96 protein-coding genes and 4 tRNA genes (1 of these 100 running past the window's edge) are annotated in these 115,343 nt (G+C 56.4%); 26 read left to right on the forward strand and 74 right to left on the reverse strand.

Annotated features, from left to right (window positions below; translation table 11 throughout):
• Positions 1–389 precede the first annotated feature (389 nt).
• From hemG to pepQ, 4 genes are read right to left on the reverse strand one after another with little or no spacing between them, the layout of a single operon-like run.
• Positions 390–926: a menaquinone-dependent protoporphyrinogen IX dehydrogenase gene (gene hemG, locus PZBJ_RS18675; protein WP_101763722.1), complete on the reverse strand. Its 537-nt coding sequence runs from the start codon at positions 924–926 to the stop codon at positions 390–392.
• Positions 927–943: 17 nt separating this feature from the next.
• Positions 944–2,395, reverse strand: coding sequence for a Trk system potassium transporter TrkH (gene trkH, locus PZBJ_RS18680; RefSeq protein ID WP_101763723.1), 1,452 nt, complete (start codon positions 2,393–2,395; stop codon positions 944–946).
• 27 nt (positions 2,396–2,422) lie between these two features.
• Positions 2,423–3,040: an IMPACT family protein gene (locus PZBJ_RS18685; protein WP_101763724.1), complete on the reverse strand. Its 618-nt coding sequence runs from the start codon at positions 3,038–3,040 to the stop codon at positions 2,423–2,425.
• Positions 3,040–4,371 carry a Xaa-Pro dipeptidase gene (gene pepQ / locus PZBJ_RS18690; RefSeq protein WP_101763928.1) on the reverse strand — a complete coding sequence of 444 codons (1,332 nt, stop codon included), beginning with the start codon at positions 4,369–4,371 and terminating at the stop codon, positions 3,040–3,042. Before pepQ ends, PZBJ_RS18685 begins: the two co-directional genes overlap by 1 nt.
• A 186-nt stretch (positions 4,372–4,557) precedes the next feature.
• On the opposite strand from pepQ, the gene fadB reads away from it, so the two are divergent.
• Positions 4,558–6,741, forward strand: coding sequence for a fatty acid oxidation complex subunit alpha FadB (fadB, locus tag PZBJ_RS18695; protein ID WP_101763725.1), 2,184 nt, complete (start codon positions 4,558–4,560; stop codon positions 6,739–6,741).
• A 10-nt stretch (positions 6,742–6,751) separates the two neighbouring features.
• Positions 6,752–7,915, forward strand: coding sequence for an acetyl-CoA C-acyltransferase FadA (gene fadA / locus PZBJ_RS18700; RefSeq protein ID WP_101763726.1), 1,164 nt, complete (start codon positions 6,752–6,754; stop codon positions 7,913–7,915).
• Positions 7,916–8,032: 117 nt separating this feature from the next.
• On the opposite strand, the gene fre is transcribed toward fadA, so the two are convergent.
• The 3 genes from fre to pepE all read right to left on the reverse strand — a co-directional run bounded on the left by fre (position 8,033) and on the right by pepE (position 11,063).
• Positions 8,033–8,734 (reverse strand): NAD(P)H-flavin reductase, encoded by a 702-nt coding sequence (fre, locus tag PZBJ_RS18705; RefSeq protein ID WP_101763727.1) that lies wholly within the window; start codon positions 8,732–8,734, stop codon positions 8,033–8,035.
• A gap of 39 nt (positions 8,735–8,773) precedes the next feature.
• Positions 8,774–10,258, reverse strand: coding sequence for a 4-hydroxy-3-polyprenylbenzoate decarboxylase (gene ubiD, locus PZBJ_RS18710; RefSeq protein WP_101763728.1), 1,485 nt, complete (start codon positions 10,256–10,258; stop codon positions 8,774–8,776).
• A 73-nt stretch (positions 10,259–10,331) separates the two neighbouring features.
• On the reverse strand, positions 10,332–11,063 hold the full coding sequence (gene pepE / locus PZBJ_RS18715; RefSeq protein WP_101763729.1) for a dipeptidase PepE: 732 nt from the start codon (positions 11,061–11,063) through the stop codon (positions 10,332–10,334).
• Positions 11,064–11,272: 209 nt separating this feature from the next.
• On the opposite strand from pepE, the gene rfaH reads away from it, so the two are divergent.
• Positions 11,273–11,761, forward strand: a complete 489-nt coding sequence (gene rfaH / locus PZBJ_RS18720; protein WP_101763730.1) for a transcription/translation regulatory transformer protein RfaH — start codon at positions 11,273–11,275, stop codon at positions 11,759–11,761.
• On the opposite strand, the gene tatD is transcribed toward rfaH, so the two are convergent.
• From tatD to udp, 10 genes are all read right to left on the reverse strand, one after another.
• Positions 11,758–12,540: a 3'-5' ssDNA/RNA exonuclease TatD gene (gene tatD / locus PZBJ_RS18725; RefSeq protein ID WP_101763731.1), complete on the reverse strand. Its 783-nt coding sequence runs from the start codon at positions 12,538–12,540 to the stop codon at positions 11,758–11,760. The two genes, rfaH and tatD, sit on opposite strands and share 4 nt — an antisense overlap.
• A gap of 84 nt (positions 12,541–12,624) precedes the next feature.
• Positions 12,625–13,383, reverse strand: a complete 759-nt coding sequence (tatC, locus tag PZBJ_RS18730) for a Sec-independent protein translocase subunit TatC (RefSeq protein WP_101763732.1) — start codon at positions 13,381–13,383, stop codon at positions 12,625–12,627.
• Between the two features lie 2 nt (positions 13,384–13,385).
• The gene (tatB, locus tag PZBJ_RS18735) at positions 13,386–13,913 is read right to left on the reverse strand and encodes a Sec-independent protein translocase protein TatB (protein ID WP_101763733.1); all 528 of its coding nucleotides are present in this window, start codon (positions 13,911–13,913) and stop codon (positions 13,386–13,388) included.
• Positions 13,914–13,915: 2 nt separating this feature from the next.
• On the reverse strand, positions 13,916–14,170 hold the full coding sequence (gene tatA / locus PZBJ_RS18740) for a Sec-independent protein translocase subunit TatA (RefSeq protein ID WP_008105810.1): 255 nt from the start codon (positions 14,168–14,170) through the stop codon (positions 13,916–13,918).
• Between the two features lie 110 nt (positions 14,171–14,280).
• Complete coding sequence (gene ubiB / locus PZBJ_RS18745; protein ID WP_101763734.1) at positions 14,281–15,918, reverse strand: ubiquinone biosynthesis regulatory protein kinase UbiB; 1,638 nt, start codon at positions 15,916–15,918, stop codon at positions 14,281–14,283.
• Positions 15,915–16,520, reverse strand: a complete 606-nt coding sequence (gene ubiJ / locus PZBJ_RS18750) for a ubiquinone biosynthesis protein UbiJ (RefSeq protein WP_101763735.1) — start codon at positions 16,518–16,520, stop codon at positions 15,915–15,917. Before ubiJ ends, ubiB begins: the two co-directional genes overlap by 4 nt.
• Positions 16,521–16,526: 6 nt before the next feature.
• A complete protein-coding gene (ubiE, locus tag PZBJ_RS18755; RefSeq protein WP_008105805.1) occupies positions 16,527–17,285 on the reverse strand; it encodes a bifunctional demethylmenaquinone methyltransferase/2-methoxy-6-polyprenyl-1,4-benzoquinol methylase UbiE in 759 nt (252 codons plus the stop codon).
• Positions 17,286–17,360: 75 nt separating this feature from the next.
• A complete protein-coding gene (gene rmuC / locus PZBJ_RS18760; protein ID WP_101763736.1) occupies positions 17,361–18,872 on the reverse strand; it encodes a DNA recombination protein RmuC in 1,512 nt (503 codons plus the stop codon).
• Positions 18,873–19,073: 201 nt separating this feature from the next.
• Entirely contained in the window at positions 19,074–20,345 is a 1,272-nt protein-coding gene (locus PZBJ_RS18765; RefSeq protein ID WP_101763929.1) for a tetratricopeptide repeat protein, read from the reverse strand.
• Between the two features lie 99 nt (positions 20,346–20,444).
• Positions 20,445–21,206 carry a uridine phosphorylase gene (gene udp / locus PZBJ_RS18770; RefSeq protein WP_101763737.1) on the reverse strand — a complete coding sequence of 254 codons (762 nt, stop codon included), beginning with the start codon at positions 21,204–21,206 and terminating at the stop codon, positions 20,445–20,447.
• A gap of 301 nt (positions 21,207–21,507) precedes the next feature.
• On the opposite strand from udp, the gene PZBJ_RS18775 reads away from it, so the two are divergent.
• Complete coding sequence (locus PZBJ_RS18775) at positions 21,508–22,344, forward strand: dienelactone hydrolase family protein (RefSeq protein WP_101763738.1); 837 nt, start codon at positions 21,508–21,510, stop codon at positions 22,342–22,344.
• A 41-nt stretch (positions 22,345–22,385) separates the two neighbouring features.
• Here the strand turns inward: PZBJ_RS18775 and metE are convergent, their stop codons facing one another.
• A complete protein-coding gene (gene metE / locus PZBJ_RS18780; protein ID WP_101763739.1) occupies positions 22,386–24,656 on the reverse strand; it encodes a 5-methyltetrahydropteroyltriglutamate--homocysteine S-methyltransferase in 2,271 nt (756 codons plus the stop codon).
• Between the two features lie 135 nt (positions 24,657–24,791).
• On the opposite strand from metE, the gene metR reads away from it, so the two are divergent.
• Positions 24,792–25,724 carry an HTH-type transcriptional regulator MetR gene (metR, locus tag PZBJ_RS18785; RefSeq protein WP_101763740.1) on the forward strand — a complete coding sequence of 311 codons (933 nt, stop codon included), beginning with the start codon at positions 24,792–24,794 and terminating at the stop codon, positions 25,722–25,724.
• Positions 25,725–25,817: 93 nt separating this feature from the next.
• Positions 25,818–26,297, forward strand: a complete 480-nt coding sequence (locus PZBJ_RS18790) for a YehS family protein (protein ID WP_101763741.1) — start codon at positions 25,818–25,820, stop codon at positions 26,295–26,297.
• Positions 26,298–26,430: 133 nt separating this feature from the next.
• Here PZBJ_RS18790 and PZBJ_RS18795 read toward each other — a convergent pair whose 3' ends face one another.
• A complete protein-coding gene (locus tag PZBJ_RS18795; RefSeq protein ID WP_101763742.1) occupies positions 26,431–27,294 on the reverse strand; it encodes a carboxylate/amino acid/amine transporter in 864 nt (287 codons plus the stop codon).
• Between the two features lie 336 nt (positions 27,295–27,630).
• Here PZBJ_RS18795 and glpT point away from each other — a divergent pair, with 336 nt between their 5' ends.
• Entirely contained in the window at positions 27,631–28,971 is a 1,341-nt protein-coding gene (gene glpT / locus PZBJ_RS18800; protein WP_101763743.1) for a glycerol-3-phosphate transporter, read from the forward strand.
• A 33-nt stretch (positions 28,972–29,004) separates the two neighbouring features.
• Here glpT and yigL read toward each other — a convergent pair whose 3' ends face one another.
• Both yigL and pldB read right to left on the reverse strand, forming a co-directional pair.
• Positions 29,005–29,805: a sugar/pyridoxal phosphate phosphatase YigL gene (gene yigL / locus PZBJ_RS18805; protein WP_101763744.1), complete on the reverse strand. Its 801-nt coding sequence runs from the start codon at positions 29,803–29,805 to the stop codon at positions 29,005–29,007.
• Positions 29,806–29,842: 37 nt separating this feature from the next.
• Positions 29,843–30,835, reverse strand: a complete 993-nt coding sequence (gene pldB / locus PZBJ_RS18810) for a lysophospholipase L2 (RefSeq protein WP_101763745.1) — start codon at positions 30,833–30,835, stop codon at positions 29,843–29,845.
• A gap of 104 nt (positions 30,836–30,939) precedes the next feature.
• Here pldB and rhtB point away from each other — a divergent pair, with 104 nt between their 5' ends.
• Entirely contained in the window at positions 30,940–31,563 is a 624-nt protein-coding gene (rhtB, locus tag PZBJ_RS18815; protein ID WP_101763746.1) for a homoserine/homoserine lactone efflux protein, read from the forward strand.
• Positions 31,564–31,700: 137 nt separating this feature from the next.
• Here rhtB and rhtC read toward each other — a convergent pair whose 3' ends face one another.
• Genes rhtC through pldA form a run of 3 tightly spaced genes read right to left on the reverse strand, consistent with a single transcriptional unit; the run spans position 31,701 to position 35,065 of the window.
• Complete coding sequence (rhtC, locus tag PZBJ_RS18825) at positions 31,701–32,324, reverse strand: threonine export protein RhtC (RefSeq protein WP_101763747.1); 624 nt, start codon at positions 32,322–32,324, stop codon at positions 31,701–31,703.
• 12 nt (positions 32,325–32,336) lie between these two features.
• On the reverse strand, positions 32,337–34,163 hold the full coding sequence (recQ, locus tag PZBJ_RS18830) for an ATP-dependent DNA helicase RecQ (RefSeq protein ID WP_101763748.1): 1,827 nt from the start codon (positions 34,161–34,163) through the stop codon (positions 32,337–32,339).
• 23 nt (positions 34,164–34,186) lie between these two features.
• Positions 34,187–35,065: a phospholipase A gene (pldA, locus tag PZBJ_RS18835; RefSeq protein ID WP_101763749.1), complete on the reverse strand. Its 879-nt coding sequence runs from the start codon at positions 35,063–35,065 to the stop codon at positions 34,187–34,189.
• A 165-nt stretch (positions 35,066–35,230) separates the two neighbouring features.
• Between pldA and PZBJ_RS18840 the strand changes: the two genes are divergently transcribed.
• Together PZBJ_RS18840 and rarD are read left to right on the forward strand one after the other, a co-directional pair.
• The gene (locus PZBJ_RS18840; protein ID WP_101763750.1) at positions 35,231–35,701 is read left to right on the forward strand and encodes a thioesterase family protein; all 471 of its coding nucleotides are present in this window, start codon (positions 35,231–35,233) and stop codon (positions 35,699–35,701) included.
• Between the two features lie 22 nt (positions 35,702–35,723).
• Entirely contained in the window at positions 35,724–36,623 is a 900-nt protein-coding gene (rarD, locus tag PZBJ_RS18845; RefSeq protein WP_101763751.1) for an EamA family transporter RarD, read from the forward strand.
• On the opposite strand, the gene PZBJ_RS18850 is transcribed toward rarD, so the two are convergent.
• From PZBJ_RS18850 to PZBJ_RS18890, 9 genes are all read right to left on the reverse strand, one after another.
• Entirely contained in the window at positions 36,594–37,646 is a 1,053-nt protein-coding gene (locus tag PZBJ_RS18850) for an AbrB family transcriptional regulator (RefSeq protein ID WP_101763752.1), read from the reverse strand. The genes rarD and PZBJ_RS18850 overlap by 30 nt on opposite strands.
• A 145-nt stretch (positions 37,647–37,791) precedes the next feature.
• The gene (corA, locus tag PZBJ_RS18855) at positions 37,792–38,745 is read right to left on the reverse strand and encodes a magnesium/cobalt transporter CorA (protein WP_008105777.1); all 954 of its coding nucleotides are present in this window, start codon (positions 38,743–38,745) and stop codon (positions 37,792–37,794) included.
• A 310-nt stretch (positions 38,746–39,055) separates the two neighbouring features.
• Complete coding sequence (uvrD, locus tag PZBJ_RS18860) at positions 39,056–41,218, reverse strand: DNA helicase II (RefSeq protein ID WP_101763753.1); 2,163 nt, start codon at positions 41,216–41,218, stop codon at positions 39,056–39,058.
• Between the two features lie 76 nt (positions 41,219–41,294).
• On the reverse strand, positions 41,295–42,011 hold the full coding sequence (yigB, locus tag PZBJ_RS18865; RefSeq protein WP_101763754.1) for a 5-amino-6-(5-phospho-D-ribitylamino)uracil phosphatase YigB: 717 nt from the start codon (positions 42,009–42,011) through the stop codon (positions 41,295–41,297).
• Positions 42,011–42,919 (reverse strand): tyrosine recombinase XerC, encoded by a 909-nt coding sequence (gene xerC / locus PZBJ_RS18870; protein ID WP_101763755.1) that lies wholly within the window; start codon positions 42,917–42,919, stop codon positions 42,011–42,013. The genes yigB and xerC overlap by 1 nt, the downstream gene beginning before the upstream one ends.
• Positions 42,916–43,620, reverse strand: a complete 705-nt coding sequence (locus tag PZBJ_RS18875) for a DUF484 domain-containing protein (RefSeq protein ID WP_101763756.1) — start codon at positions 43,618–43,620, stop codon at positions 42,916–42,918. Before PZBJ_RS18875 ends, xerC begins: the two co-directional genes overlap by 4 nt.
• Positions 43,617–44,441, reverse strand: coding sequence for a diaminopimelate epimerase (gene dapF, locus PZBJ_RS18880; RefSeq protein ID WP_101763930.1), 825 nt, complete (start codon positions 44,439–44,441; stop codon positions 43,617–43,619). The genes PZBJ_RS18875 and dapF overlap by 4 nt, the downstream gene beginning before the upstream one ends.
• A 29-nt stretch (positions 44,442–44,470) precedes the next feature.
• Complete coding sequence (lptM, locus tag PZBJ_RS18885) at positions 44,471–44,674, reverse strand: LPS translocon maturation chaperone LptM (RefSeq protein WP_101763757.1); 204 nt, start codon at positions 44,672–44,674, stop codon at positions 44,471–44,473.
• Between the two features lie 134 nt (positions 44,675–44,808).
• On the reverse strand, positions 44,809–47,370 hold the full coding sequence (locus tag PZBJ_RS18890) for a class I adenylate cyclase (protein WP_101763758.1): 2,562 nt from the start codon (positions 47,368–47,370) through the stop codon (positions 44,809–44,811).
• A gap of 316 nt (positions 47,371–47,686) precedes the next feature.
• Here PZBJ_RS18890 and hemC point away from each other — a divergent pair, with 316 nt between their 5' ends.
• The 6 genes from hemC to PZBJ_RS18925 all read left to right on the forward strand — a co-directional run bounded on the left by hemC (position 47,687) and on the right by PZBJ_RS18925 (position 52,624).
• Complete coding sequence (gene hemC / locus PZBJ_RS18900; RefSeq protein ID WP_101763931.1) at positions 47,687–48,628, forward strand: hydroxymethylbilane synthase; 942 nt, start codon at positions 47,687–47,689, stop codon at positions 48,626–48,628.
• Positions 48,625–49,365, forward strand: a complete 741-nt coding sequence (gene hemD / locus PZBJ_RS18905) for a uroporphyrinogen-III synthase (protein ID WP_101763759.1) — start codon at positions 48,625–48,627, stop codon at positions 49,363–49,365. Before hemC ends, hemD begins: the two co-directional genes overlap by 4 nt.
• Before the next feature lie 23 nt (positions 49,366–49,388).
• Positions 49,389–50,519 (forward strand): uroporphyrinogen-III C-methyltransferase, encoded by a 1,131-nt coding sequence (gene hemX / locus PZBJ_RS18910; RefSeq protein ID WP_101763760.1) that lies wholly within the window; start codon positions 49,389–49,391, stop codon positions 50,517–50,519.
• A 2-nt stretch (positions 50,520–50,521) separates the two neighbouring features.
• Complete coding sequence (gene hemY / locus PZBJ_RS18915; RefSeq protein WP_101763761.1) at positions 50,522–51,718, forward strand: protoheme IX biogenesis protein HemY; 1,197 nt, start codon at positions 50,522–50,524, stop codon at positions 51,716–51,718.
• Positions 51,719–51,881: 163 nt separating this feature from the next.
• Positions 51,882–52,250, forward strand: a complete 369-nt coding sequence (locus tag PZBJ_RS18920; RefSeq protein WP_101763762.1) for a toxin-antitoxin system TumE family protein — start codon at positions 51,882–51,884, stop codon at positions 52,248–52,250.
• Complete coding sequence (locus tag PZBJ_RS18925; protein ID WP_101763763.1) at positions 52,247–52,624, forward strand: HVO_A0114 family putative DNA-binding protein; 378 nt, start codon at positions 52,247–52,249, stop codon at positions 52,622–52,624. Before PZBJ_RS18920 ends, PZBJ_RS18925 begins: the two co-directional genes overlap by 4 nt.
• A 565-nt stretch (positions 52,625–53,189) precedes the next feature.
• On the opposite strand, the gene PZBJ_RS18930 is transcribed toward PZBJ_RS18925, so the two are convergent.
• From PZBJ_RS18930 to trxA, 18 genes are all read right to left on the reverse strand, one after another.
• Positions 53,190–53,266 (reverse strand) — tRNA-Pro (locus tag PZBJ_RS18930).
• Positions 53,267–53,303: 37 nt separating this feature from the next.
• Positions 53,304–53,390 (reverse strand) — tRNA-Leu (locus PZBJ_RS18935).
• Positions 53,391–53,406: 16 nt separating this feature from the next.
• Positions 53,407–53,482, reverse strand: a tRNA-His gene (locus tag PZBJ_RS18940).
• Between the two features lie 90 nt (positions 53,483–53,572).
• A tRNA-Arg gene (locus PZBJ_RS18945) sits at positions 53,573–53,649 on the reverse strand.
• Between the two features lie 159 nt (positions 53,650–53,808).
• Entirely contained in the window at positions 53,809–54,543 is a 735-nt protein-coding gene (gene wecG, locus PZBJ_RS18950; RefSeq protein ID WP_101763764.1) for a lipopolysaccharide N-acetylmannosaminouronosyltransferase, read from the reverse strand.
• 28 nt (positions 54,544–54,571) lie between these two features.
• Positions 54,572–55,915 carry an ECA oligosaccharide polymerase gene (gene wzyE / locus PZBJ_RS18955; RefSeq protein ID WP_101763765.1) on the reverse strand — a complete coding sequence of 448 codons (1,344 nt, stop codon included), beginning with the start codon at positions 55,913–55,915 and terminating at the stop codon, positions 54,572–54,574.
• A complete protein-coding gene (gene wecF / locus PZBJ_RS18960; RefSeq protein WP_101763766.1) occupies positions 55,912–56,982 on the reverse strand; it encodes a TDP-N-acetylfucosamine:lipid II N-acetylfucosaminyltransferase in 1,071 nt (356 codons plus the stop codon). The genes wzyE and wecF overlap by 4 nt, the downstream gene beginning before the upstream one ends.
• Complete coding sequence (gene wzxE, locus PZBJ_RS18965) at positions 56,979–58,232, reverse strand: lipid III flippase WzxE (protein ID WP_101763767.1); 1,254 nt, start codon at positions 58,230–58,232, stop codon at positions 56,979–56,981. The genes wecF and wzxE overlap by 4 nt, the downstream gene beginning before the upstream one ends.
• Positions 58,232–59,362, reverse strand: a complete 1,131-nt coding sequence (rffA, locus tag PZBJ_RS18970; RefSeq protein ID WP_101763768.1) for a dTDP-4-amino-4,6-dideoxygalactose transaminase — start codon at positions 59,360–59,362, stop codon at positions 58,232–58,234. The genes wzxE and rffA overlap by 1 nt, the downstream gene beginning before the upstream one ends.
• A complete protein-coding gene (rffC, locus tag PZBJ_RS18975; RefSeq protein ID WP_101763769.1) occupies positions 59,359–60,057 on the reverse strand; it encodes a dTDP-4-amino-4,6-dideoxy-D-galactose acyltransferase in 699 nt (232 codons plus the stop codon). The genes rffA and rffC overlap by 4 nt, the downstream gene beginning before the upstream one ends.
• Positions 60,035–60,916 (reverse strand): glucose-1-phosphate thymidylyltransferase RfbA, encoded by an 882-nt coding sequence (gene rfbA, locus PZBJ_RS18980; RefSeq protein WP_101763770.1) that lies wholly within the window; start codon positions 60,914–60,916, stop codon positions 60,035–60,037. Before rfbA ends, rffC begins: the two co-directional genes overlap by 23 nt.
• Before the next feature lie 22 nt (positions 60,917–60,938).
• Positions 60,939–62,015 carry a dTDP-glucose 4,6-dehydratase gene (gene rfbB / locus PZBJ_RS18985; RefSeq protein WP_101763771.1) on the reverse strand — a complete coding sequence of 359 codons (1,077 nt, stop codon included), beginning with the start codon at positions 62,013–62,015 and terminating at the stop codon, positions 60,939–60,941.
• Positions 62,012–63,271, reverse strand: a complete 1,260-nt coding sequence (wecC, locus tag PZBJ_RS18990; protein WP_101763772.1) for a UDP-N-acetyl-D-mannosamine dehydrogenase — start codon at positions 63,269–63,271, stop codon at positions 62,012–62,014. The genes rfbB and wecC overlap by 4 nt, the downstream gene beginning before the upstream one ends.
• Before the next feature lie 2 nt (positions 63,272–63,273).
• The gene (gene wecB / locus PZBJ_RS18995; protein WP_101763773.1) at positions 63,274–64,398 is read right to left on the reverse strand and encodes a non-hydrolyzing UDP-N-acetylglucosamine 2-epimerase; all 1,125 of its coding nucleotides are present in this window, start codon (positions 64,396–64,398) and stop codon (positions 63,274–63,276) included.
• A gap of 10 nt (positions 64,399–64,408) precedes the next feature.
• The gene (gene wzzE, locus PZBJ_RS19000) at positions 64,409–65,458 is read right to left on the reverse strand and encodes an ECA polysaccharide chain length modulation protein (protein ID WP_101763774.1); all 1,050 of its coding nucleotides are present in this window, start codon (positions 65,456–65,458) and stop codon (positions 64,409–64,411) included.
• Between the two features lie 34 nt (positions 65,459–65,492).
• Positions 65,493–66,566 carry a UDP-N-acetylglucosamine--undecaprenyl-phosphate N-acetylglucosaminephosphotransferase gene (gene wecA, locus PZBJ_RS19005; RefSeq protein ID WP_101763775.1) on the reverse strand — a complete coding sequence of 358 codons (1,074 nt, stop codon included), beginning with the start codon at positions 66,564–66,566 and terminating at the stop codon, positions 65,493–65,495.
• A gap of 278 nt (positions 66,567–66,844) precedes the next feature.
• Positions 66,845–68,104 (reverse strand): transcription termination factor Rho, encoded by a 1,260-nt coding sequence (gene rho, locus PZBJ_RS19010; protein ID WP_008105744.1) that lies wholly within the window; start codon positions 68,102–68,104, stop codon positions 66,845–66,847.
• Between the two features lie 345 nt (positions 68,105–68,449).
• Complete coding sequence (gene trxA / locus PZBJ_RS19015; RefSeq protein ID WP_008105741.1) at positions 68,450–68,782, reverse strand: thioredoxin TrxA; 333 nt, start codon at positions 68,780–68,782, stop codon at positions 68,450–68,452.
• Positions 68,783–68,899: 117 nt separating this feature from the next.
• Here trxA and rhlB point away from each other — a divergent pair, with 117 nt between their 5' ends.
• Both rhlB and gppA read left to right on the forward strand, forming a co-directional pair.
• Complete coding sequence (gene rhlB, locus PZBJ_RS19020) at positions 68,900–70,195, forward strand: ATP-dependent RNA helicase RhlB (protein ID WP_101763776.1); 1,296 nt, start codon at positions 68,900–68,902, stop codon at positions 70,193–70,195.
• Positions 70,196–70,202: 7 nt separating this feature from the next.
• Positions 70,203–71,687: a guanosine-5'-triphosphate,3'-diphosphate diphosphatase gene (gppA, locus tag PZBJ_RS19025; protein WP_101763777.1), complete on the forward strand. Its 1,485-nt coding sequence runs from the start codon at positions 70,203–70,205 to the stop codon at positions 71,685–71,687.
• Between the two features lie 158 nt (positions 71,688–71,845).
• Here the strand turns inward: gppA and rep are convergent, their stop codons facing one another.
• On the reverse strand, positions 71,846–73,867 hold the full coding sequence (rep, locus tag PZBJ_RS19030) for a DNA helicase Rep (protein WP_101763778.1): 2,022 nt from the start codon (positions 73,865–73,867) through the stop codon (positions 71,846–71,848).
• A gap of 72 nt (positions 73,868–73,939) precedes the next feature.
• On the opposite strand from rep, the gene ppiC reads away from it, so the two are divergent.
• Positions 73,940–74,221, forward strand: a complete 282-nt coding sequence (ppiC, locus tag PZBJ_RS19035) for a peptidylprolyl isomerase PpiC (protein ID WP_008105734.1) — start codon at positions 73,940–73,942, stop codon at positions 74,219–74,221.
• Here the strand turns inward: ppiC and PZBJ_RS19040 are convergent, their stop codons facing one another.
• The gene (locus PZBJ_RS19040) at positions 74,222–76,282 is read right to left on the reverse strand and encodes an AsmA family protein (RefSeq protein ID WP_101763779.1); all 2,061 of its coding nucleotides are present in this window, start codon (positions 76,280–76,282) and stop codon (positions 74,222–74,224) included.
• A gap of 61 nt (positions 76,283–76,343) precedes the next feature.
• Positions 76,344–77,117, reverse strand: coding sequence for a cyclic-guanylate-specific phosphodiesterase (gene pdeH / locus PZBJ_RS19045; protein WP_101763780.1), 774 nt, complete (start codon positions 77,115–77,117; stop codon positions 76,344–76,346).
• Positions 77,118–77,399: 282 nt separating this feature from the next.
• On the opposite strand from pdeH, the gene kdgK reads away from it, so the two are divergent.
• A complete protein-coding gene (gene kdgK, locus PZBJ_RS19050; protein ID WP_101763781.1) occupies positions 77,400–78,329 on the forward strand; it encodes a 2-dehydro-3-deoxygluconokinase in 930 nt (309 codons plus the stop codon).
• Between the two features lie 398 nt (positions 78,330–78,727).
• Positions 78,728–79,600, forward strand: a complete 873-nt coding sequence (locus PZBJ_RS19055) for an alpha/beta hydrolase (protein ID WP_101763782.1) — start codon at positions 78,728–78,730, stop codon at positions 79,598–79,600.
• Between the two features lie 3 nt (positions 79,601–79,603).
• Here PZBJ_RS19055 and PZBJ_RS19060 read toward each other — a convergent pair whose 3' ends face one another.
• The 6 genes from PZBJ_RS19060 to bcsE all read right to left on the reverse strand — a co-directional run bounded on the left by PZBJ_RS19060 (position 79,604) and on the right by bcsE (position 88,779).
• Complete coding sequence (locus PZBJ_RS19060; protein ID WP_101763783.1) at positions 79,604–81,112, reverse strand: M16 family metallopeptidase; 1,509 nt, start codon at positions 81,110–81,112, stop codon at positions 79,604–79,606.
• A 245-nt stretch (positions 81,113–81,357) separates the two neighbouring features.
• On the reverse strand, positions 81,358–82,638 hold the full coding sequence (locus tag PZBJ_RS19070; protein WP_101763784.1) for a dicarboxylate/amino acid:cation symporter: 1,281 nt from the start codon (positions 82,636–82,638) through the stop codon (positions 81,358–81,360).
• 228 nt (positions 82,639–82,866) lie between these two features.
• The gene (gene hmsP, locus PZBJ_RS19075) at positions 82,867–84,879 is read right to left on the reverse strand and encodes a biofilm formation regulator HmsP (RefSeq protein WP_206098225.1); all 2,013 of its coding nucleotides are present in this window, start codon (positions 84,877–84,879) and stop codon (positions 82,867–82,869) included.
• Positions 84,880–85,419: 540 nt separating this feature from the next.
• Positions 85,420–87,051 (reverse strand): cellulose biosynthesis protein BcsG, encoded by a 1,632-nt coding sequence (gene bcsG, locus PZBJ_RS19080; RefSeq protein ID WP_101763785.1) that lies wholly within the window; start codon positions 87,049–87,051, stop codon positions 85,420–85,422.
• Complete coding sequence (locus PZBJ_RS19085; protein ID WP_101763786.1) at positions 87,044–87,232, reverse strand: cellulose biosynthesis protein BcsF; 189 nt, start codon at positions 87,230–87,232, stop codon at positions 87,044–87,046. The genes bcsG and PZBJ_RS19085 overlap by 8 nt, the downstream gene beginning before the upstream one ends.
• Positions 87,229–88,779, reverse strand: a complete 1,551-nt coding sequence (gene bcsE / locus PZBJ_RS19090; protein ID WP_101763787.1) for a cellulose biosynthesis protein BcsE — start codon at positions 88,777–88,779, stop codon at positions 87,229–87,231. The genes PZBJ_RS19085 and bcsE overlap by 4 nt, the downstream gene beginning before the upstream one ends.
• 195 nt (positions 88,780–88,974) lie before the next feature.
• On the opposite strand from bcsE, the gene bcsR reads away from it, so the two are divergent.
• From bcsR to bcsC, 5 genes are read left to right on the forward strand one after another with little or no spacing between them, the layout of a single operon-like run.
• Positions 88,975–89,169, forward strand: coding sequence for a cellulose biosynthesis protein BcsR (gene bcsR / locus PZBJ_RS19095; protein WP_101763788.1), 195 nt, complete (start codon positions 88,975–88,977; stop codon positions 89,167–89,169).
• Positions 89,169–89,900, forward strand: a complete 732-nt coding sequence (gene bcsQ / locus PZBJ_RS19100; RefSeq protein ID WP_101763789.1) for a cellulose biosynthesis protein BcsQ — start codon at positions 89,169–89,171, stop codon at positions 89,898–89,900. The genes bcsR and bcsQ (PZBJ_RS19100) overlap by 1 nt, the downstream gene beginning before the upstream one ends.
• Positions 89,897–92,500, forward strand: coding sequence for a UDP-forming cellulose synthase catalytic subunit (gene bcsA, locus PZBJ_RS19105; RefSeq protein ID WP_101763790.1), 2,604 nt, complete (start codon positions 89,897–89,899; stop codon positions 92,498–92,500). Before bcsQ (PZBJ_RS19100) ends, bcsA (PZBJ_RS19105) begins: the two co-directional genes overlap by 4 nt.
• A gap of 15 nt (positions 92,501–92,515) precedes the next feature.
• Positions 92,516–94,801 (forward strand): cellulose biosynthesis cyclic di-GMP-binding regulatory protein BcsB, encoded by a 2,286-nt coding sequence (gene bcsB / locus PZBJ_RS19110; protein WP_101763791.1) that lies wholly within the window; start codon positions 92,516–92,518, stop codon positions 94,799–94,801.
• Positions 94,794–98,183, forward strand: a complete 3,390-nt coding sequence (bcsC, locus tag PZBJ_RS19115; RefSeq protein ID WP_101763792.1) for a cellulose synthase complex outer membrane protein BcsC — start codon at positions 94,794–94,796, stop codon at positions 98,181–98,183. The genes bcsB (PZBJ_RS19110) and bcsC overlap by 8 nt, the downstream gene beginning before the upstream one ends.
• A 27-nt stretch (positions 98,184–98,210) precedes the next feature.
• Here the strand turns inward: bcsC and PZBJ_RS19120 are convergent, their stop codons facing one another.
• From PZBJ_RS19120 to dppA, 14 genes are all read right to left on the reverse strand, one after another.
• Complete coding sequence (locus PZBJ_RS19120) at positions 98,211–98,513, reverse strand: BrnA antitoxin family protein (RefSeq protein WP_101763793.1); 303 nt, start codon at positions 98,511–98,513, stop codon at positions 98,211–98,213.
• Complete coding sequence (locus tag PZBJ_RS19125) at positions 98,500–98,793, reverse strand: BrnT family toxin (RefSeq protein ID WP_101763794.1); 294 nt, start codon at positions 98,791–98,793, stop codon at positions 98,500–98,502. The genes PZBJ_RS19120 and PZBJ_RS19125 overlap by 14 nt, the downstream gene beginning before the upstream one ends.
• A 176-nt stretch (positions 98,794–98,969) precedes the next feature.
• A complete protein-coding gene (locus PZBJ_RS19130; protein WP_101763795.1) occupies positions 98,970–99,974 on the reverse strand; it encodes a family 8 glycosyl hydrolase in 1,005 nt (334 codons plus the stop codon).
• Positions 99,975–99,983: 9 nt separating this feature from the next.
• Positions 99,984–100,430 carry a cellulose biosynthesis protein BcsD gene (gene bcsD, locus PZBJ_RS19135; RefSeq protein ID WP_008104594.1) on the reverse strand — a complete coding sequence of 149 codons (447 nt, stop codon included), beginning with the start codon at positions 100,428–100,430 and terminating at the stop codon, positions 99,984–99,986.
• Positions 100,430–104,233: a cellulose biosynthesis protein BcsC gene (locus tag PZBJ_RS19140; RefSeq protein ID WP_101763796.1), complete on the reverse strand. Its 3,804-nt coding sequence runs from the start codon at positions 104,231–104,233 to the stop codon at positions 100,430–100,432. Before PZBJ_RS19140 ends, bcsD begins: the two co-directional genes overlap by 1 nt.
• Before the next feature lie 11 nt (positions 104,234–104,244).
• The gene (bcsB, locus tag PZBJ_RS19145; RefSeq protein ID WP_101763797.1) at positions 104,245–106,776 is read right to left on the reverse strand and encodes a cellulose biosynthesis cyclic di-GMP-binding regulatory protein BcsB; all 2,532 of its coding nucleotides are present in this window, start codon (positions 106,774–106,776) and stop codon (positions 104,245–104,247) included.
• On the reverse strand, positions 106,773–108,878 hold the full coding sequence (bcsA, locus tag PZBJ_RS19150; protein ID WP_101763798.1) for a UDP-forming cellulose synthase catalytic subunit: 2,106 nt from the start codon (positions 108,876–108,878) through the stop codon (positions 106,773–106,775). Before bcsA (PZBJ_RS19150) ends, bcsB (PZBJ_RS19145) begins: the two co-directional genes overlap by 4 nt.
• A 54-nt stretch (positions 108,879–108,932) precedes the next feature.
• Positions 108,933–109,733 (reverse strand): cellulose biosynthesis protein BcsQ, encoded by an 801-nt coding sequence (gene bcsQ / locus PZBJ_RS19155; protein WP_101763799.1) that lies wholly within the window; start codon positions 109,731–109,733, stop codon positions 108,933–108,935.
• Complete coding sequence (gene bcsO / locus PZBJ_RS19160; protein WP_101763800.1) at positions 109,724–110,383, reverse strand: cellulose biosynthesis protein BcsO; 660 nt, start codon at positions 110,381–110,383, stop codon at positions 109,724–109,726. The genes bcsQ (PZBJ_RS19155) and bcsO overlap by 10 nt, the downstream gene beginning before the upstream one ends.
• Positions 110,384–110,856: 473 nt before the next feature.
• On the reverse strand, positions 110,857–111,867 hold the full coding sequence (gene dppF, locus PZBJ_RS19165) for a dipeptide ABC transporter ATP-binding subunit DppF (RefSeq protein WP_101763801.1): 1,011 nt from the start codon (positions 111,865–111,867) through the stop codon (positions 110,857–110,859).
• On the reverse strand, positions 111,857–112,843 hold the full coding sequence (dppD, locus tag PZBJ_RS19170; protein WP_008104610.1) for a dipeptide ABC transporter ATP-binding protein: 987 nt from the start codon (positions 112,841–112,843) through the stop codon (positions 111,857–111,859). Before dppD ends, dppF begins: the two co-directional genes overlap by 11 nt.
• Before the next feature lie 12 nt (positions 112,844–112,855).
• Positions 112,856–113,758: a dipeptide ABC transporter permease DppC gene (gene dppC, locus PZBJ_RS19175; protein WP_101763802.1), complete on the reverse strand. Its 903-nt coding sequence runs from the start codon at positions 113,756–113,758 to the stop codon at positions 112,856–112,858.
• Positions 113,759–113,767: 9 nt separating this feature from the next.
• Positions 113,768–114,787, reverse strand: a complete 1,020-nt coding sequence (gene dppB, locus PZBJ_RS19180; RefSeq protein ID WP_101763803.1) for a dipeptide ABC transporter permease DppB — start codon at positions 114,785–114,787, stop codon at positions 113,768–113,770.
• Positions 114,788–114,985: 198 nt separating this feature from the next.
• Positions 114,986–115,343, reverse strand: the end of a protein-coding gene (dppA, locus tag PZBJ_RS19185; protein ID WP_101763804.1) for a dipeptide ABC transporter periplasmic-binding protein DppA. 1,253 nt of this gene lie beyond the right edge of the window; only the last 358 of its 1,611 coding nucleotides appear in the window; its start codon lies off the right edge, out of view; it ends in the stop codon at positions 114,986–114,988.

Genomic DNA, 115,343 nt, shown 5'->3' on the forward strand with positions numbered 1-115,343 from the left:
AGTTCAGCGGTGCTCATCTGTAAAACGTCATAATGAATTTCATTATGTGTTCACTCGTGAGGCTTTGATATTTTTTTGCGTCCGGAGACGCGGATATCAATCCTGCGAGTGCCCACACAGATTGTCTGATAAATTGTTAAAGAGCGTTGCGAACAGCGGCTGAACCGTCTGTCGCGAGGTGGCGTATACTACGCTACTCTCCTTCGGAGTCAAACACTTTTTTCAGCGTTTTCATCCGGCGGGATGAATTTCTTCACTCCCTGCTGAGCCGTCTGCGTTGCCGCTTTGCCGTCTCAGTGGTGGCGCATTATAGGGAGTTATTCGGAGCTGACAAGGGTTAATTGCAAATAAATTACTGTTCGACCTAAATTTCACCACAACGCTGTATTTCACAACGATTTGCCTGGTAACTGCGCAAAACCCTGGGCAAAAAGCGCCACTTTATTCCAATCGGTGTACTCCACTTCTTTCGATGTATCGGTTTCCCCGCCGGTCATACGCATAATGAATTGAATCATGACGCGATCAAACCAGCGATAACGCGGATAACGCAACGCCCCAGCGAAAACCGCACAGCAATCGGGTTGCCACGGTGACTGCTCCAGGAACTTGCGCGTATACGCATTGGTCTCTGGCGTACACTTATCTGCTTTACGCGCTGTCAGGTTGACACTAAAGAAGCCGCTCACCCGCTGCTGCAGCTGTGCTCTGTGCTGGGTGACAAATTTCAGTAACGCCGGATTGAAATTGCCATAGCGGATCGAAGCACCAATCAGCACGCGATCATACTGCAACCAATCAATCTGCTGCGCATGCAGTAAATCGATCACGTCACACAGTTGATGCGGCACTAACGTCTGTGCAATGCGCGCGGCAATGTCACGGGTTTGCCCATCGCGGCTGGAATACAGAATCAACGCTTTCATTACTCAATCCTATTTTATTATTCGCGCCAGAAGGTCGGCGTGAACAGCACCAGCAGCGTGAACACTTCAAGGCGTCCAAACAGCATGGTTAAAATCAAAATCCACTTCGCGACATCATTCATTGAAGTGAAGTTGTCTGCTACCACACCCAAACCGGGCCCGAGGTTATTCAGGGTCGCGGCCACGGCAGCAAAAGCCGAGAAGTCATCCACGCCGGTGGCGATGATCGCCAACATGCTGAGCAGGAACACCAGCGCATAAGCTGAGAAGAAACCCCACACCGCTTCGAGGATACGTTCCGGCAGCGCGCGATTACCCAACTTGATGGTGTAAACCGCATTCGGGTGCACCAATCGCTTCAGTTCACGCGAACCCTGTTTGAACAGCAGAAGAATGCGAATCACCTTCAAACCGCCGCCGGTTGAACCCGCCATGCCGCCGATAAAAGCCGAGCACAGTAGCAGCACCGGCAGGAACAGCGGCCAGCGCGCAATGCTGTCGGTGGTAAAACCGGCCGTGGTCGCCATTGATACCACCTGGAAAAACGCCTGATTCAGCGTTTGCCAGCCGCTGGCGTACACATTGTGGAACCACAACACTATGGTACAGATCAGCACTAAGGTCAGTTGTACGCCAATAAACATGCGGAATTCGGGATCGCGCCAGTACACTTTCAGGTTGCGACCACTTAATAAAGAGAAGTGCAGGCCATAGTTACAGCCCGAGATCAGCAGAAATACCGCGACAATGGTATTGATAGTTGGGCTATTAAAGTAGCCGATGCTGGCATCATGGGTTGAGAACCCGCCAATCGCGATCGTCGAGAAGCTATGGCCGATAGCATCAAACATCGGCATGCCCGCCAGCCACAGCGCCACCGCGCACGCCACGGTGAGCAATACGTAGATCAGCCACAGCGTTTTAGCTGTTTCTGCGATACGCGGGCGCATCTTGTTATCTTTCAACGGTCCCGGCATTTCGGCTCGATAGAGCTGCATGCCACCCACGCCCAGAATGGGCAGAATCGCCACCGCCAGCACAATGATCCCCATCCCGCCGAGCCACTGCAGCATCTGACGATAGAACAAAATCGCTTTAGGCAACGTATCCAGTCCCACCAGCGTGGTGGCGCCGGTGGTAGTGAGGCCAGAGAAGGACTCAAAGAAGGCATCAGTGATTGAGAGATGCGGCTGCTCGGCGAAGATAAACGGCATCGCACCGACGCTGCCCAACACGGTCCAGAACAGCACCACGATAAGGAAACCTTCGCGCGGCTTGAGTTCGGTTTTCTGCTTGCGGTTTGGCCACCACAGCAGTGAACCGATAACGATCGCCATCATAAAGGTCTGACTGAACGCGCGCCCGGCACCATCACGGTAAATCAAGGCGACGAGGCCCGGTAAAATCATGGTCACCGAGAACAGAATCACCAGCAGGCCCACGATGCGGGTAATGGCGCGAAAATGCATTCAGCCGTTTCCTTTAAACAGAAGCTTTTAGTTTGTCAGCGGGATGAGCGTCAGCGCGCCCCGGCTGTAATCAGACAGGTTTTGGCGAAAGCCATCAATCTGCGCATGCGGCAACGCTAAACGCAGCGCAATACGATCCTGATAATGGCTCTCTTCTATAATGCCGTCAAAACGTTGCAGCAAGCGTTCGATGTCGCTGAGTTGGGCGTAATCGCACTGCAGGGTAAAAGATTCCATCGGCACTTTACGCTGACGCGCCAGTTGCTTCAGTCCTTGCTGCACGCCGCCGCCATAAGCTTTTACCAGGCCGCCGGTGCCCAGCATAATGCCGCCATAATAACGCACTACCACCGCGGTGATCTCACCGACACCGCTACCCATCAGCTGGGCCAGCATCGGTTTGCCCGCGGTGCCAGAAGGTTCGCCATCATCGGAGAAACCCAGCTGCTGCGAATCATCCGGCGCACCCGCCACCCACGCACAGCAGTGATGCCGCGCGGTAGGATGTTCCTGCTTCACCTGCTGCACAAACGCACGCGCCGCTTCCACGCCGGCCGTGTGCGCCAGCAAGGTGATGAAGCGGCTTTTCTTGATGGTTTCCTCACTGAGACTCACGGCCTGAGCGGGAATGTCGTAAGCATCCATCAGGCAAGGTGCAGGTCGCGCGTCATGTTTTCAATGCGATTAGCGTGAACCACCACGTTATCCTCGATACGAATACCGCCGTAAGGTTTCAGTGCATCAATTGCCGCCCAGTCAAAGTATTGGCTGAACTTGCCGCCGCGCAGCTTCGTCAGCAGCGAATCGATAATATAGAAGCCCGGTTCGATAGTCAGCACCATGCCAGGTTCCAGCACGCGCGTACAACGCAAATACGGATACTGCGACGGTGCCGCCAGATGCGTACCGTTGTCATCCTGCATGAAGCCAGCCACATCGTGCACCTGCAAGCCGAGCGGATGTCCAAGGCCGTGCGGCATAAACGGACCGGTTAAATCTTCCGCCACCAGCGTCTCTTCAGTCAGGCCTTTCACCAACTCGAACTTCAGCAGCAGACGCGCAATGCGCTGATGCATCTGCAGATGATAATCGGTATAGCGCACGCCGGCTTTCAAGGTGGCGATCAGCGCCAGCTCTTCCTTGTTCATCGCCGCAACCATGTCGGCATAGCGCGATTTGCTCTGCGCCGCGTAGCTGCGCGTCAGGTCAGCGGCGTAACCGAGGTATTCCGCACCGGCGTCAATCAGGAAGCTGTGGCGTTTGGCCGGCGGCTGATGATCCAGTTTGGTGTAGTGCAGCACCGCGGCATGTTCATTGAGCGCGATGATGTTGCCATATGGCACATCGGTATCGCGATGGCCGGTTGCGGTCAGATAGGCGATATTGATATCGAACTCGCTCATGCCAGAGAAGAACGCCTCTTTGGCAGCGCGATGGCCCGCCACCGCCAGCTTCTGCGCTTCGCGCATACACGCCAGTTCATAGTCGGTTTTGATACTGCGATGATAATGCAGGAAATCGATCACGCCTTTCGGGTTCACCTGCTCGCTGTTAATACCGAGCTGGGAAGCGCGTGACGGCACCGGACCGATATAGGCCACTTTCTCGCGCTGTGCTGGCAGCAGCTGCGCGATCTCATCGGCACTCTTCAGGCCAATCACCTCCACGTCGTTAGTCCAGAAGCTGTTTGGCAGCGGCTCAACGTTGTGCCAGTAATCAACCGGCGAATAGAACCACAGCTTGGGTTTATTCACGCCATCAATCCATAACCAGCAGTTTGGCACCTGCGTCACCGGCACCCACGCTTTGAACTGGGGATTCACCTTAAACGGATAGTCGTGATCGTCGAGAAAAACGGTCAACAGTTCGCCGGAATGAATCAGCATGGCATCAAGCTTAAAGCGAGCCAGCACCTGCTGCGCTCGCTGCTGCAGCGTATTGATGTGCGCGTGATACAGGGTTTTCAGTGAATCCATGGACTTGTCTCCGATGTCGCGAAAGTGGCCGCAGTGTAGCACAGCCGTGTTAGTGATGCCGTGCTGCGCGCGCTGTGATCGTTGTATCAAATAATCAAACTCTGGTTTGCAAATAATTAACATCACACTCACACTCCAACTCATCTGGTATGACCAGATCAACTTTCGCGGTTTCAGGAGACGGACATGCTCTACCAAGGCGATACCCTTTCAGTTCACTGGCTTGACGACGGCATCGCCGAGCTGGTTTTCGATGCGCCCGGTTCGGTGAACAAACTCGATACCAAAACCGTTGCCTCGTTGGGCGAGGCATTAAGCGTATTGGAACAGCAACCCGCGCTGCGCGGCCTGTTGCTCTCGTCGGCCAAACCGGCATTTATCGTTGGTGCCGACATCACAGAATTCCTGTCGCTGTTTGATGCGCCAGAAGAGAAGCTGAGCCAGTGGCTGGCGTTTGCCAACAGCATCTTCAATCGTTTAGAGGATTTGCCGGTGCCCACCGTGGCCGCCATCGACGGCTATGCGCTGGGCGGCGGCTGTGAATGCATACTGGCGACCGACTTCCGCATTGCCACGCCGACCGCACGCATTGGCCTGCCGGAAACCAAACTGGGCATTATGCCGGGCTTCGGCGGCAGCGTGCGCTTGCCACGCCTGCTTGGCGCCGATAGCGCGATGGAGATTATCGCCGCCGGTAAAGATGTTGATGGCAGCAGCGCCCTGAAACTCGGTTTGGTGGATGCGGTAGTCAGCAGCGACAAACTACGCGCCGCTGCGCTGACCGTATTGCAGGACGCCATCGTGCAGGGCAACTGGCAGACACGCCGCGCGCCGAAGCTGGCACCGCTGAAACTCAGCCCGATTGAAGCCGCCATGAGCTTCACCATCGCCAAAAGCATGGTGCTGCAAACCGCGGGCAAACACTATCCGGCACCGATCACCGCCATCAAAACCATTGAAGCTGCCGCCAGCCTCGGACGTGATGATGCGCTGAAGCTGGAAACCGCCGCGTTTGTGCCGCTGGCGCAAAGCGACGTGGCGCGCGCGCTGGTCGGTATCTTCCTGAACGATCAGTACGTCAAAGGCCTGGCGAAAAAGCACAGCAGTGCAGCCGGTGCGCCGCAGCAAGCGGCAGTATTAGGCGCAGGCATTATGGGCGGCGGCATTGCTTATCAATCGGCATGGAAAGGTGTGCCGGTGATGATGAAAGATATCAATCCGCAGGCATTAACGCTGGGCATGACCGAAGCCAGCAAGCTGCTGAACAAACAGCTGGAGCGCGGCAAAATTGACGGCGCGAAACTGGCGAGCGTACTCACCACCATTCAGCCCACGCTGGATTACGCCGGATTCGAACGCACCGACGTAGTAGTAGAAGCGGTAGTAGAGAATCCGCAGATCAAAGCCAAAGTGCTGGCAGAGACCGAACAGCATCTGCGCGAGGACGCCATTCTCGCCTCCAACACCTCAACCATTCCGATCAGCCTGCTGGCGCAAGCCCTGAAACGTCCGGAAAACTTCTGCGGCATGCACTTCTTCAATCCGGTACCGCGTATGCCGCTGGTTGAAGTGATTCGCGGTGAGAAAACCTCAGAAGCGACCCTCAGCAAAGTGGTGGCCTGGGCGAGCAAAATGGGCAAGACGCCGATTGTGGTGAATGACTGTCCCGGCTTCTTTGTGAATCGCGTGCTGTTCCCCTACTTCGCCGCCTTCAGCCTGCTGCTGCGCGACGGCGCGGATTTCCGTCAGATCGATAAAGTGATGGAAAAACAGTTCGGCTGGCCGATGGGCCCCGCGTGGCTGCTGGATGTGGTCGGCATTGATACCGCGCATCACGCTCAGCAGGTGATGGCGCAAGGTTTCCCGTCTCGCATGCAGAAAGATTATCGCGACGCGATCGACGTGCTGTTTGACGCCAAACGTTACGGCCAGAAAAACGGTCAGGGCTTTTACCGCTGGGAGCAGGATAAAAAAGGCAAAGCGCAGAAGAGAGCCGATGCGGCTGTCGATGCGCTGCTGGAACCGATTTGCCAGCCGAAGCGCGTGTTCAGCGATGACGAGATCGCCAACCGCATGATGCTGCCGATGCTCAACGAAGTGGTGCGCTGCCTCGAAGAGAAGATCATCGCTTCACCGGCCGAAGCTGATATGGCGCTGGTGTACGGTTTAGGCTTCCCGCCGTTCCGTGGCGGCGCGTTCCGCTACATGGATACGCTGGGCAACAGCAACGTGGTTGATCAGGCCAAACGTTATACCGCGCTCGGCCCGCTGTATGCGCTGCCGGAGCTGCTGTTGCAAAAAGCCCATCAGCATCAGAGCTGGTATCCCGCGGTGCAACCGATTGACGAAGCGGCGCTGCAAAGTGCCTGAGGTAATGAAAATGGAAAAAGTGGTAATTGTTGATGCGGTCCGCACGCCGATGGGCCGCTCCAAAGGCGGCGCGTTTCGTCAGGTACGGGCGGAAGATCTCTCGGCGCATTTGATGCGCGAGCTGCTGAGCCGCAACCCGGCGGTTGATCCCGCCACGCTGGACGACATTATCTGGGGCTGCGTGCAGCAGACGCTGGAGCAAGGCTTCAACATTGCACGTAACGCCGCCCTGCTGGCGGAGATCCCGCATCGCGTACCTGCCAGCACCGTCAACCGCCTGTGCGGTTCGTCGATGCAGGCGCTGCACGACGCGGCACGCGCGATTATGGTTGGCGATGCGCACAGCTGCCTGATTGGCGGTGTAGAACATATGGGCCACGTGCCGATGAGCCACGGCGTGGATTTCCATCCGGGCCTGGGTCGCACGGTGGCGAAGGCGGCGGGCATGATGGGTTTAACCGCCGAGATGCTGGCGCGCATGCATCACATTACGCGTGAGCAGCAGGATGCTTTTGCGCTGCGTTCGCACCAGCGCGCCTGGGCAGCAACCCAGCGCGGCGACTTCAAGCGTGAAATTGTGGCGACCTACGGCCACGACGCCGACGGCGTGTTGAAGCGCTTTGAGAGCGACGAAGTGATCCGCGAAGAGACCAGCCTCGAAGGATTGGCTGCGCTGCGCCCGGCATTCGATCCGGTCAACGGCACCGTGACCGCAGGCAGCTCATCCGCGCTTTCCGACGGCGCAGCCGCGATGTTGATCATGAGTGAAAGCCGCGCACGCGAACTCGGTCTGACAGCGCGCGCGCGCATTCGCAGCATGGCGGTGGTTGGCTGCGATCCGTCGATTATGGGTTACGGTCCGGTTCCCGCCAGCAAGCTGGCGCTCAAGCGCGCCGGATTGAGCGTGCAGGATATCGACCTGTTCGAGTTCAACGAGGCTTTTGCCGCACAGGCGCTGCCGTGCATTAAAGACATGGGCTTGCTGGAACAGCTGGATGAGAAAGTGAATTTGAACGGCGGCGCGATTGCGCTCGGTCATCCGCTGGGATGTTCCGGTGCGCGTATCAGTACTACGCTGCTGAATCTGATGGAACGTCGCGATGTGCAATTTGGTCTGGCGACCATGTGCATTGGTTTAGGCCAGGGCATCGCCACGGTGTTCGAACGGGTTTAATACGTTAATGTTGCACGTGTTACCGCCCTTTCGGGCGGTTTTTTTACGCAATACATTGCGCCGCGACGAATCCGTGCACATTCTCGTAGCGGCGCGATTTATCGCGTTCTGTTGACCTCAAATAAAGGCAAACGCATCGCCAAACATCTGCGCTTCCAGCGCACCGCGCTCGGCGCAGAAACGCTCACGCGCAATCTTCGCCATCTCAAAACGACCGGCAATATAGATATCGTGCTCGCTGAGCGACGCGAAATCCTGCATCACCGCCGTCAGCACCGTGCCGCTGCGTCCGGTCCAGTCATCCGCCGGTTGTTCAACCACCGGGATCACTTTCAGGTTCGGATGCTTCACCGCCAGTGCATTCAGCTCATCCAGATCGTACAGATGCATCAGCTCACGGCCGCCCCAGTAAATCGCGATCTCGCGATCGGGTTGCTGTGCGAGCGCGGTCAGCAGAATAGAACGCGCATAGGAGAAGCCGGTACCGCCCGCGATCAGAATGATCGGACGCTCGCTATCTTCACGCAGCCAGGCATCGCCGTGCGGCATATCAACCGTAATCTGGCGATCGTTCTTGATGCGGTCCATCACCGCCATCGCGTAGAGATTGAGATCCGACGCGCCGATGTGCAGCTCAATGATGTCCTTTTCCATTGGCGTAGAAGCCAGTGAAAACGGGCGCTTATCGCGCTCATCCATCACCACCATCAAATACTGTCCGGCGCGGAAGTTAAAATCCGCCGCCGGAATTAAACGAACGCGGTAAACCGTGTCCGTAATCGCTTCAACCGAAGTCACTTTGCAGCTTAACGTTGTCATGCGTTCCCTTTTTCTTCGGGTCTAATTGGTCTGCCGCCGTTAGCGCTGCGGCGGCTCGGCAAAGATAGCTAACTCATCCCAAATGGCGTCAATGCGCGCGGTCACCGCCGGATCTTTCACAATCGGCGTGCCCCACTCGCGCGTGGTTTCACCCGGCCACTTATTGGTCGCATCAAGTCCCATCTTCGAGCCTAAGCCGGAAACCGGCGAGGCGAAGTCGAGATAATCGATGGGCGTGTTCTCAACCAGCACCGTATCGCGTGCCGGATCCATGCGGGTGGTAATCGCCCAAATCACATCATTCCAGTCGCGCGCGTTGACGTCGTCATCGCACACAATCACGAACTTGGTGTACATGAACTGACGCAGGAACGACCACACGCCGAACATCACGCGCTTGGCGTGACCCGCGTACTGTTTCTTGATCGTTACTACCGCGAGGCGATAAGAGCAGCCCTCCGGTGGCAGATAGAAATCAACGATCTCCGGGAATTGCTTGATCAGAATCGGCACCAGCACTTCATTGAGCGCCACGCCCAGCACCGCCGGTTCATCCGGTGGACGTCCGGTGTAGGTTGAATGATAAATCGGGTTGCGACGTTGCGTTACGTGCGTCACGGTAAACACCGGGAAGCTATCTACTTCATTGTAGTAGCCTGTGTGGTCGCCGTACGGACCTTCCGGCGCGACATCGCCCGGCTCGATATAACCTTCCAGCACGATTTCCGCGCTGGCCGGCACTTCGAGTTCGTTCGAAACGCACTTCACCACTTCGGTTTTGTTACCGCGCAGCAAACCGGCAAAGGCGTATTCGGAGAGTGTATCCGGCACCGGCGTTACCGCGCCGAGAATGGTGGCAGGATCGGCGCCCAGCGCCACCGACACCGGGAAACGTTCGCCCGGATGCGCTTTACACCACTCCTGGAAATCCAGCGCGCCGCCGCGATGCGACAGCCAGCGCATAATCACGCGGTTCTTGCCGATCACCTGCTGACGATAGATACCCAGATTTTGTCGCTCTTTATGCGGGCCGCGCGTGACGGTTAATCCCCACGTAATCAGCGGCGCAGCATCGCCCGGCCAGCATTTCATCACCGGAATGCGCGACAGATCGACGTCATCGCCGCTGAAAATCTCTTCCTGGCACGGCGCATTGCGCAGGCGCTTGGTTGGCATGTTCAGCACTTGCTTGAACTGCGGCATCTTATCAAACAGATCGCGGAAGCCTTTTGGCGGCTCCGGCTCTTTCAGGAACGCCAGCAGCTTGCCCACTTCACGCAGCGCACTGACCTCTTCCTGGCCCATGCCCATCGCCACGCGTTTTGGTGTGCCAAACAGATTACACAGCACCGGCATGTCGTACCCTTTCGGGTTTTCGAACAGCAGCGCCGGGCCGCCAGCGCGCAGCGTGCGGTCGGCAATTTCCGTCATCTCTAACTCAGGATCGATCTCCTGAGTGATGCGCTTTAACTCGCCACGCTGTTCCAGCAATGCGAGGAAGTCTCGTAAATCCTGATATTTCATGCGGCTTTAGCTTTCCGGCCAGAGTGAAACGCCATTATAGAGGCGTTTTACGCTGACATGTTGAGGTTTTGCGTCAGGCAGGCTGACAGGAAAACGGCACCAGCGACTGAATCGCCAATACATCGTGATAAGCAGTAATCGGCTCGCCGTGACGGAACACTTTGAAGTCTTCACCGCGTGCGCTGTAGTAACGCAGGCGATTTTCGCTCACGTGCAGGAAGCTGGCTTCACGCAGCGCAATCACCGATTCATGCGGGTTAACGGCACAGAACTCGGCCAGTCGTTCGTCACGCGTTTCGCCCATATGGCCGCTGACGTGCGCATCAAGATAATGCGGATTGATCTGCACCGGGAACAAACCCAGCGCGGGCAACACTACGCTGCTGCGCACCGGCATATCATTGGTGGTGCGAATGGAAGGCGTTGCCACATTGCAACCGGCGCTCCAGCCGACGTACGGCACATCACGCTCGCGCACCGCGTGTTGGATAGCGACGATCAAGCCGTGCTCGTGCAGCATTTGATTGAGGAACCAGGTATTTCCGCCGCTCACCAGAATCAGCTCAGCTTGTTCAATCGCCGCAACGGGCGATGCAAACTCGTGCACGGTGCGCACGTCAATGCCTAACGACGCGGATAAGTCCTGCGCGCGCTGCGCGTGATCGCCACGAATAATCGCGTACGGTACCAGCACCGCCGAAGTGATGCCGCGCTGGGCGATCATCGCATGCAGCTGCGGGTGGGCGTAACTTAACAGCGGCGCATCGTCAGCCACTTTACCGTTACTCAACAGGAACAGTTCCATCAGCCACTCCTTTTCAATCGAAAGATGGGGAGGGAGTCTGATACAGATGGTCGCCGGCCGTCAATTTTCTTGCAAGAAAGCGTAAATAAGCCGCATCAATCGGATAAATCGTAGTGAAATTGTTTTCAGCGCCCGGTTTCCACCCGCCGATGCGCTATAACTCTGACAACTGATTTGATATTCTTAGCGTCCATTATTTGGGAGCGGTTATGGAATCCTGGTACTTACTCTATTGCAAACGTGGACAACTGTTGCGCGCGAAAGAGCATCTTGAGCGGCAAGAGGTGAATTGCCTCAGCCCGATGATCGCTCTGGAGAAGATTGTGCGCGGTAAACGCACCACCGTGAGTGAGCCGCTGTTTCCCAACTATCTGTTTATCGAATTCGATCCCGAAGCGATTCACACCACCACCATCAGCAGCACGCGCGGCGTCAGCCACTTCGTGCGCTTTGGCACCATGCCGGCCACCGTATCAAATGATGTGATCGAAGCGCTGCAAACCGACGTGCCGCAGATCGTGCTTGATGCGGAAACCCCGCAAAGCGGTGATGAAGTGATCATCACCGATGGCACGTTCGAAGGATTGCGCGCCATTTTTGCCGAGCCGGATGGCGAAACGCGCTCCGTTCTGCTGCTCAACATGCTGAACAAACAGGTGATGCGCAGCGTGGATAACAAACAGTTCCGTAAACTCTAAGCGAGTTTAAACAGCTGACGCGCGTTGAGATTAACCTGCGCGCCCAGCGCTTCCGCCTCCTCGCCACGCCAGTTTGCCACCTGCTGCACAATATGCGGCAGGAAGCATGGCTCATTGCGGCGCGAAGTGGGACGCGGATGCATATCGCGCGGCAGTAAATACGGTGCGTCGGTTTCCAGTAACAGGCGCTCAGCCGGAATCAGCGGCAGCAATTCACGCAGTTCCATGCCGCGACGCTCGTCGCATACCCAACCGGTAATGCCCACCGACAATCCCAGCGCCAGGCACGCTTGCAGCTCGTCACGCGTACCGGTAAAGCAGTGCACGACTGCGCCAACCAGCTTCGGTAGCCACGGCTCAAGTACTGCAACAAAACGATCGTGCGCTTCACGGCAATGCAAAAACACCGGCAGCTGCAGCTCAGCGGCCAACGCCAGCTGCGCATCGAAAGCGTATTCCTGCTGATCGTGGGCCGAAAGATTGCGATTGAAATCCAGGCCACATTCGCCAATCGCGACCACCTGCTCACTTTCGGCCATGCGACGCAAGGTATTCGCGGTTTCCGCCGACCATTCACTGGCATGGTGCGGATGGACGCCGGCGGTTGACCAGCAATAGCCCGCGTGCAATGCCGCCAGCTGCCGCGCCTGCTGGCTCTCCAGCGCGTTGGTGCCGGTAATTAACAGGCCGGTGACGCCTGCTTCGCGCGCACGTTTTACCACCTGCTCGCGATCTTTTGCGAATTGCGTGCTGGTCAGGTTTACACCGATATCAAACATGTCTTCTCCCCAATAAAAAACCGCCCAACGGGGCGGTTTAGATTCATCTTCCCGCGCGCTGCGGGATGCCCTGCATTAAGGACATCAGGATTCGGTGTTGTGTTCCTCATCCGAAGACTGACGTCCTTTACCCACATAGTAGCGGGAGAAGAATACGCCGACTTCAAACAGGCAGTACATCGGAATAGCGAGCAAAGTTTGCGAGAAAACATCCGGCGGTGTGAGCAACATCCCAACCACGAACGCGCCAACCAACATATAAGGACGTTTCTTTTTCAGATCTTCTGGTGAAGTTATGCCGGTCCAGCACAGCAGCACAATTGCAATCGGCACCTCAAACGCCACGCCGAAGGCCATGAAAATCGTCATGACGAAGTCGAGGTAGTTGGTGATATCCGTTGCGATGGTCACGCCTTGCGGCGCGGTTTTGGCGAAGAAGCCAAACGCCAGCGGGAACACGATGAAGTAAGCAAACGCCACGCCGACGTAAAACAGCAGCGTACTGGAGAACAGCAGCGGCATCACCAGTTTGCGTTCGTGGCGATAGAGCGCGGGCGCCACAAAGGCCCACACCTGATACAAAATCACCGGCACGGCCAGAAACACCGAAACGATGATAGTCAGCTTGATCGGCGTGAAGAATGGCGATGCGACGTCGGTAGCGATCATGCTCGCCCCGGCTGGCATCTGGCTGATCAGCGGCGACGCGACCAGATGGTAAATATCATTCGCGAAATAGACCAGACACAAAAAGATGACTAAAACAGCGATGATGCAATTCAACAAACGCTTGCGCAGCTCAATCAAATGGCTAATGAGCGGTTGGGTATCTTCAACGGCCATGTTTATCGTTCATCTTTTACGAGAGAAGTCTTCGCGGTGCTTTCAGGAGCACTGGCGACGGGAGGGGTTTCTGCGGCAGAGATTTCGTCAGTAGGCTGCGGAGTCTGTGCAGGCGCACTGGTTTGATGCTCTGCTGCTGCGGGCGTGACCGCAGGTGAAGTCACGGGCTGCACGGCGGCTGGCGGAGTCTGATGAATAGTGTTGGCTTCATCTTCCTCTTTTTCGAGATCAATACTCTGCTGCACCGAACGCTTCATGGAGTCGGCGGTTTTACGCAGTTCTTCCATCGACTCTTTCAGCTCGGGTGACAACGTGCCACGGCCCGCTTCTTCCACCTTTTTCAGGCTGTCCTGCAATTCCTGCAGTTTCAACTCTTGCGCCAGTTCGTTTTGTACATTCGCGGCCAGCGAGCGAATGGCTCTGATCCAGCCGACGACGGTTTTCACCGCAACCGGTAACCGCTGCGGGCCAAGCACAATCAGCCCGATCACGAACACTAATACCAGTTCACTAAAACCAATGTCGAACACAGTTATACCTGCTTGTCGTTCCGGGCGTCGTCTTTAGTCGCCGTGGTTTGCTGTTTGTCTGCCAGAGTTTTGGCGTTGAAGTCAGCGTCCTGCTCTTTCGGTTGATCCTTTTTATCGTCTTCATCGCCCATGGCTTTTTTGAAGCCACGAATGGAAGATCCTAAATCCGAACCCAGGTTACGAAGTTTGTTGGTACCGAACAGAAGAACAACAATGACGGCAATGATTAACAATTGCCAAATACTGATACCGCCCATGAGATATGCCTCTAATATTCTGTGAAAAACTGTTGACTGTAACGCACAGAAAGCCCGTATGATTTCGGGCTTTAGCTTGCGACATTACGCGATTTGCACCAGGCAGACAATCAGTTTGTCTTGCGCCAGCCAATAAGCCAGGTGACGATGCCAGCGGCCATTAATAGCGCCGGGAAGAAATCCCAATCCGGTCGACTTAACAGCACGGCGGTGCCACTTAATAACAGTGTAGCGCCTACACCAAACAGATAGCGCGCCTGATGATTGCGTGTTCGCTGTACGTTTAAATCGGTGACGAGTTTATCGACGCTGTGCTTCAATAATTTGTGCTGGCGCATGCTGTCGTAAAATAGCTCCGGCAACTCCGGCAGTTTTTCCGCCCAGTACGGCGCTTTCTCTTTCACCGCCCGCAAAATCGCCGGGATACCAATCTGATCTTTGATCCAATCTTCAAGGAACGGCTTAGCCGTTTTCCACAGGTCAAGCTGCGGATAGAGCTGGCGGCCAATCCCTTCAATATACAGCAGCGTCTTCTGCAACAGCACCAGCTGCGGCTGCACTTCCATATTAAAGCGACGCGCGGTGTTGAACAGGTTCAGCAGCACGTGGCCAAACGAAATCTCAGCCAGCGGCTTTTCGAAAATCGGCTCACATACGGTACGAATGGCAAACTCAAAGTCTTCGACGTTTGTATCGGCCGGTACCCAGCCAGAATCCACATGCAGCTCGGCCACTTTGCGGTAATCGCGGTTAAAGAAGGCGATGAAGTTCTCGGCCAGATAGCGCTTATCTTCTTTGTTCAGCGAACCGACGATACCGCAGTCGATGCCGATATATTGCGGATCTTCCGGGTGATCGTAGCTGACGAAGATATTGCCAGGATGCATATCGGCATGGAAGAAGCTGTCGCGGAACACCTGAGTGAAGAATACCTGCACACCGCGCTCGGCCAGCAGTTTCATGTTAACGCCGTGCTGCTCCAGCGTGGCGATATCTGAGATCGGAATGCCGTAAATGCGCTCCATCACCATCATCGATTCGCTGCAATAATCAGAAAACACTTCCGGCACATACAGCATGCGGCTTTGGTCAAAGTTACGACGCAGCTGGATGGCATTCGCCGCTTCACGCAGCAGATTCAGCTCATCAATTAAGGTCTTTTCGTAATCGCGCACCACTTCTACCGGACGCAGACGACGACCATCCGGCAACAAACGCGGCACCCACCGCGCCAGACGGTAAATCAGTCGCATATCGGCTCTGATCACCGGCAGGATGTCGGGACGAATCACTTTAATTACCACCGCGCGGCCATTGGATTTCAGCGTCGCGGTATGCACCTGCGCGATAGAAGCCGAGGCCAGCGGTTTGATATCGAAGTCTTCAAACCAGGTTTCCACCGGGCCGCCAATCGACTTTTCAATCTGCTGTTTGGCTTTCACGCCATCAAATGGCGCAACGCGGTCCTGCAGCACCGCCAGTTCATCGGCAATCGCTGGTGGGAACAGATCGCGACGCGTCGAGAGCATTTGACCGAATTTGATCCAAACCGGCCCCAACTGCTCCATCGCTAAACGGATGCGCACGCCGGCGGAAGCGTCTTTATGTTGGTTAGGGATCCAGAAGATGCAACGCCGCCACAAGCGTAAAAGCAGCGTGAAGCGCATGCGGGGAATCAGTTCATCAAGGCCGTAAGTCAGAAAGATCTTGATGATGAAGTATAAGCGCCGAATTTCTCCCAGCGTCATTTCGCCTCCAGCTGTGCCAAACGCGTTTCAAACGCATTGAGCGAACGTTCTGTCGCTTCCACTTCCTCGCAAAACCATGCCAGTTCCAGTGCGCCCGGCGCAACGCGCCACTCTTCTGTCAGCACCTGACCAAGATAATCCTGGCGGCGGATGAACTGCTGCTGCACGAATTTCAGCGCCTGCTGTGCGGCCTGGCTTACGCCTTGCGCAGCGATATCGCCAATCCACGGTGCAAGATATTCCGCCGGATCCAGCTCGGCGAGATCCATCAGCGCGGAGAATTGCTGTACCACCTGCAAATCGCCGTTCACCTCCAGTTCACCGCTACGAATCAGGCTGGTGAGCTGCTGGCGATCGCGCAGTTTCGGCAAAGTACTGACACGCAAACTCACCGTGCAGTCGCTGTTGTCTTGCCAATCACTCAGCACATCGAGTTGCGATTCGCTAAACACCAGCACCAAAGGAAAATCGAGCTCTTGCAGATGCAGCATCAATACCTTACCAGCCAAACGCTGGCGTGCGGCTTTCAGGCTGCGATCGCGATAGAGAACACGGTTCAGGGCGGTCTCAAGACCGCCGGTGATGAGAGGAGTTAAAGTCATGATGGATTAGAATTTAAATCCGCGATGCAGCGCGACAATACCGCCAGTCATGTTGAAGTAGGTGGTATTTTCAAAGCCCGCATCGTTCATCATCGCTTTCAGGGTTTCCTGATCGGGATGCATACGAATCGACTCCGCCAGATAGCGATAGCTTTCAGCGTCTTGCGCCACCAGCTGACCAATACGCGGCAGAATGTGGAATGAATAGGTATCGTAGGCTTTGCTGAGCGGCTCCAGCAACGGCTTCGAGAACTCCAGCACCAGCAGACGTCCGCCTGGCTTCAGCACGCGGAACATTGATGCCAGCGCTTTCTCTTTTTCGGTCACGTTACGCAAGCCGAATGAGATGGTGATGCAATCGAAGTAGTTATCCGGGAACGGCAGCGCTTCGGCATTCGCCTGCACATAGCTGACATTGCCCGACACGCCGAGATTACGCAGCTTTTCGCGGCCCATCTTCAGCATCGAGCTGTTGATGTCTGCCAGCACAACCTGGCCGGTTTCGCCCACCAGACGTGAGAATTTTGCCGTGAGATCGCCGGTACCACCCGCCAGATCCAACACGCGCTGACCGCGGCGCACGCCGCTGCTGTCAATGGTAAAACGCTTCCAGACACGATGGATGCCAAACGACATCAAATCGTTCATCAGGTCATATTTTGCCGCGACGGAGTGAAACACGTCCGCAACTTTATCGGCCTTTTCGCTTTTCGCGACGGTCTGGAAGCCAAAATGGGTAGTTTCCTGCTGTGATTCATCTGCCATCGGTTTTACCTGTTCCACAAACAATTCTTGCCGAAGTGTATCAGAGTCGCGCTACACGAGCACGCGACCACCGTGCTATTCGTTGATGCGGCGCAGCGAGTCTGTTGTTGGTTCTGCAACGTTTTCATCCTCGGTGCGATCGTCTGCCCAATCTTCATCCGCTTCTTCCGGCTGCGCCTGTTCAACCAGTTGCGGATTAATCGGACGTTTGATCTCCACGCCAAGCGAACGGAACGCTTCACTTTGTGCGATCAGATTGCCGCGTCCTTCAGACAGCTTTTTCATCGCCTGATGATAGCTTTGCTGCGCTTTGTCGAGATTATGCCCGATGCCACTCATGTCATCGACAAACAGCCGCATTTTGTCGTACAGCCGCGTTGCCCGGTCGGCGATGCGCTGTGCGTTACGGCTTTGATGCTCATAACGCCAGAGATTATTGATAGTACGCAGCGCCACCAGCAACGTGGTGGGACTAACCAGCATAATGTTCTGCTGTAACGCTTCGCTGATCAGCTCGGGCTGACGATCAATCGCCAGCAGAAACGCCGGTTCCACCGGGATAAACATCAACACATAATCCAGAGAGCGTAAACCGGGCAATTGTTGGTAATCTTTACGGCTCAGCAGGCGAATGTGTCCGCGCATGGCACTAATGTGTTCCTGAATCGCCTGCTCACGCGTGGCTTCATCGTCGGCATTGAAGTAGCGTTCGTAGGCCACCAGCGTCATTTTGGCGTCAATCACCACATCTTTACCCTGCGGCAAACGCACGATCACATCCGGTTGCATCCTGCCCTGCTGTTCCAGCTGCACGCTCACCTGCGTTTGGTATTCGTAACCTTCACGCAGGCCAGACGCTTCCAGCACACGGGCCAATACCACTTCGCCCCAGTTTCCCTGAATTTTATTGTCGCCTTTTAGCGCTTTAGTAAGATTGACCGCTTCCTGCGCCATCTGTGCGTTGAGTTGCTGTAGCTGGCGAATTTCGTGGGTCAGCGTGTGACGTTCACGCGCTTCCAGGCCAAAGCTGTCGGTGACCTGACGGCGGAAACCGTCCAGCTGTTCGCGCAGCGGACCAATCAGACTATTCAGGCTTTGACGGTTTTGTTCATCGACTCGCCGCCCGCTGTTTTCGAAGATGCGATTGGCGAGATTTTCAAACTGCGCGCTGAGGCGCTGTTCGCTGTTGGTCAGTAGTCGCTGCTTCTCTTCTGCACCGTAGCGCGTCTCTTCAAGACGAATGGTCACTTCGCGCAGTTCGGCTTCCTGCGCGCTGTTCACTTCAAGCTGATTTCGCAGTTCACGGCTGAGTTGTTCACTTTCGCCGCGCCAGTAATCAAGCTGCTGCAAACGTTCCTGCGCACCGCTCAGTGCACCGTGTAGCTGGCGCATCTCCTGTTCGCGTTGTTGGATTTGCTGCTGTAACTGTTCGAGCTGCTGCTGCTGACGCTGCTGCGCCTCTTCCAGCAGGCGACGCTCGGTGGTGAAGCTGGCATGCTGATGACCGGCGCGCAGTTGAGCAATGATCCAGCCAATGCCCAAACCGGCCAGCGCCAGCGCGCCGCTAATGATAAGTTGCTGATCCATAATCCCCCCGCGGATCGTCTCGCTGAGGGAAAAGGTAGAGCTCTACTGTATGAATGTCCAGATTTTTTTCCCTTCATACTTCAAGCCGCAGATGCGTTGGCTGCACGTTCTCACCCCAGTCACTTACTGATGTAAGCTCCCGGAGATTCGCCGCTTGCCGCCTTCCTGCGACTCGAATTATTTAGGGAAAACGTTCTCTAATTAGAGGGCTTTTACGGTGAGATCGCCCGCTTTCCACGCATCAATCAGGAAGAAGGGCATCGGCAACACCCATTCGGTTTCACCCTGGATTTTGGCCGGATAGGTCCAGCTTTTCCCGTCGTAGGTGATCTCAACCTGCTGCCAGCCGTTCTCAGCGTTTTCGACCTGGCCCGCCATGCTGGCAAAACCGGCGTTACTACCGACGTGGAAGCTGTCGGTTTGCCAGCGAATCGGCTGATGCGCCGGCCACGGTTGTGCATGATGGAAGCGGAAAATATCGTCATGATTCAAGATGCTCTCACGTACCGTTGGCCACAGCGCCACTTTGAGGAAGTACTGATCGGTAAATCGTTCGCTGCCTTCATATTGCGCGATAAAGTCACGCATCTGCTGCTCAACGTTGTGGAACACGCCGTGGCAGCCGCCCCACATGCCCGCCAGCAGCAGCTCGGTATGCGAGAAGTAATCGCGCATATGATGGAACCAGTAAGGCGAAGTCAGCCAGGCTTCTACCGCCACGACTTCGCGCTCGGACAGCAACGAATCCGCATCACGCACGATGTAGCGTTTGACGCTGTCATCGTCCATCACCAGGAAACGCCACAGCGTTGGGAAGATAGTTTTCTCATGCGACATATCCACCAGTTGGGTGTTTGGCTGCGTCAGGCGCTGCCAGACGTGCTGCGGCACGCTGTCGTCGAGATAGATGCGGCAGATCCAGTCGGGATAAAGCTCGCGCGCCACTTCGATGTTTTTAATCAAGGTTTCGCAGTAGCGTGGCTGACTGCCATACAGGCTAAAGGAGATGATATTTTCTGCCGGATTACTGCGGTTGATCGGCGGTGGTGTCTCAGAAGGGAAGGCGACTTTCGCCCCTTTACTGAAAGTCACATCAGATTTTTGCAGCGATTCGAGGCCGTAACGTGCCGCTTCATCTTCTTTATTCAACCAGCCGCACACTTCGGTTAATCCATCCAGCCAGGTTTCCGATGCCTGTGCACGCTGCGCGGCCGGAGCCTGGTAAATCTTCTGGTAAATTTTATAAGATTTTTTGTATTCGCCAACGCGCATCAGGGTGAGCGCGTAGTCGCTGAGCACCTGCATATGATGGGGCAAGACGCGCAGCACTTCTTCACAGCATTGACGCGCAAGAGGATAATTATTCGCCGCCATCGCCTGGCGAAATCTCGCTGCTGCACCTTCAACGCGTGATTGTGCAGTAGCGGGATTATTCATGAAATTGGGACGTGAGACAGAAACCATTTTGCGCATAAGAAATTTCTCAGTAGCTGCTGAAATTGCGCGCATTCTAATCAGGAAGTTGCGGGATTCCTTATAAGCCTGGTCTCGAATTCATCCCTGACTGGCGCACTAAATTAAGCGACGCGCGGCTTCAACCACAATTTTCACCGCATCACTTTCGGTCTGCTTCATGGTCGCGGCATCCGGGATCTCTTTTTGCGTACGGTTAACGATGACGCCAGCCACCATGCCGGCACGCAGTCCCTGACTGGCGCACATGGTTAACAGTGTAGCGGATTCCATCTCATAGTTGAGGACGCCCATTTGCTGCCACTCTTCCATTGAGCCCTGGAAGCGATTCACCACGCGACCGGAGAAAGTGTCGTAGCGTTCCTGGCCTGGATAGAAGGTGTCAGATGAGGCGGTAATACCAATGTGGGTTTTCGCGCCGCACGCTTCTGCCGCTGCCACCAGCGCGGTGGTGCAGGTGAAATCAGCCACGGCCGGGAACTCCATCGGCGCAAAGTGCAGGCTGGCACCGTCGAGGCGTACCGAAGCGGTAGTGACCAGCACATCGCCAACATTAATATGCGGCTGGATAGCGCCGGTGGTACCAACGCGCAGGAAGGTGCGCACGCCAAGCTGCGCCAGCTCTTCAACCGCAATTGAGGTAGAAGGTCCGCCGATACCAGTGGAGCACACCACAACCGGTTTGCCATCCACTTCGGCCAGATAGCTGGTGAATTCACGGTGTGAAGCCAGATGCTGTGGATTGTCCATCAACGCGGCGATTTTCTTCACGCGCTCAGGATCGCCAGGCACGATGGCCAACGTGGCTCCTTTCAAATCAGCTTTAGTAATGCCAAGGTGGAAAACGTCAGACTGGGCCATAACAGACTCCTGATAATTGGGGATGAGCGCGCCACTCTACGTGAGCAGGCGGCATAAATATGTGACTCAATTCACCATCGATAATGAAACTTACATTATCAGAAAAACATTATGTGATATAAATCACACATTCACGCTGTGCAATTCTGAATTGCTACAAGCGGTGCTGTGTAAGTGTTGTTGGCAATGTTAATAGAGAAGCAGCACACGTGAAAAAATCCCTCTGCACCCTACGCCAGCCTTGCTTCACTTCGCCAGGCTATAGTTACGTGATTGCGCATTTGCTAGCACGGAGAGAACAATGAAAACCGAAGACAATATGGCACAAAAAACGGCACCCGGCGGCTTTGCACCGGCCGTTCAGCCCACCGCAAGCAGCACCATTATTACCGGCAGCGACGCGATTCATGCTGGCGAGACCTCAGTTGCGAGCCAGGGCGAAAACCTGCCTGCCTATTACGCCCGACCAAAAGAGTACCAAGGCACCTTGCCGGTGGTGTTGGTGGTGCAGGAGATTTTCGGCGTGCACGAGCATATCCGCGATGTCTGCCGCCGTCTGGCGCTGGAAGGTTATCTGGCCATCGCTCCGGAACTCTATTTCCGCGAGGGCGATCCCAACGATTACCACGACATTCCCACGCTGTTTAAAGAGCTGGTGAGCAAAGTTCCAGATTCGCAGGTGTTGTCCGATCTCGATCATGTGGCCAACTGGGCCACGCGCCACGATGGTGATATCCGTCGCCTGGCGATTACCGGTTTCTGCTGGGGCGGACGCATTAGCTGGCTGTTTGCCGCGCACAATCCGCAGGTGCGTGCAGCGGTGGCGTGGTATGGACGCTTAGACGGTGAGAAGACGCTGAAGCAGCAGAAGCACCCGATCGATATCGCGGTGGATCTCAACGCACCGGTGCTGGGCCTTTACGGTGGTCAGGATGAGAGCATCCCGCTGGAGAGCATTGATAAGATGCGTCAGGCGCTGCATGCCGCCAATTCCAAGGCGGAAATCGTGGTGTATCCGGATGCAGGACATGCTTTCAATGCGGATTATCGTGCCAGTTATCACGCCGATTCCGCCAAAGATGGCTGGCAACGCATGCTGGCGTGGTTCACGCAGTATGGCGTAGCGCCAAACGCGTAATAATAAGGGGCGCATTTGCGCCCCAATCTCATTTACAGCGACTAAGCCGTTTCACCCCGCAGGTTTTGCGCCGCTTTTACCATGTTCGCCAGCGCCTGACGGGTTTCCGCCCAGCCACGCGTTTTTAGGCCACAATCCGGGTTAACCCACAGACGCTCTGCCGGGATGCTCTGCGCCGCTTTACGCAGCAACTCTTCCATCCACTCCACGCTCGGCACGTTTGGGGAGTGAATGTCATACACGCCCGGACCGATTTCGTTGGGATAGTCGAACTCCTTAAAGGTATCCAGCAGATCCATATCGGAACGTGAGGTTTCGATGGTGATAACGTCCGCATCCAGCGCGGCAATCGAGTCCATGATGTCATTGAACTCGCAGTAACACATGTGGGTATGGATCTGGGTTTCATTCTGCGCCACGGCGGCATTGAGACGGAACGCATCCACCGCCCAGGCCAGGTACGCCGCCCAATCGGACTGATGCAGCGGCAGGCCTTCGCGCAGTGCCGGTTCATCAATCTGAATAATGCCAATACCGGCTTTTTCCAGATCTTCCACTTCGTCACGCAGCGCCAGCGCAATCTGTTTAGCGATGGTTTCACGGCTTACATCTTCACGCGGGAACGACCAGCAGAGAATCGTCACTGGACCGGTCAGCATGCCTTTCACCGGTTTGTCGGTCAGCGACTGCGCGTACTTCGCCCACTCAACGGTGATGGCTTGCGGACGGCTTACGTCGCCGATGATGATCGGTGGTTTAACGCAGCGTGAGCCGTAGCTCTGTACCCAGCCGTTTTGGGTGAATACGAAGCCGTCGAGGTTTTCGCCGAAGTATTCCACCATGTCGTTACGTTCTGCTTCGCCATGCACCAGCACGTCGAGGCCCAAACGTTCCTGCTCCACAATCGCCTGTTTGATGTGTTCGGCGATGCCAGTGCGATAGTTTCCACCATCAATGTTGCCTTTTTTAAAGTCGAGGCGCAGGCCGCGAATTTCGGTGGTTTGCGGGAATGAACCTATGGTGGTGGTCGGCCACGCTGGCAGGTTAAAGCGGTGACGCTGCGCTTTGGCACGCTCGGTGTAGCTGCTGGCACGTTCAACGTCTCTGGCCTGAATTTTCGCCAGACGCTCGCCGACTGCGGCATTGTGAACGCGCGTGGAGTTGGCACGCGCACGAATCGGTGCGCTCCACTCAACCAGCGAAGCGGCATCGTTGTTGTTCAGCGCATGACTCAGCAGTGCAAGCTCAGCGCACTTCTGCAGAGCAAAGGCGAACCAGCTTTTCACTTCCTCATCGAGGCGCGTTTCCACGCTTAAGTCGATTGGGCTGTGCAGCAGCGAGCAGGATGATCCAATCCACAATTGTTGACGCTGCCCCACCAGCGGCTGCAGGCGCGTAAACCAGCTGCTGAGATCGGCACGCCAGACGTTACGGCCATTGATTACGCCGACGGAGAGCAGCCAATCCGCGGGAATCTGCTGGTTCACCTGTTGGATGTCGTCTTTGCCGTGGACCAGGTCAACATGCAGACCTTGCACCGGCAGCGCTTTGATCACGTCGAGATTCTGACCGATGCTGTCGAAATAGGTGGTGAGCAACAATTTGCTTTCGCCCTGCAGCGCGTCGTAAGCCGGTTTGAAGGCATCGCGCCACGCTTGCGGCAGTTCCAGCGCCAGTGCTGGCTCATCGATTTGTACCCATTCGATGCCGCGTTTTTTCAGTTCAGCCAGCACCTGTTGGTAAACCGGCAGAATGTCTTTGAGCAGTGACAGGCGGTCGAACGACGTACCTTTCACTTTACCCAGCCACAAATAGGTAACCGGACCCAGCAGCACCGGTTTAATCTTGTGCCCGAGCGCCAGCGCTTCATCAACCTCATCCAGCAACTGAGTCCATGTCAGTTTGAACTGCTGCCCTTGAGTGAATTCCGGCACCATGTAGTGATAATTGGTGTTGAACCATTTGGTCATTTCCGCCGCTGCCGCCGGTTCACCGCTTGGTGCGCGGCCACGGCCAAGGCGGAACAGCGTGTCGAGATCGACCGAGCCATCCTGATTTTGGTGACGAGCTGGCACGTTACCCAGCAGCAGGCTGGTGGTGAGCACGTGATCGTACCAGGCGAAATCGCCGACTGGCAGCAGATCCACGCCCGCCTCTTTCTGCTGTTGCCAGTGACGGGCGCGCAGTTCACGCCCCACCGCCAGTAGCTCTTCCTGTGAGCTTTTACCTGCCCAATAGCTTTCCTGTGCTTTTTTCAATTCACGACGCAATCCAACGCGAGGGAAACCGAGAGTGTGGTTCAGAATGGTCATTTTCTGTTCTCCAGATATTCTTAACTGAATAGGGGGCAGAGATGTTTAGCCGTCCAGATGTTTACACCGCCATAATCTGCGGGTACTGTATGTTCCTCAAGCGCAATTTGTTCAATCTCGATGTGAAGGATTCTCATGATCGAACTCAAACACCTGCGGACGCTGCAGGCGTTACGGAACACCGGCTCGTTAGCTGCCGCCGCCTCCCAGCTTCATCAGACGCAATCGGCGTTATCCCACCAGTTCAGCGATCTGGAGCAGCGGCTGGGTTTTCGCCTGTTTGTGCGTAAAAGCCAGCCGCTGCGTTTTACGCCGCAGGGAGAGATTTTGCTGCAGTTGGCTGAGCAGGTTTTACCGCAGATTCAGCAGGCTTTGCAGGCGTGTCATGAGCCGCATCAGGCCACGTTACGTATCGCCATTGAGTGTCACAGCTGTATTCAGTGGCTGACGCCCGCGCTAAATAATTTCCGCCAGAGCTGGCCGCAGGTGGTGATGGATTTCAAATCCGGCGTGACCTTTGATCCGCAACCCGCGTTGCAACAGGGCGAGCTGGATGTGGTGTTGACCTCCGATATTTTGCCGCGCAGTGGATTGTTTTATTCACCGATGTTCGATTTTGAAGTGCGTTTGGTGATGGCACCGGATCATCCTTTGGCGCAGCTTGAGCACATTGCTCCGGAAGATATGGCCGATGAAGTGCTGATGATTTATCCGGTGCAGCGTCAGCGTTTAGATGTGTGGCGCCATTTCCTGCAGCCTGCGGGCGTCAGTCCAGCCTTGAAGAGCGTGGATAACACGCTGCTGCTGATTCAGATGGTGTCGGCGCGTATGGGCATCGCCGCGCTGCCACATTGGGTAGTAGAGAATTTTGAGCAGCAGGGTTTAGTGGTGACCAAGACCCTAGGCGATGGTTTGTGGAGCCGCTTGTATGCCGCCGTACGCGAAGGCGAGCAGCGTCAGCCGGTAATGGAAGCCTTTGTGCGGTTTGCCCGTCAGCACGCCTGTGAACATCTGCCCTTCGTGCGCGATGCCGCGCGTCCCGGCTCACTGCAAATCACCTCATCCTGATGTTGTTGGGCGGCGAAGGTCGCCCGCGCTGTTATCCCTGCCCCGCCTGCTCTATAATGCGCCGCCTCAACCCGCGACCAAGAGAGTTTCACCATGATGAGTAACGATGTTCTGCGCAGCGTGCGCTATATGCTGGATTTGAGCGATAGCAAAGTGGTGGAGATTTTTGCCCTGGCGGGAAGTGAAGTGCCGCTGGAAGACGTGCAGGCGTGGATGAAGAAAGATGACGATGCCGCGTTTCGCAAGCTGCCAGATGTATTGATGGGATATTTCCTTAACGGTCTGATTTTTTACCGTCGCGGTAAGAGTGAAGATGCGCCCGCGCCTTCGATTGAGCGCCGCATGAATAACAACATTTTCATGAAGAAATTGCGTATCGCCTTTGAGCTGAAGACCACCGATATTCCGGATGTGCTGCTGAAAGCGAACTTTAAGATCTCACAGGCTGAAGTTGGCGCGATTTTCCGCAACCCAGATCATAAGAATTTCCGCGAATGCGGCGATCAGATTCTGCGTAATTTCCTGAAAGGGTTGACGATGATTCATCGTCCGGGGCCGGCTAAGAAGGGTTAATCGCTTCTTTGTTCGAGCCGGGTCAGGGATAGCGCAGCAGATCGCAAAGGGAAACCACTTCCTTGTGGATCAGCCTCGCCATCCATGGCTCGGATGCTTTGCTCCACTGCCGCGCTATCCCTTCCCTTTTAGCCTATGCGTTGCTTTTCTTACCTAATACCCAGCGTTTGTGCACATAAAGGGATGCGAAAATCACGGCGGCACCGGCGAGAAAACTTGGCCAATGCGGTTTCTCCTGCCAGATCGCCAGATTCACCAGCAAGCCCGCTGGCACATGCATGTTGTTCATAATACCCAGCGTGCCAGCATCCACCTGCGTAGCGCCGTAGTTCCACATGAAGTAGCCCAAACCTGAAGCCGCCACGCCTAGCCACACCAGAATGCCCCACTGCAGCGACGTGGTCGGCAGTTTGTTCGGATTGCCCCACAAGCTCCAGGCGATCACCGCGATCATCACCGCGCCCAGATAGAACCACGAAAATGCGGTGTGCTGCGGCATCGGGCGAGTTTCCTGCAGGCGTTTGTAGCCCACCATGCCGATGGCGAAGCAGATGTTTGCCGCCTGTACCAGCAGCAAGCCGAACCAGAAATGGTCGCTGACTTTGTCGTAACGAATAATCGCCGCACCGATTACCGCCAGTAGCGCGCTGAAGGCATAGCCGATACGCAGCGGACGTCGGCTGAGCAAATCGTAGATCAGCGTGACATACAGCGGCGTCATCACGGTGAACAGCAGGAACTCGGTCACGCTGAGATACAGATAAGCCTCAAAGCTTAATAAATACATGATGCCAAGCTGCAGCATGCCCACCAGCATATACAGCAGGATGGTGGAAGCACGGTAACCGCGCCAGCGCAGGAACGGCAGGAAAACGATGGCGGCGAGCGCCAGACGCATCAAAACAGAGAACCAGGAATCCACCTGACCTGCGAGGTATTCCCCGATCAAACTGAAGGAAAAGGCCCACAGAATGGTGGTAACGATCAGTAACGGCACGGTAACGATCTCAAAATGAACAGTGGCGCTAGTGTAAACAAACTGTCGAAATCGGGGTGAACTATCTGGTTTACAAGTGGATAAAATAACGACGAATAATTTTCGAACCTCATTTTTACGACCGGCTAAAAATGCGCGAAATACAACATTTCCTGGTTTTTTTCGCTCTCAATTGTCATAAAACTGTAACATATGTGTCACATGTCACAGTAACTGCGCGTGACCATCACTATCCTTTGCGCGAAATGGAAACTTCGCTTTGCCATTTTTACTGCCTGTTTTTGCCCCAACCTGCTGGGAACTCATAACTATATCGCGCCCTGGAGGGCCACACTCATGTTGAGTATTTTCAAACCTGCACCGCATCGCCCACAAGTGGCCGATGATCGTGTTGATCCGCTTTATCGTCGTCTGCGCTGGCAGATTTTCCTGGGAATATTTTTTGGCTATGCCGCCTACTATTTGGTGCGTAAAAACTTTGCGCTGGCAATGCCTTATCTGGTGGAACAAGGCTTCTCGCGCGGGGATCTCGGCTTTGCGCTATCGGGCATTTCCATCGCTTACGGCTTCTCGAAATTCATTATGGGCTCGGTCTCAGACCGCTCGAATCCGCGCGTGTTTTTGCCCGCCGGATTGATCCTTGCCGCAGCGGTAATGTTGGTGATGGGGTTCGTGCCGTGGGCCACCTCCAGCATCATGGTGATGTTTGTACTGCTGTTCCTGTGCGGCTGGTTCCAGGGCATGGGCTGGCCGCCGTGCGGGCGCACCATGGTGCACTGGTGGTCGCAGAAAGAGCGCGGCGGAATTGTGTCGGTATGGAACTGCGCGCATAACGTCGGCGGCGGTATTCCTCCGTTGCTGTTCCTGCTCGGCATGGCGTGGTTTAACGACTGGAAAGCCGCGCTGTATATGCCGGCGTTTGGCGCCATCCTCATCGCGATTATTGCCTTCGCCTTGATGCGTGACACACCACAATCTTGCGGTTTACCGCCGATTGAAGCGTGGAAAAATGATTATCCGCCGGATTACAACGAGGATCACGAGCAGGAGCTGACGGCGAAGCAGATTTTCATGCAGTACATTCTGCCCAACAAGCTACTGTGGTACATCGCACTGGCGAACGTGTTTGTGTACCTGCTACGTTACGGCATTCTCGACTGGTCGCCGACCTACCTGAAAGAGGTGAAGCACTTCACGCTGGATAAATCCTCGTGGGCCTACTTCTTTTACGAATATGCCGGTATTCCCGGCACGCTGTTGTGCGGCTGGATGTCGGACAAAGTGTTCCGCGGCAACCGTGGCGCAACCGGCGTGTTCTTTATGACGCTGGTGACCATCGCCACCGTGGTGTACTGGCTGAATCCTCCAGGCAATCCAGGCATCGACATGCTGTGCATGATTGTGATCGGCTTCCTGATTTACGGTCCTGTGATGCTGATTGGCTTGCACGCGCTGGAACTGGCACCGAAAAAAGCGGCCGGAACGGCAGCGGGCTTTACCGGGCTGTTTGGCTATCTCGGCGGATCGGTTGCGGCGAGTGCGATTGTCGGTTACACCGTGGATTATTTCGGCTGGGACGGCGGATTCATTGTGATGATTGGCGGATCGGTGCTGGCAGTGATTCTGCTGCTGCTCACCATGGTCAGTGAGCACAAGCACAAGAAACAGTTGTCATAACGAAAAAGGGCCGGTGATGACCGGCCCTTTTTTCTAGGCGAGGAACAGTTTACGCAGCGTGTGCGGCACGGCGTCATCCGCGTTGCTGCCAATCACTTCCAGCGTCGGCAAGGTATCTTTCAAACGCTGCTGCGCATTGCGCATGATGCAGCCTTTGCCCGACATGCTGAGCATCTCCACATCATTCATGCCGTCACCGAAGGCGATGCACGCTTTCAGCGAGTGGCCGAGCTGTTTCGCTACCGCTTCCAGCGCGTGACCTTTGGAAACGCCGCCCGCCATCACTTCCAGACACGTTGGCAGCGAGAAGCTGACATTCACGCGATCGCCCCAGCGCGCTTCAATCGCCTGCTCCATGGGAATCAACCGCTCCGGATCTTCGCAGGTGAAGAACACTTTGCTGATGCCATCAGTCGGCAGCATGCCCGGCTGGTAAACCTGATAGTTAAACACCGATTCACGGAAATAGTCCTGCTCATCCGGACGATGACGGCTCATGAACCACTCATCGTCGCGATAGACGTGCGTCAGGATATGCTCGTCATGATATTGCAGGCCATACAGATCGCTGGCGATGTCGGCGTCAAGATTGTGGCTGAACACCAGTTCACCTGCGGCGTTGTGCACGCGTGCGCCATTAGACGTGATCATGTAAGCCGGAATGCCGAGCTTATCGCGCATCTGTCCGACGTCGATGTAGTGACGGCCGGTGGCAAAGACAAAGTGGATATCACGCGCCACCAGTTCCTGCAGCGTGGTGCGCGCGAACGGCGTCAGGCGGTGGTCCGGAGAGAGCAGCGTGCCATCCAGGTCGGATGCGACGATGTGATACATGTAAACCTCGGGTGTTGATATCGGAAAGTAAAATTGATTAAGCGTGGCGTTCAAAGAAATCGACCACCGCGTTTAGCGCTTCGGCACGCATCGCGTCTGTTTCAAACAAGATCTCATGACGCGCTCCTTTGATCACATACGGCGCGTTGCCCGCGCAGGGATGTCCTGCTGCGGCCATCGCCGTACAAAATAGATTTTGTGAGCGGTTATCCACCACATCATCTTCACTGGCCTGCAGCAGCAAGGTCGGCGTGGTGATGTTCGCTACTTGATTGAAGATGTCCCGCCCGGCCTGCACGCCTTCGCGCACCCAGTGATAAGTGGGGCCACCGACGCGAATTGCCGGATCGTCGGCGTAAAAACGCAGATTACGGCGATAGCGTTCGCGGCTATGCGTCAGGCGGTTGATGCCAAACGGATTGGCGCGCCAGCGCCCGGTGCCCAGCGCGTAACCTTCACGCAGCGCCGGCAGTTTCTCGGTCCAGTCCAGAATGCGGTGCGCCATCCAGTCGGGCAGCGGCAGCACAATGCCAAACATCGGCGCGGAGAATACCGCAGCATGAAACGCCTGCGGCTGACGCGCCAGAAACAGCGCTAAAATCGCGCCGCCCATCGAGTGGGCCAGCACGTAGCGCTGCTGATAATGTGGACTCACGATCTCTTTCAGATACAGCGTTTCCAGATCGTCAACGTAGTCGCCAAATTCCACCACATGGCCGCGATGCGAATCTTCCAGCAGACGTTCAGAGCGTCCCTGACCGCGATGGTCGAGAATCACCACATCGTAGCCGCACATGAACAGGTCGTAAGCCAGTTCGGGATACTTGATGTAGCTCTCAATGCGGCCAGGCACGACCAGAATGACACGACGATGTTGCGGTGAGGTGAAACGGACGTAGCGAATCTTGAGGTTGCCGACGCCAGTGAATTCACACTCTTCACGGCGACGCCAGAAGTCGAGCAGCGGACCGGTGGCAAAGGCCGAAAAGCCTCGCTCACGTCCGAGCCAACTCTGTTTATGCTGCTGCATCCGTCCCCCTGAAAAAAACGTGATTTGCGCGCCTGTGCTGCGTAGCGTGCGGCGATTTTCTGTCGTATTGTGTCACACTTCGCTAACTTCAGGGAATGTCACACATGACCATTGAATGGTGGTTAACCTATCTGCTGACCACAACCATCCTTAGCCTTTCACCCGGTTCCGGCGCGATCAACACCATGAGCACCGGCATCAGTCACGGCTATCGCGGCGCAGCGGCATCGATTACCGGCTTGCAGCTGGGTCTGGCCATTCATATTGTGCTGGTCGGCGCCGGTTTAGGTGCGCTGTTTTCCCAATCGATTCTGGCATTTGAAGTCCTGAAGTGGGCCGGCGCAGCCTATCTGGTATGGCTGGGCATTCAGCAGTGGCGCTCCGCGGGTGGCATCGACCTCGACGCCGTTGCCAAAGCGATGCCGCGTCGCCGCCTGTTTAAGCGTGCCGTGTTGGTAAACCTCACCAACCCGAAAAGCATCGTGTTTCTCGCTGCGCTGTTTCCGCAGTTTATTCAGCCGCACCAGCCGCAGCTCATGCAATATCTGGTGCTGGGCGTGACCACCATTGTGGTCGATATCATCGTAATGATTGGTTACGCCACGCTGGCAACGCGTATCGCCGGCTGGATTAAAGGACCGAAGCAGATGAAGCTGCTGAACCGCACCTTTGGTGGATTGTTTATGGCAGTAGGCGCGCTGCTAGCCAGCGCACGCAGAATGGCGTAAAAGAAAATCGCACCCACTTCAAAGCCGTCGGTGGCGCAGCCAGTTCGGTGCCGGCCAGCGCGCAGCCCCCGGAGCGTACACGTCGTACGTGAGGAGGGCGAGCACTGCCCGGTACCGAAATGGCAAGTAAACCAGGCTTAACGTGAAATGATAAGGTGAATGCCAAAACCGGCGAATAACACGCCCGCCATACCATCCACCCACTTCGCCATTCGCTGATACTTATCACGCATCCACGGCATAGCGAAAATCGCCGCCACCAGCGTAAACCACGCGAACGTCTCTCCGATAATCAGCAGGAACAACCCCCAGCGCTCCAACGCGCCAACGTCGTTGCCAACAAACAATGAGAATACGCTACCGAAGTAGATGATCGCTTTTGGGTTCGACAGGTTAGTCAGGAAACCTTTCAGGAAACTCATGCCCTTTTTCGGCAGCTCCACCACTGGTGCTTCCGATTGTGGCTGCTTATGACGTTGACGCGCTGAGCGCATCAGCTGCCAGCCCATCCACAGCAGATACAATCCGCCGCCGACCATAATGATTTCATGCAGCCAGGCCATTTTTTCCAGGATCAGATGCAGGCCCATCAGCGCCACACCGGCCCAGATCACAATGCCCAACGTAATGCCCAGAACGCCCATCATCGCCTCTTTGCGCGAGCGGCTTGCCGCCGTTTGCGACACAAAGAAGAAGTCCGGGCCGGGACTCATCAGCGCAACCAGATGCACCAGCGCGACGGTGGCGAATAACATCAGCATGAGTTTTTTCCTCTAACCTTCATCAACATGTTCTTTGATCATCACCAGGAACGGCTTACCAAAACGCTCCAGTTTGCGATGACCGACGCCGTTCACGCTGAGCATTTCTGACGCGCTAATCGGCATTTGTTCTGCCATTTCAATCAGCGTGGCATCGTTAAACACCACGTACGGCGGAATATTCTCTTCATCAGCAATTGCTTTGCGCAGCTTACGCAGCTTGGCAAACAGCTGGCGATCATAATTGCCGCTGTGCACTTTCGGCGAACTGCTGCCGCGCGTTTTCACCGTCACGATACGCGGCACCGCCAGCATCAGCGGCACTTCCGCACGTAATACCGGACGCGCCGCTTCGGTGAGTTGCAGCGCCGAATGCATGGCGATGTTTTGCGTTACCATCCCGAGGTGAATCAGCTGACGCAGCACGCTGATCCAGTGTTCGTGGCTGTGCTCGCGGCCCAGGCCGTACACCGGCAGTTTGTCGTGGCCGTTGTCGCGAATGCGCTGATTGCTGGCGCCGCGCAAAACTTCAACAATATAGCCCATTCCAAAGCGTTGGCCGGTACGATAGATGCTCGACAGCGCCTTTTGCGCCTCCAGCAAACCGTCGTAGCGACGCGGCGGATCGAGGCAGATATCGCAGTTATCGCACTGCTGCTGGCGACCTTCGCCGAAATAGTTCAGCAACACCAGACGACGACAGGTTTGCGCTTCAGCAAACGCGCCCATCGCGTTGAGTTTGTGGCGTTCAATATCCTGCAACGGGCCGGGCACTTTCTCTTCCAGACATTTACGCAGCCACGCCATGTCGGCCGGATCGTAAAGCATCATCGCTTCGGCAGGCAGGCCATCGCGCCCGGCGCGGCCGGTTTCCTGATAATAGGATTCGATGTTGCGCGGAATATCGAAGTGCACCACAAAGCGCACGTTGGGTTTGTTAATGCCCATCCCGAACGCCACGGTGGCGACCACGATTTGCAGATCGTCACGCTGAAAAGCTTCCTGCACGCTGGCACGCTGCGCGCTATCAATGCCGGCGTGATACGCGCCAACGCTCAAACCACGGCTCTGCAGGCGCGCGGCGGTGTCTTCCACTTTGGCGCGGCTGTTACAGTAAATGATGCCGCTTTTGCCGCGCTGATCCTGCACATAACGCAGAAGTTGCTCAGTGGGTTTGAATTTCTCCACCAGCGTGTAGCGAATATTGGGGCGGTCAAAGCTACTGATTTGAATCAGCGGATCGTCCATCTGCAACAGATGGACGATATCGTTACGCGTGGTTTCATCGGCGGTGGCGGTCAATGCCATGACCGGCAAATCAGGGAAGTGCTGACGCAGCTGGCCGATCGAGCCATATTCCGGACGGAAATCGTGGCCCCACTGCGAAATACAGTGCGCTTCATCCACCGCCAGCATCACCGGATTCCACTGGTGCAGGCTGTCGAGGAAATTGTCCATCATCAGACGTTCAGGCGCGATATATAGCAGCTTGAGCTTGCCGGTACGACAATCCGCAAACACCTGCTGCTGCTGCTCACGCGTCTGCGTCGAGTTGAGGCACGCTGCAGCCACGCCGTTGGCCAGCAGCTGATCGACCTGATCTTTCATCAGTGAAATCAGCGGTGAAACCACCAGCGTCAGCCCTTCGCGCACCAGCGCCGGGATTTGATAGCACAGCGATTTGCCGCCGCCAGTCGGCATCACCACCAGACAATCGCGTCCTGACAGGGCGGTTTCGATGATGTTTTGCTGACCTGGGCGGAACTGCTGATAGCCGAAGGTATCTTGTAATACCTGCTGCGCCAGCATTTCCTGATTAAGCACTGCCGATGTTGCCACGGTAATCCTGTCTTTGTTGCGGGTTAGAACAGATCGTTGAGCGTCACGCCCACGCCAAAGCGCGTCTGGCGATGGTTATAGTCGATCAATGATTCACCATAACCGCTGAAGACCTGCGTGTAAAAGCGCACGTGTTCAGAGATCGGGTAGCTCCAGGCGAAGGTTGCACCGCCAAAGCCGCTGTTCCAGTTGTAGTTACCTTCCACGCTGAAAATGTTCTCGCCCATCATGTAGCCGAGCTTGGCGCGGTAGTAACCCATGTATTTGGTGATGTCCGGGTTATCGTCATTGCTTTCACTTTCAGGCAGACGATACCAGGGTTTGATCTCTGCGAGCAGATTGCCGTTCTGCGCCATGAAGCGCGCGTAAACGCGGTTCCAGCTGCGTGAGGTCGGCTCGCTGCGGCCGTTCGACTGATGCACTAAGCCGGTTTCCACATCGCGTAAGGTCCAGCCTGCGAAGGTGTAATCGGTGGCCCAGCCGAGGAAAATTTGTGGCTCATAATCGGTTTCACGGAACGGTGATGACGCACCACGGTTCGAGAGCTGCCACCACGAGCGCTGAGTATAAGACGCCGCCAGCACCGAGTTATCGCCTAAAATGCCGCGCCACAGCGGAAACGCCAGGCTGAGCTGGAATTTTACTTCATCATTTTTAGCTTTGTCTGCCCAGTTGTACGAAGAGATCGCCTCTTTGTTCATGTCGCTGGTGTAGGTGTAGAGCAGATAGTTATTTTCGTAAGGATAAAGCACGAACGGGTTATCGTGTTTCTCCAGCAGGTTAGCGATAATGCTGCCCTTCACTGCCGGTGCATCATGAACCTCTTTTATCGTGGCTTCTTCAGCCTGCGCCAGGCCAGGAAGGATCAGCGCCGCGGCCAGCAAGGCGTAATGCTTACGCATAGAATTCTCCAGAGAACTGCGTGTAGTAATCGTCAAGTGACGGTTCAAAAAGCAGGCCATTCTACACGCAAAACCTGCGGTTGATCAGCGCCGATTTCCGAAACTGGAAAGCGGCTCGAACGCGGCATAATATACACAACTCGTTAACATTTTAAGGCAGGCATTATGTCATCCCCGTTGCTGACACAGCAGGAAGCGCGTCGTCTGATTGGCGAAATCTTTGTTTATCACATGCCCTTCAATCAGGCGCTCGGATTAGAGCTGGATCGACTGGAAGCGGATTACGCCGAACTCGGCTTCGCCAATAAAACCATGCTGGTCGGCAACGCGGCGCAGCAGATTCTGCACGGCGGCGTGATCGCTTCAGTGCTCGATGTCGCCGCCGGGCTGGTGTGTGTCAGCTATGCGCTGACGCGTCAGGAGAGCATTACCGAGGAAGAGCTGCGTCAGCGCCTGTCGCGCATGGGCACCATCGATATGCGCGTGGATTATCTGCGCCCTGGCCGCGGCGAGCGCTTTGTCGCCACCAGCAGCCTGCTGCGCGGCGGCAACAAAGTCGCTGTGGCGCGCGTGGAGTTACATAACCAGCAAGGCGATTACATCGCCACCGCTACCGCCACCTACATGATTGGCTAATCAGTACTTCTGGAATGACATGATGGATTCGCAACAAACTCGCCAGGGTATTGGCTACGCGCTCTGCGCTTACTTCATTTGGGGCATCGCCCCCGCCTACTTCAAGCTGGTCAAAGAGGTACCCGCTACCGAGATCATGACGCATCGCGTGATTTGGTCCGCACTGTTTATGCTGCTGTTGATCACTTTGACGCGTAGCTGGGCGCAGGTACGTAGCGTACTAGCTCAGCCGAAAAAGGTGCTGCTGCTGGCGCTGACCGCCATCACCATTGGCGGCAACTGGCTGCTGTTTATCTGGGCAGTGAACAATCAGCACATGCTGGAAGCCAGCCTCGGCTACTTTATCAACCCGCTGATTAATGTGGTGTTTGGCATGCTGTTCCTGCGCGAACGCTTCCGCCGCTTGCAGTGGCTGGCGGTACTGCTGGCGACCACCGGCGTGCTGGTGCAGCTGTGGCAGTTTGGATCGCTGCCGATTATCGGCCTTGGCCTGGCGTTGAGTTTTGCTTTGTACGGTTTGGTGCGCAAAAAAATTCAGGTCGATGCGCAAAGTGGCATGTTGATCGAAACGCTGTGGCTATTCCCGCTGGCGGCGATTTACCTGTTTGGTTTTGCCGATAGCGCCACCAGCCATCTCAGCGCCAACGCCATGAGCCTCAATCTCAAGCTGGTCGCAGCGGGCATTATCACCACCATTCCGCTGATGTTTTTTGCTGCCGCCTGCGCGCGTCTGCGCTTATCGACCGTCGGTTTCTTCCAGTATCTGGGTCCGACGCTGATGTTCCTGCTGGCGGTGCTGTTCTACGGCGAGCGCCTGACGCCGGATAAAATGGTGACCTTCGGCTTTATCTGGCTGGCGCTCGCCGTGTTCATTATTGATGCGGTTGCGTTCTCAGCTCGGGCGCGCATGCGCGTAGCGTGAAATAAAACGCGCCAGCGCCGGACCGGTAAGCAGAATGGTGAACAGACGCAGCGTCTGCAGCGCCATGACAAAAGCCATATCGACGCGCGTGCCGGCCGCAATAATCGCCACGGTATCCAGCCCACCCGGGCTGGTTGCCAGATAGGCGGTCATCAGATCGACGTGTAGCACGCGCGTTAGCATCCAGGCTAATCCGCCGCACAACAGCATCAAACCAAAAATCGACAGCAACATTTGCGGCAGCGTTCGCAGCGCAAGTTTGAAAATCGGTCGGGTGAAACGCAATCCCACGCTCCAGCCAATCAGTGCATAGGCTAGCGCCAGCAGCCATTCCGGAACCTGCAAAGTCGCCACATCGGTGCCGTGCAATACCGCACCGATCAGCGCGGGTAGCAGCAAGGCACCAGAAGGAATTCGCAGCCTCTGGCCGAGCCACGCACCGGCGACCATCACCAGCAGCGTCAGCAGAAAGCTGCTGTGCAGCGCGGGAAACCATACCAGATCAGCTGCACCGCCGTGGGTGCCGAGGCCAATGCGCGCCACCACGGCCGCAGCGGTGGCGACAAACAGCACGCGCAGATACTGCATAAACGCCACCAGCCGCACATCCGCCCCGAAATCACCGGCCATCGCCACCATCGCCGAAGCGCCGCCGGGCGACGATCCCCATGCGCCGGTTGGGCCGGGCAAACTACTGAAGCGTACCAGAAGAAAGCCGGACAGGCCGCTGGCCGCCAACGTCAGCACCAGCACCGCCAACACCACCGGCCAATCCTGGATCAGCGGTGTGAGAATGCCCGGCGATAAGCTCTGGCCAATCATGCAGCCGAGCACCGCTTGTGCCAGCACGAAGAAACGTTTATCGATGCGAACAGTCGCGCCGGACAAGCCCATAAAGGTGCCGACGATCATCGGGCCAAGCAGCAAGGCCGCAGGAAGATGGAACAGCTGGAGGATAATCCCCAGCACTAACGAAGCAATCAGCAGCAGTGTCCACTGAAGTCGCAGTGAGAAGCGCGCCATAGGAGAGAATCAGATAGTGAGCAGAGCCAACAGGTTACGCAGAAAATTTAAGTTTATCTACCAGGTCGCTATAAATGGCGCCCCTACATTTGTCATGAGCGGTTTTGTAGGGTCGTCATTCATGACGACCTGGACTTGAGAACGGTTACAACCAGTTCTTGCGTTTGAAATAGAGGTACGGCGCCAGGCCAGCGAGAATCATCAGGCTAATCGCGCCCGGATAACCAAAGCTCCATTTCAGCTCCGGCATAAACTCGAAGTTCATGCCGTAGCTGGATGCCACCAGCGTGGGCGGCAGGAATACCACCGAAACCACTGAGAAGATCTTGATGATGCGGTTCTGCTCAATATTGATGAAGCCCATTGCCGCCTGCATCAGGAAGTTGACCTTCTGGAACAGCGATTCGTTATGCGGCAACAGCGATTCGATATCGCGCAGGATTTCACGCGCCTGCTCCAGCTGGTTGCCCGGCAGACGCGCTTTGCGCACCAGGAAGTTGAGGGCACGCTGGGTATCCATCAGACATAACCGCACTTTCCAGCCGATATCTTCCAGCTCCGCCAGACGCGACAACGCCTGATCGTACTCTTCGCCCTGCTGGCCTTCCATGATCACGCGGCTGAGTTTCTCCAGCGCGCTATAGATGTTCTCGATCTCATCCGCCAGCTGTTCGATTTTGGTCTCAAACAGATCCAGCAGCAGCTCATAGGCGTTGCCATCGGTCAGCATCTGATTGCGCGCACGCATGCGATAGAGACGGAAAGCTGGCAGTTCGCGTTCGCGCAGCGTATACAGGCGATCTTCGCGGATGGTGAATGCCACGGTGGAGTTGCCAGCGTGGTCTTCGGCATCTTCAAAGAAGAAGAAGGAGTGAATGTGCAGGCCGTCTTCGTCTTCGAAGAAACGCGCCGAGGCTTCGATGTCTTCCAGCTCCGGACGCGTCGCCAGGCTCTGGCCGAGCTCGCATTGCACGCGATCGCGTTCGCTGTCGTCAGGTTCGATCAGATCAACCCAAACAGACGTGTTGAGTTTGTCGTTATCTTCTTCCAGCTCGATGCGCGTCAGGCGATTACGATCAAGTTTAAATGCGCTCAGCATAGCAATAACTCCCCATTTTTTCGGAATGGGACAAGGCGGTGACCACTATAAATTACGGGCACGGCGAAGCCTGAACACGGAAACTTTCGCTTCAAGGATAAATCAGTGCTAACTCACGCGACGAGAGTAAAAAAGGGAGGTCGCTGTTAACCGCTAAGGCTACCAGCTAAAAGAGGTAACCTTAGGAGTTCCTGTTAAACAGGTGATTGAGCCAGCATCGACTGGGCGCGTCCAAGGCATTGTCCTCTCATGATAATAGTGCGCGCATGTTACGCTGAGACGAAAAAGTCGTCAAGGTAGCGCAACCGCGCTACACCGTTTCCAGACGGGCGTAAGCCGCCACCAGCCACTTGATGCCCTGGCCCTGAAACGCCACTTGCAAACGGCTGTGTTCACCGCTGCCTTCGAGGTTGATGATGGTGCCCTCGCCGAACTTGGCATGGCGCACGCGCTGGCCGAGCGTGAAGCCGCTGTCGTTTTGCGCGATGGGCGTGCCCATGCGCTGATGGCTCACCGGACGGCTGACGCTGGCGCGCAAACGCACCTCTTCCACGCACTCTTCCGGCAGCTCACCGATGAAGCGTGATGGACGGTGATACACTTCCTTACCATAAAGACGACGGCTTTCAGCATAGGTGAGCGTCAGCTTGACCATGGCACGCGTCACGCCAACGTAAGCCAGACGGCGCTCCTCTTCCAGACGACCGCCTTCATCCAGCGACATCTGGCTCGGGAACATGCCCTCTTCCATGCCGACGATAAATACCTGGCTGAACTCCAGCCCTTTCGCCGAGTGCATGGTCATCAGCTGCACCGCATCCTGCCATTTGTCGGCCTGACCTTCACCCGCTTCCAGCGCAGCATGTGACAGGAACGCCTGCAGCGGCATCAGATCTTCGTCTTCGTCCTGATAGCTGAACTGGCGCGTTGCCGTGACCAGTTCCTCAAGGTTTTCAATACGCGCCTGGCCTTTCTCGCCCTTCTCCTGCTCGTACATCACCCATAAACCGGAGTCTTTAATCACGCGATCGGTTTGCACATGCAGCGGCATCTCGGCGGTTTCGCTGGCCAGTGAATCGACCAACTCGCAGAAGCGTTGTAGCGCCGACGCGGCGCGTCCGGCTAAGGCTTTGTTCTGCAACAGCTCGCGCGTAGCCTGCCACAAGGTGAGTTGCTGATCGCGCGCGGTCTGGCGCACCACATCGAGGGTACGATCGCCGACGCCGCGCACCGGCGTGTTCACCACACGCTCAAAGGCTGCATCGTCGTTGCGATTGGCCATTAAACGCAGATAGGCCAGCGCATCTTTAATCTCCTGACGCTCGAAGAAGCGCATGCCGCCATAAATGCGATACGGCATGCTGCCTTGCAACAGCGCCTCTTCCAGCACGCGCGATTGGGCGTTGCTGCGGTAGAGAATGGCGCAATCCTGCAGCGCATTGCCGTTCTCGTGCCAGCTTTTGATGCGATTGACCACAAAGCGCGCTTCATCCAGCTCGTTGAATGCGCAGTAGAGTGAGATCTTTTCACCATCGCTGCCGTCGGTCCACAGCTCTTTACCGAGGCGGCCATTGTTGTTGGCGATCAGCGTGTTCGCCGCTTTCAGAATGTTGTTGGTCGAGCGATAGTTCTGCTCCAGGCGAATGGTTTCCGCGCCGGGAAAATCCTGCAGGAAGCGCTGGATGTTCTCCACCTGCGCACCGCGCCAGCCGTAAATCGACTGATCGTCATCGCCGACGATAATCACGCGGCCGCTATCACCCGCCAGCATGCGAATCCATGCGTACTGAATATTGTTGGTATCCTGGAATTCATCCACCAGCACGTTGCTGAAACGCTCGCGGTAATGATTCAGGATATGCGGCTTGTTAAGCCAGAGTTCGTGGGCGCGCAGCAGCAGCTCGGCGAAATCCACTAATCCGGCGCGATCGCAGGCTTCCTGATACGCCTGATAGATGCGCAGCCAGGTTTGCTCAACCGGATTGCCGTAGCTTTCGATGTGTTTTGGCCGCAGGCCTTCATCTTTTTTGCCGTTGATGTACCACATGCCCTGACGCGCAGGCCACTGTTTCTCATCAAGGTTCATCGCTTTGATCAGGCGCTTCAGCAGACGCAGCTGATCGTCGCTGTCGAGGATCTGGAAATCCTGCGGCAAACCGGCATCAAGGTGATGCGCGCGCAGTAAACGGTGCGCCAGGCCGTGGAAAGTACCAATCCACATGCCGCCCTGGCTGGTGCCGATCAGCTGATCGATACGATGGCGCATTTCCGCCGCCGCTTTGTTGGTAAAGGTCACCGCCATAATCGAATACGGCGAGCAGTTCTCTACCGACAGCAGCCAGGCGATGCGATGCACCAGCACACGGGTTTTGCCACTGCCTGCTCCGGCCAGCACCAGCAGGTTGCTGCGCGGTGCGGCGACCGCCTCGCGCTGTTTGTCATTCAAGCCGTCAAGCAGATCAGAAACGTCCATAAGCACCGTTCGCGAAAGAAAATGAACTCAAATCCACACTGCTGCGGATAGAGCTGTATATATTTACATGTGTGGATTATAGCAGCGAGGTCAGAGATGCCAACCGATCAATTTCAACGTGCGGCAGCAAACGCGCATCGTCGATCTTCATCAGATTGCCTTCACGCAAATTGATCCAGCAGGCTTGCATGCCGGCACGCAGCGAACCGGCAACATCGGTGGTGAGATCGTCGCCGACGTGCAGAATGTGCTGCGGTGCGATGTTCAAACGCTCAGCGGCCAGATGATACATATCCTGCCACGGCTTGGCGCGACCGTGCGGACCGGCACGCAGCGCGAACTGGAAGTGATGATGGATGCCGAGCTTTTCCGGACAGGCATTGCCGTTGGTGATCGCCACCAGCGGCACACGCTCGCCCAGCCACGTCAGCGTTTGATGCGTCTCTTCCGGCATATCGACTTCACTACGCCACTGATGGAAGACGCTCATCACGTCGCTGGCACCGGCGGTGGCTTCCGCTTTGGATAAGCCGACATTGAGCAGCGCCAGCTCCACCGAGCGACGACGCCATTCAGACACATCGTGATAAATTTCCGGCTCGCGCGCCAGCAACTCATTGCGCAGCGCCTGATAATCCGCCGGGGTGAATTCTCGCAGCGCCGGATGATACGCCTGCAGCGCAGCGTGCGATTCGGCAGTGGTTTTGCGAATGACGGGATGGTTGTCATACAGCGTGTCGTCGAGATCAAAGGTGATTGCTTTGATCGGGCCGAGCGGACGATAAAACTTCATTAAGACTTTCCTCGTTTGGCACGCGGATGGGCCGCATCGTAAACCGTCGCCAGATGCTGGAAATCCAGATGGGTGTAGATTTGCGTGGTCGCCAGATTGGCGTGACCGAGCAGTTCCTGTACCGCGCGCAGATCGCCGCTCGATTCCAGCAAATGCGTGGCAAAAGAGTGGCGCAGTTTATGCGGATGAATATGGCTGGCAACGCCTTGCTTGATGCCCCATTCGGCAAAACGCTTCTGCACGTTGCGCGTCGAAATCCGGCTGCCGCGGCTGGAGACAAACACCGCATCATCCTGCGGCGCAAAGCTAGCACGCAGCGGTAACCAGTGCTGAATCCAGGTAACCGCCGTGCCGCCAATCGGTACGCGGCGCTCTTTGCTGCCTTTACCCAGCACCCGCACTTCACCGGCCTCCAAATCCATGTGGCGACAATCCATATTCACCAGCTCAGACAGACGCAAACCGCCGCCGTACATGGTTTCCAGCATCGCGCGGTCGCGTACCGCCAGCGGATCGTTGAGATCGATCTCCAGCAGTTGGTTAACTTCGTCGACATCCATGTTTTTCGGCAGATGGCGCGCATTACGCGGCGTGGCGATGCCTTTGGCGGGATTGGCGCTCAGCATGCCCTGATGCACTTGCCAGTCGAGAAAACTGCGCAGCGCCGACATGCGCAGCGCCAGACTGCTGGCGCCTAAACCGCCCCGCCGGCTGCGTGCCGCCAGGCTGCGCACCTGCGCCGGTTCCAGCTGCGACCAGCTCGTCAGCTTCATCTCATCGGCTATTGCTATAATCGCCTGCAATTGCCGTTGGTAATTCTTTTGCGTCAGCGGACTCAGCTGGCGTTCGACCTTGAGATAACGCAGAAAGTCATCCACGGCCGGCAGCAGCGGACTGACGTGACTCATGCGCGTTCAATCCAGCGTGACAGCAGATCCGGCAACATTTGCGCCAGATGCTGCAGCAGCAGCGTACCCATGCCCGCCTGATAATGCTGATTATCGCGGCTGGTGAACATTAATATGCCCAGCTCGCCGCGTTCGCCCATCAGCGACATGGCTACCGAGCCAATCGCTTTGGCCTGCGGCAACAACAGTAGCAATTCCGGACCGTTCAGGCTGCCGAGATAGTGATGTTCATTGCCGAAGCGCTGAATGCGCAGCGGTTCGAATGCCTGACGTGACAAGCCGAGCTGGGTGAAATCAGAGGGTGCGCCGATGTGCCACTTGTCATTGAACACGCGTACGTGTGCGCCGGCCAGACCCAGTTCGCGCGCCCAGCGGTGCAGACGCGTTAGCATCTCTTGCAAGCTGTCGGCGGCGGCGAGATGACCTTGTAGCGCCAGCAGGCGATCAAACAGCTGATGGTTGGCGGTAGCCTGCTCCATCAGCAGCGTGATCTCCTCTTCTAACTGCTGGATGTGGTTGCGCTGCCGCGCCATATGCCACTCCACCAGCGAAACGCTGCCGCGTACCGGATGCGGCACCATCATCTGTTCAACCTGGCGCGCATTGCGAATAAAAAAATCGGGATTTTGACGCAGAAATGCGCTTACCGATTGATCGTCCAGCAAAACCTCGCTTTCGGTTTGCTCTTCGACATTTTTCATAGATGAATAAACCCATCGTAGACGTGTGTGGCTGGACCGGTCATAAACAGCGGCTGCCCTTCCCCTTTCCAGGCAATGTGCAGCGTTCCGCCCGGCAAATCGACGCGGACATTTTCCGCCAAAATGCCCTGCTGAACGCCGCAGGCGACCGCCGCGCAGGCGCCGCTGCCGCATGCCTGGGTTTCGCCTGCGCCACGTTCATATACGCGCAGACGGATGTGTTCACGATTGACCACTTCCATAAAGCCAACATTGACGCGCTCTGGGAATCGCTCGTGGCTTTCCAGCTCTGGGCCCAGAGTTTCCACCGGCGCGGTTTTCACGCTTTCTACCTGAATCACGCAGTGCGGATTGCCCATCGATACCGCACCAAACATCACGGTTTGCTCGGCCACCCGCTGCAAATATAGGTTCTCTGCTTTATTCGCGCGGAGCGGCACGCTTTGCGGTTCGAAGTTGGGTTGACCCATATTGACGCGCACCAGCTCATCATTGGTGACGCTGAGCACCATGCGGCCAGTTTGCGTGCTGACACGAATGTCGCTTTTATTGGTCAAACCTTTCAGACGCACAAAGCGGGCAAAGCAGCGTGCGCCGTTGCCGCACTGCGCGACTTCGCTGCCATCAGCGTTGAAAATGCGGTAATGGAAATCGAGATCCGGATCGTAAGGCGGTTCAACGATCAGTAGCTGATCAAAACCGATCCCCTGATTTCTGTCCGCCAGGCGGCGAATCAGTTCCGGCGAAAAAAAGACGTTTTGCGTCACAGCATCCACAACCATAAAGTCGTTGCCGAGACCGTGCATTTTTGAGAACTGCATTTTCTGCTCCGCCGGATTACTCATAGAGTTTAGTTGGCCTGCGAACCAGGCTTGCTGGTGACCAAACCACCGACATCAGCATCCTGAGCCGCTTTTTGCTGCTGCGCGGTGACCTGCTGTTTCGGCTTGTTTGGCTGATCTTTCGGCGGGAAATACAGCGGTCCTTTTAGGCCACAGCCTACCAGGCTGACCAGTGCCAGCGCCATACCCAGCTGACTCATCACTCGTATCATTCTGTCTGCTCTTCTGTCCTAAAGCCATGGTTGCTTATCATCGCAGTTGACGTTGTAAAAGCAACAGGAAATAGCCGCATTTCCTGCGGCAGGTCAGAGTAACAGCGCATCCCGCCGCGCGAACGCGGGCGGGATCAATGCATTTGGTAGCGCGGCTGGAAGTCGCCGTTGTCGTTGTCAGGCTGGGTAGCGCAGAGCTGCGTCAGCGTTTGGCTGCGGAAAGGAATCACCTGGAAACGTTCGCCAGTGTTCACAATTTGGTAGAACTGCGGCAGGTTAAAGTTGATAAAGCTGGAGCCGTAAGTAAAACGGTCATGCGACGATGAGTAGAATCGACTCACGTCACGCACCAGCTCTTCTTTACTGCCTTCGCAATGGTGATAAACCTCAACGCGATTGGTTTCGTCGAGGATATAGATGTTGAAGCCGCGATCGTCATTAGTATCTTCAAAGAAGAACTGAATGATGCCTTCGCTGGCGTAGCCGTTCACCACCGGCGGCAGCGGCGTCTGGTTCGATTCCACTTTAATCGACAAGCCATGCAGCTTGTTGTTAGAAATCGCGCCATAAAATTCCACGGCGTTTTCCAGCTTCTGCACTGACACGCTCATGCGTTCGAAGAATAAGCCCCAGGTTTGGCCCGCCATGCGTAACGCTTTAAAGCGGCCCGGTTCCTGACGCGTGCTCGACAGACGCAGCTCAATGCATTCCGAAACCAGCTGCTGCACGCGAGTACGAATTAAACCGCGCAGATGCTGGCTGTAGCAGAATACTTCCACCGTATCCGGCGGCGCTGCATCCTGATGCATTTTGCCGAGAATGGTTTTCAGCGCCTCAATCATCGCCTGCTCGCCATTGAAGTGCAGCGTACGCACTTCATTCCACGAGTTGCGATAGAGCAGATCGATGCTGCCAATCAAACATTGCTGCTGCTGACCGAAGCTGAACACATCCAGCTTACGGAAATCAAAATGCACCACCTGATTGCGGAATGCGGAGGTAGGATCGTGTTCCAGGTTAACGATAATCGCTAAGTGACGAATTTCGCACGGGCTGTAGAGCGCTTTCGGCGTCGGTGCTGGCACGCGCAGCGGGAAGTGGCTCGACACATCGTTAACCAGTTCCTGCAGACGCGGCAGATCGCACAGATCGTTGCCCTTCATATGCAGACGCGTTTTGCTGGTCAGCAAACCGTTAAACCACGCCCACGCCACCAGCTTGTTTAGATAGCGATTATATTCCAGCGGCTGATGGCTGATGATGGAACTCATGTCCGGCGATTGGTTATACAGATACCAACCGGCGCGATTAGCGCGGCCCGCCGGGACATGAATAAAGGTAAGATTCTCTTCCGAGAGATCGGGCGAAATCTGCGGGTTCACTAAAGTGACTTTACCCGGCAGCGCCTCGAACGCGGCATACAGTTTACGCGTCAGCACGCCGATGTCCTGCGGGCTGGCGCTGACGCTTAAATTGTTGCGACGCGCAAAGCGAATCAGGTTGCGATAGCTCTGCATCATCGCATCCAGCAGCTCGTTGTGCGCTTCGCGTACCCGTTCGATTTTCCACTGCGCGCGGTTATCCAGTACCGCTAACTTCTCTTCATCCCAGCCCCACTCTTTAACCAGCTGCGATAAGATCTCGCGCCGCCAGCCGGTGCGCTGATGATGGTGATCTTCGCTCGAGAGCTTTTCACACACTTTTAAATAGAAACATCGACGCACTAAATCGAGGCGCGCCATGTCATCAACGCTGGTGAGATAGCGCGTCACGCGCTCCAGCATCATGCAGTAAGGATCGAGACCGAAGGAGACAATTTCGCCGTCGTGCAGGCGCTGCTTGATGTCCATCGACAAGAGCTGCGTGTCGGGATATTCCCAGCTGTAGGCTTCCAGCAGCAGGGTTTTCAGCACCGCTTTATACGGCGAGTCGATACTTTTATACAGCTGCCACAAGCTGGCACCGAAGTACTCTTCCGCCGACAGCGTGCCAAGGCCGCCGAGATCCAGCCACTCATTCGGCGTCAGGACGCCTTGTGAATAGAGCGACATGACGTAATCGTCGTAATGGTGCTCCTCTTCGCCAGGCACCATATTCCACAGGATGCGTTTACCCGCCATACGCACGGCGGTACGGTAGAACTCATCCAGCAGCAAAATATGTTGGGTAGAACCGCAGTCTTCACCGCCGAGGCTACCGCTTTCGTTATGGCGGAAACGGTTCTCGTCAATCAGGAAGAAGCTGACTTCCACACCCATCGACACACACCATTTCTGCAACAGCGTACACTTACGCTGCAGATTGAGGCGCTCTTCATTATCCAGCCACGATTGGTGGCATACCCAGATGTCGAGGTCGGAAATGCTGTTTTGCCCAACCGACGAGGTGCTGCCCATTGAGTAAATGCCGGTAATTGGACGTTCGCCCGCGACGGCGGCGGTGAGATCGAGTGGTTGTCCGCCCGCTAAGTTCTGCAGCAGCTGGAATTGATTTTCATCGGGCGTGTAAAGGCAGACGCCATGCGGAACGCTACCTTCGAGGTAGCCCGGCATCAGCGGATGATGGTAGTGCAATAATGTTGGCAGCAGACTGTAGACTTGCTGGAAAGCAGGCCCCATGGCAGCCAGTGCGCGATCTACACGCAGCTGGTTAATCGCATCCAGTCTCTGTTTCAGTGTCTCAATGTAGAGGTACAAGACGTTTCGCCTGATTGTCCCAGTGTTAAGCACCCTGTTTCCGCATTCTGCCGCTTAATAATAAAGATATCGGGCAAATAATTGCTGGAAACGTGATCAATCTAACACCCGGAGGATTGACCGTAAAGAAAGTTGCGCTACTTAACAGTTTAGCATGTTCCGACCGTAGCCCTGCTTTTTTCAGACTTCGACACAAAACTGCGACCCGCAAGATCCAGGCGCAGTCTGACATCGCCGCCTTTTCAATCCGTTGAAACTGACAGCATTCCCCTATCAATGATAGGATATTCGATGAACGATCAAAATGGTTAACAGCATGTTAAACAAAATTTTCAGAATTGCTACCAGACAAAGTCCCCTTGCTTTGTGGCAGGCACAATATGTCCAACAGCGTCTGATGGCGGCTCATCCGGGTCTGCAAGTTGAGTTGCTGCCGATGGTCACCAAAGGTGATGTCATCCTTGATACGCCACTGGCAAAGGTTGGCGGCAAAGGGCTATTCGTTAAAGAGCTTGAGCTGGCAATGCTGGAAGGCCGCGCCGATCTCGCCGTGCACTCAATGAAAGATGTGCCGATCGATTTTCCACAAGGCCTCGGTCTGGTGACCATTTGCGAGCGTGAAGATCCGCGCGATGCTTTCGTCTCCAATCGTTACAACAGTGTTGATGAGCTGCCGCAAGGCGCGGTTGTCGGGACGTCCAGCCTGCGTCGCCAGTGCCAGCTGAGCGCCCGTCGTCCGGATTTAGTGATTCGCTCGCTGCGCGGCAACGTCGGCACGCGTCTCGGCAAACTCGATGCCGGTGAATATGACGCCATCATTCTGGCGGCGGCCGGTTTGAAGCGTTTAGGTCTGGAAGATCGCATCCGTCAGGCAATGCCTGCCGAGATCTCCCTGCCCGCCGTGGGTCAGGGCGCCGTCGGCATTGAATGCCGCGCAGATGATGAGCAATTGATTACGCTGCTACAGGCGTTGAATCACGACGATACCGCCGTGTGCGTGCGCGCCGAACGCGCAATGAACACGCGGCTGGAAGGCGGTTGTCAGGTGCCTATCGGCAGCTTCGCGGTGCTGGAAGACGATCAGCTGTGGCTGCGCGGATTAGTTGGCTCACCGGACGGCAGTCAAATGGTGGTCGGCGAGCGTCGCGGTCCACGCGATCACGCCGAAAGAATGGGGGTTTCGCTGGCCGAAGAGCTGTTGGATGGCGGCGCGCGCGACATTCTGCGTGAAGTGTATCAAGGTCAACCGCCAGTATGACCATCCTCGTGACCCGCCCGGAACCGGCCGCCACTGAACTGGTCTCGCGTTTGCGCAGCCTGGGCAAGCTGGCATGGGGCTTCCCGCTGATTGAATTTACGCCGGGTCGCGATCTTATCCATTTGCCAAGCCAACTTGCGGCGTTACAGCCAGGCGATCTGGTGTTTTTACTGTCGCAGCAGGTCGTTACTTTCGCCGAGCCCGCTTTACAGCAAAGCGCGACAACATGGCCTGAAGCCCTCAACTACTATGCTATTGGTCGCAGCACCGCTTTAGCCCTGCATACCGTCAGTAATCTCAAAGTAGACTATCCTCATGCGCGGGAGACCAGCGAAGAGCTGGTGCGCCTGAACCGTCTGCAGCAGGTTAGTGGCAAACGCGCGCTGATTCTGCGCGGCAGTCCGGGCCGCGAGTTGCTGGCAGAAACGCTGATTGAACGCGGCGTTGAGGTGCAATACTGCGAGTGTTATCAGCGCTGTGAAAAGCACTACAACGGCGCGACTGAAGGCCGCCGCTGGCGCGATCGCGGCATTACAACGCTGGTGGTAACCAGCGGCGAAATGTTACAACAACTCTTTTCTCTGTTTCCGCCAATTGATCGTCGGGAATGGTTACTGCACTGTCGGCTTGTGGTCGTCAGTGAACGTTTGGCTACGCAAGCCGCTGAATTAGGCTGGCAGGACATTGATGTAGCCGATGGTGCCGATAACGATGCGCTGCTGCGCGCGTTACGCTGAACTTAACAATGGGATGAGCCATAATGACGGAACAAAAAGCCTCCTCCGCCATGGTTGAAGAAACCACCCCAGCGGACAATTCTCCCTCGCCAGCAACCAAACCACCTCGCGATAAAAAAGGCGATGGCAAGGTGCTGAGTGCCGTGGCGATTGTGATTGCGCTGGCGATTGGGGCGGGACTTTACCTTAATGGGAAACACCAGGCCGATTTACAGGCTCAAACTAACCAGAATCTCAGTGAGCAGCTGAGCGCCTTGCAGCAGCAACTGGGCAGCGACAAACAGCAGCTGACGCAACAGCTGGATAGCGCCAACAGCGCCTTGCAGCAGGCGCGCACGCAGCAGGATAACAGCGCAAAAGAGCTGGAAACCCTGCGTGATAAAGTCGCTACCATCTCTGGAAACGACACGCGTACCTGGCTACTGGCGCAAGCGGACTACCTCGTCAAACTGGCGGGCCGCAAACTGTGGAGCGATCAGGATGTCACTACCGCGGCAGCGTTACTGAAAAGTGCTGATTCCAGCCTGGCCGACATGAACGATCCGAGCGTGATGAATGTGCGTCGTGCGCTAACGCAGGACATCAGTTCACTCTCCGCCGTCAGCCAGGTTGATTATGACGGCACCATCCTCAAGCTTAATCAGCTGTCGAACGGCGTCGATAATCTACGCCTGGCCGACAACGACAGCGATGATTCGCCTATGGACGCCGATGGTGGTGAACTCTCCAGTTCGCTGCACGAGTGGCGTCAAAATCTGGTGAAAAGCTGGCATAACTTTATGGATGATTTCATCACCATCCGCCGCCGCGACAACACCGCACAGCCGCTGCTGGCACCGAATCAGGACGTTTACCTGCGCGAAAACATTCGTTCGCGCCTGCTGATTGCGGCTCAGGCCGTACCGCGTCATCAGGATGAGATCTACAAACAGTCTATCGATGCGGTATCAACCTGGGTTCGCGCCTGGTATGACACCAACGATGCCGCCACCAAAGCCTTCCTTGCACAGCTGGATGAATTGAGCCAGCAAAGCATTTCAATGGATGTGCCGGATACGCTGGAAAGCCAGCCGCTGCTGGAAAAACTGATGCAAACCCGCGTACGTAATTTGCTGGCTCAGCCATCGGTTGCTGCTGATCAACAAGGAGGCTAACCATGCTGAAAGTATTGGTGCTTTTCCTGCTACTGATTGCGGGCATTGTGGTTGGTCCGATGGTAGCCGGCCATCAGGGCTACGTGCTGATCCAAACCGACAACTGGAACATTGAAACCAGCGTAACCGGCCTGGCGATCATCTTGATCCTCAGCCTGCTGGTGATTTTGTTGGTGGAATGGATTCTGCGTCGCCTATTCCGTACCGGCGCACGCACACGCGGCTGGTTCACTGGCCGCAAGCGCCGTAGCGCGCAGCGTCACACGCAAAGCGCGCTGATGAAACTGGCGGAAGGTGACTTTAAACAGGCCGAAAAACTGCTGTCGAAAAATGCCGACCACGCCGATCAGCCAGTGGCAAACTACTTGCTGGCTGCCGAAGCGGCACAGCAACGCGGTGACGAAATCCGTGCTAATCAGCATCTGGAGCGCGCTTCTGAGCTGTCGGTGAATGACACGATTCCGGTTGAAATCACACGCGTACGTCTGCAACTGGCGCGCAACGAAGATCATGCGGCACGCCATGGCGTTGATCGCCTGCTGGAAGTCGCGCCGCGCCATCCGGAAGTGTTGCGTCTGGCAGAACAAGCCTATATTCGTACCGGCGCATGGGGCGCATTGCTCGACATTCTGCCTGCGATGCAGAAAGTGCAGATCAATGATGAAGCACAGCGCGATGCCTTGCAGCAGCAAGCCTGGCTGGGCCTGATGAACCAGGCGATGGCCGATCAAGGCAGCGACGGTTTGAAGAAATGGTGGCAAAACCAGAGCCGCAAAACGCGTCAGGAAACCGCCTTGCAGGTGGCTATGGCAGAACATCTGATTGAGTGTGACGACCCGGATACCGCACAGAGCATCGTGCTGGAAGGTCTGAAACGTCAATATGACGATCGTCTGGTGTTGCTGATGCCGCGCATCAAAAGTGGCGATCCGCAATCTCTGGAGAAAGCATTGCGTCAGCAGATTAAACAGCATGGCGCCACGCCGCTGCTCCATAGCACGCTGGGTCAGCTGCTGATGCGTCATGGGGAATGGCAGCAGGCGGCAGAAGCGTTCCAGCAAGCGCTGGCGCAGCGTCCGGATGCGTTTGATTATGCCTGGCTGGCCGATGTTTACGACCGCCTGCATCGTCCGGAAGACGCTGCCAAAATGCGTCGTGAAGGCCTGCTACTTACGCTGAAGACCAATACCAGCGCCTGATTTTACGATTGTTACTTTTGTGCACGCCGGGCTTGTCCCGGCTTTTTTTTTTTCCCTGCAATTTATCGCTAATCAATATCCTGATCTGTTTCGATCATTACCGTGTGGGTCTGATGAAATTTTACACAGCAACATTGATTTGTTATGATCGGGTCATAAGTATATGGATGATGAAGACTACGGATTAAATACACTGATCGACATGGATGGATATCGATTTACTTATGAGAGCGGATATTGGTGGAAAATTGAGGTTCGTAAAGAAGCACCGTCGAAGTTCAGGCCGCATGGCATAAGGTACAATCTTACCTTCCATAACAATTACAACACCCGCATCTTCGGCATAGATAACGCTCATGCCATTAAGCCGCCGAAGAGAGGTTTTTCAGGTAAATGGACGGTTTATGACCATTTGCATAAAACCTCTGTTGATTCTGGGCAGCCCTATTTCTTTGTTTCGGCCAGCCAACTGCTCGAAGACTTTCTGGAAAATGTAGACAAAATCATTGGTGAAAAAGAGGGTAAATCATGAAAGCGCTCATCGGCATTATTTCTCCAGAGAATATGCGTAATCGAATAATGAGCATTGCGAGTGGGCAGTACAAACCTGAGGCTGATGAACCCAAAGTTTGGTTTGCGTCCGTGAACGCGATTGCGCAGGTGCTTAGCAATGAGAACATCCTACTTCTCAAGCTTATGCACGAGCGCAAACCTCAGACCGTTACAGAGCTGGCGGAGCTTTCGGGACGTCGAGTCAGTAATCTGTCTGCGACGCTGAAAACGTTGGAAGGTCACGGCTTTGTGAGCCTGAAGAAGATAGGCAAAAAAAAAATTCCTACCGCACTTTTCACTGAGTTCGATATACGCGTGACCAGTGAACTCATCGCAAAACCCGAAGCGGCTTAACTGAACCTTGCGTTCCGAAGCCGAATCTACCCTTCGCCATATTACAGACAAAAAAACACCTGCCATAAGCAGGTGTAAGATCAGGTCGTTAAGACAACTGATGGCATCCGACTCAACGTAATGTCCTTCTTACTGCAGTAAAGCGTGCGCAAATACTGCCAGGCTGGACAACGGATGCCGTAAGGGGCTCTGCATCATTCCCAGGTTTATGTAGCATCAGCAAACATAAGAGGTGGAATGAGCATCTACAGGTAGATTATTGCACAAGACGTGCCAAAGTTGCAGCACGTGCAATAAGCTAATTAATATCAACAGGATATAGTCCCTGCCACAATCCCGGTGTTAGCCACTGTCGGTAAAACGCGACGATCATTCAATAAGCTGTCTCCGCAGAACGACAAGCTATGCAAGGAATTGTCATGCCCATATAAATCAATGATTTATATGTATCTAAATAGCGACAATGTGCGGAATTACGCTCAAAGGAAATGATGGGAAGAGTTGAGAATATGAATGGCGGATACAAACGAAAAAAGCCTGCTTTTTCAAGCAGGCTTTTCGAATATGGTCGGCGAGAGAGGATTCGAACCTCCGACCCACTGGTCCCAAACCAGTTGCGCTACCAAGCTGCGCTACTCGCCGATTTTTTACTTCTTTAACGCTACTGCGTAATTTTGCCTGGTGCGAAGGGAGGGACTTGAACCCTCACGTCCGTAAGAACACTAACACCTGAAGCTAGCGCGTCTACCAATTCCGCCACCATCGCGTGACCGAGCAAAATCTGGGGTGGCTAATGGGACTCGAACCCACGACAACTGGAATCACAATCCAGGGCTCTACCAACTGAGCTATAGCCACCATAATTCTGGTGCGTAAGCGTGTTTCGCTTACTAATTCACTGCATAACGCGGTCTAACCAACCACCGAAGCTCTTGCGCACAAACTAAATGGCGCGCCCGACAGGATTCGAACCTGAGACCTCTGCCTCCGGAGGGCAGCGCTCTATCCAGCTGAGCTACGGGCGCGTAGCGCCGTTGCGGATGGGCATACTACGGGCTTGACCTCATACTGTCCAGCCCTTTTTTAGAAAAAAAACGCGTTTGATTACGCTTTGTGCATTCCATCGATAATTACAGCAGTTTGAGGCGCTTACCCTCTCATTTTCGCTGGAAAAACCAGCAATTTCAGAGGTCGCCCCGCCAATGGTAGCGTAAGTATTTCAGCAGCTTTAATTGGCGACGCAGACGCGAAGGCTGACGAATAAGGCGATAAAGCCATTCCAGTCCGGACTTTTGCCACCAAACGGGCGCGCGCTTAACGTGCCCAGTAAACACATCGTAAGTGCCACCAACGCCCATATAGAGCGCATGCGGCCAATGGGCGCGGCAATCACGCATTAACAGCTCCTGGCGCGGCGAACCTTGCGCCACCGTGACAATCTGCGCACCACTCGCGGCGATGCGGGCAAACAGCGCGTCGCGCGCTTCAGGCGCAAAGTAACCATCCTGACTGCCAACGATATTCACATTCCACTGTCGGCGCAGCTTGTCGCAGGTTTCCTGCAGCACCGCCTGACGTCCACCAATCAGAAACACCGGAATGCCGCTACGCCCTGCACTCTCCATCAACGCTTCCCATAAATCCGCGCCTGCAATGCGGTTTACCTGCAGCTGAGGATACTTCTTGCGTAGCGAACGGACGATGCTGATGCCATCCGGATATTTGAACTCAGCCTCAGCGATCAGTGCGCGTAGCTGCGCATCTTCTTCCAGCGTGAGCATTTTCTCGGCATTCATCGCCACCAGCGTGCCGCAACGCGGTTTACCCTCGGGCAGCAGAAAGCGCAGAAAGCTCGCCATATCGTTGAAGGCGTGAAGATCGACTCCGCGCAGGCTATAGCGCGGCTTATCGGTTTCCATGGTATGAATTTCCCGTTGTGCCCAAAGGTTAAGAAGGGCTGTGTAAAACCGGCTTGCTGCGCGGACGAATCAACCCCGCGCGCGCCAACAGCCAGTAAAGCAATTTAGCCGCCCACATACAGGCCGCAAAAATCAGACAAAAGAACACCACGCGCGAGCCGAAAGCATCCAGCCCTTCACGCGCCAGCACGATCATATTAAACACCGCGCCGAAGCAGAAACTCTGCAAAATCGCCCCGCTGTAACGATTGCTGGTATCGCGGCCATACAGATAAAGGTTATCGAAGCCTTTCATCAGCAGGCCGACAGCCACCGCACCGATTGGGATAAACCACACGCCGCCCATCACCACCAGCGAACCCAACAGCGTGGGCGAGATCGCCAAGCCGGAATGGTTATTCAGCACTTCCCAGGTAAAGTAGTTAGCGCTGTTAAGAATGGCTGTTGGACGTCCCGGCCACATCCAGCTGGGAATGAACACGTAGAAATCGCGCCAAATCGGTGCCAGCCCCTGAAAATCGATCTTGTCGTAGTTTTGCAGTAACAGCGCCAGATTTTCCCACGGCGAGAAGGTGTCGCGCGTCAGATAAAGGAAGGTATAAAACGCTTCATCGCCCACTACGTCGAGGTTATAGCGACGCAACGCCAGCCAGAACATACCGCCAATCGCCATCACACCGGCGCCAACCAGCATCCACAGCGTGATCCAGCCGCGCGTAATGCCAATAAACAAGAACAGCGCGAACGCGATAATGATATTGGCGCGCGTGCCGCCCACCAGCGCGTAGGTCAGCAAGCCAAATGCCACCGACACCAGCAAAAACCACAGCCACTGACGCTGGGTTGGCTTGAGGAAGTAGCGAATCAGCATCGCCGGAATAAAGAAGTAGAAGAAGCGTTTAAGCGCCACGCCGGACACTTCGCTGGAGAAGATCTGATTGTAAGCCGAAAGCCGGAACAGCAGCAGGCCGTTGTGCATAAAGAACACCGTCACGGTGCCAATTGCCACCAGCGCCAGCAGCAGACAGGTCAGATGGGTTTCAACCCGGTTCATCTGCAGCCAGGGTTTGCGCGCAGGCGCATTGGCCGGCCGCAGCCGCACCTTGTAGCTAACGTAATAGATGGCATAAAAGCTGGTAGCGGCCAGCAGCGCCTGCAGCAGATATTCCGGCGGCACCACCGCCACGTTAAAGCGGAATACCAGCACGCTGGTCAGCGGGAAGCCGAAATAGAAGGTCAACAAAAACAGAATGGTGAAGAACAGGTGGAAGTTGAAGCGCACCCGTTTAAATTCCCGCCAGGTTAGGATCAGAATGAAACCCAGCGAACACAGATAAACCACCAGCAGACCACTAAACTGCATCAGGCTCATGTTCTCTCCCTTTCACTCAGGGTTAGCGCGTCGCGCCAGCCTGCCAGATAGCCGGGGGCAAAAAAGGCGATCGAAGAGTGATCGCATTGCGCTAATTGCCGTTGCGCTTCGGCCACGCTGGCGCTATCCAGCGCATCTTCGCTAAACAGCACCGGCAAACCTTGCTCGCTAAGATCGCGCCAGAACGGATTTTTGCGGTTCAGCACAAACGGAATATTGGCCTGAATCAGCAAGCAAAGCGTACCAATGCCTTGCTGGCGCTCGAACATAAAATAGCCGAGCTGGCAGCGGCTAAGCAATGTCAGATAGGCATCAAAGTCGATCTTGTCGCGCAGCAGCGTCACTTGCCCCGCCGGGAACAGGCGCTGTGCGGCGGCGGCAATCTCATCGATATAAGCGTGATTATTCTGCGGATAACCGAGCGGCACGACGATTTTCACCTGTTCACCAAACTGGGCTCGAATCGCCTCTAAACCGGCAATGTGACGATTACTGCGATCGCCGGAGTTACCGAGCAGAATAGTGAAATCGGGGCTTTCCTCTGGCGCAGGCAGCGCCACGTCCGGCATGCGCGTCGGGAAATAGAGCCGCGAGGCGGGAACGCGCGGATGACGCTGCTGGAAATGGTGCAAATCACCGCGCGTCGCAAACACGCGCGCCACGCGCCCTTGCGCCATTCTGCGCAGCAGATAAAACAGCTGATACTTAAGGCCGCGCCCTTCTTCGTAGAGATCTGCGCCCCATACATGCCAGAACGCCTGCTGACGACGCAGTTTGCCGCTCAGCAAGGCCAACCAAATGCTGGGATTAAACTGGCCGTGAAAGAAGAAGCGCTGCGAGCGATCGGCAGCACGCGTCACCACCGCTTGCGCCAGCGCACGCTTGCTGGCAAAGGTTTCAATCTGCAATGAAGCATACGCTTGCAGCGTTTCGGGCGCGCTGGATACCACCATAAACTGACGCGGCGCAGCGCCAGGCAGCTCGGCGCTCATCACGTCATTAAAGAAGCGCAGCACCGTATGATTGTGATGCGGGATATCCGATCCCAATACGTGAAAAGTCGTCATTTTTTCCGGCAATAAATCATGAAGGCGCCACAACAAAGGGCGAAATAGAGAACGTAGGTTGCCATGTAAGCCTGCGCGGCCCCGGCGGTCCCGTGCAGCGGAATCAGCCAATGGGAAAAACCGGTCAGCAGGGCAAACTGGCTGATTTCCGTCAGAATATAGAAGCGCAGTGACGCTTTGGCGATCACCAGATATCCGAAAACATAGGCGCCGACTTTAAACACATCACCGCACAACTGCCAGACGAAAAGGTCACGCATCGCGCTGAACTGCGGCGAAAACAGCAGCCAGATAGCGACATCGCGCAGCAGCCATACGCAGAAACTGGCCGCTGCGACGGCAGGTAACACAAAGCGCAGCGCACGCCCAATCTCACGGGCGATTTGCGGTTTCTGCTCCAGCCGCGCCAGCGTGGGCAGCAGCCAGACGCTAAAGGTGGCGGTGATAAATTGCAGGTAGGCATCGGAAATACTGGTCACGCCCTGCCATAAACCGACCTGCGCCCAACCTTGCTGCTCGGCCAGCAGATTTCGCATCATCACCCACGCCACCGGCAAGGTGAAAGAGGTGATCAGCGCCATCAGCGTAAACTTCGCCAGATTGCGCGCCAGGTCAGGATGCCAGCCTGGCATCAGCCAGCTCAGCGGCAGCCGATCGCGATGGCGACGTAGCATCAGCAACGCCGGAAACACCAGCAGCGCCGGCACCAGCGCCAATCCCACTAACGCACCAGCATAGCCGCCCAGCCACCAGCACAGCACATAACCCAGCACGCCGACGATACTTCCGGCAATCAGCGCCAGCGCATTGCCGCGCGCATCGCGGAAGCCCTTCAGCAACGCCAGCGTCAGATTGGCCCAGGCAATACCGAGCTGTAGAAAGGCAACAATGCGCACCACGTTGGCATATTCAGCATGACCAAACAGCGCCGTGCTGATGGGCGTTGCCGCCAGCAAAAACACCAGCGCCAGCAGCGTTGAAAAACCGAGCACAATCGCCGAAGCCGTGCCGGTCACCGCGCGCAGTTGTTGTGGCTGTTGCTGATGTTGCGCGACTAACGTAGTGACGCCGTTAAAGATGCCCGCGCCCGCCAATACGCCGAGTACAGTAATCAACTGGCGGAAGTTACCGGCTTGCCCGATCCCTTCGGGTCCGAAGCTTATCGCTAACAGTTTCACCACCAGCAGGCCAGCAACGATTTTTACCAGCGTGGAAGAAGCGGTCCAGACTGATGCTTTTGCTAATGACATCAGGCAAAGAAACTCAGCAGCGAACTGATCACCGTACGCTGGTTGTTATCCGATAAGTTGTAGAACAGCGGCAGGCGCAGCAGGCGCTCGCTTTCACGCGTGGTAAAGGCATCATCACCGTGGAAGCGGCCAAAACGTTCACCCGCTGGCGACGAGTGCAGCGGGATGTAATGGAACACCGTGAGGATTTCCGCCTCTTTCATCCAGTTGATCAGCGCCTGACGATCGTCGCTGTCGCGCAGCTTGATGTAGAACATATGTGCATTGTGGCGGCAATTTTTTGGCACTACCGGCAGCTCAATACGGCCGGCAGCAGCCAGCGGCTGCAGCGCATCGTAGTAGCGTTGCCACAAACGCAAACGCTGCTGATTAATTTGCTCCGCCGCTTCCAGCTGCGCCCACAAATAGGCCGCCTGCAAATCCGCCATCAAATAGCTGGAGCCAATATCGCGCCAGGTATATTTATCTACCTGACCACGGAAAAACTGGCTGCGGTTGGTGCCTTTTTCACGAATGATCTCGGCACGATCCACCAGCTTCGCGTCATTGATTAGCGTTGCGCCGCCTTCACCGCCGGCGGTGTAATTTTTAGTTTCGTGAAAGCTAAAGCAGCCAATGTGACCAATGGTGCCGAGCGCGCGTCCTTTGTACTGCGACATCACGCCTTGCGCGGCATCCTCGATAACATAGAGTTTATGCTTCGCCGCCAGCGCCATGATGCTGTCCATCTCGCAGGCCACGCCCGCGTAATGCACTGGCACGATGGCGCGGGTTTTCGGCGTGATCGCCGCTTCAATCAGCGTTTCATCGATATTTAGCGTATCGGGGCGCACATCGACAAACACAATGGTCGCGCCGCGCAGCACAAAGGCGTTGGCGGTGGAGACGAAGGTGTAGCTCGGCATGATCACTTCATCGCCAGGCTGCAGGTCAATCAGCAGCGCCGCCATCTCCAGCGACGCGGTGCAGGATGGCGTCAGCAGCACTTTTCTGCTGCCGAAATGCTGTTCCATCCACTGCTGGCAGCGGCGAGTAAAGCCGCCATCGCCGCACAGCTTGCCGCTGGCCATCGCCGACTGCATATATTCAACTTCGCTGCCGACAATCGGCGGCGCATTAAATGGGATCATGAGGCTTTCCTGTAGAACCAGTAAGCGGTGCTTTCCAGCCGCGCACCGCTGCGTAAATAGAGGCGCAACGCCGTGAGATTGCTGAGCTGGGTCGCCACGCGCAGATGCGTTAGCTGACGTACGCGGCCCCAGTCGGCGGCGGCGAGCAGTAAGCGCTGGCCGACGCCGCAACCTTGTGCGGCGGGCAATACCGCCAGCAGACCGATGCGCATGTCGCCGTCCACTTCGCGCATCGAGACGAAACCTTGCAGCGCGCCCTGCTCATCGCAGGCCACCAGACATTGATTATCAAAGGTGCCGCGCACCGCATTTTCAATCCACTGCGCGTAGAAACGTCCGCTGTCCGCCGCAGCAAACCACGGCGCGCGGAAGCGACTTTGGCTAAACGCCTGCGCAGCCGCTTCACGCAGTGCCGGGATTTGTGCTTCCCGCGCAATGCGCACGCCAACTTGCCGCTCGGTATGTTTGATGCTGAGGGAAAGGTCAGCTTCGCCTTCCACTAACTGAAAACCATGCTGGCTCAGCGCATCGATGGCATCAACGCGTTCAGCGGGCACCTTCACTTGCCACAGCGCATACGGCTGCTGAAGGGCCTCGGCCAGCGTCAAATCGCCATCCAGCGATAAGCGCGCGCTGTTCTGACCGAAGAACTCATTTTCCCACGTAAGGGAATCAATATTGACGCGGACGGGCATTGTGAACATCCAGCAGATACTGGCCGTAGCCGGTTTTGGTTAGCGCCTGAGCCGCGGCTAAAAGCTGGGCATCGCTCAGCCAGCCGTTACGCCATGCAATCTCTTCCAGGCAGGCAATTTTAAAGCCCTGCCGTTTTTCCACCGTCTGCACAAACATACTCGCCTCAATCAGGCTGTCGTGCGTGCCGGTATCCAGCCAGGCAAATCCGCGCCCCAGCAACTCCACCGCAAGCTCGCCCTGATCGAGATACATTTGGTTGATGGCGGTGATTTCCAGCTCACCGCGCTCGGAAGGTTTCACCTGTTTGGCAAACTCCACCACGCGGTTGTCGTAAAAATAGAGTCCGGTGACCGCCCAGCGCGATTTCGGCTGCTGCGGTTTTTCCTCAATGGAGAGCGCGTTAAAGTCGTCATCAAACTCCACCACGCCAAAACGCTCCGGATCCATCACCTGATAAGCAAAGACGGTCGCGCCGCTGCTGCGCGCGGCCACTTTCTTCAGCTTGGGGCTGAAACCCTGGCCGAAATAGAGATTGTCGCCCAGCACCAGACAACAGTGATCGTCACCAATAAAACTTTCGCCAATGATAAATGCCTGCGCCAACCCATCAGGACGGGGTTGTTCTGCATAGGTTAGCTGAATCCCAAATTCACTGCCGTCGCCCAGTAAGCGTTCAAAATGGGCGCGATCTTCTGGCGTGGTGATGATCAAAATTTCGCGAATCCCTGCCAGCATCAGTACCGACAGCGGATAGTAAATCATGGGTTTGTCATATACCGGCAACAGCTGTTTCGAGATGGCGCGGGTAATCGGATGCAAACGCGTGCCCGAACCTCCGGCTAAAATAATGCCTTTCATCGCTGCTCCTTCTGAAGTGCGTTTAACGCGGCGTGGCTAATCCCAGACGCTCACCGCGATAGCTGCCGTTAAGAATTGCCTGCCACCATTGCGGGTTTGCCAGATACCAGTGCACGGTTTTACGAATGCCGCTCTCAAAGGTTTCCTGCGGCGTCCAACCCAGCTCACGCTCAATTTTACTGGCGTCGATGGCGTAGCGCTGGTCGTGGCCGGGACGATCGCTAACAAAGGTAATCAGGTCACGGTAGCGGCTCAGGTGCGGTGCACGCTGCTGCGGCGCCAACTCATCCAGCAGATCGCACAGCGTTTCCACCACTTCAAGATTACGTCGCTCGTTATGACCACCAATATTGTAGGTTTCCCCCACTTTACCGCTGCTCACTACGCTATACAGCGCCCGCGCGTGATCCTCTACATATAGCCAGTCGCGTATCTGGCTGCCGTTGCCATACACTGGCAGCGGTTTGCCCGCCAGCGCATTAATGATGGTGAGCGGGATCAGCTTCTCCGGGAAATGATACGGTCCGTAATTGTTGGAGCAGTTAGTGATGATGACCGGCAAACCGTAGGTGCGCAGCCAGGCGCGCACCAGATGATCGCTGCTGGCTTTGGTCGCCGAATAGGGGCTGCTCGGCGCATACGGCGTGGTTTCGGTAAAGAAATCGTCGCTACCGTGCAGGTCACCAAACACTTCATCAGTGGAGATATGATGCAGAATGAAGCCTTTTTTGCGTTCATCTGCCATGCCATTCCAGTAATGACGCGCCGCTTCCAGCAGCTGATAGGTGCCGACAATATTGGTTTCGATGAAGGCGATAGGTCCATCGATCGAGCGGTCAACATGACTTTCTGCCGCCAGATGCATAATGCAATCCGGTTGATAGTGTGCCATGACGCGATCCAGCTCAGCGCGATGGCAAATATCCACCTGTTCGAAGGCGAAACGTGCATTCTGTTGCACCGGCGCCAGCGACGCCAGATTGCCGGCATAGCTCAGCTTATCGACCACCACCACGCGGTGTTCAGTGTTTTCAAGCAGAAAACGTACCAGTGCAGAACCGATAAATCCTGCCCCGCCGGTCACCAGAAACTGTTTCATCGCCAAACGCCTTTGGTATCAACAATCCACGGCTGGGCAATCTGGGCCGCATCAATCGCGCGGAACTGTGCGTGATCAACCAGCATCACCAGAATATCCGCCTGCTGCAGCGCTACGTCCGTGGCAACCAGTGTGGCTTCGTGCGCCAGACGTTGCGGAATGTCTTCCACATGCGGTTCAACCACCCAGGTTGCGCCGCTGTGCCACTCGGCAATACGATGGGCGACGCTCATCGCCGGACTTTCGCGCAGATCGTCAATATTCGGTTTGAAGGCCAGACCAAAGCAGGCAATGGTGACATCGCTGGCGCGTTTGCCGCTGGCGGTGAGGCACTCTGCTAACGCCTGCTTTACCTGATCCAGCACCCAGCCCGGTTTGGCATCATTCACTTCACGTGCGGTGCGAATCAGTCGCGCCTGTTCTGGATTCTGCGCCACGATAAACCACGGATCGACGGCGATACAGTGCCCGCCGACGCCCGGTCCGGGTTGCAGGATGTTGACGCGCGGATGGCGATTCGCGAGCGCAATCAGTTCCCACACGTTGATGCCCTGCTCGGCGCAAATCAGCGACAGCTCATTGGCAAAGGCGATATTCACATCGCGGAAGCTGTTTTCTGTCAATTTGCACATCTCGGCGGTACGCGCATTGGTTTCCACACACGCGCCGCGCAGGAAAATGCGGTACAGCTCGCTGGCGCGTGCGGAACAGGCTGGCGTCATGCCACCAATGACGCGATCGTTTTCCAGCAGTTCAACCATCACTTTGCCGGGTAACACGCGCTCCGGGCAGTAAGCGATAAACACATCGCACGCATCACCGTGCTGCGGGAAACGCAAATCGGGACGCGCCGCCGCCAGCCATTCCGCCATTTGCTCGGTGGCGCCCACCGGCGACGTCGATTCGAGGATCACCAGATCGCCCGCTTTTAACACGGGTGCAATCGACAGCGCCGCGGCCTGCACATAGCTGAGATCCGGCTGATGGTCGCCGATAAATGGCGTGGGCACGGCGATCAGGAATGCATCGGCGGCTTCGGCCTGTGTAGTCGCACGTAGATGACCGGCACGCACGGCTTCGCGCACCACATCACCCAACTCGGGTTCCACGATATGGATATCGCCACGATTGATGGTTTCAACGGCGCGGACATTAATATCCACCCCAACGACTTTCTTTCCCTTTGAGGCAAAAACGGCTGCCGTTGGCAGCCCAATGTAGCCCAGTCCGATAACGGAAATGGTTTCAAAACGCATGGTTACACTCTGTGTTGTTTTAGGGCCTGCAAGATGCGCGCGCAGGCATGGCCATCGCCATACGGATTGTGCGCGCGACTCATTGCCTGCCAGGCTTCATCGTCCTGCAACAGCAGGCTGACTTCAGCGACAATTTTACTGATATCGGTGCCGACCAGTTTCACCGTGCCTGCCTCCACCGCTTCCGGACGCTCGGTGGTATCGCGCATCACCAGCACCGGTTTGCCTAATGACGGCGCTTCTTCCTGAATGCCACCGGAGTCGGTGAGAATCAGCCATGAGCGATTCATCAGCCAGACAAACGGCAGATACTCTTGCGGCTCAATCAGGATGATATTCTCGATGCCGCTGAGAATGCGGTTAACCGGCTCGCTGACGTTGGGATTGAGGTGCACGGGATAGACAATTTGCACCTGCGGATGCTGGCGCGCGATTTGCGCCAGCGCACTGCAAATGCGTTCAAAGCCGTCGCCAAAACTTTCGCGGCGATGACCCGTAACCAGAATGAGTTTTTTGTCAGCGTCGAGGAACGGATAGCGCGCGGCGAGGCGGGCATTGAGATCGGCATCGTCCAGCACGCGATCACGCACCCACAGCAGCGCATCAATCACCGTGTTGCCCGTCACGAAAATGCGCGCATCCGGCAGATTCTCGCGCAGCAGATTTTGTCGCGAATTTTGCGTGGGCGTGAAGTGATAACTGGCGAGATGGCCGGTGAGCGTGCGATTGGCCTCTTCCGGCCACGGCGACATCAGGTTGCCGGTACGCAATCCCGCTTCTACGTGACCCACCGGAATCTGGTGATAAAACGCCGCCAGGCTGGCCGCAAACGTGGTGGTGGTATCGCCGTGCACTAACACCACATCCGGCTGGAAATCAGCGAGTACGGTTTTCATGCCCTGCAGAATGCGGCTGGTGATCTCCGTCAGCCCTTGTTCCGGGCGCATGATATTCAGATCATAATCAGGCTGCAGCTGGAACAAACGCAGCACCTGGTCGAGCATTTCACGATGTTGTGCGGTGACGCATAGGCGTGACTCGAACGCAGCATCCTGCGCCAGCGCCTGCACCAGCGGAGCCATTTTGATCGCTTCAGGACGCGTGCCAAATACCGTCAGAACTTTCACGTGGCTTCTCTTAATGGCTCGTTGCTAACATTGAACGCGGACGACGCACCAGCGCCACTCCCGCACCGACCAGCGCGCCAATTACGCCCCACATAATCATCATAAACAGGCGGCGCGGACTATCGCGCGACACCGGCTCTTCCGGGGTGCGCAAATAGCGGTAAGTCTGGAATTGTTTATCCAGACGCGGACCGGCCTGCAGCGTACTCAGCATCGCTTTATTTTGATCATAGCTTAAATCGTAAGCAGGCCCGCTGGCTTGCAAGGTGTCGAGTTGCGCCTGCAGCATTTGCTGACCCAGCAGGAAACGATCGCTGTCTGGCAGCGCTTCGCCGGTTGCCGGCGCGCGGTTCTCTTTAATCCCCTGCTCGCTCGCCACTTTCAGCGCCTGCTCGATGCGCTGACGTTGACGTTCAAATACCGCCTGCGCCACTTCCTGCTGGCGGTTAACCTGCGACGCCAGCTGCACGCTGCGCGCCTGCCAGGCGCCTTTCAGCTCCGCATTAAGATGACGCGCCGCACGCTCGCTGGCGTAGGCAATATATTGACGCAGCAGATTGTTAGCATCGCTGGCGGTTTCGGCCACCAGCTTAATGTTATCTAAGATATTGCGCGCCGGGTCGGCAGCGGTGAACTGAATGTTGGTGATCAGGTCGTCGAGCAGCGCCGCATCGTTGTGCGCGTTACCGCTTTTGCGGCTTTTGAAGTATTCGGTCTGCTGCCAGAAATCACGGCGCGTATCCCATGATGCCAGCTGCATGGTGAACTCCTGATAAACCTCATCCATCACGGTCGGCGCTGGCGAACTGAGATTGAGCGTATTGGTGCGCACATCCAGATTATTGAGGAATTGCTGCTGTACGAAGAAATCACCCAGCATATTGACCGTTGGACGATCGGTCACCGCCGTGGTGCTCCACGCCTGCTTCATTAACATCGATGCTAACCAGGCAACCAGCGCAAACAGCAGCGCCAGACCGATAATCCAGCGTTTACCACGCCAGAGTGTGCAGCCAAGGCCACGTATATCCAGTTCGTTCTCCACAACGACAGAGGTCATAACAAAATCCTTATCAGGGTACTTTCTGGGTAATTTATTTTTTATCTTCGCTGCTTTGCCAGCGACGTTTAATGCGACGGATTTTGCGCGCCACGCGCCATGCGTGTTTCAGGCAATAGCCATAAAGGAGGAATGCCATCATGAACAGCACCAGCATCACCCATTCCGGGATGAAAGCCAGATACTCGCCGAGCACACCAATACCCGCCAGAAGCGCGGCGGCGACGGTAATCAGCAGGAACGCCTGACGTGACGTGAATCCGGCGCGCATAATTAAATGGTGGATGTGCTGGCGGTCAGCGGAAAACGGGCTCATGCCTTTGCGCAAACGGCGATACATAATCGCCACCATATCCATCAGCGGAATCGCGATCAGCCACAGCGCGGTGACGGGCGTGATCGGATGGCTCAGGCCTTGGGTGGTTTCCAGCAGAATCCAGATGATGGTGAAACCGATCATGGTGCTACCGGCATCGCCCATAAACACTTTGTAGCGACGGCCAATCAAGCCGAGATTAAGCAGGATATAAGGAATGGTGGCGGCGATCATCGCGAAGCACCACATGGCGAGGCTGGTCTGGCCGTCGAAATAGAGAATGATGCCGATGGCGGCGAAAGTGACGCTGGAGAGGCCGCCAAGCAGGCCATCAATCCCATCCACCATATTGAACGCATTGATGGCGGCCCATACGGCGAATAGCGTCAATACGTAGCCAAAGGGACCGACAATTAACTCAACCGGCCCGATAATGAAGCCCAGACTGAGCAAATAGAGTTTGGCGCCGACCATCATCACGATGGCAACCGCCGCCTGCACCAGCGCACGAATTTTAACGCTGATATCGAAGCGATCGTCCAGTGCGCCAACCAGCACCAATACGCCCGCGCAACTCAGATACAGCATCGCGTGCGGCAAATAATAATTTGAGATGGCAAAAGCGAAGCAGATTCCCGCGTACACGGAAATGCCGCCAACTAACGGAATGGCGCCATGGTGCCTTTTTCTGGAGTTTGGTGTGTCCACAAGCCCAATTTTTTTAGCTGCTTTGCGAGCAAAAAACAGGAACACTAAAGTAAAAAGAAAAACTAAACCAAGCTCAGTACTCATAGTGAGTAAATTCACGTTAATGCTCTCAGCTAAAATCGTGGACAACAATATGCAAAACACCCGCCATTGCCGTATATCCCTATTCCGAATTCTGCTACAGAAAAGTCTGATTGCTGAAAAAACAAACGAATCTCTGTCACAGTCAATATAAAAGCTTCCTGACTGCGCTAATCCTAATGCCCATAAATAAAAAACGCCACGTTAAGACGTGGCGTTAGCAATATTTCCTGGCAAATTGTGCGAATCACCGCTTGGCTTAGCGATTCGCCATTCGCAACTTAGGAACGCTTCATCATATCGAAGAATTCGTCGTTGGTTTTCGTCATGGCCAGTTTGTTGATGAGGAACTCCATCGCGTCGATTTCACCCATTGGATGGATGATTTTGCGCAGAATCCACATCTTCTGCAGCTCTTCCTGCGTAGTGAGCAGCTCTTCTTTACGCGTACCGGAACGATTGTAGTCAATCGCTGGGAATACACGCTTCTCGGCGATTTTGCGCGAGAGGTGCAATTCCATGTTACCTGTACCTTTAAACTCTTCGTAAATCACTTCGTCCATCTTCGAACCGGTATCAACCAGCGCGGTCGCGATGATGGTCAGGCTGCCGCCCTCTTCCACGTTACGTGCCGCACCGAAGAAACGCTTTGGACGATGCAGGGCGTTGGCATCCACACCACCGGTCAGCACTTTACCTGATGCTGGAACCACGGTGTTGTAGGCACGCGCCAGACGCGTGATGGAGTCAAGCAGGATGATCACATCTTTCTTGTGCTCAACCAGGCGCTTGGCCTTCTCGATCACCATCTCAGCAACCTGCACGTGACGTGACGCTGGCTCATCAAAGGTCGAAGCGATCACTTCACCTTTAACCAGACGCTGCATCTCGGTCACTTCTTCCGGACGTTCGTCAATCAGCAGCACCATCAGCAGGCAATCTGGATAGTTGTAGGCGATGCTCTGCGCGATGTTCTGCAGCAGCATGGTTTTACCCGCTTTCGGCGGCGCCACAATCAGACCACGTTGACCACGACCAATCGGAGAAGCCAGATCCAGCACGCGTGCGGTCAGATCTTCAGTCGAGCCATTACCGCGTTCCATACGCATACGCTTGCTGGCGTGCAACGGCGTAAGGTTTTCGAACAGAATCTTGTTACGCGCGTTTTCCGGCTTGTCATAGTTAACTTCATTAACTTTCAACAGCGCAAAGTAGCGTTCACCCTCTTTTGGCGGGCGAATCTTGCCAGAAATGGTGTCACCAGTGCGGAGGTTGAAGCGGCGGATTTGGCTGGGAGAGACGTAGATATCATCGGGACCGGCGAGGTAGGAACTATCTCCAGAACGGAGGAAACCAAATCCGTCCTGCAATATCTCCAGCACACCATCACCAAAGATGTCTTCGCCGCTTTTTGCGTGCTGTTTCAGGATAGAGAAAATAATATCCTGCTTGCGCATACGCGCCTGGTTTTCCAGCCCCATATTTTCGCCGAGGGTAATCAGCTCAGAAACCGGCGTATTCTTTAATTCGGTAAGATTCATAGTGATGGGTTCTTAAACTCGGGGTAATTCTCGAAATGATTGTCGTGAGTGGTATGGCAAAAATTCCATGCCTGTTAATGGCTCTTTTTCAACTCAGCTCGACGATTATCGTCAGATGTGGCGATAGGAAACGAGGAGACAGTCGAAAGATGATGCCGAATGTGCTAGTCATCAGATTGCCAAACCACGATAACGTTCATTGCGAGTAGGGTCTGACAAGGGAAAACTTAGATGCAAACTACAAGGTAAGAGCGTAATGCAGTGAAATTAACTTAACACGCTTAAAGTGAGACGTCCAGCAGTGGCGAAAAAATTCACCACTGCCGAACAAACACCGCGCCGGGCTTAGGCCAGGTTGGCGTTCAGGAACTCTTTCAACTGTCCTTTAGACAGTGCGCCAACCTTGGTTGCCGCCACTTCACCGTTCTTGAACAGCAGTAGAGTTGGAATACCGCGGATGCCATATTTTGGCGCTGTACCCGGGTTGTCATCAATATTCAACTTAGCGATGGTAAGTTTACCTTCGTACTCTTCTGCGACTTCGTCGAGAATTGGGGCGATCATTTTGCAAGGACCACACCATTCAGCCCAGAAATCTACCAGAGTGACACCGTCTGCTTTCAGTACGTCTGTGTCGAAACTGTCATCGGTCAAGTGAACGATCTTATCGCTGCTCATGTTTAACTCCAAAAGATTGCGCCTGGCGAATTGGCGGAAATGATACCAACGTAGGTTGACTTTATTTCATCGGATACGCTTTCGTAAAGCGCTAGTAAGCTGATATTCTACCACACTATGAGCAAAACACACTTAACTGAACAGAAGTTTTCCGACTTCGCCCTGCACCCTCAGGTGGTAGAAGCCCTTGATACCAAAGGCTTTTCTAACTGCACGCCTATCCAGGCGCTCGCATTGCCTTTTACGCTTTCAGGGCGTGATGTTGCGGGTCAGGCGCAAACCGGTACCGGCAAAACGATGGCGTTCCTGACGTCAACGTTTCATTATCTTCTTTCTCATCCTGCCGCAGAAGGTCGCCAGCTCAATCAGCCACGTGCGCTGATCATGGCCCCGACGCGTGAGCTCGCCGTACAAATTCATGCCGATGCAGAACCGTTAGCCAAGGTCACTGGCTTAAAGCTGGGCCTGGCTTATGGTGGCGACGGCTACGATAAACAGCTGAAAGTGCTGGCTGATGGTGTCGATATTCTGGTGGGCACCACCGGACGTCTGATCGACTACGCCAAGCAGAACCATGTCAACCTGGGCGCGATTCAGGTTGTTGTGCTGGATGAAGCCGATCGCATGTTCGATCTCGGTTTTATTAAAGACATTCGTTGGCTGTTCCGCCGCATGCCGCCGGCCACCCAACGCCTGAGTATGCTGTTCTCTGCAACCTTGTCTTACCGCGTGCGTGAACTGGCGTTTGAGCACATGAACAACGCCGAATACGTGGAAGTGGAACCCGAGCAGAAAACCGGCCACCGTATTAAAGAAGAGCTTTTCTACCCTTCAAATGAAGAGAAAATGCGCTTGCTGCAGACGCTGGTAGAAGAAGAGTGGCCAGATCGCGCCATTATCTTTGCCAATACCAAGCACCGCTGTGAAGACATTTGGGGCCATCTGGCTGCCGATGGTCATCGCGTAGGTCTGCTGACGGGTGATGTGGCGCAGAAAAAACGTCTGCGTATCCTCGATGACTTCACCAAAGGCGATGTGGATATCCTGGTTGCCACCGACGTCGCGGCACGGGGTTTGCACATTCCTGCCGTCACGCATGTGTTCAACTACGATCTGCCTGACGATCGCGAAGACTACGTTCACCGTATCGGTCGTACTGGCCGCGCGGGTGCCAGCGGTCACTCCATCAGCCTGGCGTGCGAAGAGTACGCGCTGAACCTGCCGGCAATCGAAGAGTATATTGGTCACGGTATTCCGGTCAGCAAGTACAACAGCGATGCGCTGATGAGCGAACTGCCACCGCCGAAACGTCTGCAACGCAGCCGCTCGGGTAACGGCCCACGCCGTGGCGGGAACAACAGTAACCGTCGGAGCGGCGCGCCGCGCAATAGCAACCGTAAACGTTCGGGTTAAGCACACCATGCTAAGCGCATCGTCACTTTATGCAGCGATTGATTTAGGTTCTAACAGCTTTCATATGTTGGTGGTGCGCGAGGTGTCTGGCAGCATTCAGACCGTCGCGCGGATAAAGCGCAAAGTGCGTCTGGCGGCTGGCCTCGACAAAGCGAATCACCTCTCCGCTGAGGCGATGCAACGCGGCTGGCAGTGCCTGAGGTTGTTCTCCGAACAGCTGCAGGATATTCCTCCGGAACAAATCCGCGTGGTGGCAACCGCCACGCTGCGCCTTGCCGAAAATGCGCAGGATTTCCTCACAACGGCTGAACACATTCTTGGCTGCGCGGTGAATGTCATCAGCGGCGAAGAGGAAGCACGCCTGATTTATCAGGGCGTAGCGCATACCACCGGCGGTTCCGATCAGCGTTTAGTGGTCGATATCGGCGGTGGCAGCACCGAACTGGTGACTGGCGAAGGTTCACATGCCACCACGCTGTTCAGCTTGTCGATGGGTTGCGTAACCTGGCTTGAACGCTACTTCAGCGACCGTCATCTGGCCAAAGAGAATTTCGAGCAGGCCGAACTGGCCGCGCGCGAGATGATCCGTCCGGTGGCCGCTGCGCTGCGCGAAAAAGGCTGGCAAATCTGCGTCGGAGCGTCGGGCACCGTACAAGCGTTGCAGGAAATTATGATGGCGCAGGGCATGGATGAGCGCATCACCCTAAGCAAACTGCAACAGCTGAAACAGCGCGCGATTCAGTGCGGCAAGTTGGAAGAGCTGGAAATTGAAGGATTGACGCTGGAGCGCGCCTTAGTGTTCCCGAGCGGTTTATCGATTCTCATCGCTATCTTCCAGGAACTCAGCATTGAAGGCATGACGCTAGCCGGCGGCGCACTGCGCGAAGGTTTAGTGTATGGCATGCTGCATCTGCCGGTGGATCGTGATATCCGCAGCCGCACATTGCAGAACGTGCAGCGTCGTTTTGCCATTGATATTGACCAGGCCGGTCGCGTACGTCAGTTGGCGGAAAGTTTCTTCCGTCAGGTGAGCAGCAGTTGGAAGCTGGATAACCGATGTCGCGATCTACTCCTTAGCGCCTGTTCTATCCACGAAATTGGCCTGAGCGTCGATTTCCGCCAGGCACCGCAACACGCCGCTTACCTGATTCGTCATCTCGATCTTCCTGGCTTCACTCCCGCGCAGAAAAAAATGCTGGCTTGCCTGCTGCAGAACCAAAGCGGCAGCATCGATTTAGCCTTGCTGACCCAGCAAAACGCCGTACCGCCGCGCATGGCGGAGCGTTTAAGTCGTTTGCTACGCTTAGCGATTATCTTCTCAAGTCGTCGTCGCGATGACACTTTGCCTGCCGTGCGTTTACAGGCGGATGATGATGCACTGCATTTGACGTTGCCGGCCGGTTGGCGCGAAGCGCATCCGCTGCGTTCTGAGATGCTGGAGCAGGAGAGTCATTATCAGTCCTACGTGCACTGGTTACTGACGATTTCCTGATTGGGATTGCGCTGGCTGTCCTCCATCCCGACCTTCCCCCGCCCGCGGGGGAAGGAGATGCTGCCACAGGCTGCTTCAACACTTACATTTTGCAGCATCTTCCTCCCCCATTCATGGGGGAGGACCGAGGAGGGGGACTGCGAGCACGGACCGGGAACTCAACCCTTCTTCGCATTCTCCAGCATCGCTCTCAATCCAGCGACGCGCGTCTGCCCGGTCTTCACGCGCTCTTCGGCGCTCACCACTTTTTTCTCGCGCTCCCACACCACATCGTCCTGCGGCAACTCCAGCAGGAAGCGACTCGGTTCCGGGCGCATCAGCTCGCCATACTGGCGGCGTTCCCGGCACAGCGTAAAGGTCAGCTCTTTCTGCGCTCGCGTAATCCCCACGTAAGCCAGACGCCGCTCTTCCTCGATGTTGTTCTCATCGATGCTGCTCTGGTGCGGCAATAACCCCTCTTCCATGCCAACCAGATAGACATACGGGAACTCCAGCCCTTTTGAGGCGTGCAACGTCATCAGCTGCACCTGATCGAGCTCCTCGTCGCTTTCACCGCGCTCCATCATGTCGCGCAGCGTAAAGCGCGTCACCACCTGCGCCAGCGTCATCGGCTCGTTCAGCTCATCGCCTTCCAGCATCTCGGTCATCCACTGGAACAGCAGGTTAACGTTCTTCATGCGCATCTCAGCGGCTTTCGGGCTGGGCGAGGTTTCAAACAGCCAGCTTTCGTAGTCGATGCAGCGAATCAGGTCGCGCACCGCATTCACTGGCTCGCGTTCGGTCAGCTGGACGATTTCACTCAGCCAGTGCGTAAAGCGCTGCAGATGCTCCAGCCCGCGCCCGCTCAGCGTTTGCTCCAGCCCCATATCGAAGCTGGCGTTGTACAGACTTTTATTGCGCAGGTTGGCCCATTCGCCCAGCTTCTGCAGCGTTGCCGGACCAATCTCCCGGCGCGGCGTATTCACGATACGCAGAAACGCGCTGTCATCTTCCTGATTGGTCAGCACGCGCAGATAAGCCAGCAAATCTTTGATTTCCGGACGTGAAAAGAACGACGTGCCGCCCGAGATACGATACGGAATACGGTTCTGCATCAGCTGCTTCTCGAACACGCGCGACTGATGATTGCCGCGATAAAGAATGGCGTAATCTTTGTAGGCGGTTTTGTTGATGAAGTGATGCGCGATCAATTCACCCGCTACGCGTTCCGCTTCGTGGTCTTCGTTATTCGCGCTCAGCACCTTCAGCTCGCTGCCCTGCCCCAATTCTGAGAACAGGCGCTTTTCAAATACGTGTGGATTATTGGCGATAAGGATGTTGGCCGATTTCAGGATGCGCTGCGTCGAGCGATAATTTTGCTCCAGCTTCACCACTTCCAGCGCCGGGAAATCCTGCTGCAGCAGCACCAGGTTTTGCGGACGCGCGCCGCGCCACGAGTAAATCGACTGATCGTCATCGCCCACCACGGTAAAGCGCGCACGCGCACCCACCAGCAGCTTCACCAGCTCATATTGGCTGGTATTGGTGTCCTGATACTCATCCACCAGCAGATAGCGAATGCGCTGCTGCCAGCGCTCGCGCACTTCCTGATTGCGCTGCAGCAGCAGCGTGGGCAGCGCGATTAAGTCGTCGAAATCCAGCACGTTGCAGGATTTCAGGTGTTGGTCATACAGCTGATAACAGTGAGCAAAAATCTGGTCACGCTGCGATTGCGCCAAACCCGCTGCGCCCTGCGGATCGACCAGATCGTTCTTCCAGTTGGAGATGGTGGAAATCAGCTGCTGTAACAGCGTCTTGTCCTCTTCCAGCCACTGTTTGGTCAGGTCTTTAAGCAAGGCCAGCTGATCCTGATCGTCGAACAGCGAGAAGCTGGCTTTCATTCCCAGCGCCTTGTATTCGCGTTTAATGATCTCCAGTCCCAGCGTATGAAAGGTGGAAATCATCAGGCCGCGTGCCTCTTTACGCCCCAACGTCTGCGCCACGCGCTCTTTCATCTCGCGCGAGGCTTTATTGGTAAAGGTTACGGCGGCGATATGGCGCGCCTGATAGCCACATTCGCGGATCAGGTGGGCGATTTTGTTGGTGATCACGCGGGTTTTACCCGAGCCAGCACCGGCCAGCACCAGACAAGGACCGGTGACAAATTCGACAGCTCGTTGTTGGCCGGGGTTTAAACGCATAACGGAATTCGCTCAGTTGAATCAAAAGAAAGGAGGTTATAATGGCCGGATTATACACATTAGGACTTCATCATGGCGAAAACCGCGGCGGCTTTACATATCCTCGTGAAAGAGGAAGCGCAGGCCAAATCCCTGCTGGCGCAACTTGAGAAAGGGGCGAACTTCCAGCAGCTGGCAAAGAAACACTCTACCTGCCCATCCGGACGCAACGGCGGTGATTTGGGTGAGTTCCGTAAAGGACAAATGGTACCGGCATTTGATAAGGCGGTCTTCTCCTGTCCGCTGCTACAGCCTTACGGACCGGTGAAAACCGCCTTTGGTTACCACATCATCAAAGTGCTGTGGCGTAACTGATCACTTCTGATTCTTCATCTGCTGCAGCACATTACTGCACTGATTGTCGTCAGTATCGCTAGGCGAAATCAGTGCGATCAACGCGGCGGCGGGAGCAACCACCGCCCCGAGCGCCACCGCTGCGGCACCGCGTGCAATCAGCGGTCCGGCTTTCACCCCGGCATCCGGATTTTTAAAGGTGCCGCGCACATACAGCGGCGAACGCAGCGTGATGATGCGAATCCCTTTACTCTCCGGATTGATCGACAAGTCCATGCGTTCATTCGCGAAATTAACGTTGCCGGTCACGTTGATCACCGCGTTCTCGGTATCCAGCAGGAACAGTTTCGGCGTCGCTAAGCCCTGACGAATATTCATATCGGTCGCCGCGCAGTTGATCTTCACTTCATCATCGCCGAACAGCTTACCCACCACATAGTTACCGACGTTTAGTCCGGCAATCTCCATCAGGCTGCGGCTGATCAGGCCATCATTCATCAGTAGCTTCAGTTCGCCATTGCTGGTGCCGAGCAGATCCGCCACCGAATTGCCGGTGCCGCTCAGCGAGGCATCGCCGTTGAGCTGGCCCAAACTGTTCTGCATCGCCGTAACATCCGGGAACAGCTGACGCAGACGCAGCTTACGCGCGTGCAAATCGGCGCGTCCGCGCATCGGGCTGCGATCGCCTTCCAGATGAATGGTGGAGTTAATGCTGCCGCCGGCCATACCGAAGCGCAGCGGATCGAGCAACAGGTCGCCGTTTTTCAGCTGCAGATGCGTATAGAGCTCGCTGAGCGGCAGCTTGCTGCTGTGTTCAATGCGCTTGCCGCTGAACTTCACATCCGCGTCCATCACGTCCCAGCTCTTGGTATCAAACTTGTCGTGTGGCAACACGCGGTCGGCGGGCTGCGATGAGGCTTCGCCGCGCTGCGCTTTGGCCTGCTGCGTTTTCTCGCTGCCTTTGCCGGAGTTGACGCCAATCAGCGGCCCCAAATCTTCCATCCGCAGCTGGTTCGAGGTCAATTCACCGGTCAGCGTTGGACGCGGTTTGCCCTGACGATAGGTGAGCGAGCCGTGAATATCGCTGTCGCCGATGTGGCCGTTAAACTTCTCGTAGCGGAATAGCGGCCCTTTCGCCTCATTGAAACGCGCAATCAAATGGCCGTCAGTTTCATAGGGCGGCGTATCGGGCAGCAGCACGCCGGTCAGGCCATACAGATTGGCCAGCGTATCGCCCGCGAAGCGCAGACGCACATCAAGTCCGCCAAGATTGAGCGGATCCTGCAAGGTACCGTCAATACGTACACGCGTGGTGCCATTACGCACATCCACCTGCAGCGGGAACGGCGTGGTTTTACTGCGCAGCGATAGCATGCCGCCAATTTTGCCGTCGCCATCCAGCTTCTGATTGTTGTAGGTGCCGTTCGCCTGCCAGCCAAAGACAAAATCACCCGCGCCTTTCTGCTGATCGTCACCGCCCGCCACCTGGGCGTACGGCACCGGTTTGCCCAGCGGATTGATGGTCACTGTGACATCGGCTTTATTGACGGCGTCGCGATAGCGCACTTGTCCCTGATCGAACAGGATGTTGTCGAGGCGGAAGGACCAGGCAGAAGGCGCGGCGTTAGCATCGCTGTTCTGGCTGCTGGCGAGATCAAAGGTCCAGTTATTCTTTTTGTCTGCGGTTTGCACCAGCCGCGCATCCGGCTTTTGCATCTTGATCCACGGCAGGTAGATCTGCTGATGCAGCAGCGCCAGCGGCGCAATGGTGGCTTCAACCCGCTGCAGATGCACCATGGTGACATCAGGAATAGAGGGCGGATTGCCGAGCATCACATCATCGGCATGCACCTGCGGCCACGGCACCCAGCTGCGCCAGCCAGGTTCTTCACGGTTGCGAACCCAGGCCACGCCGAGATCGCCGCGAATCGCGAAAGGTCGGTTCAGTTCGGCTGAAACTTTTTGATTAATCGTTGGTTTCAAGCGGTTCCAGTCAAAGGTGGCGATGAGCACCACAATCACTACAACCAATAACAAAAAAATCCCGAACACCCAGCTCAGGATCTTTCGAGTACGTGACATATTGCTTCCTCCTTGCCCTTCCACGTCTGACTAAGGATAGTCGAGACGCCGCGGAACGGGATCAGGGAAGCTCAAGAGCCATACGTTCCAGCTCGCTAAACGGCACCGGGCGCGAGAAGAAGTAGCCCTGCGCCGCCATCGCTGGCGAGCTACGCACCTGTTGCCACTCCTCTTCGGTTTCCACGCCTTCAACGATGACGCCGTTGCAGTAACGGTTAATCAACGCCAGCAGCATCGAGAACATCGAGCGGCCTTCATCGCTGGCGCGCAGCAGCATAAACAGCTCGCGCGAGAGTTTGATGTAGTCGTAACGCAGCTCGGTCAGCGCGGAGAAGTTCGCCATGCCAGAGCCAAAATCATCCAGCCACAGCGGCCCGAGTTCCGGCATCTTCGCCACCATCTCTTCCTGTGGCAGCGCATGATGCTCCGTTAGCTCGAAGCGCACCCACGGCAGCTGCGCAATCAGCGTGCGAATCGACTCATGCTTCTCAATCTCCATCAGCGTTGGACCGTCGATATTAACCGACGCCACCAGCTGACGCTGATTGAAAAACGCTGACCATGTTATCAGCAGCTCGAGTTGTTCCTGGACGACACCAAGCCGCTGCGCGATAGTCAGTGCTTCAAAATAGTCTTCGGGCGACAGCCTTTTTTCTGGCGCGGAGGGATGGGTAACCGCCGTCAGTAATTCAATAGCCAGCATGCGGCCTGAGACCTGGTAAATCGGCTGGAAAGTATAGAATCGTTGGCACTGTTGCCAGAAGAGACGCGTTTCCTGTTGTTGCTCCAATTCATTTGAAACAGGCAGCCGATGACTCAAATTCTTCATCACCATGGTTTTTTCCTGGTTGGTGTTGAGTGCCTGCAAATAGCATCTCAGCGGCAAGTATCGGCGATCGCCGGGATAACTTTATCAATCTCGTTAGTCCCATGAAGAGTTGAGTGTAACAGCGTGCTTCGCACTTAATCGGCAAAACAAAACGCGCTTTGGCCGCTAAATCACCGTGGCGCAGGCGGTTTGCTGCCTTAAGTTAAATCAAAACATCGTTTTAAAAACCATTGACGACTGCCATACCAGACGCGAGACTAAGGCAGAATTCACTACAGGCTGAAGACCATGACGCAGAAGAAAATCGCTATTATTGGCGAATGCATGATTGAGCTGTCCGAGAAAGGTGAGAACATCAAACGCGGTTTTGGCGGCGATACGCTGAACACGGCGGTGTATCTGGCGCGTCAGTCAGATAAACAGCTGCGTGTCGATTATGTCACCGCACTCGGCACCGACAGTTTCAGTGACCAGATGATCGCCGCCTGGCAGCAGGAAAATGTCGAAACCGCGCTGGTTCAGCGCCTCGACAATAAAATGCCGGGTTTGTATTTCATCGAAACCGACGACCACGGCGAGCGGACCTTCTGGTACTGGCGCAACGACGCCGCCGCCCGTTTCTGGCTGGACAGCGCGCAAGCGGACGCGATTTGCCAGCAGCTGGCGCACTATGATTATCTCTATTTGAGCGGCATCAGCCTGGCGATTCTGCCTGCGACCAGTCGCGAAAAACTGATGACGCTGCTTAGCGCCTGTCGTCAGAACGGTGGCAAGGTGATTTTCGATAACAACTATCGTCCGCGTCTGTGGGCCGATAAAGCCAGCGCTCAGCAGGCGTATGCCGAGATGCTGCGTCATACCGACATGGCATTTCTGACGCTCGACGACGAAGATTTGCTGTGGGGCGAGCAGCCGCTGGATGCGGTGATTGCTCGCACACGCGCTGCGGGCGTGCAGGAAATTGCCATCAAACGCGGTGCGGACTCCTGTCTGGTGGCGGTTGGCGATGAGCCGCTGCGCGAGGTCGCCGCCATCAAGCTGGCGAAAGAGAAAGTGATCGATACCACCGCGGCTGGCGACTCCTTCAGCGCTGGTTATCTGGCGGTGCGTTTAGCCGGAGGAAGCGCCGAAGATGCCGCCGCACGCGGTCATCTCACCGCCAGCACGGTGATCCAGTATCGCGGGGCGATTATCCCGCTCAGCGCGATGCCGAAATGACTTAACCACCTGCACCAACCGTAGCGGCGCAATTGATTGCGCGATGAATCGCGCCGCTACAAATCTCTGCGCCATTCATTACCTGTGCTAACCAACCCGCCCGCGCAGTTTGCCTTAACGCAGCATTTTTCCCTGCCAATTTCCGCTAACGACCTGACTCATCCACTTCTGTAACAAAAACGGTATTACTTCTTCACTCGCGCTAATCAGATCGATTTAAATTCAATGTGTTATGGCAGGAAATCTGGCCGCCAGGCATAGTCCGAAACTGGCGAAATCGGCGGTTTTCGGCTGGACGCCAGCAGCAAAAAAGACCATGTTTTAATCAACAACAGCAGGACGCTGTTACTCCGGCCGCGAAAAAAATAACGACAACATGACTCGCTCAGGACTGACTTATGCACACAGAAATCATCAATATCTGGCCACACGGTGATGCGCCAGGCGCGAGCGATTCGCGCGCTCAGCCGCAGATCGTCGATCTCGCCAAAGAGTATGAACCTTATGACCGCGCCGCCACCGGCGTGCGCTGCCCGGAAATTGCCATCTGGCATCCGGAAACCTCGAACGGCATCACGCTGCTGGTCGCGCCGGGCGGCGGTTATCAGCGGGTATTGATCGACCGCGAAGGCAGCGCGCTTGCCACTTTCTTCACGTCAATGGGCTACACGCTGGCGGTGATGACGTATCGCCTGCCGTATGACGGTCACCATGAAGGTCCAGACGCGCCGCTGGCCGATGCGCAGCGTGCGGTGCGCGTGCTGCGTGAACGTGCGCAGCGCGGGCTGAACGGCAAATATATCGTGATGATGGGCTTCTCGGCGGGTGGACACGTTGCCGCCAGCCTCGGCACCCGCTTTGGCGAGAAACTCTATCCGGTGCAGGATCAAGCCGACAGCTTCACACCGCGCCCGGATGCGATGGTGCTGCTCTATCCGGTGATCAGCATGCGTGAAGGTCTGGCGCATGAAGGTGCACGCACCCGCTTGCTCGGCGCATGGCCGGATCAGAAGATGGTTGATGCTTATTCGCTGGAGACGCGCGTACACGCACACACGCCACCGACGCTGCTGATTCACGCGTCCGATGATGAATCGGTTTCGGTGAACAACAGCATGGTGTTCTTCAGCGCGCTGCGTGAGCATAAAGTGCCGGTGGAGATTCACTTCTACCAGAAAGGCGGCCACGGATTTGGTATCCGTGGCGTGGCAGATTTACCGCTCGCCAGTTGGCCGATGCTGGTAACCGAATGGCTACGTGCTAAGACCTAATGTTTAGGATGATGGCGCGGTCTGATCCGCCGCGCCTGCGCTGTTATCCGGTTTCACTTCTTCCGGGCTCGCGGGTACCGCTGGCGGTTCGGGTAGCTTCATCACTTTATCCCAGCTTTCCTGCAGCATCTTCACGTTGGTCTCAGCTTCACCCTGCGGCTGAATCAGCACCATGGTCAGCTCCTGCGACAGTTGCTGGCGCAGTTCCTGATTTAGCTGGTCGCGCGTCATCTCGCTGAGGAAGGTTTGACGCAGCTTCTGATACTGCTCAGGCGCAATGTCCACCACCGCGTTTTGCTGCGAGCGCAGACGCTGGCCCATCAGAATATCGGTGTCGGTGCGGGCGTATGTGGCAAACAGCTTGTTAAGCTCCAGCAGCTTCTGCGCCATCAGCGCATCAAACTCCTCCTGCGGTAACCCTTTGTCGCGCACCGCCGCCAGCTCTTTCGCCACCTGATTCATATTCTGCGGCAAAGAGGCATTCGGGCTGTCCATGTTGATCGAGCACTGCGCACGTTGATAGAGCACGCGGCAATCGAAGCCAACCTGCACGCTTTGCGCTTTGCTGTCAGCCAGCGCGCGCTGCACATGCCAGAACAGCGCTTCACGCGCTAAATCGCTCTGCCAGTAGCGCTGCAAATTTTGCGAATCACGAATCGGCTGCCATGCGGTGTCCCACACCAGCGACAGGCGATCCTGATTCATGCCGCCATTCACCAGATTCACCGGCTGATGCGGCAGCGGTGACAGCGTCGGTAGCGCGGCAGGTGCGACACGCTTACCTTTCAGCGGCGCAAAAGCTTTGTTGATCTGCTCCGCCATGCTGCGGCTATCGACGTTACCTACCACGTACAGCGTCATGCCGTCGGGCGTGTACCACTGCTGATAGAAGCTGTTGAGCTGTGCGATATCCACCGGCGCGCGCGGTTGCTCGCCGGGATCGTGCGCCAGCATCGCCGAGCCTTTCAGGCGATAGCGCCACCACACATCCTGCGTATTGGCAGGCCAGGTGGCAATCGGATCGGTCGCCATTAATGCGGTAGAAACCACCTGCTCATTAATCGTCATTTTCCCGGCGGTCGCCGCCAGCCAGCTGAGCGCTTCTTTCAGCAGATCAGGGCGGTTGTTCGGCAAGCTCAGGTTGTATTGGGTGTAATCGTACGACGAAATAGCGGGTGGCAGCGGACGTTGCGGATCCATGGCTTGCTGCCACAGCGCACGTTGCTGATTGGTGTCCAGCGTGGCGTTATGCACCATCGCTAAACGCGGTAAAAGATGGCTATAGCCGGTTTGTTGCGCACTCTCCACCAGCGAACCGGTGTTAACAATCAGGCGCAGCTCAATACGATCGCTTGGACGTTGTGGTGTGGTTAGCAGCTGCCAGCTAAAACCATTGTCCAGTTTGCCTTCCTGCCAGGCGGGATCGGGTTGGAGCGTCTCGGCGTGCACGCCAAAACCGGACGCTGCCAGTAGCAATCCGCCAACCAAAAGCCGAATTCTGGTGCCCTGCATGTGAACCCCTACTCAAACAGATCAACGCTCGTTAGCGCGGCATGTTCGGTCACATCTGGGGTGACCGGCGCGGCATTGTGCCGCCACGTTTATTTAATAACAGACTCTTTGACCACGAGAAGGTCAGGATGTCGCGCAACGAGGCAAAAAATCGGGAAAAAAATCAATGGGGTTTATTATGCAAATGCCCGCTGTCAGGGCAAGCGACAGCGGGCATTTCTCGGCAAATTAACGCAAATAGCAGGTTATGCGGCGGTTTCTGGTGCGTTATTCACCTTTTTCCCGGCAGAAAGCGTCGCATTCAATTGTTTCTCATCCAGCTGGCCGACCCACTTCGCCACCACGATGGTCGCCACGCCGTTGCCCACCAGATTGGTCAGCGCACGCGCTTCGGACATAAAGCGGTCGATACCGAGAATCAGCGCCAGACCCGCAACCGGTAAATGTCCCACCGCTGACAAGGTCGCCGCCAGCACGATAAAGCCACTGCCGGTTACACCCGCTGCGCCTTTCGAGGAGAGCAGCAGCACCACTAACAGCGTGATTTGGTGGAACACATCCATATGCGCGTTGGTCGCCTGAGCGATAAACACCGCCGCCATGGTGAGGTAAATCGAGGTGCCATCCAGGTTGAAGGAGTAGCCGGTTGGAATCACCAGCCCCACCACCGATTTCTTACAGCCCAGCTTCTCCATCTTATCCAGCATGCGCGGCAGCGCAGACTCGGAAGATGACGTGCCCAGCACAATCAGCAGCTCTTCTTTGATGTAGGCGACAAATTTAAAGATGTTGAAGCCAGCGAAGCGTGCAATCAGCCCCAACACCACCACCACGAACAGCACGCAGGTGATATAGAAGCAGATGATCAGCTGCCCCAACTGCACCAGCGAACCGACGCCATATTTACCGATGGTGAAGGCCATCGCGCCGAAGGCACCGATTGGCGCGAGACGCATAATCATGTTGATCACGCCGAAGATCACTTTTGAGAAGCTCTCAATGACGTTGAACATCACGGTGCCGGCGCTGCCCAGGCGATGCAGGGCGAAGCCGAACAGGATAGCGAACAGCAGCACTTGCAGAATGTTGCCGCTGGCAAAGGCACCAATGACGCTATTCGGGATCACATCCAGCAGGAAGGCGACCACACCTTGCTGCTCCGCCTGCTGCGCGTAAACCGCGACTGCTTTAGCATCCAGCGTGGCTGGATCAACGTTCATGCCCACGCCAGGCTGCACCACGTTAACCACCACCAAACCGATGATCAGCGCGATGGTGCTGACCACTTCAAAGTACAGCAGCGCCACTGCGCCCGTACGTCCAACGGCTTTCATGCTCTCCATGCCGGCAATACCGGTCACCACCGTACAGAAAATCACGGGGGCGATGATCATCTTGATCAACTTAACGAAACCATCGCCAAGCGGCTTCATTTGCGCGCCTAACTCAGGATAGAAGTGGCCTAACAGGACGCCGATGCCGATGGCAACCAGTACCTGAAAATAGAGGCTTTTTAAGATTTTCATAACAGGTGTCCAGTAAGACGGTTCGCACCGCCATTGTTGTGGAGAACGCATGCGGCAAGCCGCCAGAAGCGTAAAACCTTACCGATGGCGAGGAAAATAACACCCTGTTAACAAGATTAATATCCCCTACTATTCCTTACAAAAGTTACAAAACTCTAACTATGAACTGAAACGCTTCAGCACAGCGCTTCGCTGCATTTTTATAAGGAAAATCAATAACCAAGGTGATTATTCAGGGAGTTGCGAGCTGTTGAGCCAGCGTTGATTAAAGACGTGGAGCGGCAGCGCTTCTGCGTATAAGTAGCCTTGCCCTATAGTAATTCCGCGCGCCAGCAACCAATCGCGCTGCTCGGCGGTTTCCACACCTTCGGCGATGACGTCGAGGTGAATAATGTCGGCAATCGCCGCCACGATGCGCACCATGGTGTCGTCATCCGGCAGCGCGGCGACGAAGCTGCGATCCATTTTCAGCTTATTTACCGGCAGCGCTTTGAACTGATGCAGATAGTTGAGGTTGGAGTAGCCCATTCCGAAATCATCGAGCGCTACCGCCACGCCGGTTTGCTGCAGCAAGCGCAGCAGCGCAATCGCCTGTTCGGCATCGCCAATCTGCGCGGTTTCGGTGATTTCCAATACGAAGTTGCCCGGCGCGATGCGATGGCGCTCCAGCAAGCCCTGCAAATGGCTGACCATGCTGGCATCACGCAGCTGCACCGCCGAGATATTGACGCTGAGCGGGATGTTAATGCCCTGCTTCTGCCAGCCGGCCAGAATGCGGCAGGCTTCTTCAAACACCCAGCGGCCAATGGCCGAGATCACGCCAATCTCTTCGGCGCTGGCAATAAACTCTTCCGATAATCCGTAGCTGCCATCCGGCATGCGCATGCGCAGCAGCGCTTCGGCACCGGCCAGCTCGCCGGTTTCCATATTGATTTGTGGCTGGAGATAGAGGGCAAACTGCTCGTCCTGCAGACCTTGCAAGATGTCGTGTTCCTGCGTTAAACGCTTTTGCGCGCGCTCGGTGAGCGCCGGATCGAAGAACAGAATCTGGTTTTTGCCCTGATGCCGCGCCGACATCATCGCCGAGGTGGCGCGATCGAGCTGTTCGCTGGCCGAGATGCTGCTCTCTTCGTGCAGCGCCAGGCCAATGCTGGCGTTCGGACGCAGCTGCAGCTGTTGCAGGTTCACCGGCTGATTAATGCGAATCATCAGGTTGCGCGCCAGACGCATGGCGCGGAACGGATTGTGCGCGCGCTTCATCAGCAAGGCGAAGTCGCTGGGCCCGGTTTGCGCCAGCAGTGAGTGATCGTCAACGGTGCTGCGAATCTTCTCCACCAGCGTCAGCATCAGCGTATCGCGCTGCTCATCGCTCAGCACGCCGTTGGCTTCCTGCAGCGTTTCAATGCGAATCACCATCAAGCCCCACGCCTGACGATTGTGGCGATGGCTGATGTGCTGTTCGAGCAGCGCAAGGAACAGCGCGCGATTGGGCAGATCCGTAACGGCAAAATGCGTGGTCATGCGGCTCATTTCGTCGTGAATCGACTCCAGCACCTGCTGATTGCGGTTGTAGCTGCGGATCAACATGCCGATTTCATCATCGCGATGATTATTCGGCAGCTTCATTTTGTGGGTCAGAATCGCCTGCGGCGGCAGCTCCTGTAAATCACGCGAAAGATCGCGCAGCGGATGCACAATCAAGCGGTTGATACACCAGCTAATGGCGATCGAGAGAATCAGCGCCAGCAGCAGATAGGTGGTGATCATGGTGGATAACGTGCTGAGCAGGAACTGATAGACGCGGGAGGAATCAGCCTGTAGCACCAGATAGGCAATCGGCTTCGGCAAACCGGAACGCTCCACGGAATAGAGCGGCAGCGTGATTTGTACCGGCAGCTCAAACAGGCGTGCGACCCAGCGCGGCACCGGTTTTTCCGGCGCAAAATCGGCGTGCAGCGCCTGGAAGGCATTTGGCAACACCACATCGGCGCGCGATAAAATACCGGCCGGTTTCAGGGTATTAAGGATGCGTTCGGCTTGCGGTATATCGGCTTTGAGCACCGCTTCGGAGAGTGGCTGACGCACGGTGTGCGCCACATTTTCCATTTGCTGGGCGTAGTCAATCCTGCGCTGCTGCACAAAGTGAAAGAGCTGGATGACAATAAAGATGCAGATGGTCACCATCGCCACGGCGGAAACCGTCGCCATCTGCTTTATCGTTAGAGAACGACTGACGCGCAACAAAACTTCTCCAGGCCACCAAAGGCGTGTAATGAGATGAAATTCGCAGCGAGTATATCCCAGGTCACGCGTTTTTTTCGCCGGGATAAAGGCGAAAAATAAGCAAGTTTGGTTATTTATGAAGTGATTCGGAATTATGCAGGTTTTGACGCGCATTCAAGCGCGCCTGGCCGTCATGGATGACAACCCCATGAGATTTGTAGCGATTGCGAGTGAATAATACGCGTTAATGCTGCAGCGCGGGTGTTGAGGCGACATCCCGAGCCGCTGAGCGAATGAGGGATTCCAGGGCGAGCCGCATGGATGCGGCGAGAGGTGGCGCTGAGCAGGAGCGAATCGCCACCGGTCCGTCAGGAATCGTGAATGAGTGAAGGCACCGCGAAGCGGCGGGTTGGGCTGGCGCAAGGCCCGGGAGTGCAGAGGGCGCGGCCAGGCGTCCTCTGCTCGGTCGCCGCACGTAGGTGCTGCAACTGCCTCAGCACATGGCGAACGAAAGTCGCTCCGCGCTTAACTGAGCGGCATCACACCATTAATGGCGCCCTACTGCGGATACGGCACCCAATCGCCGCCGTTCAGGCGGATCCACGGTTTACCCTGATACATCATCACCACCGCGTTATCGTTCTCAGACACCACCGGCGTCTGCGGCAAATTATCGGTCAGCACCGACATATTAACGTTCGGCGCGTTAAATACCTGGCCATCCACCACGCGCGACACGATTTCCGAGATCGCCATCAGGCTGGTTGGCCTCTCCACGCTAAGCGGCTGGCCCTGATGCGGTGCTTTCATGCCAACAAACTTAATGCCGACCGGCACATGGGTGATATCCGGACTGGGGATATCACGCAATCCTGACATCTGCATCTTGTCGCCCTGCAGCGCCGCGCCGTGTTCCGGCACCACCAGCACCATCACGCGACGGCCCGACTTCTCCAGATTGGTCAGGAAGGCATCGAGCTGATCAAACAGCACTTTGGCGCGCGGCTGCCAGTCTGCGCTGCGCGTACTGCCCAACTCGCGCGTACCGTCATGCAGCGGAATCAGGTTATAGAAGGTCGCGGAGCGCGCATCGCTGCTCTTGGTGCGATCGTCGAGCCAGCGCTGCATCAGCTGCGCATCATTAAATACCGGCGAGCCATCAAATGACGTCACCTCCGGCGAGATGCCCGCCTGCGACATCAGCGGCGCCTGCAGATTGCCCTCTTCGCGTAGCTCTTTGAGATAGTTACCAAACACGCCGGTGTGATCCATCATCAATTGCTGCTTAAAGCCCAGCTTCGCCAGATTATCAAACAGATAGCAACGCTGATCGGTGGCTTTGTACAGATCGCTGTGCGAGCTCTGGCCGCAGCTGGCGCGCAGCAGACGAATCCCCGCCGGGCCGCTGTAACCGGTAGCAGAGTTGTAGTTGTTAAGCAGAATATCGAAGTGCTGCCACAGCGGATGATTACGCAGCTGCGCGACGTTCAAATCCGACCACGACAGCGAACAGATGTTGATCACCAGAATATCGAACGGCTGCGAATCAGCTGGCAAGGCGTCCGGGAAATGGGTCGCACGCTGGCGCTCGGCATCGTAAAAACGGTTGAGCCACGCGGTGAGGTTGGCGCTGGTTGGCGGCGCGGATTGATCGAGGCCATCTGGCGCTTTCGCCGCTGGCGTATCGTTGAGCTTCACCGTCGGCGTGGCGGCACTGTTCGGCAGTAAATTCATTGCCGGTCCGGCGATCGTCAGCACGTTGAGCCAGATCAGCATCAGCGACACCAGCACGGTGACGCGAATCCACTGCGCGATAAACAGATACAGCACCAGCAGTACAAAGCCCGCGCCAATCATCTCCCAGTTGATAAAGCGATTGGCAAGATCGAGCAGATAGCTGGGCGAGAAACCTGCCAGCTGGCTGCCCTGGCTCATAATCGAATTGAGTCCCGGCAGCCAGGTATCGTGCCAGAACAGCGCCACGCCAATCGGCAGCGAAATCCACTGACGCAAGCGATGCAGCCGCACGCCCGGCAGCGGGAACAGCAGCCACGCCAGAAACACCAGATTACTTAGCGCGTGAAAATTAAGGTAGCCGTACCACAGCAGCGCAAATTTGATCAGGAAGTAAAAGTTCCAGCCGCCGAGGCCTCGCCACCACGAACCGTGCATCGTAAATCTGTTATTCATGTTTATCCGTTTTATGGGTTTTGCGTTGCCACTGTCCTTCTGATCTCAATGCGCGCGTCGGCAGCAAACGCAGCAGCGGATTAGAGCCGCTACGCGCTCGTCCGCGCCCAAACAGTGATGTCAGGAACAGCAAAATCAGTAACAGCAGGATCGCCACCTGCACCCAATCCATCAGCGTCATTGGTGGCTTACTCCGTCGAGGTTGAGGGTAATCGGCTGCGGCGTTTGTGCCCCGCGCTCAGGCGCGGCGGTTTGCGTGCTGACTGGCGCAGCGGCCAGCGGCGTGGCCTGCCGGTCGCGCTGTGCCACCGGCGTCAGCTGACGAATTTTGTCCGCCTCCGACACGATCTGATTGTCTTCAAACCAGACGATACGATTGCTAAACAGCTCGTCGTGCGGCAGCGAGAAGATCGACTTCAGCGCGATATCCAAATCATTGAATCGGCATGAAGAGAGGAACAGATAGATGCGGTCGTTCACCAGCGTCACCAAATCGCCGAAGCGGCGCGGTTTACACAGCGTCAGAATCTGTTCAGGTTTCAGCTGCGGCACCGCGCGCAGCGCCACCATCAAGCCTTTGTCATTTTCCGGCAGCAGCGTGTTGGTCATCAGCTGCTGCACCGCCGCGCAAAATGCGTCCAGCGGTAGATAGCCTTTCTGCTGCAGCGGCTGCAGCGCCTGCATCAGGGTATTGAGATTGGCAGGCACATGGCGCGAGAACTGCTGCCCCTGAACCCCTTCCAGCGTGGTAAGAAAGCGCGACAGGCTGGCCGCGGTCGGCACAATGGCATTCAGGCCGCAGGCCAGCAGCAAACGCTCATCACTGTAGCGTAGCGTGGTACTGATTTCGCGCACCACAATCTTAAGCGCGCTACCGCGTGAGCGCCGCAAACTATGGACCATCGTTGCTAAAGAATTAATGTCTTGATTATGAACCAGAGTAAAGATGACCGTGGCGGCATTCGCCTGCTGCGCACGCGAGAACACGCTTTCATTATCGCTAAACAATTGCCACTGCGCTGAAAGCGGCGGCGCGCCTTCCAGCACACCTTCCTGCGCAAGGAATTGATTTTCATCATTGCGGCTTAAGGGAATATTTTGTTCCGCTTGATTAACGGCAATAAATTGATTATCGACATAACTCAAACGGATAGCGCGGTCGGCCAGTAATTTATCTGCCGCATACCACCAGTTAATTCGATAATGCCAACTGTCCTGCTGAAACTCCAAATGTGCGAGACCATCAAGCTGGCGAAAATAACCTTGCAGATGATTACGCAGGTGAATTATTGACGTACCGGAGGTGATCATTAACAACGTAATTTGTTTTTTAGATAACAAACGGCGCATGCGCTTAAGCCAGAAGGTTAACTCATCGGGCGATAATTTTCCCCACAGCGCGGCATTACTATAAAAAATCACCAGGCCACTGCGACTATTAAGCACACGGGAAAAATCACTTTCCAGCTGCTTTAGGCTGCGTTTATTAGCCGGCAGTGAAAATAACGGCATACGCGCTGGACCGCCGATGGGATCGGGCGTCAAAAGCGCCTGCGGTTTCTCATCCGCACTGATGAGCGTAGCCGCCTTTTGTTGGCTAACTACCTGACGCAGCAGCGTTCGCGCATCTTCCTGACGCTGGCTGGTAATCCAGTAAAACCCCGGATTCTGCAGAGTATTTAATTCCTGCTGAATCTGCTGCAGGCCAAGCGCATAATGTTTTTTCATATTTGATTCGCGATCGATACAATCCAGGCTAGTTTAATCGAGACAGCCGCAATTGGAACGGGTGAAATAAAAAATAGCGTATTAGCGCAAATCATATTGATCTGTGGATAGCATTTGTCTTTACTTCAGGTTTAAACTTTACAAAAAATAAAACCACAATTCATCCGTTGTCGATTTTTTGGTGGCAAAAAAATAATGAAAACAGAGAATGCATTTTCGCTGAATGCGACTAGCAGCGAAGAGCACGATGACATTACAGCCTTAAGTGATGCCTTTTCCCTTAAGGCATTTCGCTACATTGATATTGCCCGCGAAGCGCGACTGAATACCATTATGACGCGCTGGCCATTGCTGCGTGAAATAAGCGCCGCACAGGAGTCAGAACGTTAATGCCTGTTATTGCATTACAAGGATTGCGTGGCGGTTGTGGCGCCACTTCGCTGAGCGCCGCACTCGGCTGGGCGTTTAACGCGCTGCAGCAATCGGTGCTGGTTATCGATTTTTCCCCGGTAAATCAGCTAGCTGCCCATTTTAATATGCCGCTCGACCGCTCTCAGGGCTGGGCGCCCGCGCTGCTCGAACAGCAAGCGTGGCAGCAGTGCGCTCAGCGCTATCAAGCAGGGCTGGATTTTCTGCCGTTTGGCGCACTCACGTCGCAACAGTACGCCAGCATCAGCGCTATCAACGCAGAATTTGCCGCACCGCTGCTACACGCGCTGCCGGTCCTGAAATCGCACTACGACTGGATTATTTTCGACATGCCAGCGGATCTGTTGCCGTGGCAGCGATCCCTGGTTACCGCGGCCGATCGTCTGCTGCAGGTGCTAACGCTGGATGCCAACTGTCAGTTGCGTCTGCATCACGCGCGTTTTCCTGCGCACACGCTGTTTCTGATCAACCAGTTCAACGCCAACAGCCAGCTACAGCAGGATCTGCATCAGCTGTGGATCAGCTCGCTGAAAAAACTGATTCCCCAAGTGATTCACCGCGATGAAGCGCTGGCGGAAGCGCTGATGATGAAACAGCCGGTGGGCGAATATCGGCCGTATGCGCTGGCCAGCGAAGAGATCAACACCCTGGCTAACTGGCTGCTGCTGCATGTGCCGGGAGGCGCGGCGTGAATCCATTACGCTGGCTGCTGATGCCGCAAGCGTGGCAGGCGCTGCAACGCCGCGCTCAGCTGGCGCATCAGCATGGCGCGGGCCGTTTCACCATCGCGCTGCATTTAATGTGGTGCGTACTCGCGTGGTCGCTGTTGCGGCTGGAAACACCGGGATGGCAGCGCATCCTGCAACATCGTCAACGTTACTACCCGCAAATTTCGCCGCTGCGCCCACGTCCGCTTGACCCGCTGCGCTATGCACTGCAAAGCCTGTGGCTGATGCTGGTATTGCCGCTGGATAAACGCACGCGTAAAAGTTTCAGCGTCAAACCGCTGTTCCGCTGGCGCGAGCCGCTCTATCAGTGGCTCGGTGCGCTGCCGGCACGGCTGGAACAAAACCGGTTCGCCCAGCGCAGCGAACAACGTATTCAGGCGCTGCCCGCGTGGTTGCGGCAGCTGCTGTTTATCGTGGCAGCGATTATCGCCAGCCTGCTGGCGCTGCTGTGCATTTCGCAACCCTTCGGCATCGCCACGCAGTTTGTCTTCGTGCTGCTGTTGTGGGGATTGGCGATGCTGGTGCGTCGCGTGCCGGGACGCTTGTCCACCATCATGCTGATCGTGCTATCGCTGACGATTTCCTACCGTTATCTGTGGTGGCGCTACACCGAAACCCTTAACTGGGACGATCCGATCAGCCTGACGTTTGGCTTGCTGCTGATAGGTGCGGAAACCTATGCGTGGGCGGTATTAGTGTTGGGCTATTTCCAGACGCTGTGGCCGCTCAATCGTCAGCCGGTCTCGATGCCGCCGGAAATCACCTCGTGGCCGAGCGTCGATATTCTGGTGCCGACCTACAACGAACCGCTGAGCGTCGTGAAACCAACCCTCTACGCGGCGATGGGCATCGACTGGCCGCAGGACAAGCTCAATATCTACCTGCTGGATGACGGCACGCGCGAAGAGTTTCGCGAGTTTGCCGCCAGCGTCGGCGTCAATTACGTGGTGCGTCCAACCCACGAACACGCCAAAGCGGGTAACATCAACCATGCTTTGAAAGCCGTGTGCCGCAGCGAATATGTCGCCATTTTTGACTGCGATCATGTGCCGACGCGCTCATTCCTGCAGCTGACGATGGGCTGGTTCCTGAAAGATCATCGGCTGGCGATGCTGCAAACGCCGCACCACTTCTTCTCGCCCGATCCGTTTGAACGTAACCTCGGTCGCTTCCGCCAGACGCCTAACGAAGGCTCGCTGTTTTACGGTTTGGTGCAGGATGGCAACGATACCTGGGACGCAGCGTTCTTCTGCGGCTCTTGCGCCATATTGCGCCGAACTGCGCTGGATCAGATCGGCGGCATTGCGGTAGAAACCGTCACCGAAGATGCGCACACCTCGCTGCGTCTGCATCGCCAGGGTTACACCTCGGCGTATATCCGTATTCCGCAGGCTGCGGGTCTGGCCACCGAGAGTTTGTCCGCGCATATCGGCCAGCGTATTCGCTGGGCACGCGGTATGGTGCAGATTTTCCGCCTCGATAACCCGCTGTTCGGCAAAGGGTTAAAGCTGGTGCAGCGCCTGTGTTACGCCAACGCCATGCTGCACTTTCTCGCCGGGATTCCGCGTCTGATCTTCCTGCTGGCACCGCTGGCGTTTCTGCTGTTCCACGCCTACATCATCTACGCGCCCGCGCTGGCGATCGCCATCTACGTGTTGCCGCACATGCTGCACACCAGTTTGACCAACTCGCGCATTCAGGGCCGCTGGCGACATTCGTTCTGGAGCGAAGTGTATGAAACTGTGCTGGCGTGGTACATCGCGCGGCCAACCACGGTGGCGCTGTTTAATCCGCACAAAGGCAAGTTCAACGTTACCGCCAAAGGTGGTTTGGTGGCCGAACGTCATCTCGATTGGGTGATTACCAAGCCGTACATGATGCTGGTGCTGCTGAATATCGCCGGTATCGGCATGGCCTTCTGGCGCATGGCGTACGGTCCGGCCAACGAAATGCTCACCATTTGGGTCAGTTTGGTGTGGGTGATTTACAACATGATTATCCTCGGCGGCGCGGTGGCGGTATCGGTTGAAGCGCGCCAGATCCGCGAAGCGCATCGTGTGGAAATCGCCATGCCTGCCGCCATCGCACGTGAAGATGGACACATGGTGCCGTGCACCCTGCGTGACTATTCCGACGGCGGCGTGGGCGTTGAGCTGCGCGAAGCCGATGCGCTGAAAGAGGACGAAACCGTGTCGCTGCTGCTGCGCCGTGGTCAGCAAGAGTTCAGCTTCCCGTGTCAGGTGCAGCGCGTGTTTGGCCGTCGCGCCGGGATTCGCCTGCATCAACTCACGACGCGCCAACACATTGAATTTATTCAGTGCACCTTCGCTCGCGCCGATACCTGGGCGCTGTGGCAGGACGGCTTCCCGGAAGATAAACCGGTGCAAAGTCTGGCCGACATTATGGTGCTGGGTTTTAAAGGCTATCTGCGTCTGGCCGAGTATGGACCTGCGCCGCTGCGCCGCTTATTCCGTGGCCTCACCGCGTTGGTGAGTTGGCTGGCGACACTGCTACCGCAGCGTATTGACCGCCAGCCTGCGACGATCAAAACCGATTTTACTTAAGTTGATGATATGACCATGACGAAAAAACTGAGTTGGTTCACCGCCCTGCTGCTGGGCTGCGTCTCTGCGGTACAGGCCGCGCCGCTGACTTCTGGCGCCATGACTGCGCCGCAGCCGTTACCGGAGGTGAACGCGCAGGTCGACGTCAACGCGCCGCTGCGTGACAGCCAGCTGGTGTTTAATCAGGTCGCTCCGCCGCCCGGTAGCATGACGCTGCGCGGTACCGAACCAAGCAGCCAGATTGAGTTCGGCGTGCGCAGCGATGAAGTGGTGACGCGCGCGCTGCTGAATCTGAGCTATCGTCCCTCGCCGGCGCTGATTCCGACGCTGTCGCAGCTCAAAGTCTATCTCAACGATGAACTGGTGGGATTGGTGACGGTCACCGCCGAGCAGCTCGGCAAAGAGAACCAAACGCAAATCCCTATCGATCCGCGCTTTATCAGCGACTTCAACCGCGTGCGGCTTGAGCTGGTAGGTCACTATGCCAACGTATGTGAAAACCCGGCCAACAGCACCATCTGGCTGGATATCGGCAAAGCCAGCAAACTCGATTTGACGCTGCAGAAGCTGCCGCTGAAGAACGATCTGTCGCATTTCCCGGAGCCGTTCTTAGATACGCGTGACAGCCGTCCGCTGCAGCTGCCGATGGTCTTCAACGCCCCGCCGAATCTGCTGCAACAGCGTGCGGCCGGGATTCTGGCTTCCTGGTTTGGCAGCAAAGCGCAGTGGCGCGGACAATCTTTCCCGGTGCTGTATAACCAGCTGCCCAAAGAGCAGCATGCGGTGGTGTTTGCCACCAACGATCATCGCCCCGACTTCCTGAAAGATCTGCCGCCAGTGGAGAAACCGACGGTGGAGATGGTGAATCAGCCGGACAATCCGTACGAGAAGATGCTGCTGATCCTCGGCCGTGACGATAATGACCTGCTGACCGCCGTCGAAGGCATTGCGCAAGGCGAGCTGCTGCTGCGCGGCGACAGCTCAACCATCGACAGCGTAAAACGGCTGGCCGCACGCCAGCCGTACGACGCGCCGAACTGGGTGCGCACCGATCGCCGCACCACCTTTGCCGAGCTGACGCAGTATCAAAACCAGCTACAGGGCAACGGTTTGCAGCCGAATCCGATCAGCCTGACGCTGAATCTGCCGCCGGATCTGTTCCTGGTGCGCGCGCGCGGCATCGATATGGATCTGCGCTACCGCTACACCTCGCCGATTCAGCAGGATGGCTCGCGTCTCGCGGTGCACCTCAACAATCAGTTCATGCAGGATTATCCGCTGACGCAGAAAGATAGCGCCGGTCAGCAGCTGATGCGCATCCCGCTGATGCAAGGTTTGCAGGACAGCAATCGCCAGTTGACCATTCCGGCGCTGCGTCTCGGCGTGGTGAATCAGCTGCGTTTTAACTTTGATTACGCCAACACCTTTATTGGCGGTACCGCCGATGGCCGCTGCGAAACCGTCACCGCCGTCGGACATCACGTGGTGATTGACGATACCTCGAGCATCGATTTCTCCGGCTATCGTCACTACATCGAAATGCCGTCGCTGGGCGCGTTCGCCAACGCCGGTTTCCCGTACAGCCGCTACGCCGATCTGGCGCAAACGCTGGTGCTGGTGCCATCCAGGCCGAGCAATGACGAAGTCAGCACGCTGCTGAATGCGCTCGGCAGCATCGGCGCACAAACCGGTTATCCGGCGCTGCGCGTGCAGATGAGCGATGACTGGAGCAAAGCGAAATCGGCGGATGCGGATATGTTGATGATCGGCGGCATTCCACAGGATCTGCAGGACGACACGAAGATCCCGCTGCTGGCCGATGCCGCCCGCAGCTGGATCAGCATGCCTGCACGCAGCAACGCAGCAGCTAACGTACCGATTTCTGACAGTGAACGCGCGGTAGAAAGCCAAACCACCATTAGCTCACGCGGGCCGATGGGCGCGATTGTCGGCTTCCAGTCACCGTTTAACGATCAACGCAGCGTCGTGGCATTGCTGGCCGACAGCCCACGCGGCTGGGAATTGCTGAATAACGCGCTGCTCGACAGCGGCAAACGCGCGGCAGTGTTCGGTACCGCCACGGTGATCCGTGAATCGGGCGTTAACAGCATCCGCGTCGGCGATACCTATTACGTCGGTCACCTGCCGTGGTGGGAACGCCTGTGGAATCTGCTGGCCACCCATCCGGTGTGGCTGGCGATTTGCGCGGTGGTGGTCGTGGTTCTGTTTGCGCTGATGGCGTGGCGTTTAATGCGCATGGTCAGCCGTCGCCGTCTGGCCGAGCTGGATGACGATGAATAAGCTGCAGCTGGGATTGCTGATCAGTAGCACGCTCGGGGTGTTGGCCGGCGCGACTGCCGCCCCGATCGGTCCCCAGGTTTCGCCGGTTGAGTGGCTGCTGATGCAGATTCGTACCGGCGAATCGACCAACAAAATCGATCTGGTACAGCAATCGCTCTATCGACTGGAAAAAATCGATCCTGATAATCCGCAGGTGCTGGCGGCGCAAATCCGCATGGCGCTGCGCCAGGGCGACCAGGCCAAAGCGCAAAAACTGCTGGATGAACTGAAGCGCGTGGCACCGAATGCCGCCGCCACGCGTGAATCAGCAGCCGGATTGCGTCTGGTGACTGCGGAAGGGCGTCAGCAGCTGCAGCAGGCGCGACTGCTGGCCACTGCCGGGCATGTTGTCGAAGCCAAAGCCGCGTGGGACGCGCTGTTCCACGGCGTGTTCCCTGATGTGAATACCGAGCTGGAGTATTGGCGGCTGGTGGCGCGTTTACCCGGCCAGCAGCCACAAGCGTATCAACAGTTGCAGGCGCTGGAACAGCGCTATCCCGGCAACATCGGCGTAGAACTGCAGCTGGCGCGCATGGCGTTTGATAATAATCAGCCGGCCGAAGCCTTCACCCAGTTGCGTCGTCTCGCCAACCGCAACGGCGGGCGCGATGCCGCTTCCGAGCTGTGGCTACAGCAGATCCAGAATCAGCCGGTGAGCGAAAGCAGCGTCGCCAGCCTGCAGCAATATCTGCAAACCTTTACCGAGGGCGATGCCCAGCAGCGCGGTCAGCAAGAGCTGGCGCGTCAGCAACAACTGCTCGCCGATCCGGCGTATCGCCAGCGGATGCGTGGCTTAGCGCTGGTGGATGCCGGTGGCGGCGCCAATGCGATTGCCGCGCTCAATGCCGCGCTAACCGCCAATCCCAACGATGCTGAATTGATGGGCGCGATGGGCCAGGCGCAGGCGCGAGCCAACAATCGCGCCGCCGCCATTCGCTGGCTGGAGAAAGCGATACAGGCCGGTCAGGCCAGCACGCAGATCGGCAAATGGCAGTCGCTGCTGCAAACCAACCGTTACTGGTTGGCGATCAACAACGGTGATGCGGCGCTGAAAAAAGGCGATATCGCCGCGGCGGAAGGCTATTACCGCAGCGCGCAAGGGTTGGATAATCGCGATAGCTGGGCGCTGATTGGCTTGGGTGATGCCGCGCTGGCGCGTAAAAATTCTGCGCAGGCAGAGCGTTATTGGCAGCAGGCGCTGCGCTTAGATCGCAGCAATAGCACGGCGAAACGTCGTCTGCTACAGCTGCGCACCGATGCGCTGATGGCCGAAGCCGATGCGCTGGCGCAGCAAGGCCAATGGCATCAGGCGGCGGAGAAGTATCGCCAGGTAGCGCAGGCGAATCCTGATGATATCTGGCTGGTTTATCGACTGGCTGGCGCGCTGCGCAACGGCGGCGAAGAAACTCAGGGCGCGCAGGTGATGGACGCGATGGTGCGCCAGCATCCACAGGAACCCACAGCGCTGTATGCATCGGCGCTGTGGCTGGCTTCCGGCGACCGCGATGACGCGGCGCTGGCCACCTTGCATCGCCTGCCCGCTGCGCGCTGGGACAGCAACATGCATGAGCTGGCCGATCGTCTCGAGCAGGACAAAGTGTTTACCCGCGCCAGTGATTTACGCACGCGCGGCGATGAAACGGCGGCGATTGCATTACTACAACAGCAACCCGCTTCTATCCGCCGCGATATCACGCTGGCCGATTGGGCGCTGGAGCGCGGCGACGCCCGCAGTGCGCTGGCGAGCTATCAACAGGTGCAGCAGCAAGACCGTAAAAACGGCGATGCGGCGCTGGGTCGTATCGAAGCCTTGATCGCCTTAAAACGCCCTGCTGAAGCGCAACGCGCGTTACAAGCCTTGCCGCCAGGCGTGGCGCAGCAAAGTGTGAACAGCGGTCGGCGCGTGGCGCTCGCCTGGCAGAACAGTGGCGATGCGGTTCGTGCTCAACAGATTTTTGCTGAGCTGAAAACCCGCGCGGCGCAACAGGCCGCGTCACAGGAAAAAGCGTTGGTGTTTCGCGATGCGGCGCGGCTGGAAACGCAGCTGCAACAACCCGCACAAGCGCAGCAGGATTATCAACGGGCGATGGCCGCGAGCGGCATCAGCCCGGAGGTGCCACAGGATAACGATCGTTATACGCAATTAACCCGCAATCAGGCGCAGGATGACTGGCTGAAACGCAGCATCCGCAGCGACGCCGCCGATCTTTATCGCCAGCAGGACACCACGTTCACGCTGGAGCAGGATTACTCGCGCAACAAAGGCAACGGCGGCACATCCGATTTCACCGCCCATACCACCATGATGCAGGCTGAAACGCCGCTGGCCGATGGCCGCAGCTTTGTGCGTGTCGATCATGTGCGGGTTTCAGCCGGCACTTTCTCCACCAGCAACGGCAGCCACAGCGAGCAGTTCGGCAGCTGTAACGATGACAATTCCGGCGGATGCAGCCGCGACTTTACTCAGCGCGATGAAGGCACCGCGCTGGGCGTGGGCTGGCATAACGATATATGGTCGGCTGATTTCGGCACCACGCCGCTCGGCTTCGAGACCCGCAACTGGGTCGGCGGCTTCAGCTGGAAAACCGACGTCAAAGACATTGGCCTGACGTTCACCGCATCACGCCGACCGATCTCCAGCTCGCTGCTGGCGTACGCAGGCGCGCGCGATCCCGCGGCAAACGGCGGCAAAACCTGGGGCGGCGTGGTGGCAACCGGCGGCTCGCTCGGACTGAGTTATGATCAGGGCGGCGCGCATGGCGTGTGGGGCGATATCAGTGCGCATCAACTCAGCGGTGATAACGTGGCGGATAACAGCCGCGAGCGCCTGATGGCGGGCTATTACTACAAGCTGATTAATGAAGATAATCGCCGCGCCACCGTGGGCCTGAACAGCATGCTGTGGCATTACCAGAAGGATCTCAGCGACTACACCTTCGGTCAGGGCGGCTATTACAGCCCGCAGCAATATTTCTCGCTGTCGCTGCCGGTGACCTATCGCCAGCGCACAGAGAACTGGTCGTTTGATCTCGGCGGCTCGGTTTCCTGGTCGCAATCGCATACCGACGGGCAGCAGCGCTATCCGGTCAATCCAGGCTTCACGCTGGCGTCGAATCCCACCTCAGACAGCAGTTCGGGTAGAGGTTTTGGCTACACGCTGCAGGCGCTGGTAGAGCGACGCATTACGCCGCATTGGTCGGTGGGCCTGGCGATGGATATTCAGCAGGCGAAGGATTACACCCCGAGCCACGGCCTGATTTTCATGCGCTACTCGATGTCCGGCTGGAACGGCGACATGGATATGCCGCCACAACCGCTGACGCCGTATGCGGATTTTAAATAGCGGCGAACTTGTAAAGCCGCCCGGGCACTATTTGCTTTCTAATTCGCGCAGCATTGCCGCGCGCAAAATGGCGTTCAAACGCGTCTGGTACCCTTTACCCGGCGCTTTCAACCACTCAAGCACATCCGCGTCAATTCTGACTGAAGCCTGTGTTTTAATCGGACGATAAAATCGCCCGCTGGAAGCCCTGTTCCAGAAACGTTCATTTAACGGGGCGATTTCACCGCAATCAATCTCGCTATCCGGCTTTTGACTCAGCGCGTCCAGTTCAGATTGCAGGCTATCCGAAAGCGGCGGTAATTCGCTGCGTTTAAACTTAACCTTGCTCATAGCGTCTCCTCTCATTGCGCGTGGCAGGACGTGCACTAATGATGCGAATAATCTCAGTGCCCTGCTCGAAACGTACCGTGTGGGCCACCAAAATAATAATATGGCCCATAACATTACCTATTGATTGCCAGCGATATTCGCCATTCTCACAACGACCCTGGCTAGACAGATGAAAAGGATCATCAAACACGCGCACGGCAATTTCGAAGCGGATGCCATGCTTGCGGTGATTAGACTCTGCTTTGCTAAGGTCCCACTCAAATTCAAGTTCCGTTTGCATTTTACCATACACTTTTGTCTATACATTTTAGCATGACAAATTTGCATGTGTGTCAGTGCTGCCATTTTGATCGCGTTCAAGAAATCAAAGATAAGCAGCGCAATGAAATGAGATTCAGACAAGGCTGGAAAATATGGCCTGGCCGTCATTTATGTCGACCAGGCCAAAAATGAGATTTAGCGCTTTTCCTGATATGCCAGCCAGGTCAGCAGCTGCAGGCTGGCGGAAAAGTAGTTTTGATCCGCTGCCAGCGTGTCATTGAGATACTGGGTTTGGCCCAGGGTTAAATCGCGCACCGCAATCAATCCCCCCTCCATGTTGTACGGCGCTGGCGTGTTGCCCAACACATCATACCAGGCGGGCGTGGTCATGCGCGCCGAACCTTGCCAGACACGCTGGAACGGCACCAGACGCAGGCTTTGCGGGTCGTACCACCAGATATTTAGCGGAATACGAATCGCGTCATAGCTGAAGCGATTGGAATAGCCGACCGCCGGTGCCACAGAACCATCAGCATTCAGCGCCACCCAATCGAGCGGCAGGCCGGTTTTGCCGAAGTGCATCTCACCCAGCAAATCCATGCCGTCATCAATCAGCTCATTCCAGATACGCAGATGGCTGTGTTCCGCAAACTCGCGCCAGGCCTCAAACAGGAAATAAGAGGGATTAAGCACCACGTAGCTGGTTTTGTTGAAGCCCTGCGCGCCCGGCAGCATCACTTTATGTCCGCCGTAGCTGATCACATTCAGCTTCACGATCGCACGCTGAATGCGGTCGGAGGCCTGCTGATAATCGCCGCCCCACTTCTGTGCCGCACGTTGCAGCGCCCAGGCAATCAGGACATCACCATCGGAAGCGTTATTTTTGTCGGCAATCGGATCGGCGGCGCCTGGCGTGTAGCGCCAGTAGAACAGATCGTTTTGCGGATTACGCAGATGGCTGCGCGTCCACTGCCACAGCAGATCGAAAGTGGCGCGATCGTCATGCGCCACCGCCAGCAACATGCCGTAGCCTTGCCCTTCGGTATGGCTAACGTTGTTGTTGGCCGTATCGCTGATTCGGCCATCGCTGCCCATAAAACGGCTTTTATAGGTACTCCAGCCATCTGCGGCCGCCTGAGCGCTAAAAAACATCACCATGAAACACAGCATCCATTGACGCCAGAACCGCATCACTCTCATTACAGCATCCTATTGATATCGATAGTGCAGCGTGCCGCCGTCGTTGTTCTCCAGCGTCACCGGCACCGCCGCGCTGCCGCCTTGTGCCTGCAGCCACTGCGCATACACGCCCGCCAGCACCGCGCTCAACGCCAGCTGCCAACGTTCAACACCGACGTTGCTGTCGCCCTGCGGCAGCGCGTGGTGCTGAATCAGAATGGCATTCTCCTGCGGCTGTAACTGCACAAAGCCCCAGTTAAATCGCGCCAGCTGCAAATTCATTTCACGCTCCAGATCCTGCACGGTGCGCGCGTCGGGTAAAGGATAGCGTGTTGCCAGCGATACGCCGACGCCGTTGAGAAAGCCTTCCGCTTCCTCGCCCGCGTTGTCCAGCATGCTCTCAATCATCGCGCTCACCAAATCAAACCAGCCCGGCTGATGCGGATGGCTGACGCGTGCGGTTACTTGCTCACTCATTAGTAATCTCCGAACATGTAACGGAAGTACAGATTGGCGGTGCTCTCGTTGTAATCGCCAAAGGTGTCGTAGCCAAGTTGACCGCCCACGGTGACATCTTTGTTGATCTTATAATCCGCACCGGCATGCAGGTTGTAGCCAATGCCGTTTTTGCTGTCGCCGCTGTAGAACGCATCCTTAACGTAGCCTTGATCGGCCAGACTTTGCAGCTGCGCCTGCAACGACGGATTATTCGGGAAGTAGGCGCTCTTATCCTGACTGTAGGATTGATAACCCACCGAACCGCCGACGTTCACTTTCAGATCGTCAAACTTGCGGCTGAATTCGATAGGGAACGACACCGACGCATAGTTCTGCGGGCTGAAGTAACCGCCCTGACCGTAGCTGAAGTAGCTGAGGTTTTTCGAGTAATCCATCCACGACAAGCTCATGCCGACTTTCAGCTCGCGATCGTCGAGGTGATACGGACGCACATACGCGCCTGCGGTCGCCTGCACGCTGTTGTTGCTCGCCACGTTTTCGCCGATGTAGCTGTACGCGCCGCCGCCGACATAAAAACCGGCATCGCCGTTGTCGTAACTCAGCAAGGCGTTACCGCCGTTTTTAGTCACGCGGCCCCAGCGTTTACCGCTGGTTTTGTCTTCGACGCCGACATACGACAGCAAACTGTCGGTCATCGCGCGGCGTTCACCGGTAAGGATCAGCGTCAGGAAGTCGGTCAGCTTCGGCGACCACTGCACGCCGCCCACCAGCGTACTCAAGTCCTGACCCAGCGGCGTGCTGCCGAGGTCAATCTTGTAGCTGTCGCCCTTCAGCGCCATGTTCAGCTCCACGCCGGTCGCGGATTGCGAATCGGTGGTGGAGTTGGGCGTATCATCAATTTTCGCCGCACCGGAGGCAACCACGTTGCCCTGCACCAGCGCGTTGGTGCCGAATCGACGCCATGCGTCGCCACCGGCGCTGCCGGCGGTGAGGGAAACCGGCGTCATGGTGAAGTCGAAGCGCGACTCGCCAAACGGCACGGTGGAGAAGGTGAGCGGCGCTTTGGCTTCGGTGAGTTTGCTCAAGCCTGATTCGCCATCACGACCGCGTACCTGCATTTCACCCTGCACCCAGGTGCCGGTTTTCTCTTGCAGGTCATCCATCATGTTGTCGATTTGGCGCAGCGTCTGGCTCTGCTGAACCGCCGGGGTGTTGCTCGCCAGCGTCACGCCTTCGGCGCTGCTGGTAGCCGCCGGTGCCGACTGCCACGGCATCACCGCGCCATAGCTGGAAGGCGTACGCCCCACCGGCGAGGTGCCGCGATTGATAAACGGATTGTCGGCCAGCGCCAGACCACCTACGCTTGGCACGCTGCCGGTTTCTGCGCCCTGCAGACCAATCAGCTGACCGCGCGCGGTGCGCAGGTAGCTCATCGCTTGGCTGTGTTCGCCGTTGGCTTCGGCCACGCGGGCTAACAGCAGCAAGCGATCCGGCGACTGCTCGTTGCGCAGGCCGCGCGTTAAGGTATTGGCTTTGTTGACGTCATTCTGCGCCAGCGCCACGTTGATGGCGCCGGTGCGCGCGTCTTGCGTTGGCGTATCCTGCGTCATCAGGTAGTCGTACACCACGCCCGCTTCTTTATTCATCTTGCCGGACTGATAGAGTCGCGCCATGGCGAACATCAGATCGCGGTTCTGCGGATCGTGCTGCAGCGTGCCCACCAGCTTGTCGTAAGCGGCGGCGTACTGTTTCTGCTCGCGCAGACGATCCACTTCGTTGATCACGTAGCCGTTGCGGATGCCCGCCAGCTGGGTTGGCGTGCTGCGTGCCTGCAGTTCCGGGCTGCTGAGGAAGCTCTGCGCTTCGGTATTCAGCCCGGCCTGATTCAGCACCGCCACCTGCGCGGCGTAATCACCGGCATTGCCCTGAATGCCGCGCTGCATATTGCTGCGCACCACGGACACCGCGCTGGTGAGATCGCCGGCTTTTGCCAGCTTCTGCGCCAGGTTACCGGCATCCACCGGATTGGCGGGCGGCGTAGAGGCCAGCGCGCGCAGGGTGTTGGCCGCTGCCGCGTTCGAGCCCTGCGCCAGATACTGATCGGCGGTAGCCATCTGCAGGTTGAAGTTGACGCGCTGCGCCAGCTCGCGCATATCGCTGTTTTTGCTGCTGTTGGGAATGCGAGACAGCAACTGACTCGCCTGCTGCCACGCGCTGCTTTCGCTGGCGTTTAACGCACCTGCATAGAGTTCGGTGGTGCTGGCGCCGCTGCGCATAGTGGGCTGCATGATATTGGCCGCCATCATGTTATTGCCCTGCGCGCGGTAGAGACGTGCCAGATCGAGACGCAGCCAGCCATCGTTGGGATAGCGCTGAATACCCGAGGTCAAGGTGGCGATGGCGGCGCTGTTATTGCCCGCCGCCACTTCACGTTTGGCCTGGGCACGAATTGGATCGGTGCTGCTGCCGCGCGGTGCCACGCTTTGACGCACGCTGTCGGGCAGTGATGCCAGCAGCGTGTTGGCTTCTGCGCCCCGGTTCTGCTGACGCAGCACGTAAAACAAGCCTTCTTTGGCGTTGCGGTTATTGGCATCGCTTTGCAGGATGGCGCGATAGGTTTGCTCCGCTTGATCGGGCTGATTGCTGCGACGCTGCACATCGGCGCGGAACAGTTTGGCCGAGACGCCTTTCTCACCGTCGGCCTGCGCCAGCGGTTCGCTCAGCGCCAACGCCTGCGCGCTGTCGCCATTTTTCAGCGCCTGCTGCGCGGAGGCCAGCTGCGCGTAGAAACGTGCATCGGCGGCCTGCTTCTGGCGCGTGTCGCTCTGATCGCCACCCATCTGCGCCGCGCGCGTCAGGTAATCCGCCGCTTCGGCATAACGTCCGGCGCGCTGGGCCACATAGCCCATACCGGCCAGCGCATCCGCATCTTGCGGGTTAGCTTGCAGTACTTTCTCAAAGTTGTTCTGCGCGTTGCTGACGTCGCCGCTGTTCAGCGCGGTAAAGCCCGCGCCCTTCTCCGCACCGCCAACGTTTTTACGGTAGTAATCCAGCACCGCGTTGTCTTGCGGATGGCGCTGCTGCCAGGTTTGATACAGCGACGCATCGGACGCCTGCGGACCCAGCCACAACAGCGCCTGACGCAGCGAACGGTCCGCTTCTTTGTTGCCGTCTGCCAGGCTGGCGAGCACATCGATACCCTGACGACGCGTTGCTTCCTGATAGGTCAGCGCTTTTCCCAGCGCCAGTTTGGCACCGGTATCCTGCGGATGATCGGCGGAGAACTGGCGCAGCGCTTCAACCGCCTGCGGCAGCAGCGAACGATCGCCCGCCATGGTCAGATAATATTCGGCTGCCACGCTCGGCGGCGGTTCGTTGCCGCTGAAGGTGTTACGCCAGGTTTGCAGCGACGCCGCGATGTTGCCGCTGCGTGCTTGCTGGCGCGCTAACTGCAGCTGCGCCTGCGGAATGGTTTGCAGCTGGCGGGCGTTATCCAGCTCGGTGAGATGCGGATCGTTTGGCGAGGCCGCGCTCAGGCGCGCACGCCACTGCGCCGCCTCCGCCGTGCCGCCGCTCTGCTGTGAATAGAGCGCCAGCAGATAAAGCGCCTGCGTGTTGTTGGGCTCAACCATCAGCACTTTCTGCAGCGAGGCTTTGGCCAAATCGTCATGCGCTTTCTGGTGCCAGTAAGCCGCCTGATCGAACAGCGCCTGTAACGCAGCATTACTGCTCTCCGCCGCCAGCAGCGACTGAGAGAGCGTCAGCGCGCCACCCAGAATCAAGGCATGGCGAATACCGGCACTTAACAGATGTTTTTTCATTGTTTTTATCCTTACTTCTTGCCGGACTTGCTATCAACTTTTGGGTTGAGACGACGCCACGCATGACGTTTCAGCATCACCCACGCACCGCCGCCGACCAACGCTGAAAGCAGCAGCGCCGCCAGCGCCATCAGCACCGAGTGCTGGTTGGCATACCACACCACCATCATGTACCACGGCATTTCGCCGCTCGGGAATTGCGGGCCAACGCGGAAACTGCGGATGCCGTTCTCATCGGTGATGATGGCGGTATCGCCGCGAATCCCGGCGTTGATGCGTGCAGAATTCAAGTCTTCATGCAGGCGCAGCAGTTGCTGATCGCTGGTCGCCACCGTCATCACCACTAAGCGATCCGGGTTCCACGGCGAGCGATAGCTGACAAAGCCGCGCCACGCTTCGTTGGAGGAGAAGTAACGATCGGCATCCAGCGGCTGGCGATACCAGTCGCCGGTCAGCCAGCCACGCAGTTTGTCCCAGGTGGTGGGCTCTTTCACGCCCAGCGTGTTGCCGCTGGTATCGAACGGCGTGTTGGCCAGCATTGCCTGGTTGAACTCGTTGTTCTGCGTGGTGCTGACCGCCAGCAGATCGCTCTGCTGCAGGCGCGTCATGTTGGTGCCGCCGTTTGGCAGGCCAAACAGCACCTGATTTTGCAGCAGCGGCACGCCGGTAGCGTTACCGGCGCGTGAGGCCATATCCAGCAGCGTGGCGATCTCCGCATCGCTTGGTTGTTCCGGCAACAGCAGCGTGGTCTGCGAGAAGTCCGCCAGACGCGAGAACGGGAACGAAGCGCCAACAAAGTAAGAGAGATTTGGCAGCATGGTGAAGTGGCGCGTATGGCTCAGATCGATCCACGAATCCTCTTCAATGCGGCTCTTAATGTTGTTGTTCAGCAGCACGCCGCACGGCGCATCCGCTTTCGGCTTGATGTTGAAGTAGAGCGCCAGCTGATTGTCACCGTAAATCAGGTACGGTTCGAGCTTCAGGGTGTAATGCTCCTGACGCGCGTCGCCGCCCAGCCGATGCCAGGCGCTCTCCAGCAAGCCGACTTTATTCACCGTAAGATTGCGCAGGAATGTGCCGTTAATCATTACGTTAAGGAACGAGTTGTCCTCATCAATCCAGCTTTCGGATGGGAAGCGATAGTGCAGCTCCACCGGAATGGTGTCGCCATCCCACAGGAACAGGTCTGGCGCCGCGCGGAAGTTGACGCTCAGCGCATCGTGCCAGATGCCGGTGGTGGTCAGGCTCTGATCTTTGCGCAGCAGTTCGCTCAAACGCACCGGGCGCGTGGTGTTGATCCAGCGCGGCGCATCGTACGGCTTACGTTCACCTATCGGCTGCGGCTGCACGTTAAGGCTGCTGGCATCGGTCGCCAGCGGCTGAGTGGTTAAACGGTTAGCGGCCTGACGTAGCTGATCGTCATTTGCGCCCACCACCAGCAGCAGTTTGTAGACCGGATTGTTCGGGTTATCGATCACCTGCAGCAGCGGACCACTGGTGGCTGGCAAGGTTACGGTACCAATTTTTTCGCCCGGATGGCCGACCAGAATGCCGTTGTGTTCAGGCAGATCGCCGCGCACCACCGGGAAACGGATGCCACGATAATCCGACTGAATGCCCATCCACGATGCCACCAGCGCAGCGGCGCTGATGCTGTCCGGCGCGAGATTGGCGGCAAAGCCAAAGGTGACGCTGGCGGGCGTCATGCGCTGCGCATCGATAAACGGACGCGGGAAGTTACGCAGGCTGGTGCCGATGTTCAGCTGCTGCCCTTCGAGGCTCAGCGTGGTCTTCGGCAAAATCGATACCTGATACTGCTGCGCGCTCTCTTTCTCGCACAGCAGCTTGTCGGCATCGTTAATCTTGAAGCTGAGGTTATTGCTGGACACCACCATCGCCGCCGGAATATCCAGCTGGTAATCGCTGACATCGCTGTCGCTGGCGCCCAAAGGCAAGGTACCCAGCGGCTGACCGTTCAGCATCAGCTGCAGCGAGGTGTTACGCGCGGCCAGCGCCGCCGAGACGCGCAGCGACAGATTAAGACGCGCGTTGGTGATCACTTCATCGCTGGGCAGCGTGAACATGATGCCGGATTGCAGCTGGCCGCCGGTCAACGTAATGCCGCGCGGCTGGCCCATTTGCGCCACCGAAACGGTGCTGCTGATTGGCTGGTTAAGCGTCACGGAAGACGTTTCTGGCATCATCGCCGGTGCGGTTGGCGCTACCGTTGGCAGCACCATTTCTGGTGCGGCAGCAGGTTCGCTGGGCGCAGGTTCAGCAGGCGCGTTGTTTTCCGTTGTCGATGCGGCTTCCGGTGCGGTTTCGGGAGCAGTTTGCGGTGCGGTTTCCGCTGGCGCATAAGGTGCGGCACCCGCTGCCTGTTGCAGCTGCGGATCGGCAGCGCTTTCGATGCCTTGCGGCGGCGGCACGTCTGAAAGTGCAGCGCTATCCTGAGTGACTGGCGGGGTTTCGGCCCACGCTGGCGCGAGCAGCAGCGCCGTTGCCAGCGAGCTTGCCAGCAACCTTTGCGTCAAATTCTTCATGCAGCGCTGTCCTCTTTTACTGCGGGCTGGTTGTCACGCTTACGCTTCTCACGGCGATCTTTCCAGGTCAGCCAGAACAGCTCAAAGACGGTACGAATAATGGTGCCAAGCGAAACCAGTGGATTGTCTTGCTTATACTCTGGCTGAATCCACGCATCGGCACGCGCCAGTACCACGCGCACCAGCTCACGGCGGCGCGACAGCGGCATATCGCCAAAGCGCAGACGGATGCTCTCCTCATCGCCGGAGATTTTGTTCACCGGAATGGTGATGGTGCCCGACTTCAGCAGCAGATCGATCTCTTCAATTTCATCGTGCTCATGACGATTGTCCGGCGCATCCAGCTGCGCGCCGCCCATCGACAGATCGCTGGTTTTCGTGCGTGACGAGATGCCGCTAGCGTAGTGAATCACCGCCGGGATCTGCACCTCAATACGAATGGTTTTACGCACCTGCTTGGTTTCGCGCGCCACGGCAATCGCCGCCATCAGGATAACCAGGCTGAATACCGCCCAGCCGACGTTGAGCGCAATAACGTAAGGATCAACGCCAAAGTAGTCATGCGCGGTGGCGCGCACCACGCCCGCGATGATGCCGATCGACAGCAGCACCGCGACAATCACATGTGGACGCACGATGTGGAAGTCGAAGAAGCCCTGATCGAGCAGGCCGCCTTTATCCGTTACGTTAAACTTACCGCGCTTCGGCGCCAGCATGGTGAGCAGCGTTGGGATGACGAGGTGGAAGCACATCACGGTTTCGTAGATTTCGCCCCAGAAGGTGTAACGGAACTTGCCGTTCATTCGCGAGTTGACGTAGAGCGACATCACCAGATGCGGCAGGACGTAGGCGAAAATCAGCGAGGCTGACGAATGAATGATATTCAGGTTAAACAGCAGGTAGGCCAGCGGTGCCGTCAGGAACGCCACGCGCGGCAAGCCAAACTGGAAGTGCAGCATGGCGTTGAGGTAGCACAGACGCTGCTGCCACTTCAATCCACGGCCAAACAGCGGATTATCAACGCGGAAGATCTGCGTCATGCCACGCGCCCAGCGGTTACGCTGCACGACGTGCAGGCCAAGACGCTCGGTCGCCAGACCGGCCGCCAGCGGAATCGCCAAAAAGGCCGATCCCCAACCGCGACGCTGCATTTTCAGCGCGGTATGCGCATCTTCGGTCACGGTTTCCACCGCAAAACCACCGATCTCTTCCAGCGCGCTACGGCGAATCACCGCACAAGAACCGCAGAAGAAGGTGGCGTTCCAGTTATCGTTACCCTGCTGCACCGGGCCGTAGAACAGTGAACCTTCGTTCGGGATGCTGCGCGCCGCGCGCAGGTTACGCTCGAACGGATCCGGTGAATAGAAGTAGTGCGGGGTTTGCAGCAGCGCCAGCTTTGGATCTTTCAGGAACGGACCGACCGTCGCCTGCAGGAAGGTGCGCGTGGCCACGTGATCGCAGTCGAAGATGCAAATCAGCTCACCTTTGGTGATCTTCATCGCGTGGTTGAGGTTACCGGCTTTAGCGTGATTATTGTCGTCACGGGTGATGTAACCCACGCCAACATCGGCGGCAAATACCGCAAACTCACTGCGCTTACCGTCATCCAGCAAATAGACCTTCAGCTTGTCACGCGGGTAATCAATACACTGCGCCGCCAGCACGGTATCACGCACCACATCGAGGCTTTCGTTGTAGGTCGGAACATAGACATCCACCGTCGGCCACAGGCTGGTATCATCCGGCAAAGGTTCGATGGTGCGTTTTAATGGCCAGGTGGTTTGCAGGAAGCCGAGAATTAAGATCAGCCAGACATACAGTTCGGCCAGATATAAGCCGATACCGAGAATCGCTTCAATCTCAGAATTAAATTGCAGCGTCTCCGTAGTACGCCACCAGATATATCGGGTCGACATCAGCGCGGATAAGATAACCATAACGATGGTTATTTTGCGGCTTTTGCTGAAGCCCAGTAAAAACATCATCCCGATGCTGATTAAGCCAAATATATATTGCTTCTGGCTGTCCATAGGCGTGATGACGATTACCGCCGCCACCGGTGCAAGCACCAGCAGCAGCAGGTAAAACCCGAGTTTACTCATGATTCACCCTGAAGAAGCTGTGTTGTTATTATGTGGCCGGAGTCGGCCTCATTATTAATAGTGGCTGCGAAAAGGTGCCTGAACTTCGCCGTTACCCACGGTGATATCCAGGATATTGGCTACGCGTTTTGCCACTAATTCGATATCAAACGCAGCTGCAGACGCTGGGCTGAAATCATAAACCGATTGTTGCGAGGCATTGGCTTCCGCGACGCTTTCATCACGATGAACCACGCCTAATAAGTTCTCACCCAACCGCTGCTGCATAAAAGCGGTGACTTCACGGCTAATATTGCGGCGGTTATCGCTCTGGTTAAGGACAAAATAGTGACCACGTTTATTATTCAGCGGCCGACCGATCATGCGGTCATTTTCTATTTGCGGCAGCAACGAGACCGATGCGGTATCCGCTAACATCACCACTAAATGCATATCGGCAAGTGCCTGCATTGCTTTAAGCGCCGGACCCGGACCGGGGGGAAAATCGGCGATAATCACCAGTCCCGGATAATTCAGCACCGTATCAAGCCCGCGCTTCAGGAAATGCGGATCTTTTACCAGGTTCTCTTCAAAGCGTTCACGCTGCTCTTCGCTCACCTCGCCATACGGCATGACGAAAATATTGCCGCCGGTGGTCAGAATCGATTGGCTCCAGTCAGCCTGATCTTCAGAGCGTGCCACAAAGCCGCGACCATCATTCAGCGGTACACCGAAATGCAGGCGCAAGGCGTTCTGAACATCGAAATCGATTGCCAATACCTTGCTGCCAGCGCGAGCCAGACTCCACGCAAGGTTGGCCGCCATGGTGGTTTTCCCTACTCCCCCTTTTGGCGAGCACACACAAACTAACGGCATAGCGCAATCTTCTCCAGTAGCGGTTTTAACGGTGTTTCTTTTGACAGGTTAGCCGGCTCGGCTGGACGCGAGCGGAACAGCGCACCAAAGCGAGACGGGGCCGGCGCAGCCGGACGTGCCGGTTCAACCGCAGCGGCCAGGGTTGGCACAGGCACTGGCGCGATTGGCGCGGGAGCTGCCGGTGCGGCAACAGCAGCAGGCTGAGCGGCTGGCGCGGCGGCAGGTTTTGCTGGTGGAAACAGTGAGGTTGTCGCCTGGCGCTCGACCAGCGTGGCTTTCGGCGCTAATGGCGTCGCAGAGGAGAGCGGCTTAACCGACGGCGCGGGCGGAAACAGCGATGAGCCGCTCTCCGGTTGCGCGGCGGCAGGTGCGTTCAGGCTATCGAGAATCGATGCGCGCGTCGGGCTGGCTGGTGCAGCCTGAGCCGGTTCCGGCGGTGCGCTGAATTCATCCCCGCGAATCGGCTGTGGTTGCGGCATATCGATGCGCTGACCGCTGCCTAATTCAGGCTCTTGTTCGGTGGTCAATTGACGCAGTAACGCCCACTGACTTTGATCGGCTTCCTGCGATTGACCGGACATATCCTTAAAAGCGATGTCAAGCGTCTGCGTTTTCTCTTTAAAACGCTGCAGATCGTCGTAATTCTTCATGATCAGAGCCTGTAAAAGCGGGAGGGAATTTTCCGCGAATATATCACACACATTAAAAGACGGTGAGACAAATCTGATTACTAAAACAGCGCATTCAATAAAATAATTCTATCTTTAAGATTGAAAAAGCGGGAATGCAAAAAGCATGCAGTTATTTATGGACGGAGATTAATTAGTATCAATTAACAGAAATAATCACGCAGGGGATTTTAACCTAAGCTACTGAAAAACCTCTACTGCGCTGCAAGTTATGGATTTTATTCTGCAGTGACATTGCTCACACAATGATGATGAAAATAGGAATTTGCCTTTACGCTATATATCTTAATCAGGACCAATTGTTCACAGATGCAGTAGCGTAATGCTTTTGTCAGGGCTTTAGCAGTAACCCTTTTTGTCGTTAATTTATCTCATGTATTAATCAGCAAAAAGAAAGGCTCCCGCAGGAGCCTTGATTCATTTATGGCAGTAATTTATGACACGCCTACCGGCTGATTTTCATCCTGATCAACCGCGAAGCAGGCGATTTGCTGATCGCCATATTGCTTCAGTTTTGGCTGCAGCTGAACGCAGGTGCCAAAACGACGACGGCAGCGCGCGTTAAACGCACAGCCCGGCGGCGGATTGAGCGGGCTTGGCAACTCGCCCGTCAGTTTGATGCGCTCGCGGCGATCGTCCGGGTTGAGACGTGGTGTCGCCGACAGCAGTGCCTGCGTGTAAGGATGACGCGGATTGCTGAAGATCGCCTCTTTGCTGCCCTTCTCAACACAGCGGCCGAGATACATCACCATCACCTCATCGGCGATGTGTTCCACCACGGAGAGATCGTGCGAGATGAAGACGTAGGACAAGCCTAAATCCTGCTGCAAATCCATCATCAGATTCAGCACCTGCGCACGCACCGACACGTCGAGCGCGGAGACCGGCTCATCGGCGATCAGCACATCAGGATCGAGCATCAAACCACGCGCAATAGCGATACGCTGACGCTGGCCGCCCGAGAACATGTGCGGATAGCGATCGTAATGCTCGGTTTTCAGGCCAACCTTCGCCATCATCTCCAGCGTTTTTTCCTTGCGCTCCGCTTTGGTCAGCGAGGTGTTGATCACCAGCGGCTCTTCCAGAATCTGGCTGATTTTCTTACGCGGATTGAGCGAGCCATACGGGTTCTGGAACACGATCTGAATTTTCTGGCGACGCAGTTTCTGCGCTTGCGGATCGTGTTTCAACAGATCCTGACCGTGCCAGAACAGCTGGCCTTCGGTCGGGGTTTCAATCATCGTCAGCAAGCGGCCCAGCGTGGATTTACCACAGCCAGACTCGCCGACCACCGCCAGCGTTTTGCCGCGTTCGAGGTTGAACGAGACGCCATCCAGCGCTTTGACCAGACGTTGCTGGCCAAACAGACCTTTCTTCACCGGGTAGTGTTTTTTCAGGTCAATCGCCTGCAGCAGGTAATCCTGCTTATCGTTATCAAGACTCATAAGTCGGTCTCCCGGCATCATCCAGTGGGAAGTGACATTTGGCCTGGCGGCCAGGAATGTCGCGCAGCTCCGGCTCTTCGCGGCGGCAGCGATCGGTCACATACGGGCAGCGCGGATTTAACAGGCAGCCGGTTGGGCGGTCGTATTTACCCGGCACCACGCCAGGCAGCGAGGCCAGACGCGCTTTGTCCGCAGCAAACTCCGGCAGCGCGCGCAGTAAGGCTTGCGTGTAGGGATGACGCGGCGCTTTGAAGATATCCACCGCTTTACCGCTCTCCACCACTTGTCCGGCATACATTACGATGATGTGCTGTGCCGCTTCGGCCACCAGCGCCAGATCGTGGGTAATCAGGATCAGCGCCATGTTCTCTTGCTTCTGCAACTCCAGCAGCAGTTCGATGATTTGCGCCTGAATGGTCACGTCGAGCGCGGTGGTCGGCTCATCGGCGATCAGCAGCTTCGGTTTGCAGGCAATCGCCATCGCGATCATCACGCGCTGGCTCATCCCGCCCGACAGTTGATGCGGATAGACATCCAGGCGCGATGCCGGGTCGGGAATGCCCACCTGATCGAGCAGATCAATCGCACGCTGACGACGGGTACGTTTGCTGCCGCCCTGATGCACCTTCAGCGCTTCCATGATCTGGAAACCCACGGTGTAGCAAGGGTTGAGGCTGGTCATCGGGTCCTGGAAGATCATCGCTACTTCGGCGCCCACCAACTGGCGGCGCTCTTTTTCGGAGATTTTCTGCAGGTCGCGCTGATTGAATTCCAGTTTCTCGGCCATCACGCGGCCGGGATAATCGATCAGGCCCATGATCGCCAGCGAGCTGACCGATTTACCGGAACCGGATTCCCCGACGATGCCGACTACCTGGCCTTGCTCGACCTGATAGCTGATGCGGTCAACCGCACGGAACGGTGTTTTTTCGTCGCCGAAATGCACCGATAATTTGTCTACATTTAATAACGCCATCTCGGTGCCTCTTTACTGCTTGAGTTTCGGGTCGAGTGCATCACGCAAACCATCGCCCATGAGGTTGAATGCCAGAACCGTTAGCAGAATGGTCACTCCAGGGAATGTCACCACCCACCAGGCACTTTGCGCATACTGCAACACGTCGGAGAGCATGGTGCCCCACTCCGGCGTTGGCGGCTGCGCCCCCATACCGAGAAAGCCCAACGCCGCCATATCGAGGATGGCGTTGGAGAAACCTAATGATGCCTGCACGATCAGCGGTGCCAGGCAGTTAGGCAGAATATTGATGAACATCTGGCGCAGCGTACCGGCACCCGCCACGCTTGAGGCGGTAACGTAGTCGCGGTTAACTTCAACCAGCACCGCAGCACGCGTCAGACGGATATAGTGCGGCAAGGCGACGAAGGTAATCGCCAGCGAGGCATTAACGATCGACGGACCGAAGATTGCCACCAGCACCAATGCCAGCAGCAGGCTTGGCAGCGCCAGCATGATATCGACCACACGCATAATGATGGCGTCAACCACGCCGCCAAGGTAGCCAGCCATCAGGCCAAATATCACGCCGAGAATCAGCGACAGCACGACGACCATGCAGCCAACCAGCAGCGACAGGCGCGCGCCGTACATCAGGCGCGACAGCACATCGCGGCCCACGTCATCGGTACCGAGGATGTAGCTCCAGCTGCCACCTTCCTGCCAAACTGGCGGATGCAGCAAGGCATCACGGAATTGCTCAGCCGGTGCGTGCGGTGCCAGCACATCAGCAAAGATAGCGATTAACAGCATCAGAACGATGTAAATCAGGCCGATAACCGCGCCTTTGTTACGCCTGAAGTAGTGCCAGAATTCCTGCAACGGGGTCATCGGCTTGGGTGCAGCAGTTACGCTTGCGGGATCAACAGCAGACATGATTCCCCCTTATTTCTTATGACGGATACGTGGATTGACCACGCCGTACAACAGATCAACCAGCAGGTTGACCACGATGATCAGAATCGCCACCAGCAGCACGCCGCCCTGCACCACCGGATAATCACGGCGTTGCAGCGCTTCGATCAGCCAGCGACCGAGTCCCGGCCACGAGAAGATGGTTTCGGTCAGAATCGCACCGGCCAGCAGCGTACCAACCTGCAAACCAATCACGGTGACGACCGGCAGCATGGCGTTACGCAGCGCATGCACCACAATCACACGCATACGCGTCAGCCCTTTGGCGCGCGCGGTGCGGATGTAATCTTCACCCAGCACTTCCAGCATCGAGGAGCGCGTCATACGCACGATCACCGCCAGCGGAATGGTGCCGAGCACGATGGCCGGCAGAATCATGTGCATCACCGCATCTTTAAAATCGCCCTCTTCGCCCCACAGCAGCGTGTCAATCAGCATAAAGCCGGTGAGCGGATGACTGTCGTCGAGGAAGATGATGTCGCTGACGCGCCCGGAGACCGGCGTGAGGTTCCACTGCACCGAGACCAGCATGATCAGCATGATGCCCCACCAGAAAATCGGCATCGAGTAACCGGTGAGCGAGATGCCCACGGCAGTGTGATCGAAGATCGAGCCGCGTTTTACCGCGGCCAGCACGCCAACAGGAATGCCGACAGCGACCGCGAACAACATGGCGCAGATGCCCAGTTCCAGCGTAGCTTTGAAGCGTGGTACGAATTCGTCCCAAACCGGGATACGGCTTTTCAGCGAGATGCCGAGGTCACCGTGTAAGACGCCGTTGATGTAGGTGATGTATTGCTTCCACATCGGCTGATCGAGGCCAAACTGCGCCATCAATTGCGCGTGACGTTCAGGAGAGATACCGCGTTCGCCGGCCATGATCAGTACCGGATCGCCGGGGATCAAGTGGACAAACGCGAAGGTCAATAACGTGATACCGATGAACGTTGGGATGACAAGGCCCAAACGTCGGAGTATGAATTGCAGCATAAGCCTGGTTCTCTGACATTTCCCACAGCGTTACCGCCGGGGACAACATTGCTCAACACTCGCAGCCAGCCAAAGGCGGACGCGACGCAAGAAGCGCTTCATTAGTAGAATTTGCCGGAAAAAAAGAGCGGAATACGGGCGGCGAAGGTGCCGCCCGAGGGCCAGCAATGCTGGCCCTGACCGCGATAATCCGAAAGGTTATTCCTGGATATCGACGTTTTCGAAGTGATGTTTACCTAATGGATCAACCACATAACCAGAGACTTTCTTACTCACTGGCTCGTAGACGGTTGAGTGGGCGATGATCAGCGCTGGAGCCTGGTCATGCATCACTACCTGAGCCTGTTTGTACAGTTCAATACGTTTGTTGTGATCGGCTTCAGCACGGGCTGGCTGAATCAGATCTTCAAACGGCTTGTAGCACCAACGTGAGTAGTTAGAACCGTCTTTCGCCGCTGCACAGCTGAACAGCGTGGCGAAGAAGTTATCCGGATCCCCATTATCACCGGTCCAGCCCATCATTACGGTCTGGTGTTCACCGGCTTTCGCGCGTTTC

The organism is Pantoea endophytica (assembly GCF_002858935.1).
GTDB lineage: Bacteria > Pseudomonadota > Gammaproteobacteria > Enterobacterales > Enterobacteriaceae > Pantoea > Pantoea leporis.

Bases quoted from the DNA above. Each gene is read 5' to 3' on its own strand.
- hemG (WP_101763722.1), bottom strand. From the start codon at position 926: ATGAAAGCGTTGATTCTGTATTCCAGCCGCGATGGGCAAACCCGTGAC.
- trkH (WP_101763723.1), bottom strand. From the start codon at position 2,395: ATGCATTTTCGCGCCATTACCCGCATCGTGGGCCTGCTGGTGATTCTG.
- PZBJ_RS18685 (WP_101763724.1), bottom strand. From the start codon at position 3,040: ATGGATGCTTACGACATTCCCGCTCAGGCCGTGAGTCTCAGTGAGGAA.
- pepQ (WP_101763928.1), bottom strand. From the start codon at position 4,371: ATGGATTCACTGAAAACCCTGTATCACGCGCACATCAATACGCTGCAG.
- fadB (WP_101763725.1), top strand. From the start codon at position 4,558: ATGCTCTACCAAGGCGATACCCTTTCAGTTCACTGGCTTGACGACGGC.
- fadA (WP_101763726.1), top strand. From the start codon at position 6,752: ATGGAAAAAGTGGTAATTGTTGATGCGGTCCGCACGCCGATGGGCCGC.
- fre (WP_101763727.1), bottom strand. From the start codon at position 8,734: ATGACAACGTTAAGCTGCAAAGTGACTTCGGTTGAAGCGATTACGGAC.
- ubiD (WP_101763728.1), bottom strand. From the start codon at position 10,258: ATGAAATATCAGGATTTACGAGACTTCCTCGCATTGCTGGAACAGCGT.
- pepE (WP_101763729.1), bottom strand. From the start codon at position 11,063: ATGGAACTGTTCCTGTTGAGTAACGGTAAAGTGGCTGACGATGCGCCG.
- rfaH (WP_101763730.1), top strand. From the start codon at position 11,273: ATGGAATCCTGGTACTTACTCTATTGCAAACGTGGACAACTGTTGCGC.
- tatD (WP_101763731.1), bottom strand. From the start codon at position 12,540: ATGTTTGATATCGGTGTAAACCTGACCAGCACGCAATTCGCAAAAGAT.
- tatC (WP_101763732.1), bottom strand. From the start codon at position 13,383: ATGGCCGTTGAAGATACCCAACCGCTCATTAGCCATTTGATTGAGCTG.
- tatA (WP_008105810.1), bottom strand. From the start codon at position 14,170: ATGGGCGGTATCAGTATTTGGCAATTGTTAATCATTGCCGTCATTGTT.
- ubiB (WP_101763734.1), bottom strand. From the start codon at position 15,918: ATGACGCTGGGAGAAATTCGGCGCTTATACTTCATCATCAAGATCTTT.
- ubiJ (WP_101763735.1), bottom strand. From the start codon at position 16,520: ATGACTTTAACTCCTCTCATCACCGGCGGTCTTGAGACCGCCCTGAAC.
- ubiE (WP_008105805.1), bottom strand. From the start codon at position 17,285: ATGGCAGATGAATCACAGCAGGAAACTACCCATTTTGGCTTCCAGACC.
- rmuC (WP_101763736.1), bottom strand. From the start codon at position 18,872: ATGGATCAGCAACTTATCATTAGCGGCGCGCTGGCGCTGGCCGGTTTG.
- PZBJ_RS18765 (WP_101763929.1), bottom strand. From the start codon at position 20,345: ATGCGCAAAATGGTTTCTGTCTCACGTCCCAATTTCATGAATAATCCC.
- udp (WP_101763737.1), bottom strand. From the start codon at position 21,206: ATGGCCCAGTCTGACGTTTTCCACCTTGGCATTACTAAAGCTGATTTG.
- PZBJ_RS18775 (WP_101763738.1), top strand. From the start codon at position 21,508: ATGAAAACCGAAGACAATATGGCACAAAAAACGGCACCCGGCGGCTTT.
- metE (WP_101763739.1), bottom strand. From the start codon at position 24,656: ATGACCATTCTGAACCACACTCTCGGTTTCCCTCGCGTTGGATTGCGT.
- metR (WP_101763740.1), top strand. From the start codon at position 24,792: ATGATCGAACTCAAACACCTGCGGACGCTGCAGGCGTTACGGAACACC.
- PZBJ_RS18790 (WP_101763741.1), top strand. From the start codon at position 25,818: ATGATGAGTAACGATGTTCTGCGCAGCGTGCGCTATATGCTGGATTTG.
- glpT (WP_101763743.1), top strand. From the start codon at position 27,631: ATGTTGAGTATTTTCAAACCTGCACCGCATCGCCCACAAGTGGCCGAT.
- yigL (WP_101763744.1), bottom strand. From the start codon at position 29,805: ATGTATCACATCGTCGCATCCGACCTGGATGGCACGCTGCTCTCTCCG.
- pldB (WP_101763745.1), bottom strand. From the start codon at position 30,835: ATGCAGCAGCATAAACAGAGTTGGCTCGGACGTGAGCGAGGCTTTTCG.
- rhtB (WP_101763746.1), top strand. From the start codon at position 30,940: ATGACCATTGAATGGTGGTTAACCTATCTGCTGACCACAACCATCCTT.
- rhtC (WP_101763747.1), bottom strand. From the start codon at position 32,324: ATGCTGATGTTATTCGCCACCGTCGCGCTGGTGCATCTGGTTGCGCTG.
- pldA (WP_101763749.1), bottom strand. From the start codon at position 35,065: ATGCGTAAGCATTACGCCTTGCTGGCCGCGGCGCTGATCCTTCCTGGC.
- PZBJ_RS18840 (WP_101763750.1), top strand. From the start codon at position 35,231: ATGTCATCCCCGTTGCTGACACAGCAGGAAGCGCGTCGTCTGATTGGC.
- rarD (WP_101763751.1), top strand. From the start codon at position 35,724: ATGGATTCGCAACAAACTCGCCAGGGTATTGGCTACGCGCTCTGCGCT.
- PZBJ_RS18850 (WP_101763752.1), bottom strand. From the start codon at position 37,646: ATGGCGCGCTTCTCACTGCGACTTCAGTGGACACTGCTGCTGATTGCT.
- corA (WP_008105777.1), bottom strand. From the start codon at position 38,745: ATGCTGAGCGCATTTAAACTTGATCGTAATCGCCTGACGCGCATCGAG.
- uvrD (WP_101763753.1), bottom strand. From the start codon at position 41,218: ATGGACGTTTCTGATCTGCTTGACGGCTTGAATGACAAACAGCGCGAG.
- yigB (WP_101763754.1), bottom strand. From the start codon at position 42,011: ATGAAGTTTTATCGTCCGCTCGGCCCGATCAAAGCAATCACCTTTGAT.
- xerC (WP_101763755.1), bottom strand. From the start codon at position 42,919: ATGAGTCACGTCAGTCCGCTGCTGCCGGCCGTGGATGACTTTCTGCGT.
- PZBJ_RS18875 (WP_101763756.1), bottom strand. From the start codon at position 43,620: ATGAAAAATGTCGAAGAGCAAACCGAAAGCGAGGTTTTGCTGGACGAT.
- dapF (WP_101763930.1), bottom strand. From the start codon at position 44,441: ATGCAGTTCTCAAAAATGCACGGTCTCGGCAACGACTTTATGGTTGTG.
- lptM (WP_101763757.1), bottom strand. From the start codon at position 44,674: ATGATACGAGTGATGAGTCAGCTGGGTATGGCGCTGGCACTGGTCAGC.
- hemC (WP_101763931.1), top strand. From the start codon at position 47,687: ATGTTAAACAAAATTTTCAGAATTGCTACCAGACAAAGTCCCCTTGCT.
- hemD (WP_101763759.1), top strand. From the start codon at position 48,625: ATGACCATCCTCGTGACCCGCCCGGAACCGGCCGCCACTGAACTGGTC.
- hemX (WP_101763760.1), top strand. From the start codon at position 49,389: ATGACGGAACAAAAAGCCTCCTCCGCCATGGTTGAAGAAACCACCCCA.
- hemY (WP_101763761.1), top strand. From the start codon at position 50,522: ATGCTGAAAGTATTGGTGCTTTTCCTGCTACTGATTGCGGGCATTGTG.
- PZBJ_RS18920 (WP_101763762.1), top strand. From the start codon at position 51,882: ATGGATGATGAAGACTACGGATTAAATACACTGATCGACATGGATGGA.
- PZBJ_RS18925 (WP_101763763.1), top strand. From the start codon at position 52,247: ATGAAAGCGCTCATCGGCATTATTTCTCCAGAGAATATGCGTAATCGA.
- wecG (WP_101763764.1), bottom strand. From the start codon at position 54,543: ATGGAAACCGATAAGCCGCGCTATAGCCTGCGCGGAGTCGATCTTCAC.
- wzyE (WP_101763765.1), bottom strand. From the start codon at position 55,915: ATGAGCCTGATGCAGTTTAGTGGTCTGCTGGTGGTTTATCTGTGTTCG.
- wecF (WP_101763766.1), bottom strand. From the start codon at position 56,982: ATGACGACTTTTCACGTATTGGGATCGGATATCCCGCATCACAATCAT.
- wzxE (WP_101763767.1), bottom strand. From the start codon at position 58,232: ATGTCATTAGCAAAAGCATCAGTCTGGACCGCTTCTTCCACGCTGGTA.
- rffA (WP_101763768.1), bottom strand. From the start codon at position 59,362: ATGATCCCATTTAATGCGCCGCCGATTGTCGGCAGCGAAGTTGAATAT.
- rffC (WP_101763769.1), bottom strand. From the start codon at position 60,057: ATGCCCGTCCGCGTCAATATTGATTCCCTTACGTGGGAAAATGAGTTC.
- rfbA (WP_101763770.1), bottom strand. From the start codon at position 60,916: ATGAAAGGCATTATTTTAGCCGGAGGTTCGGGCACGCGTTTGCATCCG.
- rfbB (WP_101763771.1), bottom strand. From the start codon at position 62,015: ATGAAACAGTTTCTGGTGACCGGCGGGGCAGGATTTATCGGTTCTGCA.
- wecC (WP_101763772.1), bottom strand. From the start codon at position 63,271: ATGCGTTTTGAAACCATTTCCGTTATCGGACTGGGCTACATTGGGCTG.
- wzzE (WP_101763774.1), bottom strand. From the start codon at position 65,458: ATGACCTCTGTCGTTGTGGAGAACGAACTGGATATACGTGGCCTTGGC.
- wecA (WP_101763775.1), bottom strand. From the start codon at position 66,566: ATGAGTACTGAGCTTGGTTTAGTTTTTCTTTTTACTTTAGTGTTCCTG.
- rho (WP_008105744.1), bottom strand. From the start codon at position 68,104: ATGAATCTTACCGAATTAAAGAATACGCCGGTTTCTGAGCTGATTACC.
- trxA (WP_008105741.1), bottom strand. From the start codon at position 68,782: ATGAGCAGCGATAAGATCGTTCACTTGACCGATGACAGTTTCGACACA.
- rhlB (WP_101763776.1), top strand. From the start codon at position 68,900: ATGAGCAAAACACACTTAACTGAACAGAAGTTTTCCGACTTCGCCCTG.
- gppA (WP_101763777.1), top strand. From the start codon at position 70,203: ATGCTAAGCGCATCGTCACTTTATGCAGCGATTGATTTAGGTTCTAAC.
- rep (WP_101763778.1), bottom strand. From the start codon at position 73,867: ATGCGTTTAAACCCCGGCCAACAACGAGCTGTCGAATTTGTCACCGGT.
- ppiC (WP_008105734.1), top strand. From the start codon at position 73,940: ATGGCGAAAACCGCGGCGGCTTTACATATCCTCGTGAAAGAGGAAGCG.
- PZBJ_RS19040 (WP_101763779.1), bottom strand. From the start codon at position 76,282: ATGTCACGTACTCGAAAGATCCTGAGCTGGGTGTTCGGGATTTTTTTG.
- pdeH (WP_101763780.1), bottom strand. From the start codon at position 77,117: ATGGTGATGAAGAATTTGAGTCATCGGCTGCCTGTTTCAAATGAATTG.
- kdgK (WP_101763781.1), top strand. From the start codon at position 77,400: ATGACGCAGAAGAAAATCGCTATTATTGGCGAATGCATGATTGAGCTG.
- PZBJ_RS19055 (WP_101763782.1), top strand. From the start codon at position 78,728: ATGCACACAGAAATCATCAATATCTGGCCACACGGTGATGCGCCAGGC.
- PZBJ_RS19060 (WP_101763783.1), bottom strand. From the start codon at position 81,112: ATGCAGGGCACCAGAATTCGGCTTTTGGTTGGCGGATTGCTACTGGCA.
- PZBJ_RS19070 (WP_101763784.1), bottom strand. From the start codon at position 82,638: ATGAAAATCTTAAAAAGCCTCTATTTTCAGGTACTGGTTGCCATCGGC.
- bcsG (WP_101763785.1), bottom strand. From the start codon at position 87,051: ATGAATAACAGATTTACGATGCACGGTTCGTGGTGGCGAGGCCTCGGC.
- PZBJ_RS19085 (WP_101763786.1), bottom strand. From the start codon at position 87,232: ATGACGCTGATGGATTGGGTGCAGGTGGCGATCCTGCTGTTACTGATT.
- bcsE (WP_101763787.1), bottom strand. From the start codon at position 88,779: ATGAAAAAACATTATGCGCTTGGCCTGCAGCAGATTCAGCAGGAATTA.
- bcsR (WP_101763788.1), top strand. From the start codon at position 88,975: ATGAAAACAGAGAATGCATTTTCGCTGAATGCGACTAGCAGCGAAGAG.
- bcsQ (WP_101763789.1), top strand. From the start codon at position 89,169: ATGCCTGTTATTGCATTACAAGGATTGCGTGGCGGTTGTGGCGCCACT.
- bcsB (WP_101763791.1), top strand. From the start codon at position 92,516: ATGACGAAAAAACTGAGTTGGTTCACCGCCCTGCTGCTGGGCTGCGTC.
- bcsC (WP_101763792.1), top strand. From the start codon at position 94,794: ATGAATAAGCTGCAGCTGGGATTGCTGATCAGTAGCACGCTCGGGGTG.
- PZBJ_RS19120 (WP_101763793.1), bottom strand. From the start codon at position 98,513: ATGAGCAAGGTTAAGTTTAAACGCAGCGAATTACCGCCGCTTTCGGAT.
- PZBJ_RS19125 (WP_101763794.1), bottom strand. From the start codon at position 98,793: ATGCAAACGGAACTTGAATTTGAGTGGGACCTTAGCAAAGCAGAGTCT.
- PZBJ_RS19130 (WP_101763795.1), bottom strand. From the start codon at position 99,974: ATGAGAGTGATGCGGTTCTGGCGTCAATGGATGCTGTGTTTCATGGTG.
- bcsD (WP_008104594.1), bottom strand. From the start codon at position 100,430: ATGAGTGAGCAAGTAACCGCACGCGTCAGCCATCCGCATCAGCCGGGC.
- PZBJ_RS19140 (WP_101763796.1), bottom strand. From the start codon at position 104,233: ATGAAAAAACATCTGTTAAGTGCCGGTATTCGCCATGCCTTGATTCTG.
- bcsB (WP_101763797.1), bottom strand. From the start codon at position 106,776: ATGAAGAATTTGACGCAAAGGTTGCTGGCAAGCTCGCTGGCAACGGCG.
- bcsA (WP_101763798.1), bottom strand. From the start codon at position 108,878: ATGAGTAAACTCGGGTTTTACCTGCTGCTGCTGGTGCTTGCACCGGTG.
- bcsQ (WP_101763799.1), bottom strand. From the start codon at position 109,733: ATGCCGTTAGTTTGTGTGTGCTCGCCAAAAGGGGGAGTAGGGAAAACC.
- bcsO (WP_101763800.1), bottom strand. From the start codon at position 110,383: ATGAAGAATTACGACGATCTGCAGCGTTTTAAAGAGAAAACGCAGACG.
- dppF (WP_101763801.1), bottom strand. From the start codon at position 111,867: ATGAGTCTTGATAACGATAAGCAGGATTACCTGCTGCAGGCGATTGAC.
- dppD (WP_008104610.1), bottom strand. From the start codon at position 112,843: ATGGCGTTATTAAATGTAGACAAATTATCGGTGCATTTCGGCGACGAA.
- dppC (WP_101763802.1), bottom strand. From the start codon at position 113,758: ATGTCTGCTGTTGATCCCGCAAGCGTAACTGCTGCACCCAAGCCGATG.
- dppB (WP_101763803.1), bottom strand. From the start codon at position 114,787: ATGCTGCAATTCATACTCCGACGTTTGGGCCTTGTCATCCCAACGTTC.